Source organism: Rheinheimera aquimaris, from assembly GCF_020531985.1.
Lineage (GTDB): Bacteria > Pseudomonadota > Gammaproteobacteria > Enterobacterales > Alteromonadaceae > Alishewanella > Alishewanella aquimaris.
Map to the genome: position 1 here is coordinate 748,618 of NZ_JAJAVQ010000001.1, position 115,343 is coordinate 863,960.

A 115,343-nucleotide genomic window follows, 5' to 3' on the forward strand; every position below is an offset into this window, starting at 1 on the left:
GTTGTTCAGCTGTGACGCGCGGATATCAATCAGGCTTTTAATCAGCGGATCAATAGATGTTTTATAGGCAGCCATGCTGGCATCCATCAGGGCTTTTGTCAGCACCGGTACGGTTTCAAAGTGGTTTAAACGTGCAGTCATAATAGTTGCTCCAATGTTTAGCTTTAGCATTAAGTTAGTCAGTTAACAGGTCGACAATAAGATCAGCTGCGGCAATAGCATCAGGTACAGCAGCGTCTCTGGTGTGCGGGTGATGCGTACCATCAACCCGGATAAAACGCACATCGGTAATACCGATATAGCGCAATGCGGTACTGATATAAGGGGTAAACTGATCGTCCCCTTCATTTGGCCGGCCAATAAAAGGCGTGCCGCTAGCCACCACAACAAAAACCTTTTTACCGCTAACCAGGCCCACCTTTTCGCCACGGTCGGTAAACGCAAAGGTGCGGCCGGCACGGGTAATATGATCAAACCAGGCTTTTAGCACTGACGGTAAACCCAGGTTCCACATTGGTGAGGAAATCAGTAAGGTGTCGTGTGCTAGCAGCTGATCAACCAGCCGCTCTGATAACGCTATAGCATTTTGCTGCGCCACAGTGCGAAGATCGGGTTTGGTTAAAAAAGCGCTCACGGTCAACGCATCCAGATGCGGCAAATATTGCTGACCTAAATCCAGTACCGTTTCTGTCAGCGCGGGATAGCGTTGCTGCAACTTTCTCAGCAGGTGGTGGCCAACCTCTCTCGATGCTGAGCCGGCTAAGTTTGGGCTGACTTTAAGATGCAATAGTTTCATATTCTCTCCTGCGCTGGCTGCTAGTCAGCTATCGTTGTTACTCAAAGTTGATGTGCAAATTCTAGCGCTTCATGCCATATTAAAAAGATACAAAAACAATGTATTTAGGTAGGACATAATGACCGGTTATCAGGCAATTTATCAGCGCTATAAACAGCAGATTCTGGCAGGTAGCCTTAAAGCCGGGGAAAAAGTACCGGCTATCCGGGTACTGGCTGCGGATTTAGGTGTGGCGAAAAAAACCGTTGAAACCGCTTATAACATTCTGATTGGCGAGGGATATTTAGTCAGCAAAGGTGCGCGCGGCACCATTGTTAACCCGGATCTGAAGCTAAAGCCCGCTAATGAGCAAACAGTGAACAAGGTGGACGATCAGAAACTGCAGCAACTGATAGACCTGCGCGACAATGCCGGTTTTTTTCGTCTTGGGATACCAGCGCTGGATGAGTTTCCGTATAAAAAATGGTTGCTACTGTCCGGCAAAGATATCCGCGCTATGCGCCCGGAGCATATGCTGACACCGCCGGTGATGGGCTATGCGCCGCTGCGTGAAGCCATTGCCAACTATGTCAATATATCACGCGGTCTGAATTGCACTGCCAGCCAGGTGTGTATTACCAGCGGTTACAAACACAGCCTTGCTCTGATCCTGCAAGCGCTGGCCACACGCCATGATAAAGTGGTGTATGAAGACCCCGGTTACTTCTTTGGCCAGAAGTTATTAAAACGCATAGCGGAAAACCTGCACTATGTGCCCGTTGATAGCCAGGGCCTGAACGTTGATTACCTGTTGAACTACCAGCGTGATGCCCGCTTTGTTATTACCACACCGGCGCACCACAGCCCGCTGGCTGTAACGTTGTCACTGCCCAGGCGCCAGCAGTTGTTGCAGTGGGCGCAGGAGCAGCAAGCCTGGATAGTAGAAGATGACTATGATGGCGAATTTCATTACACCAAAAAAGTGCTGCCGGCACTGAAAAGTCAGGACAGTGCAGACAGAGTGATTTATGTCGGTACGTTCAGCAAAACCATCATGCCGGCTATGCGTATCAGCTATATCGTGCTACCCAAAGCACTGATTAACCGCTTTCATGAGACAGCGGAAATCGTTGAAACCAGCCTGCCACTATTACCACAGCAAATTCTCAGCCGCTTTATTTCTGAGGGGCATTTTTTCAAGCACTTAAAAAAAATGCGCACCCTATACCAAGCCCGCCGCCAGATGGTGTTAAATGCGCTGCACAGCGTTTACCCGACACAGTTTTATGTTGAACTGACTGATGGTGGCATGCATATAGTGGCGTTTTTAAAAACAGGTAATCAGGACGAACAGCTGGCTACAATCTGGCAACAGCACCAGCTGCTGGTGTTTCCGTTATCGGCCTGGTATGCCGGAAAAACCAAGCGTTACGGACTGGTTATTGGTTATACCAATATCCAGTCTGAACAGCAGGCAACAGAAGCGCTGCGCCTGCCGTATGAACAGACACTGGCTTTACTCGGCTGATAGCTTGCTTAGCGACAACAGATATTGCCAATACAAAACTTAATAACATCATTGAACAATACAGCAGATGACAACACCGCAGCACAGGTGCTAACGTCTTATACTGATATTTACTGTATTTTCGGGTTTGAACATTGGTGCTGCTTGCAGGATATCTTTAGCAGCAAGCGCTGGCGTAGACACATGACGGAGACACGAACACCATGCTCAGATTACTGCTTCTGCTAGCTTGCATCGCGGCGGCGCTGCCGCTACATGCCAGCCAGTTGCTGAAATGGTGCGCCTGGGAGTTTCCGGGTAGTGTCAGTTTTGACAACCCGGCCAAAGAAGCTCAGGGCGTTACGGTTGATTTTATGCACGAACTGGCAAAGCGCGCCGGGTTTGAGCTGGTAATCAGTAAAGCCACACCACCGGGGCGCTGCATAAAAGAGCTTGGCGATGGCAGCAGTGATTTGGTGGTTGGTATTATTAAAACCGGTGATGGCCGCGAAGACATAGATTATATTCCCTACGGTGCCCGCCATCCCGATCGGGTGTATTTAGCAGCGGATGATAACCGCAAGCTGGAACAGGTCACTGAGCTTTCGACAATGACTCTGGCCGCTATTCGCAATTTTGGTTTTCACCCCGATGTTACTGTCGTCATAGAGGCTATGCCGCCGCAGCAAATTATCCGGGTTAACTCGGTATATTCTGCACTGGAAGTGGTGGCAAAAAAACGGGTTACAGCAGCGCTGCTGCCCCCGACGTTGGTCAGTGCTGTGCTGCAGAAGCACCCTGGTTTAAACGCGCAAATTCGCGAAGTCAGCTTCCCGGTCAGTATTGTTAAACCGCAACGCGCCTATATTGGCCTGAGTAAACATTGCCAGTGCCCTCAGCTAGCAGCCGCTATCCAAACCAGCCTACAGCAGATGACCGCCGATGGCAGCATTAAGGCCATTTTTGGCGATATCATTATTCCGCTGTTTTAGCCTACCAGAGACTTACGTTTACCTGACCTCGCGCTATTTTACACTGTCGCAGCTAAATGCCTGACGAAGTAAAGTAACCTGTGGGTTTTGTGCGCTGCTATCGACGCGGTACACCATGCTGTAATCCTGCTCATCAAGCTCTGCCATAGCGATACCGCTTAACAGCGTTACCAGCGGCGGTACCGTATTACTATGTCCGACTATCAATACCGGCTGAGAGTGAACTGCTAATTGTTGCAGCAACGTCTGTGTATCGCGCGGATCATACAACGACACCTTTAACTGCTGGCTTGTTGCAACTGCTGCTGCAGTTTGCTGTGTACGCTGATACGCAGTCGAATACACTGCGTCCAGTTTTACCTCTGCCAGATAAGCCGCCAGTGCCTGCGCACGGGCCTGGCCACAGTCAGTCAGCGCAGGGTCGGCACCGACAGGCTGTTTTTCAGCGTGCCGCACCAGATAAAACGTATTAGCCGACACGTCAACGGCACAAAAACACACTATAGCTGCGACGATACCACGCAAACTAGCTTGCATAACGCCCTCCATGCACCGGCACACGATACAGCACAGCGTCGGTATCGCCCAAGGCATCACGGTGTATATAGCGCTTCACAAACTGCATACCAAGCTTACGCATGACACCGATAGAGCCGGTATTATCCGGCATCGCGATAGCTGATAACCATGTCACCTGCGGTTTATCTGCCAATACCGCACTCGCTATTGTTTGTGCTGCTTCACCCGCATAGCCCTGGCCCCAGTACTCACGCTTTAAACGCCAGCCAATCTCGACATCTTCTGTACTGGGCTTTGAGGTATTAAACCCCATAGGCCGGATCAATACCCAGCCAAGGTAAGCGTCATCGCTGCGCCGCCTTATCTGCCATATACCATAACCAAGCTGTGGCTGACGGTATAAATTCATTCTGGGCAGCATCACTTCGACAATAGTTTGCATGGTTGTACGGGTACCACCATTAATAAAGCGCATCACTTCTTCGTCCTGATCAACATCAAACAACAAAGCAGCATCGTCTTGCGACATCAGTGCATACTTCAGCCGCTCACTTGCGGCAATTTGCAATGTCATTACTTTATCCTTAACGTTATAGGTTGCACGGCTATATCGGCGAGCCTGGCGGTAAGGCCTTGGGCACAAATAGCGGCTGCCACTGGCCGTGCTGCAGATAGCCCTGCCACTGGCTGTATATTAGTTGTTGCCCGGCATCATCCTGTTTCTTCGCCCAGGCTGCCACTGCTGTCAGCTGAGCCTGTAATTCAGCTCTGGCTTCCGGTGCCAGCTCTTTAGCGGTAAGGCTTTGCATCAACTGATAAAATGCCACATGTGCTACCCGCTGTTGCAGCTGTAGCTTATTTTTAGCCGCCTTGTATTTAATGGTAGCGTTAAGTACTGCCTGCAATACCGCTTTAAGCTGACCTGAAGCACTGACGCGGTTTAACCGCTGCGGATGCAGCACAAACTGCAAAGTGTGGTTGGCAGAGGCTTCTGCTGCTGATAAAGGGTCGAACGCCAGGCCGAAACGGCCTTTAAAGCTTTCCCGGCCATCGCTATCGCCAAAAGCTTTTGGTGGGATCAGTGTTAACAGCGTATCCGGCAGCGCCAGATACTCTGGCGTCAAGGTATCAAGCAAAGCGTCAAGAGCCTGTTGCTGAGTGCTGCTTTCTACCCAGCGCAGCCCTTTGGGCGTGTCGTAGTCACCTTTTAGCTCATACTCATAATAAGCGCCGCCAAGCAGCTTACTAACAGCTTCAACCTGATAACGTTGTAGTAAGTAAATCGGCACCAGTGCTTCCTGTAACGATGACAGCGGCTGACCGCTATCAATATTGGCCAGGCCAAAGTTGGCAAGTGCGGCTTTACGCACCTCCCCCAGACGCGTTAATTCAGCCACCGCATCGGCACCGTTGTCCCACAAGTGGCCAACTGCGTTTAAACCACCTGCTGGCCGGGCATCCTGATCAGCCATAAACTGCAGCCCGTTTGCATGGGCTTGCTGTACCAGCTGCGCTAACTGTTGTGAATTGTAATCACCATAACCATAAGCAATTGCATAGTTGTCCCACTCGCCTAGCCCTTCACGGTAGGCGTTATCGAGGCGGATTTTGCCATCACGTAAATCAACCTGCGGGTGTGGATAATCCATCACTGTAGAGCGGCCGTTACCACTGCCGGCAAAATTATGAATAAGCCCCAGCGTATGGCCAACTTCATGCGCCGACAATTGCCGGATACGCGCCAGTGCCATGGCTTTTTGTTTGCTGACATCAGCATTATCAGAGCTATACGGCGCGGTTAAGCCGGTGGCGATTAAAAAATCCTGTCGCACCCGCAATGAGCCAAGCGTAACATGACCTTTAATAATTTCGCCGGTACGCGGATCAGTGACACTGGCACCATAAGACCAACCGCGGGTAGCACGGTGCACCCACTGGATCACGTTGTAACGCACATCCATAGGGTCAGCATCTGCCGGTAAGTCTTTTACCTGAAATGCATTTTTATAACCGATTTGCTCAAAGGCAGTATTCCACCACATTGCACCGTCAATCAGCGCCGTGCGCACCGGCTCCGGCACACCAGGGTCGAGGTAGTAGACTATCGGTTCTACCGCTTCGCTAAGCGTGGCTGAGGGATCTTTCTTTTGCAGCCGGTGGCGCGGCAGCAACCGTTTCACAATAGGCGCACCAAAGTCTGTGCCATAATCGCGGTATTCGGTATTCCAGTAGCCGGAATATGGATGAAACGGCCGGCTCTGATAACCTGGCTCGGGTAAGGCAATCAGTGAGTGATGCAGGTGTACCGTAATCGCATCGGCTGAAGGCGCTACCTGACGCACAAATTCACCGGCATTGTCACCTGCGTATGTGACTACCGCTTCAAGTTCGGTATTGCGCTTAAAGGCTTTACTACGGGGTAAATATACGCCGCTGCGGTTGCTATCCGGCTTAAAGTTGCCTTGCTTCTGTTTCGCCAGGCTTACGCTTATCTGATGAATGTCGCTTTGCAAAAAAGCGGTGTAATCCACCAGTACCCGTCCCTGCTCTGCGGCTACCACCGGCAAGCCAGCAATTACTGAACTGGCAAAGGCTTCTTCTGCACTGGCGCGCTCTGCACTGTTGTCTGATTCAGCGCGGTAGTAGGTATTAAGCTGTTTTAGCAGCACTTTACTGCCAAAACGCTCAAACTGCACCAGCCGGGTTTCACCCAGCTGACCACGATCCAGACCAATGTCGTTAGACCCTAAACCCCGCGGCAGTGAGCTTTGAAAAATAAACGGCTGTTCAAGCTTATCAATTAGCAGGTATAACTTGTCGCTGCTGGCATCATGATAAAAGTCGAAGTAACCACGCTGGTGCGTCATGCCCCGGGTGTAATCGGCCACAGTAACGGCTGGTTTTGCCGCTTTGGCAGCGGTTTTAGCACTGCCACTGGTATCCGCGGCCTGCACAGCATTGGCTAACGGAACGACCAGTGCCAGGCACAACAGCAGCTGCAAAGAATAGGTTTTCATCGGCTTTCCTGTTATCTGTTTCGCAGATTAGCTATTAGCTAACATGCTAAGCTACAAAGGAAAACCACTATATAACGTTCGCTGCTGCCTGAAAAGCAATCAGTACAACCAAGGGTTATTGTCTGACTTTTATCTCGTTGTTCACGGCATGGGCACCGGCAGTATTAAGTGCTGTCTGTTCCGCAAGCATACGCTGCTCTTCGGTATCCACCTCGCCTTTTAACGTGACATCGCCTTTACGGGTTTCAACATGAAAGTTGAACTTTCTCAGCTTATCTTCCTGTTGCAGCGCCTGTTGCACAGCACTTGATACCTCAATATCATCTGCAACGCCATCTTCAATCATCACACGCTTTTCCGGCATACCGGTTTTTTCATTGATGACATCTTTTTCACAGCCAGCTAAAGCACTGCTTAATGCCAAAAGCGCGGTCAGGGCCAGTACAGGTTTTGCTAACGTATTCATAATCCGCTCCTCAGTGAAGGTAATTGTGATACTGCTATAACCGCTTTAAGCATGGCACAAAACACTGAACAACACCTGACTCACCGCGGCCAACTGCGATACCAAAGAAAAACCCGGCACGACAAAACCGGGTTCTGTTATTGATATTTCTCTGGATCTGAAAGACTTATTTACCCGGTAGCATACGTTTTAGCGTACTATCCCGCCGGATATAGTGATGAAACAAAGCGGCAACGGCATGCAGACCAATCAGCGCATAACCAACTTTACCTGCTGTTTCATGAATTTCTTTCACGGTTTTCGCCAGCTCTTTGTTTTCAGTGGCCAAAGCCGGTAATTCCAGGCCGAAAAATGGGATCGGTTTGCCGCTCAGGCTCAGAATAAACCAGCCAGCAATTGGCAGGCCCAGCATCAACGCGTACAAAGCCAAATGCACTACTTTTGCCAGCATGGCCTGCCAGTTGGCAATAGCCGGTGTAATAACAGGTGCTTTGCCACTGCTAAAACGGACAAAAATTCTTATCAGCACCAATAGCAGCACCGACAGCCCAAGCATAAAGTGCCACATTTTCATCGCTTCGCGCGGTTCACTGCCTCGCGGGTAAATACCTTTTAATTCAATCACAGCGTAAACTGCGGCTATCAGCAGCACCATCAACCAGTGTAACGTGATAGATAACCGGTTATAGCGCTCCTTTGTGTTTTTAAACCCCATAGCATCCTCGTAACAATGGTTTTGTAATTATTGCCTGGTTACATTGCAGTCACCTGCAGCTGCCATATTTTCGCCAGATTATTCTGACATAATGTTGTGTTATTAACCTTAAAGATTTCTTAAGCAAGCACCGCCGACAATGTTATGCTGCTTTATCAGGGTTGAAATAAATAATTTAAGGAGGTTTTATCATGCGCGCGCTTTACTGCATTTTCGTACTATTGATGCTTACCGGTTGCGACAGAAATGAAGTGGGTGATGTATCGCTGGGCATTTTTACCACCAAGGACATTAAACTTGATGCCGTTGCCGATCCGGTGGTAACCGGGGTTACCTGTCATGTAGCAAGCATTGAAGCTAACCTTCAGCACGGCGCAAAAGCAACAAAATTAACGCAAACAGCGTTATTGAGCCAGTTTTTTCTGGTACAACACCGCATCAACATCCCCCAGGACATCGCGATGCATAAAGCGTTTAATATACTGCATGCCCAGTTTGCGCATGACGCCGATAGAGCCAGCATTGTCTGGCATCGCTATCGCCGATAAAAACTGCACATTTGCATTGTTCGCCAGCACCGTCTGCGCCACGGCACCGGCCGCTTCACTGGCATAGCCCCGGCCCCAGTATTCACGCTTTAAGCGCCAGCCAATTTCAACATCATCGCTGCTGGGTGTTGCACTTTTAAACCCCGTCGGCCGTATTAATACCCAGCCTAAATAGGCATTGTCAGCACTGCGCCGCACCTGCCAGATACCATAACCGCGCTCTGCATCACGGTACTGCGCCATACGCGGCAACATCACCTCAACAATGGTTTGCATGCTGGTGAGCTTACCGCCATTGATATAGCGCATTACTTCAGCATCTTGATCTACTTCAAACAATAACGGCGCATCCTGTTCTGATAACAAGGCGAAGTGCAAACGTTCAGTTGCGGGGATCTGTAACATGAGGTTTTACCTGCGTTTTAGTTAAATATATGATTGTTGTTATAAATTGCAAAACCTATCAAACACTGCCGTTCTACCGCGTCTCGGTGGGGTACTGAAGCATATGCCGCAGAGGGTCTTGGCGGCCGTGCAGCAGGCGAATAATTTCAACGTGGTTGGCAGCAACGCGGTAAAACAAAATAGGGCTTTGAATGAGTAAGCTTCTGATACAAGCTCAGCCTTTTATATCATCAAACAGTGCATCCAGCGCCGCCTTTGATTCAATCGCAATACCTTCGCCACTGTCCAATTGATCGGTGCCTATTTTTAGTTGCTCACGCAGGCGGGCCAGTTTCACTTCATGGATCCAGTCTTCGTGAGTATCCATAAAGCGCAAAGCTTCGCGGATAACTTCACTGGCATTGTTGTAAAGGCCGCTATCAACTTTAGCTTTAATGCGCGACTCTAATTCGGGCGTCAGGGATACATGCATAATGGCCTCCAAGGGTAAGTATTAACGGCAATAATGCTGGGCGCAGCTACAAAGATTGTCAATCTTTGTAGCATGCATCCGGTTATTTTGCTGAAGATCAGCGGTAAAGCTTCCAGGGAGAAGCAACTCACCGCTAATTTTGTTACGACCCCAATAAATTTGCGGTATTAAAGTTTTCCCGGTTGCCGCCGACACAAAACTAATAATTTTTTAAACTGCCTACTTTTAATGAAAATTAATACTCTGCAGCCACAGCCTGCAAGCTTAAAACTCAACCAGCAAACAAAAACGGAAGCCGATACAACCGCTACAACTGCCAAAAAAAACACTATGTCAGGTGTTTATGTCAGCTTGTCAGAACTGGGCAAAACCAACGCAAAACAAGCAGAGCAGAATAAAGATATTGATGACAGCAACCTGCCGGATACTATTAAGCAGATATTAAAAACCATTCGCGATCTTAAGCAGCAAATTGCCGATAAGCAGGCCGAAATAGATAAAGCTTCGCAAGATGGACTGCAATCAGAACAACAGCGAGAAAAACTGAAGCTATTGCAAACTGAGCTGGGCATGCTAAACAGCGCCCTGACCGGCGCCCAACAGAGCCTGAATAAAGCTCTGCAGCAGCAAAATCTAAGTGATGAACAGATACAAACGGCCCTGTCGCTGATGCTCTAACATGTACTGGCTCAGACTTGCCCCTGCAGCAGTTAAAACTGCTCAGTTGCGTGATAGTGATAGCAAACAACTGACATATAATTAAACTTGGCAGATTACCGCCAGGGCAAAACATTAGGTGACAACAATAAGCATTGGTTTCGGGCTAAGCTTTTTCAGCAATACCGGTTGTTTTTCAGATATCACCTTGAAGCAAAAATTATCGTTTATGCCCGGGTGAATGATGAGGACAATAAGCGGGCATTTGCCAGTAAAACCGATGCTTACAAAGTATTCGCAAAGATGCTTAAGTCGGGTAATCCGCCGGATAATTGGGACGCGCGGCTAACAGCAGCCAAAGGCACGAAACTCCCGCTTTAGAAAACTACCTACCCCGCGATGTATCTGCCCTACTCCACCAAAGAAACCTGCGGTAGCTTTAAACACAGCAAACACAGCAAACACAGCCTTTCTACCCTGCCACCATGCCTCCGCACATCTATTGTTCCAACCAAATTCAAATGCCAAAGCGCCATCTTTTATTCCAAACAAGCAGCAAGATTGATTTTAGAAACAACCGTGTTATGTTAGTTTTTTAACCATCCCCCATAACAAACAATAAAGGCGATGGTTCATCAGTAAAACCAGAGAGGGAATTTTATGGTTGTTGAGCAGCAGCTGGAGCGTGCGCGTCTTGAATTACTTGATATGGGCCTCAGAGCCAACCCTCAACTGAATTACCGCAGCGGCAGCAGATCGCTGGATATTATTGATGAACAATCAGCAAAAATTTTTGAATTGCTAGTTGAACAGGAAAACACACTCAGCTTTTTACCACTTCCTGAAGAGTATCAACGAAAAATTGCCGACAGCGAGGATGGGGGAACGTTTTTTCAGTCTGATGACGGCGCTGAATTACCGCCGCTTGACTTGTATTTGGAACAAAAGAAAGGCGCATCACGCTTTAGCGACAAATACCTGCAGACAGGTTTGATACCCGCCAAGCTGGATAAAGCTCTGCTAAAACTGGAGACTGAAGCTCATACTATGCTGCAAGAGCAAGGTGTTGAGGTGTTGTATCTCGCACTTGGTTTTTTGCAGTGGAATGAACCAACAAACTCATCTGTATCCAGGTACGCACCTTTGATTCTGGTGCCTGTTGAGCTTAACCGTTCTTCGGCTAGAGACAGCTTTAAGTTACGTTACACCGGCGAAGATCTGGGCTCAAATCTCACTTTAGCCGCAAAACTAAGAACAGAATTCAAGTTAATGCTTCCTGCCTATTCCGATGAAATGACAATCTCGGATTACTATCAGGCGGTGTCAGATGCGATTACAGCGCAACCATCGTGGCGGGTGCATCAGGATAAAATTGGTTTAGGGCTATTCTCCTTCGGCAAGTTTCAGATGTATATGGACCTTGACCCGGCCGGCTGGCCTGAAGGAAAAAAACCTTCGCAGTTGCCTTTGATTGGCCGCTTGTTCCGTGATGGTTTTGACCAGACTGCAGACATCAACCCTGCAGATCTGAATCATCCAGAAAAGCTCCATCTGGTAAAAGACGCCGACTCCAGCCAAATTGAAGCCATCTTAGCGATGAAGTCTGGCGCAGACTTGATTATTCAAGGCCCACCCGGCACGGGAAAATCGCAAACCATTACCAATATCATTGCTGAAGTAGTTGCGTCGGGTAAGAAAGTACTTTTTGTCGCGCAAAAAATGGCTGCGCTTGAGGTGGTAAAAAAACGCCTTGATGAAACTCACATGGGCTTTGCCGTACTCGAACTGCACAGTCATAAAAGTACCAAAAAAACTGTCTTGGGTTCTATCGCAGAATCAATTGAACAAGGACGGCCACAAACAAAAAATCGTGAGCAGGAGTTTTTGGATTTAGCTAAATCGAAAGCTTCGCTTGATGATTACGTGCATGCGATCCGGGCTCCAATTCTGCGCAGCGCAGTCAATTACATTGAAGCCTTAGGCTCCCTGCTGCAACTGAAGATAAAAGATCCCGACAGCTCATTACCTGTCTTACCCTTTAGCTATTTCGAGCAATGGACCGCTGAACAATACAGCAATGCCAGAAAGCTTGTTGTGGAATTAGTGCAGCAGTTAGAGCGCGTCGGCATGCCTGCAGAACATCCTTTTGCTATGTCTGGCCGCACTGACTTTTCTCCTGCATTGCAGCAGGCGCTAACCTTAGCGCTGGCACAAATAAGCCAGTTACTTAGCCAACTTGACGCCCAAACTGAAATAGCCAGTACTTTTCTGCAGCTTGAGAAACCACAAAGCCTGCAACAAGTAACACCACTGATTTCAACTTCAACCTGGCTATCGGAAGTGCCGGATCTCAAAGGTGTCAAAGTAGATAACCTGCTATGGGGCTCTGAGCAAAAAAGGATCGATAACGGCTTAGCCTGTTTAGCTAATTTCTTAACACTCAAAGCCAACTGCGAACAACATTTCATCGCGCAAGCACTTGATGCTGACTTGTTGAGTATCAGGCAAGGGCTGATGGGAAAAACAGATAAATGGTGGCGTTTCCTGTCATCTGACTACCGACAAGCAAAAGCAAAGTTAGCCGGAGTTTGGCGTGGCACTTTGCCTGCATCGTCCGCCGACTGGCTCACCTCGTTGGATACCGGACTAGCCTACCAAAGCACAAAAAAGGAACTCGCCAGCTATAACGCCCTGTTATCTGAAGTTTTTGGCCCTCAGTGGCAAGGCGAATATTCAGAGCACAGTGACTTAAATCAAATTCACAACTGGATCAGTACCTTTTATATCAAAGTTACCCGTCTTGAGTTGCCCCAGTCACTGGCAAATCTGATTGATACAGGCATTGATAAAAAGCAGCTACGCGACCAAGCAAACTCTCTGACAACACTCTGTGACGGCATTGCTGTACAGGTACAAACGCTAAAAGAGCTGATACAGGTAGATAACAGCAATCCAAACTACGACTTAGCGTCACTGCAATTTTCGCAACTCAATGTCTGGTTAGAAGGCTGGAAAAATTCAGCTCTACTTTACGATTTCGCGCGGTATAACCAGATCATTCAGGCATTGGAACCTTATAAAATCAAGGCTCTCACTGATCTCGCTTATTCATGGAATGCCGCCTCGGAACAGCTAATGACAGCATTCGAACTTAGCTATTATCGCGGCTTGGTTGATCATGCTTACGACAGCTCGGAAGCCATACGCCGATTTGACCGCAATAAACATGAGCAAAGCCTGCGCGATTTTAAACGCATAGATGGCGACAGTTTGTTTTTTGCGCAAGAGCTATTGGTAAACCGCCTGTACGATCGCTTGCCCAAAAAGACAGCTAAAGGTGAAATGGAACTGGTGCTGCGCGAGCTTGGTAAGAAAAAACGCCATATTCCGATCAGAAAACTTCTGGCGGAAGCCGGTAACGTTATCCAGCAAGTAAAGCCGATTTTTATGATGAGCCCTATGTCTATAGCCACTTACCTGAAACAAGGAGCTTTAGATTTTGATTTGGTGATCTTTGATGAAGCCAGCCAAATTCCGGCACCCGATGCTTTAGGCGCCATGCTACGCGGGCGGCAAGTGATTGTGGTCGGTGATAGTAAGCAGATGCCGCCAAGCAACTTGTTTGGTAAAGCAGTTGAACTGGAAGAAGAAGAGCTAGAAAACAGCGTCACTGCAGAAATGGAAAGTATTCTGGCGCTAATGGAAGCTCGCGGTGCAGCCAGTAAAATGCTGCGCTGGCACTACCGCTCTCGTCACGATTCGTTGATTGCCGTATCAAATGACCAGTTCTATAAAAATAAGCTGCTAGCCTTTCCAAGCCCGGGCTTTCACCCCGATGCAACAGGGCTGAAATTTCATTATTTACCGGATACCCACTACGACAAGGGCGGCTCCCGCACCAATGCGGGTGAAGTTGAAGCGGTAGTAGCAAAAGTGCTGAACCATGCGTTGACCAAACCGCATTTATCTCTAGGCGTGGTCGCGTTTAGTCTTTCACAGCGTGATGCCATATTGCTGGAACTGGAAAAAGAGCGACGTCTGCACCCTGAAACCGATGAGTTCTTTGCAAGGCATGCAGGTGGTGACGAGTTTTTTGTAAAAAACCTGGAAAACGTACAGGGCGACGAACGCGACGTTATTTTTATCAGCATTTGTTACGGCAAAACCAGTACTGGCCAGCTAAGCCAGAACTTTGGCCTGCTGAATAAGCCTGGCGGTGAACGGCGGTTAAACGTATTAATCTCACGTGCGCGGCTAGCGATGGAAGTGTTTGCCAATTTCAAAGGTGATGAACTGAAAGTAGCTGCCGACAGCCCTTTTGGTGTTCGTTCACTGCAAATCTTTTTGCAATTTGCCGAATCAGGCCAGTTAAGCAAATCTCATGAAAAAGAGCAGGAGCAAAACTTTGCGTTTGGTGCTCTGCTGCATCAGGCATTCCAGCGCTTAGGTTATCAGGTAGCCACCCGAGTCGGCAGTCAGGGTTATTACATCGATTTAGCTATAAGGCATCCCGACAACCCTGATAAATTTGTGTTGGCACTGGAGTATGACGGCGCCGGCTATTACGAGGCTGCGTCGGCACGCGATCGTGAGCGGTTGCGGCAAAGTGTGCTGGAAGGACTAGGCTGGAGCTTTGAGCGCATTTGGTCCACCGATTGGTTCAGAGACCCCGAGGCTGAGTTGCATCGCCTAAAGGCACTGATAGACCATGCTATAGCACAACATAACGAGCTGATGGTATCGATGGCTGCGCAGGCTAACAGTACCCAGCAAGTGAAATACAATACAGCCGCGCCAGAACTTGTTGCAGCACCTATTCTGCGGGTTGAAGAAGAACAGCCAGAATTTGAAGCCTGCACTACGCCGTATAAAAAAGCTGATGTGTCCAAGCTAAATATTCCATATGTGGATGATTTCAGTGCCATCCCTTTAAGCACGTTGGTGTATGCCGTAGAGCGTATTGTTGAGACCGAATACCCGATATTCGCCAGCTTAGTTGCCACTCGCTTAGCAAACGCCGCAGGCTTAACACGTGTTGGCGCTAAAATTAAACGAACTGTAGATCAAGCCATAGCGAGCGCTGCCGCAAGAGGATTAATCCAGGTAGATGCAAACGAAGTGCTATGGCCGCAAGGCCGAAGCACAGTCAAGCTAAGAAACTGGAGCAGCGCAGACATTGCCACCCGTAAGCTGGAAAATGTGTGCGATGCCGAGCTGACCAATGCCTTATTGCTAACAGTGCAAGACGCCCACGCCATCAGTGTAACGGACGCTGCTTCAGCAGCTTTGGGCCTATTGGGCTTCCAGCGCGCAACAGCACAAGCCGTTGAGCGCATGAGCAGCCTGGCTCAGGCTCAGTGCGATAAAAGTGTATTGGTTTGTGAAAATGAGCGGTTGAAGATTGCAAGAGACAGCTAAAACCCAAGCGCCTGCATATTAACTATTAAAAGAAATTAGAGAATGGATAATCAGTATGAACGAAGAAGCAAATCAATACCTACAACAATTAGTATCTTTAAATGAGAACATCTTGGAAGCGTTACTTGATATAAAGTCTGATCTAACAGAAATTAGAGAAGAGCTGAACTGGACTAAAGAACACTCACACAGCAAAATGCACTTAGATAAGTTAGAAGAAATTGATTCTAAGTTATTTGATATTTCGCTAAGTATGCCAGAGTGATTTATATGACAAGATTAACCAGCGTTGCGAGTTCACGCTGCATAAGGTGAGATATCTTTACTGATTTGCTCGCCATTTAGTTACTCGGCCAGTTTAAGGTCGTATATCGCCTGCAGATTAAGCCAGCTTTGGGCATCGCCGCCAAAATAGCGAGCCAAGTGATCGATAGGGTCAGGTTCATTGATATTTCTAACATCCTATCCTTAGAACTGCACAATAAAAACCCGACACACCGGTCGGGTTGTCTGTTACTGAATAGCCGCCGAACGCTTAATCAGCCAACTCCAGCTTTTCTAACTCATCTAGCAGCGCCAGCCCCTGAGTTGCGTTAGCTCGCGCTGCACGTATTTCAAATCTGACTTGGGCGTCATATTCAGTCAGTGCAATAGTAGATAGCTCTTCTATAAGCTTGTTCACACTGATATTGCGGCGTTGGGCCAATGCCTTAGTCTGCTGGCTTTATCATCCGGCATTCTGATAGTTAGCTTTTTCATAACAGGCTCTTCACGGGCAACCACTTTAGCCAATGTATGCTTATTTGAAACGTCAGAACAGCTTAGCCTTAAAGAATACACACCGCAATTGCCAATTTAAGCGATAAAAAACCCCAGCACGCTGGCCGGGGTTTTCGTGGTTACTGCATAAACGCTAAACGCCTAGCGATACGCTTCCGGGCTTGGGCATGAGCAGATCAGGTTGCGGTCGCCATATACGTCATCTATACGGGTTACCGTTGGCCAGAACTTGTTTTCTGCAACAAAGCTTGCCGGGAATGCAGCGTACTGACGCTCGTAAGCACGGTCCCACGCCGGATCGAAGATATCTTCCATTGTGTGTGGTGCGTACGCCAGCGGGTTGTTATCAACAGTCCACTCACCTGCTTCAACTTTGGCAATTTCAGCGCGGATGGTGGTCATGGCTTCGATAAACTTATCCAGCTCGGCTTTGCTTTCAGATTCGGTCGGTTCAATCATCAGCGTACCGGCAACCGGGAAGCTCATCGTTGGTGAGTGATAGCCAAAGTCCATTAAACGCTTGGCGATATCCATTTCGGTAATGCCGCTGGCTTCTTTTAACGGACGAATGTCGATAATACATTCGTGCGCTACACGGCCGTTGGTGCCGCGGTAGAGTACCGGGAACAGCGGGTCGAGTTTTTTTGCCATGTAGTTAGCGTTCAGAATGGCGTATTCAGTAGCTTGTTTTAAGCCCTCACCGCCCATCATGGCAATGTACATCCAGCTGATTGGCAAAATGCCAGCACTGCCAAACGGTGCTGCAGATACGGCGCCGTTATCGCTGCCGGTACCGTCGATACTGACCACAGTGTGGTTAGGCAGGAATGGAGCTAAATGGCTTTTCACACCAATTGGGCCCATGCCCGGGCCGCCACCGCCGTGTGGAATACAGAAGGTTTTGTGCAGGTTTAAGTGCGATACGTCAGAGCCGATAAAGCCAGGAGCAGTTAAGCCTACCTGAGCATTCATATTGGCGCCGTCCATATACACCTGGCCGCCGTAGCTGTGAATAATGTCGCACAGCTCACGGATGCTTTCTTCAAACACACCGTGGGTAGATGGGTAAGTTACCATGATGGCCGCTAAACGATCGCCCACTTCGGCTGCTTTGGCTTTTAAATCGTTCATGTCGATATTGCCGCGCTTGTCACACTCTACCAGTACTACGTCGTAGCTGGTCATGGCAGCTGTAGCCGGGTTAGTACCGTGCGCCGATACCGGAATTAAACAGATGTTACGGTGGCCTTCGCCACGGCTTTCATGGTACTTACGAATAGCCACCATACCGGCATACTCACCCTGCGCACCGGAGTTAGGCTGCATAGAGATATTGTCGTAACCGGTGATATTCACCAGCCAGTTGCCAAGCTCGGTGATCATCTCGTAGTAACCTTCAGCCTGATCGCGAGGTACGAACGGGTGCAGCGAACCAAACTCTGGCCAGGTTACCGGGATCATCTCGGCGGTGGCGTTTAGCTTCATGGTGCATGAACCTAACGAAATCATCGAGTGGTTCAGTGACAAGTCTTTGTTTTCCAGCTTTTTGATATAACGCAGCATCTCAGTCTCACTGTGGTACTGGTTAAATACCGGGTGGCCCAGTACGCTGTCGTTACGCACTAAATCAGCGGGAATCGACTTGCTGCCTTCTGCAACAATGTTGTTGTCCAGCTGCTCAACGCTTAAGCCGTGGTTTGCACCCAGTACGATATCAAACAGCTCGGCAATATCGCTGCTACTGGTGGCTTCGTTAAAGCTTACCGCTAAGCTGTCGGCTACGTCGGTACGCAGGTTTACACCTGCTGCTAACGCGCGGCTGATAACGGCGGCACGGTCAGCGACTTTAAAGGTAATGGTATCGAACCAATGTGCATTAACAATGCTTACGCCTTTGGCTGTTAAACCGGCAGCAAAAATATCGGTACTGCGGTGAATACGCTGGGCAATGTTCTTCAGCCCCTGTGGGCCGTGATATACCGCATAGAATGAGGCCATATTGGCCAGCAGCACCTGCGCAGTACAAATGTTAGAGTTGGCTTTTTCGCGGCGGATATGCTGCTCACGGGTTTGCATTGCCATACGCAGTGCCTGATTGCCGCGCCGGTCCTTCGATACGCCGATAATACGGCCTGGCATAGAACGTTTGTAGGCGTCACGGGTAGCAAAAAATGCTGCGTGCGGGCCACCGTATGCCATCGGCACACCAAAACGCTGGGCAGAACCTAACACCACATCAGCACCTAACTGGCCTGGTGCTTTTAATAGCATCAGTGCCATAGGGTCTGTTGCCACTGCAACAATCGCCTTTTTCGCTTGTAACTGGGCAATCAGCTCGCTGTCATTACGTACGTCGCCGTTGGTCGCCGGATACTGGATAAGTGCGCCAAACACATCCTGGTCTACAGCATCAGCAGCCTTACCTACCACTACGTCAAAACCAAACATTTCAGCACGGGTTTTCACCACGTCGATCGTTTGCGGGTGCACGTCGTCGCTAATAAAGTACAGGTTAGACTTGCTCTTGGTAACACGCTTAGCCAGTGCCATTGCTTCAGCAGCGGCGGTTGCTTCATCCAGTAAAGAGGCACTTGCCAGTTCCATACCGGTTAAATCCAGTGTCAGTTGCTGGAAATTCAGCAGTGATTCCAGACGGCCCTGAGCAATTTCCGGCTGGTAAGGCGTATAAGCCGTATACCAGCCCGGGTTTTCCAGCACATTACGCAGGATCACATTCGGCGTTAACGTTGGGTGATAACCCATACCAATGTAAGACTTGAACATTTTGTTCTTGCTGGCAGCTTGTTTTAACTTGGCCAGCGCATCAGCTTCTGTCATTGCCGGGCCGGTTGCCAGCGGCGTTTTCAGGCGGATGTCAGCAGGTACCGTTTGAGCGATCAGCGCTTCAACGCTGTCTACACCCAGCTCGCTTAACATTGCAGCGGTTTCTGCTGCGTCCGGGCCAATATGGCGCTGAATAAATTCGTCATGATTCGCAAGTTGCGACAGGGTTTTCACAGCGGTGTTGGTCATGCCTGGAATGTCCTGATAATGGTTTTGGTTGTTACTAAAGTTAAGCCCCGTGGCTTTTATGGTTCGGCACGGGGCTTAAATAGGGTTTGGCGCTTTATTTACTCGTCGATAGAGTTTTTATAGCCTTCTGCATCTAACAACGCTGACAGCTCAGCGTCATCAGACACTTTAATTTTAAACATCCAGCCATCTTCGTACGGGCTGCTGTTTACCAGCTCTGGTGAATCAGCCAGTGCGTCATTAACTTCTACAATTTCACCAGACAGTGGTGCATAAATGTCAGAAGCGGCTTTAACCGACTCGGCTACTGCGCAGTCGTCGCCCTGGGCAACACTGTCACCGACTTCCGGCAGCTCAACAAACACCATATCGCCTAACAGGCCTTGTGCATGTTCAGTAATACCTACAGTGTAAATACCGTTGCCATCGTCACGTGCCCACTCGTGGCTGCTGGCATACTTTAAACCTTTAGGAATTGAGCTCATTGTTTAATCCTTAGCTGGTACGTTTAATTAATCTAGTTAGTTCTTAACAGTGACAGTTTAGATGACTTTTTTACCCATGCGCACAAACGCAGGTTTAACCACTTTCACCGGCACCATCTTACCGCGAATATCAACTTCTGCCGTGTCACCCACCGTAGCCGGTACACGGGCCATCGCAATACTAAAGCCCAGCGTTGGCGAAAAAGTACCAGAGGTAATTTCACCTTCGCCGCCTTCGACAACCACACGTTGGCCGTGGCGCAGCACGCCTTTGGCTTCCATTACCAGGCCAACCAGCTTCTGGGTGCCTTCAGCTTTATGCTGCTCAAGTGCCTTACGGCCAATAAAATTACGTTCTTCCGGTGCCCAGGCAATAGTCCAGCCCATATTCGCCGCCAGTGGCGATACGGTTTCATCCATATCCTGGCCATATAAATTCATCCCGGCTTCCAGGCGCAGCGTATCACGTGCGCCCAAACCAGCAGGGGCTACACCGGCATCCAGCAGTTTTTGCCAGAAATCGGCAGCTTGCTCATTTGGCAGCGCAATTTCATAGCCATCTTCACCGGTATAACCTGTGGTAGCGATAAACAGATCACCGGCCTGAGCACCAAAAAATGGCTTCATGCCCGCTACTGCAGCTTGCTGCTCAGCCGTTAATAAGGTAGCGACTTTGGCTTTTGCATTAGGGCCCTGCACGGCAATCATGGCAAATTCAGGCCGCTCAGTCACAGTAATGTCGAATGCTTTTGCCTGCGCAGTAATGTGCGCTAAGTCTTTTTCGCGGGTGGCGGAGTTAACCACCAGACGGAAGAAATCTTCCTGCAGGAAATACACAATTAAGTCATCAATTACGCCACCGGCTTCGTTTAGCATGCCGCTGTAAAGCGCTTTGCCCGGCGTGGTGAGTTTTGCCACGTCGTTAGCCAGTAAATAGCGTAAGAATTCGCGGGTACGGCTACCGTGTAAATCAACAATTGTCATGTGAGAAACATCAAACATGCCGGCGTCGCGACGCACAGCGTGATGTTCTTCAATTTGAGAGCCGTAATTGATAGGCATATCCCAACCGAAGAAGTCGACCATTTTGGCACCGGCTTCGAGGTGTTTGCCATGTAACGCAGTTTGATTAGCCATTGTTATGTCCTGCTTATAGTAAGGCCCGCTTACGTTTTATTAAACGCGACTGCCGGACAATAGTAATATCCATACAGTTAAAGCGGATAAAAAGGCGACCGGATTATAACGCAAGCATGTGACGGCAAACAGCCCCTGATTAATTAGTTTTTGTAATGCGACAGTTGCTATTACTAAAAAAACTAACTCAGGCGCTGTGCTGAGTTTTCAACATTGGCTGAGCTAATTTAGGCAAGTCGCCACTATTACCAAGGGCTGCGGCGATGATCTTGCTTTTCAGCCACGGCATCTGATCCACTCCGCTCATACCAACAGCTCTTACCAGCTTAAGTAATGGCTGTTTATTGCTGAAACCGCGTTTAAAAGTTTCCATTGCAGCAATCAGTGTCTGCGCTTCAGCCTTGCGCCAGCGCTCGTAGCGCCGCAGCAGACGGGTTTCGCTAAAGTCCTGATTATCGGCGACAGCTTCACTGATTAGTTCTGCTAATGCAGCTACGTCCATCAGGCCTAAATTCATACCCTGCCCAGCCAGCGGATGTATGCTATGCGCCGCGTCAGCCACCAGTACGGCACGGCCTCTGACCCAATTGCTGGCATAACGCATTTTAAGCGCAAACGCCTGCGGCACGGTTTGCCGGGCCAAAACGCCAAGTACGCTGTTACTGGCAGCGGTCAGCGCCTGATTAAACGCCATTTCATCCATGGCTAATAGCTCTGCAGCACGCTCGGGATTACAACTCCAGACAATCGAGCATTGCTGAGGATCAGGCAGTGGCAACAGCGCCAGCGGGCCGGTTGGTAAAAATACTTGTCGTGCCGTTGCCTGGTGCGGTAATTGGGTACCGATTGTTGCTACTATCGCCTGATGTTCATAATCCCAGTGCGCCAGTGGTAGCTGCATTTCGCGCCGTACCAGCGAGTTAACACCGTCAGCGCCGACAACTAAGCGGCTTAACAGCAGCTGCTGCTGGTTAATGTTAATAACTACATCACGCTCACTTTGCGCGATGCTGTTGATAGTGCAGTTAAATAACAGTTCGACATTAGCGTGCTGCTGCAACTGCTGATACAAGGCAACACGGATTTGTTCGTTATCGCAAATCCAGCCCAGTTGGCTTAACCGCTCTTGCCCAGCATTAAATTCAATACGGCCAAAGCTGTCTGCATCCCACACCTGCATCTGATGATAAGCAGTGGCGGTTGCGGCGATAGCCGGCCAGGCACCAACATGCTCAAGCACCCGCTTTGATGCCAGATTCAGCGCACTGACGCGCTGATGCGTAACCTGCTGTTGTGTGGGTGCGTCTCCCTGCTCCAGCACGGTAATTTTCAGGCCCGTCGGTGCCAGTAACAGCGCCAGTGTAAGCCCGGCGCTACCTGCGCCAACAATCGTAATATCGTTATTGTGCATTTAACTGCGATACCCCATAGCCTGCTCGGCCAAAGGCCGCTTTAATTCATCACATAACGTCATGGCCAGTAAACCTGTATTGCGAGCCAGCGCAAAGGTTCGTGACTTGTTAGAAAACAGCCGCACTAGGGCATCAGTAGCGGTACTCACTACTGCGATATCACGCTGTCTTGCCTGCTGATAGCACCTTAACATGGCATAGCCACCTATATCTGAAGGTGCTGCGGTTATCTGAGTCACCAGTTCGGCAATGTCGCGCATGGCCAGGTTAAAACCCTGACCAGCTATTGGGTGCACACTGTGTAAGCTGTTACCCAGCAACGCCACACGGTGGCGCACTACATCAGTACTCAGGCGTAAACTCAGTGGGTAGCATGCCCGCTTACCGGCAGTACTGAATACACCGGCACGATAACCAAAGGCTTGCTGAATATGTGCAGTAAAAGCAGCATCTTCCAGCTGCATTACCTGTTGCACCATCTCATCTGCAACGGTATACACCAGCGAATACCGCTTATCAGATAAAGGCAGTAATGCTATCGGGCCGTGCTCGGTAAAACGCTCCCAGGCGGTATGCTGATGGTCTTGTGATAACGCCAGGTTGGCAATAACAGCATGCTGCTGATACGGCTTTTCTGCTGTGTTAAATCCAGCCAAGGTTCGGCTGGCAGATAAGCCACCTTCGGCAATCACCAACAGTTTACAAGCCAGCTGACGCCCGCCAGACAATTGAATATTCTGTTGCTGTTGTTGCGGCGTAATCTCACTTATCGTGGCTGGGGCGAAGCGGGTAAGGCCGTTTTTGCCAGTAAGTTTGTCGCTTAGGACAGCACCAAGGTGCTCTACTTCGAGCACATACCCCAGGGCATCCCGTTGGTATTCCTGCGCCGTCAGCCGGGTTTTACCAAAATGACCGCGATCAGAAACATTGATAGTTTCAATGGCACAGGCATGTTTTTCAAGCTGTTGCCACAAGCCCCACTGACGCAACAAATCAACACTGGCTGCTGCTAACGCAATGCTTCTGCTGTCAAAGCTTACGCTACTTACCTGTTCTTGCTGCTGTTCAACAATAGCAAGTTTCAGATCAGGCTTTGCCTGTAACAGCGCATGGGCCAGCGTACTGCCAGCCATACCACCGCCGGCGATAATCAGGTCAAATAATTCAGTGGTCTTGTCTTTCATTAATGTAACGTCTTGTTACTAACCGTTTTGGCACTGAATTTCTGCCCCACCTCGGTGTAGCAGGCCAGCACCATGATGCGGATATGTTCCAGCACCAGAAAGTAGGCTTCATCGTTTTCTTCAGCACTACCATCGTCAGTGGTGTGAATATCTATCCGGGTCACTTCGGTCAGCTGGTCCAGTGCTTCGCGTACATCATCAGATACCAGCGATAAATCGGTTTGCTGCACAGCAAAACCGACCAGGAAAGCCTGAGTCCACTCTACCATGGCGTCCAGCCGCTCCGGCAGGCTGTCATCGTCGCTTGGTAGCAACATACTGAAGCTAAAGTCATTTTTTGCCAGTTCTTTCGCCGTCTGCTCAATTAAGCTGACAACATGCTGCTTAACTTCCTGGCTAAGTTCCTGGCCATCATTAAGAAAGTCCTGCAACACCGGCAGCAGCAATTTAGGTTCCGGCTCGACACCGGCACTGAGTAACCCGGCAACCAAACCGTGAACCTCAGCAGCAGACGCCATCACATAGGCCTGATCCAGCTTGTACATCCACTCATCGTATGTCAGTAAAAATGGGCTGCTCATATAACTATTCGTGCTGTTGTTAACTGCCTTTATGCTACCACCCTAGCCTTAAAGCGCCAACTTTCCTGTAGCAGTTTTGCTTATGGCATAAAGCGTAAACAAAAGTTGCTGCAAAACCATGCAACTAGCACCAATACGGGCAAAACTGCGATGAATCGCCTTATAAGCTGAGAATTGCAGTGTTATACTCTGTTCAGTTCTCTGGGTTGTTGGTGATCAGGTGGATGTCCCTGAGCCGATAATTGTTTTTACCAAGGGATTCTTCTGCACTACCAGTGTGCAAGCCCGGCCCGTACCGGGAAGCCTGAGGTGGTCATCTGACTCCCGCCTTGAACCTATGGTTCAAGGGCTAACACCAGACACGGCAATCTGGAGAACCCCTTTCATTCTGTTGCCATTCAGGCATACTGCAAAACAATTACCTGTTAGTGTTTTAAACCGCCGTGCACGATAATCAAAGTCAGCGCCTGCAATTACGTAAACTTATCCGTCAAAGACGCCAGCAGCTTAGCCCTGCCCAGCAACAACAAGCGGCCAATGATTTAGTCAGCCAGGCTTTAGCCTTGCCAGCGCTTAATAACAGCCAGCACATTGCTTTGTATCTGGCCAACGACAGCGAGCTGGACACTTTTCCACTAATACAAACACTGTGGCAGCAAGGTAAGCAGCTGTATCTGCCAGTGCTGCACCCTTTTGCCGCCGGTTACCTGTTGTTTGTGCGCTATGACCAGGATACATTGCTGTACCCTAACCGCTTTGGTATTCCCGAGCCGTTAGCAGAATGCCACCGGCTGCTGCCGGTGGACCAGCTGGACATCATTTTTACGCCTTTAGTGGCGTTTGATCTAAAAGGTAACCGCTTGGGGATGGGCGGCGGCTTTTATGATCGCACTTTGTCGCAGCTACCAACAAAAAGCCGAAGTAAGGTTATCGGCCTGGCGTATAACTGCCAGCAGGTAGATGCAGTACCCTGTGAAGCCTGGGATATTCCGCTAAATAAGGTTATTACGCCAGGTGAATATTTCGATTTTCGTTCAATGATTACACCTTAGCTAACGAAAGCAGGCCAGAAACGCGATCTGGTCGCCACAGAGTGTTTGAGCCCTGCCGCAGGCATAAGGGCGAGTTGCTGTGGCGAGCCAGAGGGCGTATTGTGGCCGGCAACACTTACACCTAACTCATGTCACTAAACAGTTTTCGCCTTTTTCCGCTTTTGCCCTTTTGTCGGCAGGGTCTTTCGATATAATATCCATCTGTATGGCTAAATGATTACGGACCTGCAATGACCCAAGATGAAATGAAAAAAAATGCTGCCTGGGCAGCACTGGAATATATCCCCCGCCACACTGTCGTTGGCGTTGGCACCGGCTCAACGGTGAATCATTTTATCGACGCATTAGCCAGCATTAAAACTGAAATAAAAGGCGCGGTATCAAGCTCAGAGCAGTCAACCATCAGGCTAAAAGCACTTGGCATAGCGGTGCTGGATCTTAACGACATCGACAGCTTCAGTGTGTATGTTGATGGTGCCGACGAAATTAATGCACAAAAGCATATGATTAAAGGCGGCGGCGCAGCGCTGACACGCGAAAAAATCGTCGCGGCCGTGGCAGAAAAATTTATCTGTATTGTGGATAGCACTAAACAGGTAGAAGTGTTGGGTAAGTTTCCGCTGCCGGTAGAAGTTATCCCGATGGCGGCGAGCCATGTCGCAAGACAGCTGAGCAAACTGGGCGGCAAGCCGGTATTGCGCCAGGGCGTCACTACCGACAATGGTAATGTGATTTTAGATGTGCATCAGCTAGCGATTACTGACCCTTTGCAGCTGGAGCAACAAATAAACAATATCGTCGGCGTGGTATGCAACGGCATTTTTGCCCAGCGCGGCGCTGATATGGTGCTGGTTGGCGCTGCCAGCGGCACCCAGGTTATCCGTTAACCGTACGGTTAGCCATTAAGAGGCCCACGAAAATACAATAATAATAACGATAACAATCTGATTTTATTTTTAATTTACTGAAGAGAAGTGACATGGAAAAATTTTCGCTGGCCAAAGACAAAATAAAAATACTGTTACTGGAAGGCTTGCACCAAAGTGCGGTGCAAACCTTTAAAAATCAGGGCTACAGCAATATCGAGTATCTAAAAACGTCCCTGCCGGAAGATGAGCTGATTGAGCGGATTAAAGATGCGCATTTTATCGGCATCCGCTCGCGCACCCAGTTAACCGACAAAGTGCTGGATGCTGCAGGTAAGCTGGTGGCCATCGGCTGTTTTTGTATCGGTACTAATCAGGTTGATTTAACTGCAGCATTAAAGCGGGCTATTCCGGTATTTAATGCACCGTTTTCGAACACCCGCTCGGTAGCCGAGCTGGTATTGGGCCAGATTATTATGCTGTTACGCGGTATTCCGCAGCGTAACGCAGCTGCCCATCGTGGTGAGTGGCAAAAAACCGCTAATAACTCGTTTGAAGCCCGCGGCAAAACGCTGGGTATTATCGGTTACGGCCATATCGGCACTCAGCTTAGCATCATGGCCGAGAACATCGGCATGCGGGTACAGTTTTATGATATCGAAGACAAGCTGGTGTTGGGTAACGCTACCCAGGTAGATTTCGGCACTTTGCTGAAAACCTCTGATGTGATAAGCCTGCATGTGCCCGAGACGCCACAAACACAAAATATGATTGGCGAAGCAGAACTGGCGCTGATGAAACAAGGCAGCATTTTAATTAATGCTTCCCGTGGCACCGTAGTCGATATTGACGCCCTGACCGGCGCGTTGCAAAGCAATAAACTGTCAGGCGCGGCAATAGACGTGTTCCCGGTGGAGCCTAAAGGCAATGATGAAGAGTTTATCTCGCCGCTGCGAGCCTTTGATAACGTGATCCTGACACCGCATATCGGCGGTTCAACTCAGGAAGCGCAGGAAAATATCGGCTTTGAAGTGGCCGGCAAACTGGTGAAATACAGCGACAACGGTTCAACGCTGTCGGCGGTTAATTTCCCGGAAGTATCGCTGCCTGAGCACAAAGGCCGTTCACGCTTGCTGCATATTCATAAAAACCAGCCTGGCGTGCTGACTAAAATCAACGATGCGTTCGCCAAACACAATATCAACATTGCCGGTCAATACCTGCAAACCAATGCCGATATCGGCTATGTGGTCATTGATATCGACTCAGACGATGTCGAGCAGGCACTGAATGAGCTAAGAGCCATACCAGGTACTTTGCGCGCCCGCGTGCTGCACTAAGCATCATCTGCAGAGAATAAAAAAGCCCGCGTTGCGGGCTTTTTGTTAATCGTTTTAGAACCACAATGTTCACACTGACACGCCGTGAACCCATCCATGGGGGCTCGTTTCCGCCCGTCCAGGGCTCCAACGGTCAGTTTAGAACACTCTGGTTCTTAGTCAGTTAATCTTCCTGCATTTCGTTAATCAGCGTCTCGGCCAGTTCATCCGGCAGTACCACTACGCCCGGGCCATCGGTATCCGGCAGTACCGCAATTGCCAGCTCGTCGCCATTTAAGCCTGATGTCCATTTGTCCAGCCAGGTATCTACGTCAACCGCCTGCGCTGTACAGTGTGACCACTCGCCCTCTATCCACTGCTCTGCCAGTTCTGCATGTGGCCAAACCGGGATGCAACGCTCATCTTCAGCGCTTACCAGTACAAAGCCTTCGTCATCTGTCAGGATCCAGATTTTTTCTAAATCGGCCACAGCCTGAATAAAGTAAGCGTAACGCTGTTCTGCATCTAACGCGGTGATACGGTTTAATTCTTCAGCAGTGAGTTGGTATTCCATGGTAGCTTCCCGTTATTCAGTCTTAATTGCGCTAATGATGACGGATCCGCAGCAGTTTTACCAATAATTATTCGGCAAATACTGCTACGCCAAACCATAGTAACAGCGCATAACGCAATGCTTTTCCGCTTGCGACTAGCAGTAAAAACAGCGTAAAACGCACTTTCAGCACGCCAGCGACCAGTGTCAGCGGATCACCAAGCACTGGCAGCCATGAAAACAGCAGGCTCCAACTACCAAACCGCTGAAACTGCCGCTGGGCTTTTTCCAGTGCGCCAGGCGACAGCGGAAACCAGCGTTTATGTTGAAACTTTACTAAATGCTGCCCCAGATACCAGTTAACACAAGCCCCCAATGTATTGCCGCTGGTTGCGGCAATAAATAACCCCCAGGGAGCGTAGCCTTTTGCCTGTAGCGTAAGTACTAAGGCTTCACTGGAGGCCGGAAATAACGTAGCGGCAATAAAACCGCTGGCAAAGAGTAAAAGATAGGCCGACACCGCTTACGCCAGCAGCGCCTGTATTATCAGCCGGATCCAGATTGCCCACAGCACAGCACAGCTGATTAAAAATACATTAAAGCGCAGCCGCACTTTATTACTGCCGGTATGAATAATGGTATGGGCAATACGTAGCGCGACATAAAGCCCACCTAAAACCACGTAAGCAATGTCAGCCAGCCCCAGCTGCAGCGTAAACAGCACGCTGAACATATACAGCATTGGCATTTGGAACTGATTGTCAAAGTTGCGGCTGGTGGCAATAACCTGCTCATTCGCACCGGTCAGGTTCATGGTTTTAAACGCGGAAATACTGATTTCTTTATTTTTGGCCGAGCGGATCCGGCGCCGCCCCATCAAAATCATCACAGCACTAGTCAGCAATACCTGTACAAAGACCGGTATCAGTATAAATTTTTCCATTATCAGCTCCTTATTTAATCCGGCGAAGCTTAAAGCAGTGCAGCAAAAGATGCCAGCGTCTTAATTTTGTCATATCCGGCCTTTATATTTTGCCTTGTGATGTTGTTATACTGCGTCGTCTTTATTATCAGGTGACGCCATGGCGCAATTATATTTTTATTATTCGGCAATGAATGCCGGTAAATCGACCTCGTTACTGCAAAGTGCTTATAACTATCAGGAAAGAGGTATGACAGTGGCTATTTATACTGCAGCGCTGGATAACCGCTTCGGTATAGGCAAAGTCAGCTCGCGCATTGGTCTGGCGATGGATGCACATATTTTTGACCCTGACTTTGATTTTGTTGCCCATATTACACAGTTAAAAGCACAAGGCAGGCTCGATTGTGTGCTGATTGATGAAGCGCAGTTTTTATCCAAAGCGCAGGTACGCCAGCTGACTGATGTGGTAGATGAATTAAGGGTGCCGGTACTGGCATTTGGTCTGCGTACTGATTTTCTCGGTGAAACCTTTGCCGGCAGCGAGGCGCTGTTGGCCTGGGCCGATAAACTGATAGAGCTGAAAACAATATGCCACTGCGGCCGTAAGGCGAACTTTGTCGTCAGGCTTGATGAAAATGGCCAGGCAGCGACGGCGGGCTCACAAGTGCAGATTGGCGGCAACGAAAGTTATGTATCAATGTGCCGTGCGCATTTTAAAGCGCTGGTATGGCAGGATAAACAAACGGAGTAGCTTATGAAAATTCTCTATGGCGTGCAGGCAACCGGTAATGGACATATCAGCAGAGCGCGCGCTATGGGGAAGTATCTGGCGGCCGCTGGCGTGCAGACAGATTATCTGTTTTCCGGCCGGCCGGCGGATCAACTGTTTGATATGCAGCAGTTTGGCCAGTATCAGGTAAAACGCGGTTTAACCTTTGTCACCCAGGCCGGTAAAGTGAACTACTGGCAAACTTTCTGGCAGGCTTCAGTCAGAACGCTGCAGCAGGACATCAAAGCACTGGATTTAAGCAGTTACGATCTGGTCCTAACCGATTTTGAGCCCATTACCGCGCATGCCGCCAGATTGCAGCACAAACGCAGCATAGCCTTTGGTCATCAGTATGCCTTTTTGCACAATATCCCCATGGAGCATGCCACCCCGATGACCCGACTGGTGTTTAAACACTTCGCTCCGGCCCAGTATCAACTTGGCCTGCACTGGCATCATTTTAATCAGCCTATACTACCGCCGATTATTGATGAAGAGCCACACGATGTTGCACAGAATGAGCAGCAGGTCTTGGTGTATCTGCCATTTGAAGATCAAAACCAGGTCGTCAATATGTTAAAGCCGCTAACAGAGTATCAGTTTAGCGTATATGGCCCCGGCCTTAGCAAAGCGACGCTGGGGCATATTCACACTCATCCACTGGCACTTAAGCCGTTTAAAACTGATTTAGCCAGCTGCAACTATGTGCTTAGCAATGCCGGTTTTGAGCTGATAAGCGAAGCGCTGCAATTGAAAAAACGTATTATGGTAAAACCGCTGCAGGGGCAGATGGAGCAACAATCCAACGCCCTCGCCTTACAGCAACTGCGACTGGCAACGCGCTCTGATACACTCAACAGCAGTATCGTCGCCAACTGGCTTGGCAGCCAAAGCAGCCAGCAGTTTGTGCACTATCCCAATGTGGCCAAAGCCATCTGTGACTGGCTGCTGGCAGACACGCCAACGGATGTCGCCACATTAAGTAAGCAGTTGTGGCAATAAAAAAAGGCGCGTTAAGCGCCTTTTTTTATTCGTTAATCATAAAACGGTGAGCGCTGCTCAGTCGCATCGATTAACGTCGATGGCCGGTTCAGCGGCTGGCCACCATCACGGGCAATCGGTACCCAAGGTAACCGGCCCCTGCCTTTTGATGGCCGAAGCGAGAATAAATCAAACGGGATAGACAGATAGAAACCTTTAGTAAAGCTGCCTTCACCGTATTCTTCAGACGACACATTGGTAAAGGCGGCATAAGCACCAACAACAATGCCACTGTCAAAACGCTTGGCAAAATCCACATTTACTCCTTTGTCTTTTGCCAAAAACTGACCAATGTTGAAGGTCAGCTGCGTATCAGGCAAAAACTCCGGTTTCCAGTAGATGTTAACGTGGCCGGTAAAGGTCTTATAGTCAAAAAAATCAAACTCGTTCTCGTACGAGCGCTGGCGAACGTAGTTAACGTCAAAACCTATCGCCAGGTTAGAATCTACCGGCCGGTACAACACTTCACCACCAACACCACCAAACATCGTCTCAAGATAACCGCCATAAGCCTGAGCGTAGACGTCAGGCAACACCTGGTCTTGCCACTGCAAATACAGGTTTTCCATCGACAAGGTGCTGCCGGTGACATATTCACGCATGTAAGTTCGCACCCTTGGCAACGGTGTCTGCTGCGCATCAACTGTGTAATTAAACTTATCAAAGTTCTCAAGTAAGGTTACCTTTGCGGTACCGTTCAACACCAGATTATTTGTCAAGCGGTAGCCGGCATTAGCAAAGACACCGGCCTGATACATATAAAACGCTTCCGGATTACCAAACGTCTGGATCCAGAACAGTTCAGAGCCAGCAAAGAAACCTGTCTGCGAAGGCGCTGAGCTATAGTCCAGTGTCTGCTGCTCAGGTGCCTGGCGTATATAAGTCGACTTTACCTCATGTTGTAGTGAGTCATAACGTGTTGCGGCAATAAATTGCTCTGCTTCAATCACCGTCTCAACCAACGGCAGGTTACCGCCATAGTTTACAACACGGTAGCGCTTGATATGTGCCGGTACTTCGGTTGCCAGCACCCGCCCAATGCGCTCTATCGCCTCGTCGTGATCGCGGTAGGCCAGTTGTTGGCCGTAGATCACAAATTCGTCATCGGTCATATGGGCTGTTTGTAAAGCAAAACCTGCCTCATGCAGTAAGGCTTTGGGCAACGCATCGCGGTCAGTGATCTCGGTGCGGGTAATTTGCTCAGGTATAGTGCGCAGCGCAGGCTTCACTTTGTACTGGCTGACAGTGTGTAAATTCATTTTATAGTGCACACCAAAGCCTAAGGTATTACCCCGTTGGTAATTCAGATCAAAATCGAAGTTACCCCATTGATACACTGCACCGAAGTTCCAGCTGGAATCCTGTGCCAGTGCACCGGCGAAATCCTGCTGATAATCATTACCTTCATATTCCAGCTTCAGCCGCAACGGTTGCCAGGGGGTCTGGTACTCAATGCCGCCAAATAAAGACGCCGGCCCTTTAAAAAACTGATCATAATCAATTTTCCCGCCGCGGCCGTTATACCCCTCCGGTCGCTGGCAGAAGCTGTCTTTCAGCTCACAAAACGGGTTAGTAATATTGCCGCTATTTCCAAGGTAGCCCCAGCCGATGCCCAAATGAAAATCGAAGTTCTGCCACTTCTTACTTAAGGTGACAAACTCACTTTCAAATAAACCTGTACCACCAAAATCGCGAATGCCCAGAGAAACCTGTGGCAGATAAGTTGATTCCTGCAACAGCCGGAATTTGACGTCAATACCCTTATCTTTATAAGTTTGGTCACCGCTAAAGTTAGGGTCATCGCTGTACAGACGGTTTCGTACATCGGTATAGCGCACCGTTGATTCCATCCAGTCGAATAGCTGAATGCTAACCGACCATAGTCGGTATTCTTCATTATCGGTATAATTCATCGACAAATTGCCGGCGGGTGCCATGCGTGCCGTTGGCGTTTGAATAAGCCCAACCCCACCGTGCGCCATCTGAGAAACACCGGCCGGGCTTTGCTGCCAACGGCTACCTTCAGCAGCGTGTACTGCACAAGATGCAACTGCCAGTGTTATTAAAGATAAAGAAAAAGGGATACGAAACACTGTCATGGCAGGATCCTGTGAACAGCCAGTTGCTGCAGCAATGTATTTAACGTGGAAAAGCGCTGATCTAACATCGGCTCGGTAAATAATACTAGCAGCTGTGCGCCGGGCATGGCCTCGGTATTGCTGCGGTTAAAGTAGCTGATACCCGCCTTGATAACACGGCCATCAGGTTGCACTATTGCCAGCTGCTCACTATCAGCACCAGGCGTCATCTTTATGCTGGCAGTATAGGCCGCCACATCACTGGCCCCCAGATGTGGCACACTGACCTCACGCCTTACCGCCCCACCGACAAAAACTGTGTTCGGTCTGCGCTGCAATACCAGGCGGTAACTGCCAGTATCAAACCGCGGGTTAAGTGCCGGAACAACAGTCGCCGCATCATAATCCACGCGCATATTGACACGATCAGCTAATTGCCATTGGTTTACCTGTGCCTGCAATAACGCCAGACTATCCCGCAGCTGCGCATCGTCAGATTGCTGTGCCAGTTCAGTTGCCAGTGCCAGTAATTGCTGGCGCAGCTTTTCTGCCCGTTGCGTGTCGGTGCGGTATAAGGCAGCAGCCGACCAATACCAGTTCTGCTGCAATGCATGAGGCTTTAATACTTCAGCCAAGCGGGGATTATCCGTGTAGCTGTAGCGTTGCCCGTTTATGTCAACATTCACTTCTGCATGGCTGACACCACAACATAACAACAGCGCTGCCGCTGCAATCATAGCTTTACTCATCAGAAGCTCCTGTTGTTACTGCGGGCAACAAACGTGCAATGCGGCTGATATAAGTCATCTCAAACGGCTCTGCTACCGGCGAAAGCTGCTGCACACTTTTAATTAAGGTGCCGCTGGCGCTATCGAACCAGAAACTGTTGTGCCAGCTATTGTCAAAGCGAATAAAGTTGCTGTCGCTGTCGTAGCTGAGTTGTTCAGTAATAAGTGTGGTGTTTATACTCTGACCAAAAAAAGATAATGACTGATTAGCCTGAACCGTAAAACGGGATTTAATCAGATATCCGTACTCACCATTTTGCCAATCGGCCAGGCGCAGCCATTCGCTGGCCGGGTTTATCGTTTTGTAATCGCGGATCTGATCATTCTGAGTATTGCTAACATAAAGCAAATCATTTTCGAAGCCGGCAGTACGCACTACCCGCCCCTGTTCCATAATCAGCAAAGCATTATCAGCCGACACCCATTTGTGCTGACCGGCCTCCAGGCGTAACAATGCCATCGCTGCGACTGCGCGCTCGCCATGACGCACATAGAGCAAATCTGATGGTGCCGCTTTCACCTGCTGCAGGCTTAAATTGACATCATCATTGCTGCTAAAAGCCAGTTTCAGCGTATCAAGGTAAGAATGGTATGTACCGGCACAACCGGTAAGCGCCAGCAGTATACTGCCGCCAATAAGCTGTTTTATCGCTGTTTTCACAAATGAAGGCTCACTTTCCGCTATTAAACCGCTTTACCCCGGGGGCAGGTAAAGCATGCAGCAATAAAAAAGCCGCCAGCAGGCGGCTTTTTAACACTTAAAAACTTACTGTACGCTTGCTGCGTAGGTGTAAGTAGCTGTTGCAGTAGTAGAACCGGTACCGGTTACAACAACACCTGTACAAACACCATTAACCGGTGAGCCGTCACCTGAATTACACACCAGAACCTCTTCTTCTGGACCTGTTACAGAAGAGCCACGGTTGTTAGAGATGATAGCTGCAGCTACTGCTACGCCAACCACACCAGCGGCTACAGTAGAAGTGGCAACACCACCGATAGTACCTTCACCACCAGCAGCTTCCTGAGCGTTTACGTTAACAGCAAAAGCTAATGCTGCTGCAGCAACTAATAATTTTTTCATAACCATTCCTTAAATACGTTTCGCCAAAATTTATCCAAGACTATACCAAAATACAACCAAACATCAAGCACTAAATATTTAACTTCTGGTTGATAACTGCTTCAACCTGCTGCCAAAGCTGTTCGCTTTGCAGCTTCAACGCTGCACGTTTTTCTGCAAGCTGCTGGTTATCGATATTGTTGATAGCCCATTGCAACTTTTGCAACAACTGCTCAGACGTTATATCGGCAGACAGTAACGCTTCGCTCTGACCATACTCATCAAACAAACGCTCATATTTATGGCTCCAGCTGGTACCCAGGCAAGGCACGCCCTGTGATAAGGCACTGACGCAGCCGTGAAACCTTGAGCAAATAACGGCTTTGCTGGCACCGATAATACCTTTGACTTTAAGCGGGTCGGCTTCATTTATTATTTCTATACTGCTGTCGCTCTGTTGCACCGACTGACAAATAGCGCCATCTGCATCACCTTCATGATTTAACAACGCCGGCTCCAGCCCCAGTTGCCGGATAACCTTAACGGCACTGTGCAGCAGCGGCAGATAATGCGGTTGCCATTCACTGCGCTGGTTGCGTGCGCTTACCATATTGGCATTGGGTATGATTAATACTTTGCGCTGGCCTTCACTGTAACAAGCAGGTATCACACCCTGCACCAGATTAGTAAAGTCGCCAAAACGGACTAGCTGGTTTATATCGCCGGTTAAATCACGCACATGCTGTAAACTACTCTCTTCCCGGGCACAAATTAGCGCCGCTAGCGGTAAGGCTTGTTTTAGTTGTTGCCGCTCAGCTGCACGGCCAAAAGGCCCAAGCGCCTGGGGCAGCAGAATATAGGGCTTTCCCATAGCCGCAAAATGGTGCAATTCTGCCGACAAAAATGCCGAGTTTGCCTGCGGCCACTGATCGCCATAGGCAAAGCCCGATGCATCAAGCACAACATCAATATCAGCCGCAAATACCAGGCCCAGATTATCGCGTAACCAGCGTCGCAGCGGTTTTGGTATAAACCGGCTAAAGCGATTCAAATCAATACGGCCTTTTCGAAGCGGCACTCTTTGCAACGCCGCCAATCTGGCCCGGGCAGCATAGGGGGAGTTCGGATTAGGTGCTAACACTAACTGGGCATTCGGCCAGTGACGCTGCAGTTGTTGCAACACAGCATGTAACATCAGCTCGGCACCTTTGTTGACGAACTGCACACCTTTAACTTCAATCAACATTCAGGATAAATCCTTAATCAACAGCTCAACCGGCTTCTTCTGCGAGTAAGGCACGCCACCTTCTGGCATGGCGTAGCCGGTTGCCAGTAACATCACAGGGCGCTGCCAGTAATCCAGGCGAAGTTTCTGTGCCATTGCCTGCTCACGCTCTTCTACATCCGGCCAGTTTATCGGGCAACTCTGCAACCCTAAGCTTTCCAGCGCTAACATCAGCTGCATACTGGCCAGCGCAGCATCGATATAGATCACATGCCGGTCGCGCTCTGCTTCATAGGCACTCAAATCCCCCACTACGACTATCAAACAGGGAATATTCTCGGCAAAACCCACTGTGCCCATGGCACAGCTGGCAATATCTGCGGCTTTTTCAGCATTATTAACCAGATAAAACTGATACGGCTGGCGGTTACAGGCTGTAGGGGCCAGCGCAGCTGCCTGAATAGCCTGCTGCAGCAGCTCGGTTTCAACCGGTTTTTGCTGATACCAACGCACAGACCGCCGGCGCTGAAACAGTGTAAGTAACTGCTGATAGCTTACCGGATTCTCCGGCAGCGTATGGTGAGCATAAGGTACTGCCGCTTTTGCGGTGGGTTCTGATGGCGCCACATGGCTGGAAGCAGTAAATTGGCTGCGGGCAACCGCTATTACGTTATTGTCCTGCACTACAGCAAAGTATTCGCTCAGTACATCAGTTGCCCACTTCAGCTCCTGCTGGCACAGCTGGCCCTGGTTTAAAGCCGCGTTATAGGCCTTAACAGTTTCACCTATATACGCTTCTGCAAACACCGGTTTACGCGGGCGCATGATCAAACCTTTCTCCAGGCGATGGATATTACGCCGAAGCGCCGCACTGCTATTGCCTGGTGTGACTTTACGCTTTGCGTACTGCAATCGCCCCTGCAACACCGCTTTGTGTTCACGATAGAACTGCCGGCTAAATAAGGTGAAGTAAACGGAAGACAGCAAGCCGTTATGGGCACAAAAACGCACCAAGGCCAGCTCTGTAACAGCAAGACAATATTTTATGCGTTGGCGTAATGCCACTGGCAACCAACTAACCAACCTGGTTCTCATGCGTTGCGCACTCTTATTCTGTATTGGCGGCATAAAATAGCATATAAGCAATTGCCGCCGTTAATACAAAAGTACAACCGGTCATCCACTACTTACTGCCGGCCTCTGGCGCACGGGCACGCAACAACTGCCATAACTGGCTGCGGGTACTACGTGCAAAAAACAAAAAGAAAAACGAGGCATACGCATAAGATATCAATGTGGCCCAGGCCGCCCCCGTAATACCCATAACCGGAATAAGCCATAAATTCAGGCCAATATTCAGTACAGCCCCTATGCCATGACTCAACAGCGATAATGGCTCTTGCTCTGTGATCAACAAATGCTGGCTAATCAGGTAACGAACAAACACAAAACAGCCCGCCCAGATATGAATACGCAGTACATCAATAGCACTGGCAAAGCCATCGCCAAACAACAGGCTGATTATCCAGGGTGCACTGACAGACATCACCACGGCGATAGCCAGGGCGGAGGAGAAAAATAATATGGCGTAACGACGCAACTTCAGGTAATAAGGTGTCCAGCCCTGCTGGTGCGTTTTGATCATATCCGGGTAGTAGCGTGCCGCCAGTGTTGCGGGAAACACATACCAAAGCTCAGACAGCCTGCTGGCAGCAGCATAAATACCGGCCTGCTCAGTACCAGCCATAGCACCTAGCATCACAATATCTATCTTCAGGTAAATGACTGACACAATGCCCGACAGCCACAACCAGGATGAACGCTTTAATAGCAGCTTAGCCTGAGCGGCATTAAACCAACGCGGGTGATACCCCGGCCAGCGGCCCTCGCCCTCTTTATATGGCAAATGCTTATGGCGGTATAACCAGTACTGCGCCATGCCGACGATAAAAAACTCTACACCGGTTAACAATAGCAAACTGGCGATACCAAAGCCGCTATATAGCAGCGCCAGTTTACAGGCAAAACTCAACAGCGAAATGATAGATTTAGCGTAAGCGCTGCTTCTGAATGTGCCCTGATAGTTAAGGTAAAACTCAAACAGCAAAAACCCAAAAAACATTTGCAGCAAAAATAACACAGGTATCGCTATCGCGTTGTTGCCGCTTAGCATACTGGGATAGAGCAAATAAAACGCCAGCAGCATAATACCGCCGCCCAGCAAACCGAATACCAGCCGCAGCGTTACGGCACTGTATAGCATGGTCATAGCGTCATGGCCGCTATCATGCTTTACCATTTGACGCACAACGATATTGTTAAGCCCCAGGCTGGTAATCGGTACTAGAAATGCGCTCCAGGCCATAACAATAGAGTAAATACCTAACTCGCTGGCCCCCAATATCCGCGCGACAAAAATCGTAAGAATGGCGCCAGCGCCCAGTTTTACCAGTTTATCGCCCAGCATAGCCGTTGCCCGGGCATAGAAGAGTTTTTTAAGTAGCTTCAAGTGAGACCTTAATCAGAATACGTTAGCTAATTTGACAGAACTATATCACAGCTAACTTAACAGAAGCCTGACAAGCTGATACAACAATCGTATATCGAAGCAAATACAATATCTAACCCTGACCTTTGGTCAGAGCGGAATAACAGGCAAAAAAAAGCCCAAGGTTAATTGGGCTTAAAGTGTTTCATTTCAATGAATTCGGCTTTACTGCTGTCCGCTTTGAAGTATACGCGGTTAGCATAAATAAAGCTGCAAAATTTTCTGACAAAAACAAGTTATTTTAAATAAATACTGTTTTATCAGTTACTCAGCTTTCTATAAATATAAAAAGCGGGCATAAAGCCCGCTTTGATTTTCTAGAACAATATGCTTTGTAGATTAATCTACGTTAGCACCTTTAACTTGTACTTTAGAGTCGTTATTTACGATAGCGCGCTCTGAAGTAGTATTGTCAGTGTAAGCAGCATAAACCAGTACGTCGTTCTCAGGTACGTTAGTAGTAACCTGGAAAGAGAACTTAGTAACAGTAGCTGGTGAACCACCTAAAGCAGCTAACAGAGCTGGAGCAACAGAAGTTACTGAACCTGCTTTAGAAGTACCTGCTGGGTAGTTAGAAGCAATCACTGAACCGTCTTCTGCGAAGATATCCAGAGTGATGCTACCATCTTTATTGCCGTGGTTAGTTACGTTAGCAATGATACCGAAACGGCTGCCACCTACTACCATATATGGAACGCGAACTTGTGAACCGTTCAGAGTCCAAGCACCAGCATCTTTAGGACCAACAACCAGAGTTTGTGCGGTGCCTGCAGTGTAGTTGATAGTATTAGTCACAGTGTAAGAGCTAGCTGGGATAGCAGCTGGGGCCTTAGCACCTAAACCTTGACGAACATCAAATGTAACAGTTACTGGAGTAGCAGGAGTATCAGTACAAGTAAATGTCATGCTATCTACAGTGAAAGTAACACCAGTTGCAGCGTCAGTTGCACCAGTACAGCCAGCGATAGATGCAGCTGCAGCGTTAGCCTGAATACCAGCAGTAGTAGTGTTGCTATCAACTACCCAAGAGAAATCACCATTTACTACGTATTTAGAAGAAACGTAAGTAACTGGGTTCAGGAAGTTAACCGCAGCAAGAGGGCCAGTACCGTCTGGATCATAAGTTGCGTTCTGAGCAACAGTTACGCCCAAATCATCAGTAAATGTAGCACCAGTGAAGCTTAAACGACTGTCATTTACATCAACAACAGCATCTAACTTAGTAACAGCTGTAGAGAACTCAGATGCAGTGTAAACCAGTTTGAAGCTTGATTTAGTGCCAGCATCAATAGTAACGCCATTTGCAGTTTGCGCAGCGTAAGATACTGATAAACCATTAAGCAACTTAGATGCAGTAGCAGCAAAGTTAGCGCCTGCAGCGATTGTAAACTTCTGACCTACAGTAGTTAAAGCTGCAGACACTTCAGTTACACGGTAAGTTACAGATGTAGCATCTGAACTTAACAGACCTAAAGTTACTGTTGCACCTGCTACGTTTGCTGCTGGAGTACCGTCAGCGTTCAGAGTATCAGAAGAGGTAACAGTTGTTTTGAACTGAGTAGCAGCAATAGCGTCAGCTGAGAAAGTGAACTTAATGATATCACCAACAGCGTATTCAGCACCTAATGTAACTTCCAGATTTTCACGAGGAATATTAACTGTAGTTGCTGTATTTGACAGGCGCTCAGTTGAGAACGCAATTGCAGTGCTGTCATCAACGATATTGACTGCAGCAGCTGCATTCAGAGAGAAACCAGCAACTGCAGCAGCCAGTAACGTCTTTTTAAAAGTAGTCTTCATTAGAACTATCTCCAATTTCATGAAATTGAAACACATCGGCGTCTTGCCTTAGTTTCTTGTTTTAGTAAGAAAGTGGGTCGACCCAAATTCTTACACGTATTCTATTACCGAAACAGCGTTTGTCAACGCAAAATTTTTACTTATTCGTCGTTAAGTTGTTTTTATTGCTTAAAATTTAGTCCTGCAGTTTAAGGTGTTGTAAACCACTGTCCAGTTTGCTCTTTATCTGCAACCAATGATCAGGCTGATCTATTACTCTTGGCGTAATAAGAATGATTAGTTCAGTTTTACTCGTGCTGTCTTTCTGACCACGGAATAAAGCGCCTAAACCTGGAATATCCCCAAGCAGTGGAACCTTAGTATTTGATTTTGATGTATTTTCAGAAATGAGCCCACCCAACATAATAGTCTGGCCACTTTGTGCTAATACTTCAGTCTTCAAACTACGCTCAAAAATAGCCGGGCTACCGGCAAAGGTTCCCCCTTCTGTTGTATTAGAGATCTTCTGATCGATCTCCAACACCACCAAGCCCTGAGCATTTATTGTCGGCGTAACAGATAGCGATACACCAGTTTTTCGGTACTCTACATTTGTTGTTTGTGTTTCTGTGCCTGGATTAATACTGGTGCTACCGGCAGTGGGTACGTCGGTACCTACATTAATACTGGCATTCACACCGTCCCTTACAACCAAAGTAGGGTTAGATAGCACATTAACCTTAGTTTTAGACGCTTTCAGATTTGCCAACAGCTCTTTGCCAATGTCTACATAGGATAAACGTAAGCCGCCGAATTCACTAACGCCAAAAGCACCTTTGGTGCTGTAGCCAAATTTACCGTTTTGAATCGCAAACTCCAATCCCATAGACAGCTCATCAGTTAACGTAACTTCTGCAATGGTTGCTTCAAGTAGTATTTGCTTGGGCATAATGTCTAAACGCCTGATCATCGGTAGTAATGACTGATAGCGAATGCCAGAGGTGTAAAAGATTATAGTGTTGGAGCGCTCATCTACAGTCATAGTGATATCTTCACTCGACACCGTCATTGACTGCTTGGTGCTATTACCGCGCGACCTGGAGTTTTGGGTTTGTGGCGTTTCACTATTAAAAGCACTGGCGGTGTCGCGGCTTTGATTACCAGAGCTGTTTACCATGCCACCAGCCTGTGGGTTTATCAGTGGAGCCACTGATGCTCCCAGATCAGTGGCTCTGGCAAATCGTGGGTGAAAAATATAATAACGCTTTTGCGCACCCTCACTCGGCTTATCAAGTTGCTTAGCCCAGTAATCAACCCGTTCAATATATAACGGCTCGCTGCCAAACAGGGCTACAGCACCAATTTGCTCCAAGGGAACCAGAACTATGTTAGATTTTGGGTTAGCTCCGCTGTCAGTGGCGATTCCCTCCGACATTAATAGCCGGCTTACTTTGTCGATGAACTCGTCAGGGCTAACGTAAGTCAATCTCAAAATACCAACATTGCGACCGCGGCTGGCAGGCATATCGAGCAAGTCAATCAAATCTAAAGCCCGCAAAATTTCGGACCGCTCTGCTTTGATAAATAGCATGTTTTTCTCGAAGTCTGGCGTTATAGTGGCATTAACCAACTCTCTTAACGTGCGTTCCAGACTTATATTCATACCATATTTAATAGGCACGATTTGCATCACTTGCCCTACTACCTGCGGTACATCCTGAGGATTACGTCCTATACCAATAGCCGTAGATGAGGATTTATCGCCCTGCTTAGAATGAACGAAGTAGGTATTGTCGCGCAAAGAAATGGCGATGCCGTTACTATCCAGAATTTGTGCACTGAGTAGATATAACTTACGGCTGGATACCGATTGCTGTAAGTTTAATGTCACTGGTTGTTGTAATGTAGAGATACCATCTGCAACAACGTAATTCAGCTTCAGAATGTCACCAAGCACCGAGTGAATAAATTGCTCTGCAGGTATTTTGTCAGCAGCGAAACTCACTTGATCTGTGTTGCTAAGTGAGCTGGCAGCAGCCTCCTGACTTCTTAAAACTGCCTTATCGCTCTGTAAGCTGCGAAGTGCTGTATATCCCTGATCGTTCGGTACTGAGTTTTGCACCTCAGCTTCGTCGGACGAAAGTATCGGTCCAGCTTCTCCAGCCGCCAGTCTGGAAGAATGTACCCTGTAACTGTCATCATTCAAAGCACAACTAGATAGCAAGGCGCTAGCAGTTATCGCGGCGATCAATCTGTTTAAATTATTCATAGTTACTTCACGCTCTTATACTTTTCATCAGGAACCGCGGAATTGGGATTAAATAATTGCAACTGAACCTGCTCAGCACCATGCTGAAGCACTATATGCCGATGGTTAATATCTGTAAGCTCGATTCCATTAATATCAGCCCCCTCAGTCAATTGCACATACGTTATCGGCGTTCCTATGTGCTGCAAAGCCAAAACAGCAGTTGGTTGTTGCCGCTGATATATTGCCAGTAAAGCCACCGTTGTATCGCCAAGTACGGTTTTATCAAAATTGGCCAGGGCGGCGTTATTCGTCTGTTCTGTTTCATTTGCATCGCTGTCTGCCGGAATACGCCACTGAGCGATCGTCGACTGCAGCGCTTGCGGTTGATAAGGAACGCCCTGTGGCAGAACAGAGAGTGTAGGAATACTCAAAGACCGCTGCTCATCATGAGACGGCACATATACTGCACTTAAAAAATGCACAAGGCACAATGCGCCGGTTATTAACGCTGTTAGCAGCACCGGTTTATATGCAGCTTTCACGACGCCTCCTGCAGCAGATAGTCTGCTTCAAACAACAACGTTAATTCGATTTCGCTATGCTGATTTAATGCTCCGCGCCAGCTGGCTTTAATGTCCCGAAACATAAAATGCGGGAATTGCTGTTCTATTTGGGTGTGCAGCAGCATAACGTTAGCCGCAGTGCCTTTTACACGCAGTGAAACCCTACTGCGCTGCAGATTAAAAACCTGCAAGGGCGTGTCGCTCAGCCAATCGAAAAAGGTTACTGAAGCGCCTTGTGCAGTGGCCAGTTTTTGCAGTTGTTGCTGCAACTGTAACCTGTATTGTGAACTATTGGCCACCACCGGAAAGGGTTGCAATAACTGGTCAAGGTATTGCTGTTGTTCAGTCTGTAATAACGCTAATTTTTGCTTCTGCTGCAGTAATGCTTCAGAACGCTGCAAACGTTTGGTTAATGCATCTAGCTGCTGATATTGCGCCTGTTGTTGTTGCTGTAGCGGAACAAGTACAAAGCGGGCAAGCACGAGTATCGCCAAAATAGTGAGCAGCAAAGGCTTATTCCGTAACATCACTGCCCTCCGCCTGCTGCGCAATAGGCTGTTCCTGTTGTTGCACCAACAATATACTGATAACAAAAGCATCTTTGTCACGATCACGTCTTACTGGTGCGTCAAAACGTGCATCTGTTACTACATTTGAAGCCTGCAGGGTAGTAAGTACAGATGTTGCCTGGTCTGCTTTACCGCGAATGACTATACGCTCAGACTGGCTGGCAATGTCCTGCAGCTGAACACTGCTATCGTTCTGTAATAATGGCAAGACTATCTGCCAAACATGCGCAGTAAATTGCTTGTTTTCACGCAGTGCACGCAAGGTGTCTACATCATCACTGATCTTTTGCACGCTCTGCTGTATATCAAGTAACTGATTAACACTGCCACCCAACTCAGCGAGCTGATCTTTTCTGTTATCGATCAACACACTGTAATATGCGGTTACCAGGACAATATAAAGCAATAATGAGACCGCAGCAGTAATAGCTATGGCTTTAAACGGCAACTGTATTTGTTTAACCTGAGGCCTGACTAAAACAGCCAGTTTTGCAATAACAAACACTGAGTTCGCCAGTGCCTGTACTAACTTATTAGCATAACTGTCAGCATCAACATGTTTTAGCGCTACCTGATCAGGTATGCCGTTGTTTAGTGCAAAGCTTGTAACATCTGGACAAAAAGCACCAATTTGCTGTGATACAGGAACCGCCGCTGCACTATATAAAAAATAACGGGCAAAGCTATCGCATTGATAAATAGCATTGTCCGACTTCAGTGCATGCCAAAGTAACAACGATTCCGGGATCAACAACGTTAAACGGCTAAATTGCTGCAAGGTGTCCGGGTGGATCACAATGGTACAGACTGAGCGACGTTGATCCTGCTCTGGCCCGATATAATGTAAAACACCAGCTTGCGGATATTCGGTATGCAATATTTGTTTCAGCTCGCTTAACTGCGCAACAGGATATAGGTGAATAAACTCCTGATAGTGATTGCGCGCTAAAACCACCACCGAGCCACAACTTTCTGAAGGCTTCAGCGTATACCCATCGCCACTGAAGCTAAAACGGAATGCCGTTTTATGCCAATAGCTTATATTCTTCTGCAGTAACCACCGCATAGGCTTAGTGGTTAACTGTTTAATTAAGTGAAACTGCATTCATAATATCCGTTGGCGGGGTTCGCATGCGATATTCGTAAATATCAAAAGGTTGCTTTTGATATGGCATAAGCCGAAAAGTCATTTCGCGACTTAGTCTAACATCGCCATTTTGTACTGTGAAGTTTATTCTATAGCCCGGCCCGGTGCTAAACCGGTCAAACTCGTCAACTACCCTACCTGTTACTGTTTCATATAACTGGCTGGTTAACTGCCCTTTTTCACGCGCGAGAAGTAATTCTTTATAGGCAGTATCGTCAAGACTTAATTGCCATAGCGCATCAGGTTGCTGGTTCAGATTCACGCCTTGAGGAAACAACGTCAGTAGTGGCCGGATATGTTGAAACAGCTCCGGTGTCACCCCCTTAACAAACAGCCACTCTTCTATGTACTGTATTGGTGAGTTACGAATAAAGCCTTCTGCATAATCTTGTTGCTCTGCACCATCAAGACGGGGCAAGTTATCTTTATCCTGCCAATCAGCCAACGCAGCAGCGAGCTGCCTGCCAAGAGCTGACGGGCCTCCATAACGCTCTGCAAAGCGAGTAAGCAGGAACTCAGGCGGACTTGCCGCGTTAAGCAGGCCAGACGTATCCTGAACAATCAGTTCAACGCCATTAAACTCAAAAGGCTGGCCATGAAAGTTCCATTGCTGCAGGCCCTCACTCTGATGCATTAGTGCTGGCTGCGTACTCAACATGGTGAATAGTATTTCGGCCTCGGCACTTTGTAATGCCATATTCGCAAAAGTGTAGTCCCGTACAGCTTGTGCCAGTTTTAAATGTTGTCTGGCCTGGTGATGCATCGAAAGCAGCATAACAGTGAGTATTGTGCTAAGCAGCAAAACCTGAATTAGTGCAATTCCTTTTTGCTTCATACCGGGTTCTCATAGTCAGCCAACGCATTAATGCGATTACGGTTGGCGATATCAAACTGCAAGCGGAAGTCACCTAGCTGTATTAACAACTTTTCCGGATGTAATCGCTTGACCAACGCATCATACTCATCGAACCATTGCGGTGCTTTAGATATAGCAACGTCAACATCGCCAGATGCGGCCATTTGGGTCGCCTGACTGTCCCAGCCATAATAAGCAAAAGACAAAGACGGTAAATCATCTGCAATGACTGCCCGATAACTAAAAGGCAAGACCTGATCGGCGTCTTTGAGCACGGTATTTACCAGTGATGCTTCTTCATACACCAACCTAAAACGGCCATTATCATTAAGCTCACGAAATACCCGGATAACCGCAGGTGAACCAGTTTGATGAATAGGAGCATAAGTTACCGCAGTAAAACCTTCTTCACGCCCAAGAAAGTAATATGCCCTTCCTCCGTGGTTGGTAACAGACAGCGGCAAAGTAGCCTGAATGGCGTCGAGCAATAATTCGGTGCCACGGAATGCCTGATAGCGCTGCTCTACTTTGGATAAATCACGTTTCCAGCTGTCAGTGTAAAGCTGATAGGCCGTAGCCGCTAACACCAGCATCATAAGCATGATGCTCATAGCGATTAACAACTCTATCAAAGTGAAGCCGGCTCTTAAACGCCCATAGGCAGCCATGCCAGCTCCTTAAATTCAAGTTGCTCTGTCCTGCCCTGATATTCAAGCTGTAATTTTACCAACAACAGAAGAAAGCGCTCAGGCGGTGCAATAACGCTGCCGCTATTAAAGTCGAACTGCTCAGGGGCTGAACCACGCTTAATCACTTCTGCTTGCCAGGAGAACCCGACACCGTTTAGCTGCCCGCTACCACTGCGTGCGGTTTCCGGGTTATCTCTGATTTGCTGACGCACCGACAGTGCTATCATGCGGGCAGGCTGCAACGTAGCGATAAGCCGCTCAGCTGATGCACTGTTACTTCGCAAAGAACTGATGGTCACAGATGCAAGACTAAGCGCTGCGAATAAGATAACCGCCGCTATCAGCACTTCAATTAATGTCAGGCCTGACTGTCGGTTCACGGCTACCCCTTCAGCGCAAGATGTTCTGTCCGGTTCAGCGTTTTTATTTCAATGGACTTAGTTGCTGTAAAACCATTGGCATTAAAATGCAGCGTTTGAAGAGGAAAAAAAATGTATTCAAAGCTAAGCACGATTTCTTCGCTGCCTATTCGCCTGCTAAGCTGCTTACCCTCGAACACAAATTGAATCGACTGGCCACGTAAGAAAGCGACTTTTGCACTGTCGTTGATATACTGCTCAGCTTCAGCAAATTCAGCTGCGGCTTTGGTTTTATCTACCTGAGATATCATCAAAGGTGCAACCAGAGTCAGCACTGTCGTCATAATCGCTATAACGACTAACAACTCAATTAAAGTGAACCCCTTGCGTGTCTGCATAATCACCTGCAGTTACAATCCGACATCGGTTGCAGACGTAATACTGAGCATCATAATCACGACGACGCCACCCACGATGCCCCCCATGACCAGAATAAGCAGAGGCTCTAATAAACTGGTAAAACGGGTCACCCAGTCAGTAAACTGGCGTTGGCAACGCTGGGCAATTTCTTGAAAAATCCTCGCCAGCTCTCCACTTTCCTCTCCTACACTCAGCAGCGACGCAAAAAAGTCCGGGAATAAACGGGTTTGACGTAACGCAGAAGATAGCTGTTCACCACGCTTTATTTTGCCTATTGCGATTTGCATTTCTGCTCGAAGCTCAGCTTGTTTTATGTTGCCATTCGCCAGATCCAACGCCTGATCCACCGCAACACCTGCTTGCAGCATCATGGCTAAACCGCCGTTAAAACGAATACGCTCAACCTGTAAAACAGCCGACGACACTACAGGTATACGGATAGCAAGCCATTGCCAGCGCCGTTGAAATGCAGGGCGTTTACGGCCTTGTACTACCAAGACGCCCAATAAAACCAAAACGACAAGTAGAATAAGCTGATACTGCTGCAACCAGGCAGAAGTGCTCAATAACATGGTTGTGTAAAAGGGTAAATCTTGTTGCCGCTCAAACATAGTCGCCATGTTGGGCACGACATAATTAAAAATAAACACTACAGAAGCAATACAAACCAACAGAATAACCATTGGGTAAGTCAGTGCTTGTGAGATCTTTTTCTGCAGATCGCGTCTGAACGCCAGGTCACTTGCCAATTGACGGAACACATCTGACAGCTGACCGGTTTTCTCGCCGATGCTGACCAAGTTGACGTACAAGGCATCGAAATAATCCGGGAAACCCGCTAATACCTGCGAAAGCTGCTTACCGCTGCGTAACTCCGTACTGATTTTATTCAGTAGCCTGGCAAGAGATGGCTTTTTGTTGGCTGACTTCAACAACTCTATGCCTTTGTCTATTTTAAGGCCAGAATCCAGCAGCAACGATAGCTCAGCAGTCAAAAACTCGATATCAGCAATACCGATTTTGTCGGTACTAAACAGCGCTGCCTGCTGATTAAGCTGTTCCTCTTTAACCGACTTTAACAACAAACCTTGCTTTTTCAGCAGTTGCTGAGCAGCAGACAACGACTCAGCAGTAATGCTACCGCTTACTCGGGCGCCTGCTTTATCATATCCATTGTATTCATACTGGGGCATCAGCCTGCCACCCTTAATACTTCATCGATGGTTGTTGTGCCCTGCATGGCTTTTAACAAGCCATCTTCCAGTAATGTTCTGCCTTGCTGTTGCTTGTTTACTTTACGCGCCAGCTGAATAAAGTTCTGGTCTTTGGGCAGTGCTTTAATCTCATCACTGCAGCGTAAATACTCAATTATCGCGACCCGCCCCTTGTAACCTGAGTGATTACAATGCTCGCAGCCAACGGCCTGACATAAATGAAGTTGGCCGTTATTTAATTCGTCGGCGTAATGCTGTAACTGATAGCGCTCTGTCAGCTCGTCAGCATTAGAAGCAGGAGCTGCGCAGTGTTCACAAAGGCGCCTGACAAGGCGTTGTGCGACGATAGAAACCAGCGCCGCATTGAGCAAAAACTCTTCAACGCCTAAATCCAGCAAACGGGTGTAAGCACTGGGGGCATCATTGGTATGCACCGTTGAAAATACCAGGTGACCGGTCAGGGCAGACTGCATCGCAATAGCTGCAGTTTCTTTGTCTCGGATCTCACCAAGCATAATAATGTCAGGATCTTGCCGCACAATACTGCGAAGACCAGCTGCGAAATCAAAACCAATATCAGCCTGTACCTGTACCTGATTGATGCCATCAAGCTGATACTCCACCGGGTCTTCCAGTGTAATTATCTTCACTCCCGGTGTATTAAGCTTATTTAAAAACGTATATAAACTGGTGGTTTTACCGGAGCCAGTTGGGCCAGTTAATAAAACAACGCCTGCAGTAGTTTGAATATCCTGCAAAATCTTTTGTTCGATATCCGGCGCTATACCAAGCACCGCCATATCGTAACGAATAGCATCTTTGCGCAAAAAACGCATTACAACGCTCTCGCCATCATTTAACGGCAGAGCAGAGACACGGATATCTAAATCTATACCACCGATGCGCATTTCTATTTTACCGTCCTGCGGCCGGCGCTTTTCCGCAATATCCATGTTACTGAGGATCTTTAAACGCGTGATGACTGGCAGTAATAATGTTGCCGGAATGGTCTCTATATCCTGCAGTACGCCGTCAATACGAAACCGAACCTTTCCGCGGCTACCTGTTGGTTCAACATGCATGTCAGATGCACGCTGACGCAGTGCTTTAGTGATGAGTGCGTTGAGTAAATTAACGGTTGGCGCTTCTGAAGCCAGTTCTCTTAACCTGGACTCTTCAACGGAAGTAAGCTCTCCGCTTCCTGCATTGTCATCAACTTGTCTGGCCAATGCCGCCATCTTGTTAAACTGTTCATTAGTGACAACGCTTAACTGGCAAGATAACCCAAGAGAAACAACTATCTCCTGTGCATCTTTATTCAATGGTGCCGTGGTTGCAAAGTGCCAGGCATCCTCAGTAAAAGCGAAAGGTAACCAACCTTTCTCAGCCAATATCTCTACAGGCAATATGCGGGCTTGTTCGGGTAACTGCCAACTATCCAATTGCACATCAGACAGCATCGGCAAACGCAGTAACCTGGCATAAATATCCGGTAAGGTTTCTGAAGACAAACTTCCCATACTGACCAGTATTTGCTCTAGCTGGCCACCATATTTGCGCTGAAATGCTGTTGCCTTTTCAATATCCGCAGAACTTACGGCAAAACTTTGTTGCAATAGGGCCGGCAGAGCGCTCATTTGTGAATAATGTCCGCATCATCGCCTTCGCCGCCAGGCCGGCCATCACGCCCATAAGACATAATAGAAAAACCTATACCTGCATCACTTTTATTGCTGTACACATAGGGATTACCCCACGGGTCAACAGGAACCTCTTTAGGCAAATAGGGGCCGTCCCAGTTTTTGTTTTCACTTCGTACCAGCTCGTTCAGGTTTTCTGGATAATTTCCCATATCTAAGCGGTACGTATTAAGTGAGGTTTCCAGCATTTCCATTTGCGCTTTAGCAGTCTTAATTCGGGAAGAATCAACTTTAGAAAACATTTCTGGTGCTACCAGTGAGGCTAACAAGCCAACAATCACGATCACTATCAATAGCTCTATCAGCGTAAAACCGCGAACTTGCTTAAACTTCATGGAATATCCTGTTGTATAAACTGACTTATTACAATGTTGTCGCATATTACCGTATGCCTCTGGCATGAACAAGGCAACTGCCGATTCGTCTGACGTTATTAAGGCAAAATAGTTTCAAAGCCAGCGTCAGCTATTCGTTGCTGCCAGCTCCAGCTTTGTAAAACCTCTGAGGCGACAGTCACCGCGCCAGGTGTAGGCCATATTTTTAACTGATTAATATCGTGATATTGAAGTTTGTGGTTCGTCAGGAAACTATTAACCCAGGCGGTTCTGTTACCAATCACCGGCAAGCCGCAAGCGACATATTCCAACATTTTGGTAGAGGTCTGAAAATTGTATGGGTATACGTCTGGCACATAATTTAACCCGAATCTGGCTTGATTCAGTAACTGAGGAATTTGACTGTTAGGTACCGCACCTATAAACCGAATGTTTGCGTGATGCTGATAACGGCGCTGCAAGTATGCTACGGGCTGTCCTACAAGCCACATACTGGCATGAGGCCGCAATTTAAGCACTGTGTCAATAGCTCTTTCTAACTGCCGACTTTTGTTCATCGAACCGACATAAATAAGATCACACTTTTTGTCTGTATAAAGTTGGGTCGTGAAATGACCTGATAATCCCATATCCCGGTAGCGCACAGGCACATCGTCATTGAACTGGAGCAAATCGCTCTGGCGAGGGTTCTGAAATACACGCAGATGAGGACGGATATTTAACATCTGCTTTAACTGATCTTTGAACCTTGCGAACGGAGGTGTGGATAGCGACGCATATTCATGCACTATGAACTGATGAGGCTGAGGCTTATAATGGAAGTACCCCATAAAGAACCATACAATATCGTATCCTTGCAGATTCGCGTCCGGTGTGTTGATAACGACCTGATATTTATGACGGAAATATTCTGCATAAGCTTGTAGCTCAGGTAATTGAGCTTTGGATTGATGTACAAAACAGAGTGATTTCAACGCGGCAATCCTCTGCTGACAAATAGTCGGCTCCAACCATGCCTGACTAACAATGTCTTTAGCACCCGAAGGCATTGTGTTAAGGGTAGTCGAAAAAACGCTCCCCACGGCATAGCTTTATTGTTATGCAGCGCATAGTTAACTTGATGACTGGCGAGCTGCGCATTTGTCATAAATTTACGGTGTTTATCAAGCAATAATTTATAACCTGCCTCGCGCCTTTCTGAGACTGAGATCCGCCCAGACTGGTGTTCCTGATGCAATATGTAGCTCGTACTATTAATTCGGTAGCCCTTGCCAAAAGCTGCCGCAAGCCGCAGCCAGGTGTCATAGTCCTGACAGCTGGGTAACGAGGGGTCAAATCCATCAATAGCACGTAAGGTTGATGTCAACGTAAACAACTGATTACCGACAACATTTGCATACAGCAAATGCTGATAGTTTATTGTCCTGGCCCTTCGCGCAAACTTAAATACCCTGTTTCCTTCGGAAATAACGGTATAACCGGTGCATAAAAATGTGCAATCAGAATTACTATACCAGTGTTGTAGTAATTCACTCACTCGCTCTGGTTTAAACTCATCATCATCATCCAGACCAGTAATAAACTCACCCTGCGCCAGGTTAATGGCTGTGTTTCTCGCTACTGGCGCACCGGCTGGCTGTGGCAAGCGGACATATTTTACCTGAGGGTAGTCTGCCAGTAGTTTCTGGTTTCTCTGAGCATTAACCTCTTCAGACCCATCATCGACCACGATAACTTCAAGCGGTGAATATGTCTGAGCCACACAGCTGCTGACAGCCCTGACAAGCATATCCGGGCGGTTCTGAGTTGCAATATAGATAGTTACGAGTGGCGGTGACTCCATAACATCAAAATGGAGTACAGCTGATTTAAATAACACGTTTAATTTTACTACCTACATTTTCAGGTACTAATGTCTGCGATACCAAATCACAGTTACCATCGGATGGTGAAAAAGCAACGTACTCATTAAGTAGCAATGATCTGATAGCCTCGACATTATAATCTTCGCATACTGCTTTGAGGCTCATCAGCAACTGCTGCATTGCGCTCCAGCTCAAGGCCGACTCGTTTGCTTTCATAATACGGGGATGGTCAGTGCGTTGCTCATTGCCGCTGATCAGCAATTCTTCATACAGTTTTTCGCCAGGTCTTAAACCCGTGTACAGAATTTCTACATCACCATTGGGGTGCACTTCATCTTTTACTTCCAGCCCCATCAAATGCACCATTCGGCGGGCAAGGTCGGCAATTTTCACCGGCTCCCCCATGTCGAGCACAAATACATCACCGCCCTGCCCCATGGCGCCTGCCTGAATAACTAATTGTGCCGCTTCAGGGATAGTCATAAAATAACGGATGATATCTTTGTGCGTTACCGTTACCGGCCCGCCGCGACGGATCTGTTCACGAAAAAGTGGCACAACCGAGCCGCTTGAACCCAAAACATTACCAAAGCGCACCATACAAAAACGCGTACCGCTTTGGCGCTGAGACAAGGCTTGCAGAACCAACTCAGCCATACGCTTGGTCGCGCCCATGATATTAGTCGGGCGCACAGCTTTGTCGGTAGAAATCAGTACAAAAGTCTCTACTGCCGTGTTAATCGCCGCCTCTGCCGCACAGTGGGTACCAAATATATTATTCAGCACGCCTTCTGTGACATTAAACTCGACTAAGGGTACATGTTTATACGCTGCGGCGTGATACACCGTTTGCACAGAAAATGCCCGCATCACGTTTTCAAGCAAACTTTGTCGCTGTACAGACCCCATAATAGGCACAACCTGTACATCAAGTTGTTGCTGCTTAATCAACGTGGAAAGTTCCTGCTCAATGTTATATAGCGCAAATTCAGAGCACTCAAACAACACCAACACTCTGGGCTCATAATTAATTATCTGCCGGCATAATTCCGATCCGATCGAGCCACCAGCACCTGTCACCATAACGGCTTTACCGGCAATGTTGGCCAGCATCAGTTTGTTTTTTGGTGCTACCGGGTCGCGGCCCAGCAGATCTTCAATCTTGACGTCCTGCAATTCATCGATGCGCATCGAGCCGTCAATTAAATCACTCATACCTGGTATCGATTGTACCGGGATTGGCAGCTCTTCCAATGCATCAAGCACTTCTCTGCGCCGGCCCCTGCTGGCTGATGGCACAGCCAACAAAATACGGCTAATATTGTGAGATTTAATCAGGCTGGTGATCTGTGTCTGAGAGCCTACCGGAATCCCCAGAATAGTTGAACGGTGTAGCGTTGTATCATCATCAACAAATACTACCGGGTGATACTGCTCTCCGTTCATCAGCGCTTGCGCCAGCTGACGGCCTGACGACCCTGCACCATAGATAAGAACCCGCTCTTTGTGGCCATTATTACGCTGCACCAGAAACATTCGGGCCAATAAACGCAAACCGCCAGAACTGATCAGCGCCAGTATGGCGTAGACAAAAATCAGACTGCCTTTGTCATGAACCTGCAATAACCCAAACAGCAGCGCCAGTACAAAAGCACTGCTGACAATACCGGCCAGCACAGCGCCTAACGCGTGCTGGCCGATATAGCGGATAACGGCGCGGTACAAACCCAACTTAGTAAAAATAAACAAGGTGATAGGTAAGGTTACGCCAAACGCTATCGCTATTTGTGGCACATGATTCAGATTAGTCGGCTGGGTCAGAAAATAACCAGCAATAAGGGAGCTGATTAAAAAAAAGATATCTGCACATACAGATATCAATCGTTTTACTGAGCGGGGTAAGGTTAATAACCAAGCCAGCATCTAACACTCCAATTATTCTTTATTTTTTGGCTGCTGAGCCAATTTAGCAAAAGCGAAAGTATAACATTGTATCGCTGGTTATACTGCTTAAACTTACTTAGCGCTAACAAACTGTTCCAGCCACTGCTGAAACTGAACGCCCAAATGTTTATCGCGCAAACCATATTCAACAAAGGCTTGCATATAGCCGAGTTTGTTACCACAGTCGTGGCTGCGCCCGGTAATACGGTACGCGTTTACCGTTTCTTTTTCCATCAGCAACGCTATCGCATCGGTTAACTGAATTTCATCACCGGCACCAACCGGTGTGCGTTTCAGACACTGCCAGATTTGCTTACTAAAAACATAACGCCCTACCACAGCCAGGTTTGACGGCGCCTGATTGACAGCTGGCTTCTCTACTACAGCAGTCATTTTTACTGATGCATCAGATGCTAATGTTTCGCCGCCGATATCAACCACACCGTAACTACTGACCATTTGTTGCGGCACAGGCTCAACCATCACCTGACTAACACCGGTCTGCTCATACAGGCTAACCATTTTGGCAAGGTTCTCCTGCGATAGATCGCTGTCATAACCGTCAATAAGTACATCTGGCAGCACAACAGCAAAAGGCGCATCCCCAACCAACGGCAGAGCACACAATACGGCGTGGCCGAGACCTTTCGCTTCGCCCTGCCGCACATGCATAATAGTGACATCTTTAGGGCAGATAGCCTGAACTTCTTCCAGTAATTGCCGTTTTACCCGCTTTTCGAGCATTGATTCCAGCTCGAAGCTTTTGTCAAAGTGGTTTTCAATACTGTTTTTTGATGAATGCGTCACCAGCACTATCTGTTTGATACCAGCTGCTATGCACTCACTGACGACATACTGGATCAGTGGCTTGTCAACCACCGGCAACATTTCTTTCGGAATGGCCTTGGTGGCAGGCAACATCCGGGTGCCAAGCCCTGCAACCGGTATAACAGCTTTTAGTACTTTCATTTAAACTCCATGGCTAAATTCTACTGTTGGCGTGTATTAATCACTGCCAAACAAATCCCGTGTATATACTTTATCTGCTACGTCGGCTAATAAGTCACTGCGCCTGTTAGCAACAATGACATCGGACAGCTGTTTAAACTCTTCCAAATCCCGGATCACTCTGGAGTTGAAAAAATCCTCTTGTTTCAGCTCAGGCTCGTACACGACGACCTGAATGCCTTTCGCTTTTATCCGCTTCATAATGCCTTGTATCGCCGAGGCGCGGAAGTTATCCGAACCGGTTTTCATCACCAGACGATACACCCCTACTACTTTAGGGTTACGCGACAAAATAGAGTCAGCGATAAAATCTTTGCGCGTGCGGTTGGCATCAACAATGGCCTGCATAATGTTATTCGGCACATCACGATAGTTTGCCAGTAATTGCTTGGTATCTTTTGGTAAACAGTAACCGCCATAGCCAAAACTGGGGTTATTGTAGTGATTGCCGATGCGCGGGTCTAACCCTACCCCCTCAATAATCTGCCGGCTGTTTAAACCATGGCTTTCTGCATAGCTATCAAGTTCGTTAAAATACGCTACCCGCATCGCAAGATAAGTATTTGAAAATAACTTGATGGCTTCTGCCTCAGTGCTGTCGGTATAAAGCACCGGAATATGTTGCTTTACCGCGCCCTGCTGCAGCAGAGCTGCAAACTGCGTGGCGCGCTCGCTTTGCTCACCAACAATAATACGCGATGGATGCAAGTTATCGTACAAGGCTCTGCCTTCGCGCAAAAACTCCGGTGAAAATATAATATTGTCAGTAGCAAACTGTTGTCTCGCGTTCTTGGTATACCCGACCGGGACTGTCGATTTAATAATCATCACAGCAGTCGGATTGACCGTCAGTACATCACGGATCACCGCCTCTACGCTGGCAGTGTTAAAGTAATTGGTTTGAGGGTCATAATCGGTAGGTGTGGCAATAATCACAAAGTCAGCGTCAGCATAAGCCTGTTGTTTATCCAGCGTCGCGGTAAAATCGAGTGCACTATTGGCCAGAAAATCCTGGATTTCAGTATCGGCTATCGGTGATTTTCCCGCGTTTAACAACGCGACTTTTTCCGGCAGGATATCAACGGCCACAACTGTGTTGTGCTGTGCCAGTAACATAGCGTTGGATAATCCAACGTACCCCGTACCGGCAACGGCAATTTTAAGCCCGGATCCAGACATCATTTTCCTTTCCTGACAAAGCTGTAGTTTCTATTAAAAGACTCATTAGCTGGCGATCATAGCATTAATGCCCAGTGACAAAAAAGCTGCCTGTAGCGTCTGCTTGGCGGCACTATCACCATGCACTATCCGCACTCGTTCTGGTTTATGCCGCATGTGCTGCACAAACTTAATTAAACCAGCTTGGTCGGCATGGGCTGAATAGCCGCTTAACGTAATAATTTCAGCCTTTATATTTATCCGCTCACCGTCAATATCAACATAACCACCAACAGGGCCGTATTGCTGTATGGCATGACCTAAAGTTCCTTTTGCCTGATAGCCGACAAAGACCACCTGATGTGCAGCATCGTCCAGCAAAGCTTTCAGGTAATTAACTATCCGCCCGCCTTCGCACATACCGCTGGCGGCTATCACTATCGCAGGCTGGCGCGAGCGCTTTAAAAACTGCAATAAATCAAGATGCTGGCTGTGATGTTCAATCGTATGAAGCTGCTCAAAACTGAGCGGATGCCGGCCCTGCTTCAGACGTTGCCGGGCTTCGTTATCCCAACAGCCTTTTAGCTGCTCATAAGCGGCGTTAAACCTTGCCGCTAATGGCGAGTCGACAATAATCTGAAGCTCATCCCGACGCAGCTGCCTGTGAATTTTCTGCCCGCGCAGGCGGTGAATAATCGCTTCCAGCTCATACAGCAGCTCTTGGGTACGGCCAATACTGAACGCCGGAAACAGTACAGTGCCATTATCTTGCAACGAGTGTAATAACACCTGTTCTAAACGGGCAATACGGCAGCGACGCTCATCATGCAGGCGGTCACCATAGGTGCTTTCTATTACCACTTCATCAGCGGCATAAGGTGATTTAGGTGCGGGTAAAAGTGGTGCATAGGGTGCCCCTAAATCACCTGAAAATATCGTTTTATAGCCACGCTTAAGAGCAGTATTGTGGCTAAGTTCAATATAAGCAGAGCCAAGGATATGGCCGGCAGGCTGAAACCTGACACGGGGCGAGGCAGATGCCAAAGCAGGTAAATCTATCCAGTGTTTAAACTCGCAAGGAACAATCTGACGGCGCAACCGTGCTAATACCGCATCGACCAGCGCTGGATCACGACTGATGCCCATTTTCACCGCATCTTCCAACACTAAAGGTAGTAAGGTAGCAGAGGCAATACTGCAGTACACCGGCCCGGTAAAACCGGCAGCAAGCAAATAGGGAATTCGCCCGACATGGTCAATATGGACATGGGTAACAATCAACGCTTTGATATGGTCTATATCAAAGCCAATCTGCGGCGTATGCGCAGAGCCGGAAGCAGAGACCTCCGCGCCCTGAAATAGCCCGCAGTCAATTAATACCGCGTAGTCGTCACTGATGCGGTATTCATGGCAAGAGCCTGTAACGCCATCGACTGCGCCGTGATGAATAAACTGCGGGGTGTTATATAAAGCAGACATCCTGTCTCCTGTGTTAGTCCTTTTTTACACGGTCTCCACTGCCCTTACCGGCTACCGTCATGACGATATATTTAAAATAATTGCCCAGCGTCAGGCTTTGCAACATTTTAGCGTCTGTTTCTGCCAATAACACAGGTGTCGACATATCAATATCATTAACTTGTGCCAGCCCGGTAATACCAGGGCGGGCTGTCAGCACACCACGTTGCTCGCGCTCATCTATCAGCTCTTGCTGATTAAACAAACATGGTCTTGGTCCCACCAGGCTCATGTCCCCCCACAATACATTCCACAATTGCGGCAGTTCATCGAGTTTGGTTTTACGTAAAAAGCCGCCAAAAGGTGTAATAGCACTGCTACTGGCCAGATGGCTGGCAACATGCGCAGTGTCCGGTTTCATCGTGCGGAATTTTACCAGCGTAAACGGCCTTTTATTGCGCCCTACCCGCTGCTGCCTGAAGATTGGCGAACCGGTATCGAACAGGCCAATAATTGTAAGTAAAATCAATACCGGAAAACCCAGCACTAAACCGCTCAGTGCAAAAACAATATCTAACAAACGGATTAACATATAACCTCATTAACAAAACAGCGCTTAATACCCTCTTCCATTGATACTGGCGGTTTCCAATTTAATGTTTCTTTCGTATGTGTTATATCAACCTGCAAATTACTGCATAACCTGTCAACTATGGCTTTTTTACCTATCAGTTTACCTGCCAGCGTTAGCCAGCTCACCGGAACCGGCAACAACCGGGGATGTTTACCTGCAGCTCTTGTCATCATCCTTAGTAATTCAGTGGTCGATACATCATTGTCATCACTCACCAAAAAAGTCTGGTTAGCTGCTTTTGGATGCTCAATACACGTCATGATGAGGTCTATAAGGTTATCAAGCGCAACCAGGCTACGTTTGTTATAAACTGCACCTAACGGAAGAGGTAAGTTTTTCTTAGCTAATTGAGTCAATTTACCAAAGTTTCCAGGAGCCCCCGGCCCATAAACAAGAGGGGGACGTATTATTACAGCTTCGATACCGGTTTCAGATGTAATCCTCCTCAAACCAATCTCAGCCTCCAGTTTTGACTGAGCATAATCCTCAACAGGCGCTGCCGGTTGTTCAATGTTGAACGGCTTATTATTACTGATACCGTTGACACCTACAGAACTAAGAAAAACAAAGCGCTTAACCCCAGCAGCTGCAGCAATACGAGCAAAATTAAGAGTTGCGTCTGTGTTTACCTTACGAAATTCTGCTAAAGGGTTTGTGACTTTATCGGAAATAACATGTGCTCTTGCAGCCAAATGCACAACACTAGTCACACCATTAAAATCCAGCTTACGCAATTGTTCAATGTCGAAGTCAGGGATGGTTTGCAACGAGGGAACGTTCAAACCCTCCGCTTTTTTGATATCTCTAAACACTGCAGTCACGTTGTGATTATGCTTGATCAGATAAGACATTAATGCCCTGCCAATAAAACCATTCGCTCCAGTAAGCATTATTTTCATGTACTCTTCACCACTTCCCGATAAACTTGTTCAGTGTCGCTGATCATTCGTTGCAGAGTAAAATATTGCAGATAGCGCTCACGCGCTGCGCGCCCCATATCCGCCCGTAGCAAAGCAGAAACTACTAGACTTTTCAAAGCATCTGACAACACACGATCGTCGTTCATAGGAACCAAAAAACCACATTTTTCATCAATTGTCTCATGAACCCCACCCACATCTGACGCTATAATAGGCAATCCAAAACTCATCGCTTCTAAAATAGTAAGTGGTAATCCTTCCCAATGTGAAAGAAGGATGAAGACATCTGCGTTGGCCAGGCGCAGTGGAACATCACTCCGAGCACCGCTGAAAGTTACCTTATTACAAACGCCAAGCTTTTTACTAAGCAACTTAGCATTGGGTAGTTCAGGACCATCACCAACAAACTCAATATGACAGGGTAATGTTTTCAGTGTCGATAAAACTTTCAGCAATCGTTGCTGATCTTTAGGTTGTTCAAACCGTGCCACCATGATCAAACGGACAACCGGCTTTTCAGTATGATGCACAATCCCTGCCTCTTGAGCTTTGTCAGCAACACCATTATGAACCAGCGAGATATGTGATGCAGCGGAGACATCATTCTTAATAGCAAGTTTCCTATCGTACTCTGATACAGTAATAATTTTTCCCGCCAGCGGGGCAGCCCACCTCTCTAACCACTTGTACAGAAAGCGCCTTTTGGCAGACACCCCTTCAGTAAAAGCCCAGCCATGAGCTGTAAAAACGCAGGGGGTCCCACTGGCTTTGCATGCCAGTCTACCCAGCAAACCCGCTTTTGATGAATGCAAATGCACTAAATCTGGTTTGAACTTAGCAATAGCTTGCGTCAATTCAAAATAGGCTTTGACATCTTTCAATGGATGAATCTGACGCACTAAAGACTGCACAGTGGAGATTGACAGATTTCTGGCTGCAGCCTGCTGATGCAGAATACCTGTTTCACCTGCAAGGATATGAACGTTGTATTTTTTTGCCTTTAACCCCACTGCTAAATCGAGCAGATGTACGCTGGCTCCGCCCATCACATCTGAGCGGGTAATAACAAAAAGAATATTCAAACTGAATCACTCAAAGAGTACTGGACCAGCTACGTTGATACGCAGCTACCATTTTTTCTACACCAAAATTGTCGACTATTCTAGAACGACACGCTGCACTGCGTTGTTGCCAAACAGACTTATCACTGTGAGCTTTAATTGCAGAAACAATGGCATCAGCTAACAACGTTGCATCACTAGCTGGCACTATCCATCCTGTATCAGCAACTATAATTGCAGCATCTCCAACATCAGTGCTAACGCATGGAGTTCCACATGCCATGGCTTCACAAATAACATTTGGGAAAGCTTCAGCTACAGATGACAATATGTGGATATCAATAGCGTTCATGACAGCAGGAATGTCACTGCGTAACCCTATTAGCAACACTTCCTGATCAAGATTGTTGCTATTAATCCAAGTTCTTAATTGTGGGTTATCCTTCGTCATTTGATTCCCCACTAAACAACAACGAAAATTTAAACCTTGTTTCTTCACAATAGCTAAAGCATTAAGCAAGTTTTTATGATCTTTATTTGGATCAAATCGACCAACACAACCCAGCAGTACTTCAGTATCTTCATACTTAATCTCTGACAAAAAATCTGTCGCAAGATTAGAGTCTTGATTGAACTTTGAAAGCACGTATCCGTTATTAATTACCTCCATTATAGAGCGTCGGTAACCTAAACTAGCATGCACGCTCAATGCTTTGTCTGCACAACAAATAATTTTGTAAGGCACGAAATAGCTTAGTAACGAACAAATTCTGGAAACAAGAATAGTAGATCGCTTACTCAACTCTGGGGTCAAAATACTATTTCTTATTCCCCAAAATACTTTTCTTACACCTGCCAGACGTGCTATCACTCCACCAATTAGGTCTGAGTGGTACATCCAAGTCTGAACGACATCAGGTCTGACCTTTTTCAACAACCTGTACAGTTGGTACAACTTCTTAACAAGTAGTCCTTTCCCTTTCAAATCCAAACAGTAAACTTCGATGTTCTTTTCTTTCAGCAGACTGTAATAACGACCTTCATCAACTAGCGAAATGACTATATGCCTATTTTTTTGGTCATAAGTGCAAAGATTGAACAGAGATGTCTCAGCACCGCCGCTTTCCAATCCATTGATAATATGAACGATTGTTAACACTCTACCCTCATAAAAGTAAACTTCATATTTGTTTAACCAGGTACCCAATATCAAGTAAGAACACTGGATAAGTGCGCAAGTAGTTAATCAGCCAGTTACGTTCAACATAAAAAACTTATTATTAAAGGAAACTGAATTCGCATATAACAGATATCTATTTATTTGCTGTCCTGTTTCGCGTGTTAACTCGTAAATAAATATTTTCATACGGTTTGAACTGGCTAGCCATGCAGCTAGAACCAAAATTCAGCTCCTTATCAGCTAAATGCATATAGTCTACAGGTTAACTCTACTAACTCAATTAGCTGAAAAACCCATTAACGGTTGTGAATATTTAACCAGCATGAGCGCAGCGTTAAAAGCAAGAAGAATAGTTAATACCATAATTCTTCGCCAGCCAGTAGTAGCAAGGGCAGCAAGTAAAACCAATAACACACCACTTTCAAACACCCGACCAGCGATAGGTGTAAAAAAATAGGATGCCAGATAAAAAATAAGAACTCCCATTGCGATAGTATGCTGATGCAGAAAACGTCTGCCTTGAAGTAATAAAATAGCCAACACAACACTCCAGAATAAAAAGCCGACTCCAGATGCAGCTTCGTCCATCACAGCTGTTGTTTTTGCCTGACGCGCACCAATAATTGCTGCTAGTTGGGTAACCAGTAACGCAAGAGAGAGCGAGACGGCGGAATACAGCAGCAATCTAACATCAGGAGCGGTCCTTAGCTTTTTTAAAATCCAGCCGCCTAACATTATGGCAATAATGATAAAAAAACTTGAGTGAATGAATGGCGATAAACCTATAAAAAATATCTTTTTTTTTCTGCCGGTGCAGTACCAACCCAGCATAAATACCGCAATACCAAGTCCTTGTCTGAGATGAACTACAAAATTTTTCATCACCTGCGGAAAAATCAGTATTAATAATAACCAGAAAAAATTCTTCGGGTTATTTATCAAAAGCAGGTAAGACACTATAAAGGCGCTAAAAAAAATTATAATTCTGACGACTACTTCGTCGTCAAAGACAAGACCCAACGCTGAATTAATCGCTAGCCAGACCGGCTCATTTGCGATCAAAGAGGACACACCTTGGCCCGCATGTCTCGCAATAATCAGTGGCGAAACGCGGGCCATTTCCAGATAATTGTCCCTATCCATCACGCCTTCCATAGGCGCAGATGCCAACAGAGCCGCATAAATAAGCGATATAAACAGCGTAACGAGCTTTCTCATTTAATTCTTAGCCATCGTCATACGCTATTTTCCCTGACTCGCTCAGAAAGCGAACTGTTACTTAGCCTTGCCTTTAGAGATGACATAAATAAACTAGCCGAATAACAAAACCTGGTTAAGAAAGGAAGGCGCCCGAATACACTTTTGGCATCGAGGGTATAACAGGGAATACGATCAAAATTGTCTACACATTTTGCCATCGAGAATTCTTTAGCTTTGTCGATATGACGCTGAGATAAAGATACTCTCGCATCAGCTGGCAATTTGCTATAACTTTGCAGCACTTCCACTATAGGTCTCTTGGCATACAAACCATCTTCGTTGTACGAAAACCCATCTAGCTCTGCAAGAAAGCCATAGGTTTCTGCTAAAGCGGTATTTTCAATACCTACAATAGCACTTACACCGAGACCTGCCGCCTGAACGATGGCCGAGCCTGAACCGATAAAAATATCATAGGACGATACTACTTCAGAAAAGCGGTCATAATCTAATATGCCTTTGAGATTTATATGTTTTTGCAGACCTTGCTCAGAGATCTTTTTCTTCATGTCCGGCTCAAGTGGGCCATCACCGTATATATCGTATTCAACTGCAATACCATCTTGCAAAAGCTTGGCAACCACATCAATCATGTGCAGATTATATGTTTTGAATGGTACCAGCCTGCCGACAGAAACCAGCTTCAGAGAATTACCGCTGCCCTGAGGCTGAGATATCTGCTTCAGGTCGGTATCAGACGACTCGATAACACCCAGCGGGAACAAGTTTACTGCCTGGAACGATTGTCCACTAACTTTCTCGTATAACGGCACCATCGACTCATTGAAAAAAATGATGCTACTTTTACTGATTTTATCGAAAAACAATGATCTGTTTTTCCGCTCAAAATAGGGCAGAGCCCGCCCCCCCCAGCTGAACTCGAGCGAATGATAGACGCCAATAGTGAATTTAACCTCTGCTGGCAAATACTTTGAAATATGAGCATAAAAATAAGCTGATATGCCTGAGGTTGCATGAACATGTTCAATATTTTTCAGCAACTTAGCTAACTCTGGCTTTATTGGCAATAATAACGACAAGTGAAAAGGAAAATACCGCGCGAGTACCCTTGGCAAGCGGGTAAGATCCGGTAAAAATAACAAAGTTGCATACTTTCTGGCTTCCATCACCAAACCGCTGTCACTTCTGTGCTCTGCGGACAGCAAGATAATTACGGTAGTTTTATTTTCCGCTGCACGCTGTTTTGCCATCCTTAAAATGAAGGTTTCGACACCTCCCATTGCCAGTGAGCCGTGAACAAAAAGCATAGTTAAAATATTCCGTGTTTTAGCTCTTTGAGCTTAGGTAGCACATCTCTATATAAGTACAACAGAAACACGGCAAAAGAAGACCACATCACCATGTAGTAAACCGTATTTTCCGTTATTGCCAGAGCCTGCACTATACAGCCAGTCAATGTCAGCATCATACTCAGATATAGCCTTGCTGTGGGCTGGGTGCACCATAAGCGCCAGGATAGTTCAGTTTTAAAGAGCAAATAGATCCCCGTTGATACAGCTGTAGCAACAGCAGCTCCGCCAGCCCCGAATAACGGAATTAACCAAACATTTAAACCAATATTTACAATCAACGCAGCAACCGTAACCGCCGGTAAGTACTTTGTTGCCCGAGACACACTTATACCAATACCAGACACCTCAGAAATCATCAGAAAAAGTGGCTGAATCATGCAGGCCGCTATAATAAATTCTACTGCAAAGTAATCTTGCGGCAAAAAATACGGTAATAACCACGCAAAACTGCCAACCAAAGCGATCAGTAAAAACGATATTAGCTGTAACACCGCGGATACCGTGCAAACACGTTCCAGTTGCACCCCTTCGGCAACCCAGCGATATATAGTTGGGTGCCATACCGTCGAAAATATCTGCTGGAACAGCATCGCAACGCCGGCGAACCCTGCTGCAATTGCATACAAACCAACATCCGCAAATGATGCATAGTGTGCAAGCATCAACCGATCAACATAGGTCAACCCCCAAAAAGCTATACCGTTAAGCACCAGTGGCAACCCAAAACTAAGCAGCGGACGCAAACCTTTAAATGGTAGCTGGGCAGTCATAGCACGCTTTAGCACTTGGGCCAGAAAAACTGACATTACAGCTATCGCCAGAAACCAACTTAGCACTTGCATAAACAGCAACGTCTGCAGAGACTGAAATTGCAGGTAGAAATAGGCGCATAGCACGAAAGATAAAAAGAATAATTTTGGAAATACCTTCGTCACAGAATAAGCGACGGCCCATTCCTGCATTCTTATGAAAACTGAGAAAAATCGCTCCAGATAAAGTGCAAAACATCCGGCAAGCGCCAAATAAAAGTAGCCCCTGCTATCTATGCCAAAGAAAAACATGCCTGCTGACTGATGAAAATACGCAATAAGACAACAAACACAAGCAAGCAATACTAAGCCAGGTAGTAGGCAAATCTTTGCAAGCCCGTATTTGTCTTCAACCTCGTTGAATTCTCTGACATAGGATTGATCGAGCCCAAGGCTAAACACCACAGCCATCAGTGAACAGGCAACCTGAAGCATAACCAGCTTGCCAATATCCTCCTGTGAGAAGCTCCACGCTAACGCTGGCAAAGTGGCAAAACTCAATATAGCGCTTAAAGCAGAGCCGGATGCGTATCCCAGCAGAGTCCTCAACCTCAACTAAAGAATCTCTCTATACTGTGAGTAACATCGCTAATTTGTTCATCTGTAATGCTGAAGTAAAGCGGCAAACGCACCAAACGCTCGCTCTCAAGCGTTGTATAAATATCTTCGCCGTGCATTGCACCAAACTTACTACCGCCTGGTGCGCTGTGTAAAGGTACGTAATGGAATACTGCAGTGATACCCTGCTCTTTCAAATAGCTTAGTAGGTTGGTTCTGACGTCAATGTCTTTAACTTTTACATAGTACATATGCGCATTATGTTCACAATCAGCCGGGATCTGTGGCAGCGTCAAAACACCTTTATCCTGTAACGGTTTAAGAGCATCGTTGTATTGTTGCCATACCGCCATCCGTTTAGCCGAAATAAGCTCTGCCTCAGTCAACTGACCGTACAAGTAAGCGGCTTGCAACTCTGACGGCAAATAACTGCTACCTACATCGACCCAAGTGTATTTGTCCACCATACCGCGAAAAAACTGGCTACGGTTAGTCCCTTTTTCACGAATAACTTCGGCACGCTGGACAAAGGTAGGGTCGTTTATCACCAGCAAACCACCTTCACCACCGCTGGTGACATTTTTAGTTTCGTGAAAACTAAATGCCGATAAATGTCCTTTAATACCAACCGGCTGACCTTTGTAAAAAGCATCGAAGGCTTGCGCGGCATCTTCCACCACATAAAGGTTATGCTTAGCGGCTATTGCCATAATCGCGTCCATATCACAACTGACACCGGCATAATGCACAGGTACTATGGCTTTGGTTTTTGCAGTAATAGCCGCCTCAATCAGCGTTTCGTCAATGTTCATGGTGTCAGGGCGAACATCAACAAACACCACCTTAGCACCGCGCAGCACAAAAGGGTTGGCAGTGCTGACGAAGGTGTAACTGGGCATGATGACTTCATCGCCCGGTTGAATATTAATTAGTATCGCCGCCATCTCAAGCGCATGTGTGCACGACGGAGTCAACAAGGCTTTAGCGCAACCAAGGTGCTGCTCAAACCATTTCTGACACTTTAAACCATAAGGCCCATCCCCGGATTGTTTGGCGCTGCGCATTGCATCCAGTACATATTGATCTTCGGCACCGGTATAAGGGGGATGATTAAAAGGAATCATTATTTATCTCTCTAAAGAACTGCTGTTCCAGCTGCAACAAATCACGCTTTCGGTCATTCAGGCGCCGGGCCGGGATGCCGGTATAAATACCCCAGGGCTGCGTACTTTTGATAAGTAGCGACATAGCGCCCACTGCACAGCCCTCAGCCAATATAACACCCGGCATTATGGTAGCGCCGGCACCGACAATAGTTTGCCTGCCGAGCAATACCGGGGCAAATAACTCGTTCTTGAATTTCTTCGGGATAAGCGAGTTGACCATGGTTGCGCCGGAATAATCGTCTGACTGAGCAAACACTTTCACGCCATAAGCCAGTGTACAAAAATCTTCCAGCGTTATACCTGGGCTACCACCTGCGACCAGACACATAGGCGTAATGTGGCAATAACTGCCAATGCTCACCGAGCCTGAAACAACACAAAAATCATCTATGCGGCTGTTATCACCAATAGATATTTGCTCCGGGTTATAAATGGCAGCCTTGTCACTGATGCGGACATTTTTGCCAAGGGCTTTAAAACCCATTTCAGCGAGCTGCTGCTGAGAAAAGTAGGCCATATTAACCTCTATGCTCCCGGGCAATCTGCATTAGATACTGACCATAGCTGTTCTTGCCAGCTTTTTCACCGGCAGCGAATAATTGCTCGCGGGACAGCCAGCCATTGTAAAATGCTATTTCTTCCAGTGCTGCTATTTTATAGCCTTGCCGATGTTCTATCGTTTGCACAAAGGTGCTCGCATCGAGCAGGCTGTCAAAAGTGCCGGTATCAAGCCAGGCAAAGCCGCGCCCGAGAATTTCGACACTCAGCTTGCCCTGCTCCAGATAGCGCCGGTTAACACAGGTAATTTCAAGCTCGCCACGCTCTGACGGCGCTATTGTTTTAGCAATGCTGATAACATCATTGTCATAAAAATACAGCCCGGTAACGGCACAATTTGACTTAGGTTGCTGCGGCTTTTCTTCTATTGATATCGCCTTATAGTTACGGTCAAACTCAACTACACCAAAACGTTCAGGATCTTTTACCTGATAAGCAAATACTGTGGCGCCGCTTGCTTTGGCAGCAGCAGATTTCAGTTTAGGGCTAAAGCCCGGGCCGTAAAAAATATTGTCGCCCAGCACCAGACACACACTGTCGTTACCGATAAACTGCTCGCCGATAATAAATGCCTGCGCCAAACCATCCGGGCTATGCTGCACGGCATAGCTGAGGCTTATCCCAAAGTCTGCGCCATCACCCAATAACCGCTGAAACGCAGCCTGATCTTCCGGTGTGGTAATAATTAAAATATCGCGGATACCCGCCAGCATTAACACAGACAAAGGATAATAAATCATCGGTTTGTCATACACCGGCAGCAACTGCTTAGACACGCCTCTGGTTATCGGGTAAAGCCGGGTACCAGAGCCACCGGCTAAGATAATACCTTTCATGCTTTCAGCTCCCTTGGCCTAACCGCTGCAGCGAATAACTACCGTCAAGCACAGCCCGCCACCAGGTCTGATTAGCTAAAAACCATTGCACAGTTTTACGCAAACCGCTGTCAAATGTCTCTTGTGGTGCCCAGCCCAGCTCACGCTCTATTTTACCGGCATCTATTGCATAACGCAGGTCGTGGCCGGGCCTGTCTGTGACATAAGTAATTAAATCTTCGTAGTGCTGCACACCCGCCGGTTTTTGTGGCGCCAGCTCTTCAAGCAAACTACATAGCGTCCTTACTACCTCAATATTCTGCTTTTCGTTATGGCCGCCAATGTTATAGGTTTCGCCAACCTCGCCTTCTGTGACAACTTTGTACAAGGCGCGGGCATGATCTTCAACATATAGCCAGTCTCTGATCTGATTACCTTTACCGTAAACCGGTAACGCCTTACCTGCCAGGGCATTTAAAATCATCAGCGGAATAAGCTTTTCCGGAAAATGGTAAGGGCCATAGTTATTTGAACAGTTAGTCACGATAACAGGCAAACCGTAGGTGCGGTGCCAGGCACGTACCAGATGATCTGAGCTGGCTTTACTTGCTGAATAAGGGCTGCTTGGTGCGTAAGGTGTGGTTTCTGTGAAGAGATCATCACTGCCGTGTAAGTCACCAAACACTTCATCAGTGGAAATATGATGAAAGCGAAACGCTGTTTTGCGCTCCGCCGGCAATGCCGACCAGTAGCTGCGGGCGGCCTCTAACAGGGTATAAGTACCAACAATATTGGTTTCAATAAAAGCTGCCGGGCCATCAATAGAGCGATCAACATGGCTCTCGGCGGCTAAATGCATTACGACGTCTGGCTGATACTGGTTAAATACCCGCTCCAGCTCTTGGCGGTGACATACGTCAACTTGCTCAAAGGCATAACGAGAACTGCCAGCTACTGTTTCAAGCGAAGCTAAATTACCGGCGTAGGTCAGCTTATCGACATTAACTACACTGGCCTGAGTATTGGTGATGATATGGCGTACAACGGCAGAACCAATAAAGCCTGCACCGCCGGTTACTAACACTTTCATTTTTCTTTCTTCATTACCAGACGAATCATCAGAAAACCCACCCCGCCAATAAATACAACCACGGCGGCACCTATGACCATAATTGCTCTGCCCGGTTTATATTTCTTTTCCGGCACTATGGCTGCATCCACAGTTTCCAGAATATATTCTGGTTTAACATTGGCTAACATCAGGGTTTTCGTTTGCTCTTCAATCAGCTGGTACAGTACCGTTTTTATTTCGGTAATTTTGGTATCCGCAACCTGCTGTTCCAGATAAGCAATACTGGATTGCGCTTCACTGACATCGCGTTGGCGCATTTCATCATTTAAATCTGCAATCAGTGCCGTTGTCCAGTCACGTGCTATGGTGGGAGACACATGCTCCAGCATAACTTTCACCATACCGTTGGTTTTATCCTCTGTAACAGTCAAGTTATCAAGAAAGTATTCATGCGCCTCTTGCAAGCTGGGCTTCGGTTGGCGAGGCCAACGCACATTTCTCACCCAAGTCTGGCTATCAGCATCATAAATATCATCATCTAAAATCAGTGTGTCGGTTTCAGGATCCCAACTTTCAGCTGCCATAAGCGGCACCAAAATCTGATGTTTTTCGGCAAATTTAAAGAAAAACTCACGTGACTTTAGTTTCTCAAGCGCGATAACGCTTTTATTGCCTTCACCTTTACCAAGGCTAATGCCAGCCAGTGACGCCAGGCCGCCAAACTGGCCAGCTAAGCTCCCCAGCTTACCCCCTGCGCCTTCTTCAACCGGCGTTACCAGCGCTTCAGCCCGGTATATATTTGGCAGAGTCAGGCTGTATAGGGCTACAACCACGGCAACCAGAAATGAAATCCCGCCTAACCAGAACTTAACGCGCCAGATTTCACTAAACAGTTCATTGAGTCCGATTTCGTCATTGGCATAGCCGACATCACTTGTTAAGTCTTTGCTCATTACTAATCCGTTTGTTAGAAACTGTTCAATGCTGCAACGGCCACTGCACTCTGATAGAAAATCTGCGTCACTTGCGTCCACAAACTTAAGTTGTCTTTATATTCAGTGTCCAGCGGTGCCACTATAGTGTCGCCTGCTTTGAGGCTGTTTTTACTGACGCTAAACCAACTGTTTTCTGGCACCATTACGGAACCATCAGCCCGTATTACATAAACACGGTCATTATCAGCCCGCTTACGGAAGCCACCGGCCAACTTCAGGTAATCATCCAACGTAAGATTCGCCGCAAAACGATGGCTGCTGGGATGCTGAACCTCACCAACAATAGCAATGGTATTGTTTACCCGCGGGATATGCAGTTTATCGCCATCTTCCACCGGTAAATCTGCTGACGGGTCTCCTGCCATAATCATTGGCAAATTAATAACCAGACGGCCAACCGGTTTCACTTTTTCGATTTCGCTGATCATGGTGATAGCATCTTCCGGTGTAATGCGGGCTGTTTCGCTGGATAAGGATTTTGCGGCGATATCTGCACGCAACTGCTCACTGAGCTTTTTCAGCTGCTGGGTTTCACGCTCACGGATCTGCTCACGGGTAAACACTGAGCCGTCAACAAAGGCATTGGCAGTTACCCCTCCGGCACGCTTTAACACGTCAGCGAGCATTTCCCCCTGCTGAATAGTGTAAACGCCTGGAAACTTAACCTCACCGGTCAGCTCTATGGTGCGATCTAAATCCCACTCAGGAACAGGAAACACATTCAAGCGATCACGACTTGCCAGTTTCACTGTCTGACCGCCAGATAGTACCTCCGTCAAATCTACGACAGAGTGTTCTACGTTCAGGCCGCGACTGGCGTCAACACGGGAGATAGCTCGGGACAATTCAGCGCGGCGTAAAAAGGCTGAGTCTTTCAAGCCACCGGCTGCATCGATCAGATCCCGTACATCCGCATTTTTAGCCAGTGGGTATTCGCCCTCTACCAAGACTTCACCGCTGACACTGACAACCTGAGGCTCGGCGCCGTTACGGGCCTGCAAGCGCAACTTTTCCAATACCGGATATAACAGTTCGGTACGGGTAAGATGAGGCGTCAGCTTTATCAGTTCAGGGTCATCCAACACGTGCTGCAGTAAATAGCTGAAATTCTCTTTCAGGGCTTTTTGCTGATCCGGCTTAGAAATATCCTCAGCATATAAGCGGCTTTCTCCCTGTCTGAATTTATTAATTTCTTCATTCAGTAACTCTTCTGTCAGTTGTTCCTGTTCTGACATGAGCCGGAAGCCCTCTTCCGCCAGATCCAGCTGATTTAACCAACGTAATTCAACGGCAATATCAAAGCGTTTTTCCAATGCATCGCGCAGATATTTGTTTAATGCTGAGCGCTGATAAGTCTGCAACGCATTGTGAAACACGATCACAGTATCACGGGCCTGCAACTCTATATTTTCGCTACCTGCCGGCTGTGCTATTGCATCGGCAAGCCTAAATTGCAGCACCTCTACGTCGCCCAGTGTATTTACTTCACGCAGCACAATACCGTAGTTCAGATCTGCAGTACGCTGTAAGTCTGACCATCTTGAACCCAATAAGTCTGTCAGGTGTAGACCTTGGCGCCAGGCATGGATACCGGGACGGGCCACCGCTCCGGCCAGCGTCACTGAATTTTTGATTTGTGGTGAAGTAGCGCCAACTCTGAGCACATCACCGGCTCGGGCCTTTATCTGTTGTTGTGCCTTATCTGTTAAATCAACACTGAGGTAATCGCGCAGATGCTGATCGTTAAAACGCTGTAATACAGCTTGCTGCGGGTAAGCTCCGGGCTTGGCACCGCCGGCCATGTTCAGCAGATCCAGCAGCGAGTCATCTGCAGCCACTTCATACAGTGCAGGCCGGTGCACTTCTCCGGCGACCTCAGCAATAGCACTTACCGGTGCGATAAAAATCACATCGCCGTCTTTTAAATGCAGGTTGTTTCTGGCATCGCCTTTTAACAGCAAGGCGTACAAGTCAAAGGTTGCAACACTTTTGCCTGAGCGCTGTACCGAAATCTGCCGCAGGCTACCAATATCACTTACCCCACCGGCGGCATAAAGGGCCTGGGTTACTGAACTTAGCGCCGGCAAATTATACGAGCCCGGGTACTTTGCCTCACCAGCGATTAATACGTTAATTGTCCGCAGAGATCCCATGCTGACGGCTACATCTGTACCCAGAAGCTGCTGCCGTACCCGTTCAATAATCAGCTGCTTTGCTTCGGCGTAACGTAAACCTGATACCTGTACAGCGCCCATCTCGGCAATATTTACAGCGCCATCACGGTTTACTTCTGCTTGAATATCGCGGTTTAGTTTGCCAAACAGTTGCAGTAACAGTTTGTCGCCCGGCCCTAAAATATAATTGTCCGGTACCGGCAAATTCTTTGCCGGCGCAAAGACTGAACTGGCCTCATCAAACATGTTCAGGCCGAAACGCTTTGGTTTATCGTCTTCTTCGGGCTTTTTCTGCTCAAGCTGTTGTTTTCGGCGTTTTAACCGATTGTCCTGGTCGGTATCGGTAGTATCAGTATCTGTCTGGGCTGCACTATCAAGCCCCAATTCACTGAGATTTATACCGTATTGCTTAGCCAGCTGTTCTTGCTGCGCCCTGGGTAGCTGTTTGAACTGCTCCATCATGGCGGGGGTGACGGTTTGCGCAAGACTGTACAGCGGTAGCGCAAAAAACAGAGAGAATGCCAAATATTTAACGAAATTAACCACTCGTCGCTCCGGTTCTTATTGGTTTATAGTGCTCTGCAGTGGACCTGAAACAGAAAATATATCCTTTTATCTGTCGGTATCATCAGGCCAGACCAAGTTGAGAATTCTATAGGCTTTGTTGCTGATTATCGAATTTTTTTTACCTGCCAAGCCGGATACACGAACTAAACGCGCATTTTTTTTACATACGACTCAATTTCGGTGCGCCAGTCTGTGGCAGGTTGCGTGAATGTGCGCTGAAATAAGCTGCTATCAAGACAAGAATAGGCAGGACGTACTGCCAAACTACCGGGGAAAGGGCTGTTTATTGCCGTCAGGCAATGCTGATGTTGTGGTGCCGCCAGCTGATATATCGCCTTCGCAAAATCATACCAACTGCAATACGGGTATCCACAAAAGTGATACAAGCCGTAAGGTAAACAAGTCTGTGCAGCATAATCCATTGTAAGACGGTAAACCGCCTCAGCCAGAGCACTGGCCGGTGTCGGCCCGCCTAGCTGATCACTGACGACACTAACAGGCTCACCACGCACAGCACGCCGCCATATAGAACTGGCAAAGTTGCCAGGCAGTGCACTGAACAACCAACTGGTTCGAAACGTGATGTATCTTCCGGCCTGCACTACAGCGTCTTCCGCCAGTAACTTAGACTTGCCATACAGATTCAGCGGCGAAGCCGGGTCTGACTCGGTGTAAGGTGCATTGTGCTGACCATCAAATACGTAATCCGTTGAGAAACTGATCAGCAAACTGTCATATTGCCGGCAAAGGGCGGCCAGCGAGGCACTGGCCACAGCATTGACCAGCATACAGCGTTCTGGCTGTTGTTCAGCACTGTCAACCGCAGTGTAAGCAGCGCAGTTGATAACGATATCAGGCCTTACGGCACTGAATAGCCGCTGCAGTGCGCTGTCATCAGTGATGTCTAACATTGCACTGTCGCAGGCTAACACCTTGAATTGTCGCTGTGCGGCATACTGCCGCCGCAACAACTGGCCCAACTGGCCTGCAGCACCGGTTATAAGCAGGGTTTTCAAGCGAAAATCTCGTGGAAATCTGCCGCAGCGCTGTCTTTAGCAGACTGTATATAAGGCAAGTCAGGCCAAGAGATACCAAGTTCAGCCGAGAAACAGGAAAAAGCGCCCTCGTCAGCCTGATTGTAGTAGTGACTGGTTTTATAAATCACATCCGCGACATCAGACAACACCAAAAAGCCATGGGCAAAACCGGGCGGCAGCCATAACTGCTGTGGTTTATGCTCAGACAACACCACGGCTTGCCAGCGGCCAAAGTTAGCTGAATGCCTGCGCACATCTACCGCGACATCATAAATCTTACCACGCATTACACTGATTAACTTGCCCTGTGGGGCCTGATGCTGAAAGTGCATACCACGCAATACACCTTTAACTGACCGTGACCAGTTATCCTGCACCAGCTCATCTTCAATACCGGCCAAGCGGTAATCAGCCACACGGAAGTTTTCCTGAAAAAAACCACGCTGATCACCAAAGCGCTCAGGTTCAAAGATCAGACTATCAGCCAGCGGAGCTGCAATGACGTTCATTTATACCAGTTCAGAAAAGCAAAACGCCGATTATAGAGCATCGGCGTTAAGAGCAGAAAGCATCAATTTAACAATTACAGCCGCAAATCGCTGTCGGCAGTACTGAGTACATATTTCAGATCATACAGTATGCTGTCAGCGTTACCCAGAGCACGAATACCGGCGGCGCCCATATCCCGGAATTGCTTATGCCCTACCGCCAGAATCACTGCATCGTAACTGCCAGCTTCAGGCTGCGCAATTGGCGTTATGCCATATTCATGTTCAGCTTCAGCTGCATCTACCCAGGGGTCAAACACATCTGCAACCACACCATATTCTTTTAGCTCGGCAAGAATATCGACCACTTTCGTGTTACGGATATCCGGGCAATTCTCTTTAAACGTTAAGCCCATCACTAACACTCTGGCACCACTTACCTGAATGCGGCGTTTAATCATTGCTTTAACCAGCTGGCTGATCACGTAACGGCCCATACTGTCGTTAATGCGACGACCGGCCAGAATAACTTCCGGGTTATAACCTATCGCCTGAGCTTTATGAGTTAAGTAATATGGGTCTACGCCAATACAGTGCCCGCCCACCAGACCAGGCCTGAACGGCAAAAAGTTCCACTTGGTACCTGCCGCCAGCAACACTTCTTCCGTATCTATACCCAATTTGTTAAAAATAACTGCCAGCTCATTGATTAACGCAATATTCAAATCACGCTGGGTGTTTTCAATCACTTTTGCCGCTTCAGCCACGCGAATAGAACTGGCTTTGTAGGTACCGGCGGTAATAATGCTGCCGTACAGGCTATCGACAAATTCTGCGATTTCCGGCGTTGAGCCAGAGGTAACCTTTTTAATCGTCGTTACACGGTGTTCTTTATCGCCCGGGTTAATGCGTTCAGGGCTGTAACCGGCAAAAAAATCCACATTGTATTTAAGGCCTGATACGCGCTCTATCACCGGAATACAGTCTTCTTCGGTAGCACCTGGATAAACCGTTGACTCATAAACAACGATATCGCCTTTTTTAATCACCTTACCCAAGGTTTCAGAGGCTTTAATCAGTGGGGTTAAATCGGGCTGGCGGTGTTCATCTATTGGTGTGGGTACCGTGACAATAAATACATTGGCATTACGTAAGTCATCCAGCTCACAACTGTAGCGCAGCTTGTCTGCTTGCTTTAACTCTTCGCTACTGACTTCCAGTGTATGATCTTCGCCCATATTGAGCTCAGCAATACGGGCTTTGTTAATATCAAAACCCAAGGTGGCATAATGCTTACCAAACTCGACGGCCAGTGGCAGGCCAACATAACCTAAACCAATGATGGCAATCTGACTGTCTGCAATATTCTTCATGTTTAACGTCCTGTGTAATTCCGTTTACGGTATAAATCAGCCTTTTAGGCTATCGTGCTGTTGAATATACCATGGCATCGCCAGCGAAAGACCTTCGCGGATACGATACTGTGGGGCATAACCCAACATACGCTGTGCCTTACTAATATCAGCCTGTGAGTGGCGCACATCGCCTGCGCGAAAATCGCCATATTGTGCTGTCTTTTTGTAATGAATGCCATTGTCTGCCAAACTTTTCGCTATAGCAGCAAATAACTCATTTAACGTAGTGCGATCACCCAGTGCAACGTTAAATACCTCTGAATGTTCGATATCTGCCAGTGCTGCACGTATGTTCGCCTGTACGGCATTGTCGACAAAGCAAAAATCACGGCTGGTTTCACCATCGCCGTTTATCTTAACGCTTTGATCAGCAATCATGGCAGCAGTCCATTTCGGAATCACTGCGGCATAAGCACCATTGGGGTCCTGTCTTGGGCCGAATACATTAAAATAGCGCAGGCCTATGCTGTGAAAACCGTAGCTGCGGGAGAACACATCGGCATACAGCTCATTGACGTATTTCGTCACAGCATAAGGCGACAGTGGCTTGCCAATCGCATCTTCGACTTTTGGCAGCGCCGGATGATCACCATAAGTTGAGCTGGAAGCTGCGTAAACAAAACGTTTAACGCCAGCATCACGCGCCGCTAAAAGCATATTTAAAAAGCCACTTATGTTGGTATCGTTGCTGGTAACAGGGTCTGCAATTGAACGCGGCACAGAACCAAGTGCAGCCTGATGCAACACATAATCGACACCACTGCATGCCTGCTGACAATCTGCTGAGCTTCGGATATCACCTTTAATAAAAGTAAAATTAGCCCACTGCTGCGGACTAACCAGTTGCTGTACTTCATCAAGGTTACGCTGGTAGCCGGTCGCAAAGTTATCCAACCCCACTACCTGCTGGTTTGCTTTTAATAACGTTTCCAGCAAATTAGAACCGATAAAGCCGGCACACCCCGTTATCAGCCATTTGTTACTTGTTTCCAATAGGTTTTGCATTACATTCTCTTTGTATTCAGCACTGAGTAATTTACTTTATCTTCCTGATAACCTCAGCAATGCGCTGACAGGCTTTACCATCACCATAAGGGTTATGCGCAAAACTCATGCTATCGTAATACGCTTTGTCAGTCAGCAGTTTAGTAACTTCGCTGATAATAACCTGAGTATCGGTACCCACCAGTTTGACGGTACCTGCTTCCACCGCTTCGGGGCGCTCAGTGGTGTCGCGCATCACCAGCACAGGTTTACCTAATGACGGTGCTTCTTCCTGGATGCCACCCGAATCTGTCAATACCAGGGTGCTGCGGCTCATCAGATAGACAAACGGCAGATAATCCTGCGGCTCTATCAGATGGATATTATTAGCATCTGACAACAGACGGAATACCGGCTCGCGCACATTCGGGTTTAAATGCACCGGATAAACAATGTCGCAATCGGCAAACTGCTGCGACAGCTGCTTAAGTGCTGCACAGATGTTCTCAAAACCACCACCAAAGCTTTCACGCCGGTGGCCGGTAACCAGAATAAGCCGCCTGCCATTTTGGCCATATGGAAATTTAGCTGCGAACTCTTCACTTAACGCCTGATCGCTGTCTATTTTCGCCACCACCTGCAGCAGTGCATCGATCACAGTGTTACCGGTAACAAAAATATCCGCCGGTTTCACTTGCTCATTTAACAGGTTTTGCTCAGACGTTTTGGTTGGCGCAAAATGGAAACGGGTAATGGCGCCGGTCAGCTTACGGTTCGCCTCTTCCGGCCAGGGGCTGTAAATATTACCGGTACGCAAACCTGCTTCAACATGGCCAACGGCAATTTTCTCGTAATAACACGCCAGTGCCGCGGCAAAAGTGGTGCTGGTATCGCCGTGCACCAGCACAACGTCGGGTTTAAAGTCACGCAGCACAGGTTTGATATTTAACAATATGCTGGTGGTAACATCATATAAATCCTGACCGGCTTTCATAATAGCCAGATCATATTCGGGCTCGATATCAAATAACTGCAATACCTGATCCAGCATTTCCCGGTGTTGACCGGTGACACATACCCGGCTATCGATATCTGCCTGCTGTTTCAGCAGGTTTACCAGCGGCGCCATTTTTATCGCCTCTGGCCGGGTGCCAAATACACTAAGAACTTTAATCATCACAGATCCTTGTTGCAGCAATGGCGTAAAGCTTACCAAAAGCGCTTTTAAAGCGATAGATAGAACCGTTAAACTAGCCGCTGCAAAATAAGGAACCGTTTATGTTATATCTGAACAGCCGAAGTATTCCTGAACTGGCAGGCCTGAGTTTCCCCCAGCGCATGGCCGTTGTCCGCAAAGCCGCAGATAATTTGGCGGTACCAACCAAAATTTCTCTCAATATACTGAAACTGCTGATCCTGGTGCCGCTATTTTTACTGATAGCCCGGGCTAATGGCTGGGCAATTGCAGGTTATATCGTGTTGCTGGTCGTATTATATCCGTTGATAACAAGGCCGGTTACTTTTGCGCTGTGCCGCAAAGATTTTAGCCGTGTACGCAGCCAACTGTACCCGGCAGAGGCAGGAAAACAGCAGTAAAACCGCGTTTTTTACCCTTTTTGTCCCATCGTTTTCGCGCTGGTGATGACAACTAAGCCGAACATCTGCATAATCCGGTCAGCTTCCTGTATATAAACGAAGCCGATAATTCTAATAACACTGGGGATTCCATGACTGATTCAAGCACTGTTGCGGCGGCTCCGGCCAATCAGCCGCAATTTCTCGGCCATCCGGTCGGGCTGTATGTGTGCTTTCTCACCGAAATGTGGGAGCGCTTCTCTTTCTACGGCATGAAATATCTGCTGTTGCTGTATTTAACAAAGTATCACCTGTTCAGCGATGCCGGCGGCCTGGATGTACTGGGTAGTTATGCTGGCTTAGTGTATGCCATGCCTGTGATAGGTGGCATGCTGGCAGACCGCTATTTAGGTATGCGTAAAGCAGTAACCTTCGGTGCCATCTTACTCTGTATGGGCCACCTTGGCCTGGCTTACGAAGGCTTTCAGGCTTATGTTGAAAACGGTGTAGTTGTGCAGGATACCGGCGCTATCCAGGTATTTTACTTCTCGCTGGCACTGATCATTATGGGCGTCGGTTTTTTAAAGCCGAATATCTCTACCATAGTGGGTCAGTTGTATGGCAAAGAAGATGCACGTCGCGACTCCGGTTTTACCATTTTCTATATGGGTATTAACCTGGGTTCTTTTATTGCTACCTTATCTGTAACTTACCTTGGCGAAACCTATGGCTGGGGTTATGGCTTTGGCTTAGCCGGTATTGGTATGGTTATCGGTTTAATTGTGTTTTTAACCGGCCAGAAATATCTGTTTGGCTATGCAGAACCAGCAAATCCGGCGCTGTTAAAAGAAAAGGTGTTCGCCGGCATCAACAAAGAATGGTTAATTTACCTGGCGACTATTCCTGCACTGGTGGTTATGTGGCAGCTGGTACAATACAACCCTGTAGTACACAGTACTCTGCTTGGTATGTCATTTATTGTTCTGGTTGGCATTATCTGGTTTATTACGACCCAGTGTAATAAAGAAGAACGTGATCGCATGATAGTGCTGATTATCTTAACCATGTCTACAGTGGTGTTCTGGGCATTGTTTGAGCAATCAGCATCGTCAATGACGCTGTACGCAGACCGGGTATTGGATCGCACCGTGTTTGGTTATGAAGCGACCGCTGGTCAGTTCGGTTCACTGAATGCATTTTTCATTATTACACTGGCCCCGCTGTTCGCCTGGTTATGGATAGCGCTGGCCAAACGCAAACTCGAGCCAAGTACTCCGGTTAAATTTGCGCTGGGTATTATCCAGGCCGGTTTAGGCTTCGGTGCATTGGTATATGGTGCAACTCACCCGAATGAAGCGGGCTATGTGGCAGCCTGGTGGTTAATACTGGCTTATGCGCTGCACACCATGGGTGAGCTATGCTTATCACCGGTTGGCTTATCTGCCGTGACCAAACTGGCGGTGCCAAAAGTAGTAGGCGTAATGATGGGTAGCTGGTTCCTGGCCACTGCTTACTCAGAGCTGTTGGCAACACAATTGGCAAAACTGGCTGCTATTGATACTCATGCCGGTGAAGTGGCGAATGTCAGTGAGGCGCTTGCAGCGTACACTGAACTGTTCAGCTTCTTGTTCTATGTTGGTGTGGGTGTCGGTGTATTTATGTTGCTTATCAGCCCCTGGCTGAAAAAGCGTATGCATGGCGTGCACTAAACGTTAATACTGAAAAAGGTCTGCATTGCAGACCTTTTTTATTACCTTTTATTGCCCACGCCACACTTTACTATTGACCGCGCCATTGGGCATGACAAAGTGACTCATACTTTTCCCGGCTTAACAGAATGCGTGCCAGCACGATATCCGCATCGCCATTTTCGCCGGTCAGGCCGATTTGTGCTTCATAGTGCAGCTCAGGCTCTAAGTCTTGCATCATCATCTCAACCCAGTCTTCACCAGGTATCGCCAGGTCAACATAACCGCGGCTTTCATAATGCTGCTGATACAAAGTGTAATCTTCGGCAGACAGGTTTTCTGCTGCCAGTTCTTCGAAAATATCAAACGCGTGGTCACATAACTCGTCCAGCGTCCACAACTCTAATTCCTGCATTAAGGCTCCGGTTTTTCTTTCTATTGATGCTGAAATCTATTGGCAGGCCGGTTAGAACCTGCTGCGCACAGCCGAAGAGTGTCTGAGCGAACGCTGCGCGTGAGCGAGTTGCTTCGGCGAGCACAGCAGCGTTGTAACGCAAGGTCTGCTAAACACCAGACAGTTGACTGAATAGATGATCATGAACGCCAGTATAGCAAGCCTTTGCCGAAAACACTGCTGTACTGCTACACTGTCGGCCTTTTTTCCGGCCGGATTTTCTTATGTACCTGTGCCCGCTGTGCCAACAGCCTTTACTTCTAACTGCAAAACAGTATCAGTGCACTAACCGTCACAGCTTTGATATCGCCCGCGAAGGCTACGTGAATTTGTTGCCTGTGCAGCATAAAAACTCCAAAGACCCTGGCGATAATAAAGAAATGATGCAAGCCAGGCGGGCTTTTTTACAGGCTGGCTGGTATGCGCCACTGGCACAGGCAGTCTCAGATACCATTGCAAAACTAGCGCCGGACACGCTGCTTGATTTAGGTTGCGGTGAGGGCTATTACACAGCGCAGTTAAAGCGTGCTTTACACGACACGCTAATCTTTGGGGTGGATATTTCCAAAGCAGCGGTGAAATTTGCCGCCAAAGCTAACAGCGATATTCAGCTCAGTGTCGCCAGCGCATATCAGCTGCCCTTTGCCGATAACAGCTTTGCTGCGATAGTGCGCATTTATGCGCCCTCGAAACCGGAAGAACTGCAGCGGCTACTAAAACCGCAGGGGTACTTAATTACCGTAAGCCCGGGCCCGCAGCACCTGCTGGAAATTAAACAGGCTGTATATGATGAAGTTCAGCTACACAGTGATGCGATAGCAGAAATACCAATGCTGACTCACCTGACCCGCCAGCGCCTGCAGTTTACACTGCGCTTTGAAAAAGCCGACGATGTGTCGGCCCTGATACAAATGGTGCCGCTGGCCTGGAAATTCAGCGCCGAGCAGAAGCAGCAGTTTGCTGCTACTCTGCCCGACATCAGCGTAGACTTTTTGCTCGATGTGTATCAAAAAGCCTGAGGTTGCACATAAATACGGTAATCCCACGCGGCCAGTTTTACTGTACTGTCAGCTGTAAATTGCACCGTTTCACCAGTTAAATAGTTAATGTAATTGCCGTGGTGCAGGTGCTCATCAAAGCTGACATGTTGCGGCGTGTCGCTGAAGTTAAATACGGCAAACACTTTATCTTTAGTGTTTTGCCGCACGAAGCTTAAGATCTGTGCGGGTTTATTGTTATGCACCGGCAACATTCTGGCGCCCCAATCTGCATTCCACAGCGCCGTATTATCACGCTTCAGTGCCAGTAACCGCTTATATAACTTACCGTTTTCATGCTCGCGCCAGATAATAGGATCACGCTCAAAAAACGCCAGCCGCCTGTCGTTACCAGCCTCCTGACCGTTATAGATCATCGGCATGCCCTCGCCTACCACAGACAGCGCCATAGCCGCGTGTAGTGCATCACCAAACATCTCAAACTCTGTGCCTTCCCAGGCATTTTGATCATGATTACTGACGCCTAGCATGCGCATAATGTTTTGCGGAAAGTATTTCTCGTTCCAGGAGTAATACACCCGTAGCTTGTTTACATCAGCATGGCCATTAGCAATATCATGCACGGCTTTATGCCAGCTCCAGCCATAGGTCATATCAAAAGCACTGGCATGAAAATCCCGCCCTTCAAATTCGGCCAGCATAAACACCGGTTTTATGCTATCGAGCTCTTTTCTGGCTTGCTCCCAAAAATCCAGCGGTACAAAGCCTGCCACATCACAGCGAAAACCATCAAATCCAAACTCCTGTATCCAGTATTTCATTGCACCGGTCATATAACGGCGTAAATCACTGTTGCTGTAATCCAGTTCAATAATGTCGTCCCAGTCCCACCAGGGTGTTGGCCGAAAATCGCCTTTCCAATCGCGTAAATACCAATCAGGATGCTGCTTAACCAGCACATTATCCCAGGCAGTATGGTTAGCTACCCAATCTAAAATTACATACAAACCAAGCTGATGGGCCTCAGCAATAAAGGCCTTAAGCTCATATTCAGTGCCAAACTCGCTATTCACACCGTAGTAGTTTTTAACGGAATAAGGGCTGCCTAAAGTTCCTTTACGGTTGAGCTCGCCGATGGGCTGCACCGGCATCAGCCAGATTATTTTAACGCCCAGATCTTTTAGCCGGTTCAGCTGCTCCGCAGCCGCTACAAAAGTTCCCTCTGGTGTAAACTGGCGAATGTTTATCTGATAGATGGCAGCGTTTTTGCTCCACTCGGGATGAGACAACTGCACATAGGGTTGTGGTTGGTACGGGTTAATATCGTTTGCAGTAGTTGTAGTTCGGGAGCTGTTGCAGGCAGTAAGCGAGGACAAACCCGCCAAAAGCAGCAGAAAACACCAGCGCCGGTAAAAGCTTGAGTTCGATAACATGTCAGATCCCTGTTGGTCAGTTTTATAATTGGTATGTCGCCACCAATAATAGCCTGCTTTAAACCCTCAGGGACTAAACTGCATTCGTATTCACTTAGCTTGCGCCAGTGCTTTTTCTTCCTGCCGCTGCTGATGGATAGCCGTTAACATACCCGACCAAAAATACGTGCCCAGCTCATTAATCAGGTTGGATTCTGCATTCATCAACATCACTAGACCCAGCTGATGTTCTCGCGAGTAAGCGATTTCAGCACGGTAGCCTTGCACCCAGCCACCATGGTAAATCAGTTCATCCTGTCCAAACTGATAGACTCGCCACCCCATGGCGTAGTGAGCGTCCGTTAAATACCGCCGCCATTCTTTACGGCGTAAATCACGCCGGGTTTTTACCTGCTTGGCAGTAATGCCTGCCAGCAGCTCGTCAGATAATACCGCCGGGTTATGCCCCAGCTGCGCAATTAACCAATAACCCAAATCTATCGCACTGGCATTAACGCCTGCAGCCGGACTGAAATGATAATAGCTTTCGGCCACTTTAGTCGGGTACCACTTTCCTCTCGCCCGCACATGCGGCATCGCACGGTTTTCAGTGCTGAAAAAACCAGCCAACCCGACTGATGCAGTTGGCAACTGCAATGGTGTAATAATGCGTTCCTGTAGCTGTTCCGCATAGGTTTTGCCGGTGGTTTTCTGAATAACCTGGTCAATCAGACTAAACAACACATTTTGATAGCCATAGCACTGCCCTGGCGGACATAAAGGGTCTATTTTACTAAACTGTGGCAAAATCTTCTCAAGCGGTACATTTGCTTCTATCAGGTTGTCATACGCATTAGGCATCACGCCGGTGCTTTGCGATAACAGATGTTTAAGCTTCAGCTGGCTATTGTACTTTTTAGTTTTAAATGAAAAATCAGGTACGTAATCAACCAGCTTATCGTCCCAGCTGAAATGACCTTCTGCTTCGAGAATGCTGCTTAAGCTGCCAGCGAAGGTTTTTGATACTGACGCTAAACGAAACACCGTATAGGGATCTACCGGCTCTTTACGGCCGAGCTGCCGCACACCAAAACCGGCTGTGGCGATAATTTTATTGCCCTGCACTATGGCATAGGCGGCACCGGGAATATTGTGCTCTTTCAGTTTGGCCGCGTAATACTGATCAAAATCCGCCACCAGTTCAGCCAGCGAGTCATCACCCGGCGTAATGTTATCTGTTTGCGCAAGTGCTGCAACGCTGAACAAACAGCCGAATACTGCAATGAAAAACGGTTTCACTCGTTATTATTATCCGTTGTTAGTGCCAGCACCTATTGCCCAGCCAGAGAGCATTGTATGAACTTTACCTGCCGCTGCCAAGCCGGCCTTTGTAAAAACACCGCTGGTAAGGCCCCTAACTATGTGGACAAATTAACGCTTCTGTTGCTGGCTGAATAGCGACCAGTTGTCCTTGACGATTACGGATAAACTCCACCCATTGCGGTTGCTCCAGCCGCATGTGTACCTGCCCCGGTATATCAAGTTTGTCCATTAGCTGTGGTGTTATTGTTAAAAACAAATCATTGCATACGGTAATGCTCCACTGCTGCTGTTGCCGCCTTAATAATCCAACCTGGTGATGAAGCGCTTCACTGTGTTGATTCGATGCAAGGTACTGCTGGTAACGATCAGCTTTAGCATGTTGTGGTTTTTGCTCACTGACACTGTGTTGCTGTGTCTCGTTAAAACCCTCATCATGTAATACCGTAACCTGATAATACAACGGCGTTTGCTGCGCAGGTGACGATACCATCAGGTAGCCTAATACTGATAATGCCGCACAAGCTAGCGCCAACTGCAGGTTTCGCCAGTTAAATGCAAAGTGGCGGGCCTGTTTAGCTGCCGCATGACGCAGAACAGTATCGCGGATATGCGCTGGCAACGGATGCAGTGCCTTGTCATGCTGATAGCGCTGTTTTAACTCTTGCTCAAATTGTTCAGGGGTTTGCATAAGTTACTCCTGCTGCGCCCGGTTAGAATGTTGCTGTAAAAACTGACGGGCGTAGCGTAAGCGGCTTTTCACTGTTTCACTGCCTTGCGCCGTTATCTGGCAAATTTCCTGTAACGAGAAGCCCTCCAACTGTAACATCAGGGCTTCGCGCTGGGTAAATGGCAGCAGCATCATCAGCTCACCAAACTGCAGTCGCTGCTGACTTATTGCCAGAACCTCCTCCGGACTAAATGGTGCACATGCAGTATCATCTCCCAACTCCTGCCATTGCCAGCGATTCAGCCTTCTGAGCTCATCAATCAAACTATGCCGGGCCAGTGTAAATAACCAGGTTTTAAAGTTACTCTGGCCAGCAAAACAGGCATGCGAAGAAACCAGTTTAAGCCAGCATTGCTGACTGATATCTTCAGCCAGTGTCCGGTCAGATTGACGCAACAAAAAGTGGTACAGTGCGTTGCCGTGCAGAGCAATCAGTTGCTCCAACGCGTTGGTATCACCGTACTGCTGATACCGGCTGTAAAGCTGCTCTGAGGTCAACTCCGGGGTCACAGCACCGGGCCAGAAAAAGGATAATGCCATATAACGCTCCTGTTACCGCCAACGCTATTACTCAGATTAGCTCTGGTCCAGACTGAAATCGAGCTGCACCTGCATACCAGTTTGTTTTATTGTTTTGCCATCAACCTGCTTAGGCTGATATTTCCAACGCTTAAGCGCGGCCATTGCCTCACGTTCAAACACCCGTGCAGGCTCTGCTGCAAGTACTGTCACATCGGTAACTGCACCGCTCTCATTGATACTGAAACCAAGCCGCACCCAACCACTGACGCCGTCACGGGCAGCGGTTACCGGATAACGCGGCTCAATACGCACCAGCGGCGTTGCGCCCCGGTCAGCCGGCTCCAACCTGCCGCCACTGCTAGCTGGCAAAACCGGGCCTGTCAGGGTAACCGCCATCGTACCGACGCTAACGGTATCGGCAGGCTCAGGTGTAGTAACCGGCAACTGGCGCGGAGTCGGTGCAGGCCGGGCTGGTATTACCGGCCTGATATCAGGCTCACTGTCCTGCGCTTGTTCGTACAACTGTATCACCGGCATTTCAGCGGGCGGCGTTCTTACGCCGTCTTTTATTGCAATTAACTGTTGCATCGCGGCAAACAACACTAACGTCACGCCAAGGCCTCCGCCTATGGCAGCTGCAAACTTAGTAGCCGGTATTTTATCTGTGGCAGGTTGCTGTATTGATAACATTTGGTTTTCCCCTTTTTTCTGCTGTTACTCCTTTTGACGCCTGAAGGTAGAACAAGGGGTTATATTTTTATTTTTTATCTGTATAGACTTTAGTCTGCCCTTCTTAAACAGTGATTGACAGTACGAGCCAAAGTACCAACACTGAAAAACACGCTACAGTTATCACTAATTTGCATAGCCAAGAGATACTTATGCTAAATAATAAACTTAAACCAGCGTTGTTTGTGTTATTGCTTGCACTTGTACAGTTTGCGGTATTTAGCGTTAGTAGCTCCGCTTTAATCTCCGCTCTGACTACCTCGCTACTACTGCTCATCTACTTGTACTGGCCAGCCAAAGCAGAGCAGCAACCAACCAACGACAATGGCGAAGCCTTGGCCAAAACAGCCGACAATATCACTGAAGCTACGTCAAATATGGCAATAGGTGCGGCTGAAGTGTCTTTTTATATCGATAGCCTGATAAAAGATATCAAGCAAAGCAGCGCAGACAGTGACAATATCGCAGCCGTAAGCAACCGACTGGCCAGCAGCGGTACCGACCTGACAAACTCGTTACAGAGTATTGGCAAAACCTTGCAAAATACCGCAACAGCTTCACAACAGGCAGATCTGCTACTGGCGAACGGCGTAACGAATATTGGTGCTCTGGTTGTAGCCGTAAGAGATGCAGCAGAACAACTGGCGCGTTTACGTAGCAGCAGCGACGACATTCAGCGTATTACCGAAGTGATTAACACCGTGGCCGAACAAACCAACCTGCTGGCACTGAATGCCGCGATAGAGGCAGCAAGAGCAGGTGAGCAAGGCCGCGGCTTTGCTGTCGTAGCTGAAGAAGTACGGGCGCTGGCTGGCAAAACCGCGGCGGCAACCCAGGATATCGCTGCTATGCTGGCTAATATCCGCCAGCAAAGCCAGCAAACAGCTGGTCAGATGGGCCAACTGCAGCACGCTGGCGAACAGGTACAACACGAACTGCAACAGGTTGCTGCAGGCTTTACTGACATTAATAACCAGATAGGCGCCTCATCACGCTCGCTGGGGCACATTGAACAAGTCAGTGCTGACTTACAACACACCAGCGAAGAATTGGCCGGATCTGTTGTAAGTATCAGCAAAGCACTGCAGAACATCGGCACTAAAGGCCAGTCGGTAGCGCAACAGGCTATTGAATTGTCAGAGGAAACAGAAAGTGTTTACCGCGAATTAAGCACGCTTAGCAGCCACAGCTTTTTCAGTCCAATCCTGGCGGAGGCAATGCAGGCAGCGGAGCAAATCGGCGCATTGTTTGCAAACGCAATAGCCAGCGGACAGCTAAGTAGTGATGCTATTTTCGCTGAGAAATATCAGCCGATAAAAGATACTAATCCGACCAAATATCACACAGGGTACGACAGTTTTACCGATAAGTTTCTGCCCGATATTCAGGAGCCGATATTATCCCGACACAGCAATATTCTGTACGCTGGCGCTGTCGATCGCAAAGGCTACTTCCCTACCCACAATAAGAAATTCAGCCAGCCGCTAAGCGGTAACTATGAAAAAGATTTACTGCAAAACCGCACCAAACGCATCTTTAACGACCGCACCGGCAGTCGCTGCGGCAATCATACTCAAAGCATGTTGCTACAAACGTATAAACGCGATACCGGCGAGATCCTACATGATTTATCGGTACCAATTTATATCAATGGCCGGCATTGGGGCGGTTTCAGGATAGGTTTTAAACGTTAAACCAGGTTTTGGCTAATGCCGGTCAGTGAACGCTGCAGCTGCCATCGGTTTGCCACACCAACACGCCGTAAACCCATCCGTGGGGGCTCCTCTCAGCCCATCCGGGGCTGAGACGGTTGGCTTAGGGCAAACCGATTCTGCTTAAATGATCATTATTAAGACTTGGCTCGTTTGTTACTCTAAATCGTCCAGCAGATCGTCCAAAGCGGCTTCATCCACTTCCGGCTCTGGTGCTTTTGGCGGGTTGCCATCGTATATCTTAAACTGCTGACGCTGGAAGTATGATTCTTTGACAAACGCATAGGGATCCAACGATTCTTCCAGTAAATTTTCCATCGACATCAATTGTTCACGCGCATCCAGCGCACCTATAGCGGCACGGGTTAATGTTAGTGGCGTATTAAGTAGCGCTAAAGGAAAATACAGATTATCAACAACTCCGCCTGTAGTGCCGCGCACGGTGCTCGGCCCCAGTGCTGGCAACATTAAAAACGGGCCGTCGCCAACACCCCAAACGGCCAGCGTCTGACTGAAATCCTCTTCGCGCTGCACCAGGCCAATCTTTGTCGCTACGTCAAACAGACCAAACAACCCCAGAGTGCTGTTTACCAGAAAACGTCCGGCACTGATTGCCGCGCTATCAGGTTTAGCCTGTAAGGTACCGTTTAAAAAACTGGCAGGCTCACTAAGGTTATTAGCGGCATTCACCAACCCTTTGCGTGCCGGTTTCGGTACAACGGTCATATAACCTACAGTAGCAGGGCGCAGCAGATACTTATCGAGAATATCGTAGTTGAAATCCCACAGTGGCCGGTTGATGGTTTCAAGTGGATCCCGGCTATCTGTATATTGCGCGCCGGTACTAGCTGTCGCGCCCGGTTGTGTTGCAGCTGGCTTGGACGCGCAGCCTGCCAGTAAAAGCGCAGCCAGCACTAAACAGGATTTTAACGGCACAGAACACATATATCAGGGCTCCAGGGTTAAAGAAATGGTTAAGCCGGGCTCGGTGAAGTTTAATACATCCGATACAGTCTGGATATCGCCAGGGCGCTGCTCAACGGTTCCCGACAAAGACATACGGGCAACCACTTCAACCTGATCAGCATTGGCCAGGCTCCAGCCCGGTTGCATCGCCATCTGCTCTGTCAGTTGCAACTCTATGTTGCCTTCTGGCAATGGAATACGCTGTACTGCCAACGGCAAACCCATGCCCTCTTTGGCCCGGGCAAATAAAAACAAGCTGGCATCCGGGTTAGCCTGCTTCAGCTGTGGCGCCACATACAATTGCACAGTAATGTGTCGGCCGGCAACCTGAACATCCGCCCCCAGTTCCTGCAAGCGTTGCTGCACGGCTTCATATCTTGGGTCATCTTGTGGCAGTTGTTTCAACAACAGCTGCCAGGCTGTTGTGGCCTCTTTAAAATCCCCTTTTTCATAAGCAATTAATGCCATCATCGACAACGCATCACTGTTTTGTGGCTCTTTGCTCAATACTCGAGCCACCGCGCGGCCGGCGCGGGCTAAGCTATTTTCATCAGCCAGCAATATCTGCGCCTGGGCGTAGCTGAGCAGCAAAGGTGTACGCTCAGGTGTTAGCAATAAGGCCCGCTCAAATGCATCCACAGCCTGCTCCAGTGCGCCTTGCGATAAGCGTATACGGCCAAGCAACATCCAGGCGACAGCGTCATCGCCTTCGTTTGCCAGACGGGTACGCAGCGCCAGCGCGAAGCGTTCAACCTCTTGTTCTGACAGCGGCGCCCCCTGGTTCAACAGGGCCCGCTCACCGTATTGTTTAAGATTCTGCTGCGCCAGCTGCCACTCCTGCAACTGATGATAATGCCCGCTGACGCTGTAGATGGCACCAACCAGACCGGCAACAACCAGTAACAGCACGGCCGGCAGCCGCCAGCCGCTGTTGCCTTGTAAACTATTAGTTGCATTCTGCTGTAAGAACTGGCTCTTCAACTCCTCAGCAGCACTGTCAAAGTCTTGCTCTGCCAGCTCGCCACTATCGCGTGCCAATGCCAGCAATTGCAACCGTTCCTCAAATTGCTGAGATACGGTTTGTTGCGCTTTGTGTACGGTTTTTCTGGGCCAGAACAAGCATAATGCTGTCAGCAACAGCATACTTAACGCTGCGACAAATACAGGCCAAATTATCATTTTTTACTCCGGTAACGGGCAATAAGCTGGTCCAGCTCAGCGGCAGTGTTCCCTGCAATGTCCTGCGGCACTTGCTTACTTTGCTGCGCGCGACGAAATACGCCAACCGCTATCAGCCCCAGTAACATCAACAGTGGTAGTAGCCACAGCCACAATGTGTAACGATTAACCGGTGGCAGATAATGCACGAAGTCGCCGTAGCGGTTAATCATATAGTCCAGCACTTGCTGCCGGTCTTTGCCTTCGCGGATCAACTGATAGGTTTTTTCCCGCATATCCACCGCAACAACAGCATGCGAGTCGGCAATATTCTGGTTTTGACATTGCGGACAGCGTAGCTCAGCTGTCAATTGCTGATATAAATCTCGCTGCGCATCATTATCAAACTGTAATACTTCCTCTGCCCAAGGCACGCTGCTGAATAGCCCGGCGCACAACAACAGCACAGCTAACAATGCTTTCATTGGCTACTCCACTGCTGATAAAGCGGTGCCAGCTTACTGCGCCATACTGCCGGGTTAATGTCGCCAATATGGTGCGCCCGCACTATGCCGTCTGCATCGACAATAAAGGTTTCAGGTGCACCGCTTACCCCCAGGTCAAGCGAGACACTGCGCGTAAGGTCGAGCATATTAAACTGATACGGGTCGCCCTGCTGCTGCAGTTTCTGCTGCACTTCCTGCTGTAGTACAGCTAAATCAAACGGCGGGTCAAACGCCGGATCGCGTGGCAGCTCATAGTACAGGCCAACGATTTTAACCCCCTGCTGACGCAGTTCGCTAAGATAACCAAGTTCAGCATTACAGGTTGGGCACCAGGTACCCCAGACATTTAGCAAAAACACTTCACCCTTCAACTTTTCCGGTGTCCAGATGGTGTTGGGCTGCATTAAATCAGCCAGCGCAAAATTGGGCAACGCTTTATTCAGACTGGCAGACTCGCGTTCGCGCGGGTCGGAAAAAAGTCCGCTTAATAAAAACAGCGCTAGCGCCAGAAATGCCAGCAGCGGCACATAAAACAGTACTTTACGCATGGCTTACTCCCGGGTCGGTTATTTTGCGCCGGTAACGCTTATCAGCCAGCGCCAGCAGGGCACCTAATGCCATCAACAGACCGCCAAGCCAAACCCAGCGTACAAAAGGCTTAACCTGAATACGAAGCGCCCAGGCGTTGTCAGGCAATTCCTCTCCCAGCGATACGTAAAGATCCCGGCTTAAACGCGCATGCACTGCAGATTCTGTCATCACAGTGCGCTGGATACGGTAAAAGCGTTTTTCAGCGTGCAGGTGGGTGACAAAGTTTCCATTCTGGCGCACATCAAGCTCCGCCGCCTGGCCACCATAATTCGGTCCGTTCAGATCATACACATCCGTCAGCGTGAACTGATAACCGGCGACCTCTGCTGTATCACCTTCCTGCATGCGCACATCACGTTCTATGGTATAGGTTTTGGTCATCGCCACGCCAATAACTAATACTGCAAAACCAATGTGCGCCACTGTCATACCATAATGGCTGGCATTCAGTTTGGTAAGGCCCTTACTGACTGAACCAAACTGACGCGCGCGCAGCATCACTTCAGCCAGGGCAGATATTCCTACCCAGGCTCCCAGCAGCATTCCCAGCAGCGCAAGGTTCGCCTGCACACTTTGCATACTGGCCAGTACTCCCAGTGCCACTATTAATGCGGCAACGGCGACCAAACCAAGCGGGCGCACCAGTGGCAGCACTTGTTGCTGCTTCCAGCGTACCCAGGGGCCAAGCCCCAGTAACAAGGCAAAGGGTATCGTCAGGTAATAAAACATTTGGTTAAAGAAAGGCTCACCGATAGAAATAGAGCCCAATCCCAGTTCTTTATGAAACAGCGGGAATAAAGTGCCAAGGAACACAATCAGGCATGCAGTTAATAAGAAAATATTATTGCCCCACAGCAACATCTCCCGTGAAAACAGCTGATAACGCGCTTGGCTGCGCACAGAGTTCATCCGGCTGCCGTAAAGCAACAATGAGCCGCCGACCACTACCAGCAAAAACGCCAGCAGGTAAAGGCCGCGCCCCGGATCTGTTGCGAAAGAATGCACCGACACCAACACGCCCGAGCGCACCAAAAAGGCACCAACCAGGCTTAGCGCAAACGCAGCTAAAGCCAGCAGCACTGTCCAGCTTTTAAAAGTACCGCGCTTCTCAGTCACCGCCAGGCTGTGAATAAGTGCAGTACCGGCAAGCCAGGGCATAAAAGAAGCATTTTCAACCGGGTCCCAGAACCACCAGCCGCCCCAGCCCAGTTCATTGTAGGCCCACCAGCTACCGAGCATAATACCCAGTGTCAGAAACAACCAGGCTGACAGCGCCCAGGGTCTTACCCATCGCGCCCAGACACTGTCAAAACGGCCACTGATCAGCGCCGCCAGCGCAAAAGCAAACGCCACCGCAAAACCGACATAGCCCATATACAAAGTGGGCGGATGCATAATCATGCCAAAATCCTGCAGCAGCGGGTTAAGATCGCGCCCTTCTACCGGATAAAATGGCAAGCTGCGGGCAAAGGGGTTTGACATAAACAGCGAAAACGCAATAAAACCAGCACTGATAAGGCCCAAAATACCTAAAATCCGGCCTTGCAGCAGTAAAGGCAATGCTTTGGAAAACTGCGCGACCAGTGCGGTCCAGCCTGCCAGCATCAATACCCACAACAGCATAGAGCCCTCGTGTGAACCAAAACTGGCCGTTATCTGATAATACCAGGGCAACGTAGAGCTGGAGTTTTGCGCAACATTGATCACGGTAAAATCGTTAGTGCGAAATGCATAAACCAATGCAGCCATTGCCAACAAGCTAAATATAAACTGGCCAAAGGCCAGCGGCTTGGCCAGCAACAACATATTCTGCCGGGCAGTAAAACTGCCGTAAAGTGGCACAATGGCCAGCAGCAGCGATAGGGCAAAAGCAAACGTAAGGGCCAGCTGACCGGCTTCAGCGATCATCTAATAACGTCCTTCTTTTACTGGCGCTTCGCTGGTGGTCTGCTGCGATGGCGGCACGTGCTTAATCCCTTTCATCGCTTCAGCTACTTCAGGCGGCATATATTCTTCATCATGTTTTGCCAGCACTTCACTGGCATCAATAGTGGTCGCATCAACCAGGATACCCTGGGCAACGATACCCTGCCCTTCACGGAATAAATCCGGCAATATGCCTTCGTAGGTCACCCGTACCAATGGCCCGGTATCTACCAGATCAAAACTGACTTTAAGCGAATTCGGATCGCGCTGCACTGAACCTGGCACGACCATACCGCCAATACGCAAGCGCTGGCCGGGCACTGGTTTTACTTTGTCTTTGCCAAGGCCCTCGACTAATTGCGACGGGGTGTAGAACAAATCAATATTCTGTTGCAGCGCATATAACATCGCTGCTACGGCGCCGGTTAACAGCGCAATAACCAGTATTACCGCAGCTAACCGCTTCTGACGTCTGGGTTGCATTATTTAACTTGCTCCTGATACTGCTTAACACGCTGCTCGCGGGCGAGACGGGCTGACAACTGCCGCTTGAACTGCTTATGCTGATAATGGCTGTAAGCCGTCAGCACCGCCAGCAGAGCGTAGGTAATTCCGAATGATAACCAGACAAAAAGGCCATAACCGCCCATCGCCCAGAATTCTGTCATCGACTGAAAATACATAGTTACTCCTCTACCAGCGCTTTAACCCAGGGCCGGTGCTGCTCGTTTTGCAATATTGCAGTTCGCAGCCGCAGGCACACTAAAGCCAGCATTAATACCTTAAATGCCAGAATACTGATTAACAGCGGCCATAGCATGCTGGGGTCAATAGATGGTTTGGCAAATTTGGTAATAGACGCACCCTGATGCAAAGTGTTCCACCATTCCACTGAAAAATGGATAACCGGCAGGTTAATAACCCCAATTACCGCCAGCAGAGACGCCGCTTTTGCACCGGTCTGGCGATCAGAAAAGGCACCACTTAGAGCGATAACGCCTAAATACAAAAACAACAGAATCAGCTCTGATGTCAGTCTGGCATCCCAAACCCACCAGGTGCCCCACATCGGTTTGCCCCATGCCATACCGGTAATAAGAGCAATAGCGGTGTAAACAGCACCTATCGGCGCTATCGCAGTAACTGACCATTGGGCCACCTTGACCTGCCATACCAGCGCAATAAAAGCGGCAATCGCCATAGCAGAGTATGTGCCCATCGACATAATGGCCGATGGCACATGAATATGAATAATACGGTAGCTGTCGCCCTGCTGATAATCAGGCGGCGTAAATGCCAGCCCCCAGATATTGCCCAAGGCTAAAAGAGCAACGCCAGACAGCATTAACCACGGATAAAAACGCCCACACAACCGGTATACGGTTTCCGGCTTGGCATAAGGATGCAACCACTTAAACATATCAGCTCACATTCAGTTTTAGTGCGCTGATCACCGCCAACGGGATCAGCGCCATTGCAAACAACAACATGGCCAGCATAATAGCGAGCTGCCCGTGATAAGGCAGCCCCATTGCCGCAGCTTCCATTGCAGAGCTGGCAAAAATCAGCAAAGGAATATACAGCGGCAGGATAAGCAGTGCCAGTAAAATACCACCTTTGTCGGCAGATACCGTCAAGGCTGCGCCCATAACACTGAGCAGACTGAGCAGCGGCGTTCCCAGTAACAGCGTCAGTAACATCGCCACAAACTCTGCACTGTTAATACTCAGCAGTAACGCCACCAGTGGCGATAGCAGAACCAGTGGTAAGCCGGTGCTAAGCCAGTTTGTAAACAGCTTGGCCAGCACAAAACTAAGTAATGGCTGGCGTGCCGCCACCAGTTGTTCAACTACCCCATTACGATAATCGTCTTTAAACAACCGTTCCGCTGCCAGAAGCACGCTCAACAAAGCGGCAATCCAGACAATGCCAGGCGCCATCAGGCGCAGTAAATTCGGCTCTGGCCCGACACCCAGCGGAAACAAACTCAACACTATGACAAAAAACAGTACCGGATTCAGCCAGTCTGCTTTTTGCCGCGCCAGCAAGCGCAGCTCTCGCTGCACAAAAGTACTCAGCGCTACCATCGGTATGCCAGCTCCAGCGTGGTTTGTCTGGTAAATGCCATGCTGAGGTTTTGATGAGTGGTCAGCACTATGGCGCCACCTTGTTGCAAATGTTCCGCAAAATGTTGCTGCAACATCGCTATAGCCGTTTGATCCAACGCCGTGAAGGGTTCATCCAGTATCCATAACTGGCGTCTGGTAAACCATAACCTGGCCAGTGACACCCTGCGCTGCTGCCCCGCCGACAACATCCTACAGGGAATATCCTCCAGCCCAGCCAGGCCAAGCTCGGCCAGCAAAGCAAAATCATCTGCCTTAGCGATACCTGAGGCTGAGCGCCAGAAGCTGAGGTTCTCCAGTGCGGTTAATTGCTCATGAATACCGCTTTGGTGGCCGATATAACAAAGATTAGCGGCATAATCGCTGGCTACCGCTGTTAAAGGCTGTTGGCGGTAATACAAGCTGCCATCGTCAGGGGCTACAAGGGCAGCCAGAATACGCAGTAATGAGCTTTTACCAGCTCCATTTTTTCCGGCGATCTGAACTAACTCGCCCGCATGCACCCTGAAATCAAGCTGTTCAAACAATACGCGGTCCTGCCGGATACAACACAGGCCTGCGCCATGCAACAGCAACTCGTCGGTGGGTACGGGATAAGGTTGTGGTGTGATCACTAATATCTGGCTATCGACGACAGTAAAAATTGGGCGCATATTACCATACTGACGGCATAATACGAATGCAGCGCGGTATCAGAGTGCAGGAAAAACAGGTAAAAATATGAACCAGATCAATCTGGATAAGCTGTTACAACTGGCGCCAGGCGCTAAAGCAGACACTGCAGCGCTTAAACTGGTTGTTGCGCAGGTGTATCAGGGACAGATCCAGCAGTTAAGCTCTGACGGTTTTCGCCTGCAGCTTCCTTCAGCACAGGGTGCATTACAGATAGATTTGCCGGCATCAGCCTCAACTTCGCTGCAACAACTGGTGCAGCGCAGTCTGCCCGAACAGATGCAAAATCTAGCCACACAGCAACAACTTGCTCACCATCCAAAGCTGAACAAAGTGCCGGTACAGGTGCAGTTTCAGCCGCAGCCGGATGGTCAGATTAAACTTAGTCTACAAAGCAGCACTGCGCCCGTCACGCTGACACTGCAACCACAACAACTAAGGGCACTGTTGATTTCATTGTTTAGTAGCCAAAATGCAGCTACTTTAATTAAAAGTAGCGACAGTAACAGCAGCGCCGCCCTTGTAACAGCTAAATTACAAACTCAGGGCAACAATTATCTAGTGCAATTACCCACTTTACCTGCCCTGCAGCTGAAAACTGACGCCCAAAGCAGCCTGGCAACTGCGCTGGCCGGAAGTCATTCAAACCAGTTGACCGTAGTGCTGCAGCTGACAAGTAATGATAAAGCGCTCAGTACAAACCTGCTACTTGGCGCTGCACAGGGCCAGCCGCCAGGCGTCACTTTGCTGGATAAACCGCAGCAGCAGGCACTTATGCGGCAGCTGGTTCAGGCTTTTAACCAACTGCAACTGAGCACAGCCAATAGCCAGCATCCGGCCATGCAAATACTGAAACCTGTTATTGCTGCACGCCCCGATTTATCCGGCAGCTATCAGCTGCAGCTACAGCCATCTGCCCAAACGGCTCAGTTACAGTTACTCCCTCAAAAAGCCCAGCTACAACTTTCAGTATCACCGCAAGATAGTAACCGCCCGATACAGTTTGTCGCCACCGGCTCAGGCAACCCGGCAACCTCAAAAGCAGCGGCTGACAATAGCAACCTGCCACTGGCGGTACAGCAAGCCTGGCGAAACTTATTACCTCTGCTGTCAACCCGCCCGGATCTGTTAGCTGATTTGCCAGAATTACCGGAACCGGTACAGCAGGTGCTGCAACTGGTCAGGCACAGCCAACCGGATGGCAGTAAAGTCTTATCGGCCTCTCAACTTGTCACTCAGCTGCAAAGCCTGTTACAGTTTCAGCCGCTGCAAAACCAACCGAATGTTCAGACCAGCGGTGGTGCACTGGCGGTCGCAATCCAGTTACTACTTGGGCACCTGATGCAAAAACCACAAAATGCAGCTCTGCAACCCGCTAACCAAAAACTTGCGCAACTGATTAATTCTCTGGAACCTGCGCAGGCCAGTAGCCTGCTGCGGCAGTTGGCCAGTCATAGCAGTACTTTACAGCAAAGTCAGCTGGCGACGCTTGACAGTAATCAGGCCACCCAACAGCATCTGTTGTTGCAGCTACCACTGCAACAGGGGGAGCAGTCTGTATTTAGCCAGATTCAGTTGGAGCAACGTGAGGCAGACGGCAAACAGCAGTCAGGCAAAGAAACGCAATGGCAATTGACGATGCGGTTTGAACTGCAACAATTGGGAGCACTACTGGTGGTTGCCAAACTGCAACAACAGCAGCTGCAGTTGCAGTTTTATACTGAGCAACAAGAAGCAAAGCAGCTGGCGGACCGCTTCTTACCTATTCTGAAAGACCGTTGTACTATGCAGGGTCTGGTTGTTAGTGAAGCAGAATGCGTGCTGGGCAAAATTCCGGATACGCTGTTGCCGCGGGCCAATAGTTTGCTGGCAATAAAGGTGTGATGATAAACATGACTGACGATAAATATAAAACAGCAACAGCACTACAATATGCCGGTAAACAGGCCCCTACGGTAACAGCAAAAGGCCATGGTGATTTGGCAGATGATATCGTTGCGCTGGCCAAACAACACGGCGTCTTGATACACCAGGACGAAGAATTAAGTAAGTTACTAAGTCAGCTTGAGCTTGGCGAGCAAATACCACCTCAGCTTTATATTGTGATAGCCGAATTAATCGCTTTTTCGTATGTGTTACAGGGGAAGTTCCCAAAAGACTGGCACAACATACACCAACGCATTGATTTTAAAACATAAAAGCGCTAGCGCTTTTAATATGTATTTAGAAATTCGGCTATAACTGTCTTTTTTGCTGATGCAGATTAAACAGCAATTCAGCTTCTGCTCGGGGTAATTCACATTCGCGCATAATTTCGTCCAAATCTGCGCCCAGCTGCACCATTTTCATCGCCCGGCTGTATATTTTGGACTCCGGATCGGTCATCTCCATCGCTTGTTGCTTGTCAGACAACTCCCGCAACGAAGAGCTGAGTTGATTGTTTAGCTGAGTCAGAGTTGATTCAAGCTGTAACACCCGCTGCCCGACACCAATGATGCCGGCACGCAACTCTTCCACTTCAAGCTTCGCGTGCTCCTGTTGCCGGGCACTGAAATCAATGCGTTTTTCCAGTAGCTCAAGCTGCCCTGCGGTGCGTTGCTTCAGTCTGCGTCCCCATAGGTAACAAGCTAGCATCAACACCAGTAGCAACACAGCCTGAACTGTTACAGCAAGCCACATCGTCGTCATCAGATCGAGCTGATCTCTTCCCACTCTTCGTCACTGAGTAGTTTATTTAAATCAACCAGGATCAACAGCTCACCCTCACGGTTTGACACGCCCTGAATAAAGCGGGCGCTTTCTTCTGTGCCTACATTCGGCGCGGTATCAATTTCAGAAGATTTCAGGTAAACCACTTCAGCAACGCTGTCGACCAAAATACCGATAACCTGTTTCTCGGCCTCAATAATAACAATCCGGCTGTTTTCTGTAACTTCTGCCGGTTCGAGGCCAAAACGCGAGCGGGTATCAATAACCGTTACCACATTACCGCGTAAATTAATGATACCTAATACATAGTCTGGCGAGCCGGGTACCGGTGCAATCTCGGTATAACGCAATACTTCCTGCACCTGCATTACATTGATACCGTAGGTTTCTTCCTGCAGTTTAAATGTGACCCATTGCAACACAGTGTCTGCGGCTTCACTATTTTTAGCAGACTGCTTGGTTAAATTACTCATGCACAGCTCCTGTATTAAAACCTTCCCGTTTAGGCACTGATATCCAGACCACGGTTTAATAAATCTATCATAGCGTCAACATCGACCAATACACACATATGTTTTTTGATCAGTCCGGCCATCCAGGGCCTTTTGCCACCAACTTCACGCCACTTAACATCATCCTGTTCCAGCACATAGGTATTAATCAGTGTTTCACAGCATAATCCCCAGTCGCTGTTACCCAGCATGATAACATACTGATAGTTTAGCTTTTCCTGCAGCATGGCGTCATACTTTTCTGGCATGACCCAACAAGCGGTATCGACTGTATTGATTTTTTGCTCACGATACAGCATCACGCCTTTAAACCATTCAGGCTTACCAATCAGACTGCTAATTTTACCCATTTGATGAATACCACCAAGCTCTTTTAGCGGTACCGCAACTTTCAAACCTGCCACATCAAAAAACAGCGCCTGAAATTTCCCCTGACGATAATCTTTAAGTACTGGTGCGGCTACCTGAGGCTGCTGCGGCTCGGCTTTAACCGGCGTAGCTAAACGCTCTGCCACCGGTACATCGCGTTGCTGTAATTGCTGTGTTTTTTCTGCAACAGCAAAGCGCTCTTTTAACGCAGCAAGCGCTTTTGCCTCTGTATCCGCTTTAACCTGAGCTTTCGTATCTGGCTGAACCGATGTTTTTGTCACTGCAGGACTGGTGGAAACTACTGCCTGCGACAACAGCTCATTTAGCTGCTGCTTTTTCTGTTCAGCAAGCACGACCTGTTCGGTCTGCTCTTCTTCGGTTAATAACGCAGCCAGGTAATGCTGCATGACCTTCTGACTGGCAATTAAGTTGCTCATGCTGACTCCGGTGTCAGCTGCAACAGATAAGTCAACAGCGTGTTATAAGCGAAAACACCGCGCGATGCAGATGCGAACTCACTTGGCGGCGTCTGCGCCAGGCTGGCATCGCGAAACTTGGTATCGACCGGTATTACCGCTGACCATACCCTGTCCTGGTATTTTGCTTTCAGCTCTTTGTAAGCTTCCAAAGATGCCTTAGTGCGCTTGTCATACATAGTAGGGATAATAGTATAGGCATACTCCTTTTGCTGAGAAGTACGCATCAACGCCATCGTTGCTATCATCCTTTCCAAACCTTTCAATGCCAGAAACTCGGTTTGAACCGGGATCAGGATCCGATCGCAGGCGGCAATGGCATTAACCATTAACACCCCCATTACCGGTGGACAATCTATCAGCACATAGTCATATTCTTTCTTGATTTTTTGTAAAGCTTTTTTCAGCATCAGGCCCATACCGCCTTTGCTACCCAGAGACCTGTCCAGTGTCGCCAGAGCCATAGAAGATGGCAGTATATCCAGGTTTGCCATGCCGCTTGGACACAGCGACTGCAGGATCTCCTCACTGCTAATATCTTTACCGCGAATAAAGATATCGTACACACTCACTTCCAGCTCTTCGGCATCAATACCAAAGTAATAAGTTAGTGAGGCATGCGGATCGGTATCGACCAATAAGACTTTATAGCCTCGTTGTGCCAGCAAGCCTCCTAGCGTAACAGTAGTGGTGGTTTTGCCTACACCACCTTTCTGATTTGCAACTGTCCAAATAACCACTTCAGGGTTCCTGTTGTTCTGGCGGAACGACATCAGGGTTGTCTTCACGCGTAGTAATACGGATGCCGCCGCCGGGTAAGGCTATCACTTTAATGCTGCCGTCTTGCTGTGACACTTTCTCAAGCTGCCGTTGTAAAACACCGGCATCTTCAGTACGGCTTGTTGTATCGCTGTTTTCTGACGACGTTGGCGGCTGATAGCCGTAACGGGATATTGCGATCACCACTTTACGATTTGCCGCACGCCCCTCTGCACTGTCGTTCTGTTCGAATGGATAATACTGGCCGTAACCTTCAATTGCCAGACGTTGCGGAGCAGTACCTAACTGCTCCAGTAACCTCAGTACAGAAGTCGCTCTGCTAACCGATAATTCCCAGTTTGAAGAAAATAATTCGTTGTTGATAGGTTCATCGTCTGTATAGCCGCGCACCCGGATAAAGTTATTGATAGGGTTAATTACCCGGGTAATTTCGGTTAGCAACGTTCTGGCTGACTGCGTCGCAGTTGCGCTGCCACTGGCGAACAACAGGCCACTGCTTAATTCAATAGTTAACCAGTTCTGGTCTTGCTGTAACTTTGCCAGCCCCTGCTCCAGCAAATTAGCGAGTGCTTTTGTTAATTGCTGTTCTACCGATTGCAGCGGACTACCGAGCAAACGCTCGGAAACATCGGAAAGACGGGTCGCATCTGCAACCAAGTCAGGGCCTTTAGCCTGTTCGAGTGAGGTGCCATAAAGGTCAAATTCACTCTGTGCTGTCGGCGTTGCGAGTACTGACTGCCCGGGTACACCGGTACCGGATTGCTCCGGCTTTTCAAACATCCGGGTCAGGCTGTCAGCCAATACGCTGTATTGTTCTTCTTTAACAATCGCCATCGCATACAACACAACAAACAACGCAAACATTAACGTCATATAATCGGCATAAGACACCAGCCACCTGTCCAGTTGCTCTGGCTCTACCTGTGAATGCTTTTGCTTATGACGATACATAGGCGTTATCCCTGATGATAAGCAGACAGTTTACGCTCTATATTTCGGGGGTTTTCACCATGAGCGATAGACACCAGGCCTTCGATTATCAGTTCATGGTATAAAGTGCGTTGGTGCACCAGGCTCTTTAATTTATTACCAACAGGAATAAACACCAGATTGGCAAAACCTACACCGTAAATTGTAGCGACGAATGCGGTCGCGATCCCCATGCCGAGCAATTCCGGTTCAGAAATATTAGCCATTGCCTGAATAAGCCCCAACACCGCGCCAACGATACCAATGGTTGGGCTGTAGCCGCCCATGGCTTCAAAGATACGGGCACCCCGTAACAAGCGTTCGCGCTCCAGCGTTAACTCGGCATCCAGCGTATCCTGCAACGCACTGGGTTCTACACCATCAACCAAAAGGTTAAGACCACGATGTAAAAATGGGTCCTGCTCTGCCAATGCATCATTCTCCAGAGCCAGAAAACCGCTGCCACGTGCTGCGCTTCCCCAATGCACAATGCGCTCAACCGTGTGCTGCAGAGGTATATGGTTTGGTCTTATCACCCACGGCAACATTCTCAACCCCAGCTGAAACTGCCTGACAGGTGTTTGCAACATAACAGCTCCTATGGTGCCGCCAAACACAATCAGAAACGCTGGGAAATGCAATAAAGTGGTAAGGCTGCCGCCCTCAATAACAAAGCCGCCTGCAACCGCCAGTATCGCCAGCAAAAAACCGCTGACAGCCAGCTTATCCATTTGCCACTTCCGTTATCAGGCGCGAAGCAACGTCATTAAGAGCAACCTCGACATCCATAAGCCCGGCTGCAGCGATGGCCTGGGGCATACCGTAGACCACGCAGCTGGCTTCATCCTGCGCCCATATTCTTGAACCGGTTTGCTTAAGTAAACGTGCACCTTCCCTGCCATCAGCGCCCATACCGGTCAGTACAACTGCCAGTACTTTGTCAGCGTATACTTTAGCGGCTGTCGCGAAGGTAATATCGACACTGGGTTTGAACGTTATACGTGGTGAGTCATCTTCTTTAACTCTCAGACGGGCATCACGCTCACTACCTTCAATCAGCATCTGTTTACCACCTGGTGCCAGATAGGCTACGCCAGGCCGGAGCACGTCATTATCCTTTGCTTCACACACTTCAATTTTCGCCAATGAATTAAGGCGCTGGGCAAAAGCCCCGGTGAATGCAGCAGGCATGTGCTGAATCAGCACGATAGGTAACGGAAAATCAGCCGGTAGTGCGGTAATAATGCGCTGCAATGCTACCGGGCCACCAGTCGAGGTACCAATAGCGACTAATTTGTACTGTTTGCCGCTGGCCTGAAAACGCGTAGTTGAAGAACTGACACGCTCACTCAGCTTAGGCCGCTCAAATGTACTGCGTGTTAATGCGGGCCGCTCGCTTAACCTGGGAGCTGTTGCAGGCTCTGAGCGTTGACTTAAAGAACTTGAAAACGTTGCCCTGCCAAGTTGTCGTTTACGGGCAACTGCTCTGACCCTGTCCCTAAGCAACTGGCCGGCTTCATCTTTATCACGTGCAATGTCTTCAAACTTCTTCGGCAAGAAATCGACCGCGCCAGCTTCAAGGGCATCCAATGTTGCCTTTGCCCCTTCATGTGTTAACGATGAAAACATCAGAATGGGAATACGCTGCTGCTGCATAATTTCACGCACGGCAGAAATACCGTCAAGCACCGGCATTTCAACATCCATAGTGATAACGTCAGGCTTTAATGCTAACGCTTTCTCAACAGCTTCACGGCCATTATTAGCGGTATCTGCAATTTCAATATCGCCGTCCTTCGCCAGAATTTCTGTCAGACGACGACGAAAAAAGCTTGAATCATCAACCACTAACACCTTTATCGCCATAGGTTTTTCTCCTTAGGCGTTCACTTTATTGAAGCGATCAAACTTGATCTTTGATTTCTTCGCGTAATGTTTCAGAAGGTTAGGCACATCGAGGATCAGTGCAATGCCACCATCAGATGTAATGGTTGCCCCCGCCATACCCGGCGTCCCCTGAAGAAGCGCGTCCAGAGGTTTAATAACAACTTCTTCCTGTCCAATCAATGAATCGACAACAAAGCCAACTTGCTGGGTGCCGATTTGCACGATAACCACGTGCCCCTGCTCACGACGGCGCTTCTTATCAGAGCCTTTTACCAACCAGTGCTCCAGGAAGAACAGCGGAATAGCTTTATTACGCACAACAACAGTAAGTTGCCCGTCTACCACATTGGTTTTGTTCAAATCCAGATGGAAGATCTCACTGACGCCAGCAAGCGGCAATGCAAAGGTCTGCTTGCCAACAACAACCATCAGTGTTGGCAAGATGGCCAGTGTCAGCGGCACTTTAATTTCCAGTAACGTGCCTTCGCCCATTTTAGAGTGAATATGCACAGTACCGTTTAACTGGTTAATCTTGGTCTTAACCACATCCATGCCTACACCACGACCGGATATGTCAGAAATCTGCTCTTTGGTTGAAAAACCAGGCGCAAAAATCAGGTTAAAAGCTTCTGTATCGGACATTCGTCCCGCTGCATCACTGTCAAGAATACCGCGCTTGATCGCAATACCTTTTAGCTTTTCCGGGTCCATGCCGGCACCATCATCATGGATCGTCAGCAAAATATGGTCGCCAGCCTGAGCGGCAGCCAGCTTAACTGTGCCGGTACGCTTTTTACCGGCTTTCTGCCGCACATCCGGCATTTCAATACCGTGGTCCACCGAGTTGCGCACTAAGTGAACTAACGGGTCAGCCAGCGCTTCTACCAGGTTTTTATCTAAATCAGTTTCTTCACCTTCCAGCACCAGTTCAATATCTTTTTGTAGTGAGCGTGCTAAATCGCGTACTACCCGGGGGAAACGGCCAAAAACTTTCTTAATCGGCTGCATCCGGGTTTTCATGACCGCGCCCTGAATGTCTGCAGTAACCACATCCAGGTTCGAAATGGCTTTACTCATTTCTTCGCTTTGTACTGTGCCTGACAGACTCACCAGGCGGTTGCGCACCAATACCAACTCGCCGACCATGTTCATAATTTGGTCAAGCCGCTTAGTATCGACCCTTACAGTCGTTTCAGCCTGAGCAGCCTGCTGAGCAGCTGCCGCTTTATCTGCTGCAGGCGCTGGCACCGGCGCAGCCTTAGGCTCTGCTGGGGCAGGTTTTACTGCTGCAGCTGCAGGTTCTGATGCAACAGATTTTGGCGTTGGCGCAGGCGAAGCGGCCGGCCCCTGACCTTTACCATGTAATTGATCGAGTAAAGCTTCAAACTCGGCATCATCAATTTCATCGTCCGCCTTGGCCTTTGCTGCCGGCTCTGCAGCTGAAGGCTTAGCGGCGGTGTCAGGAATAAAGGACCCTTTACCATGCAACTGGTCCAGAATAGCTTCAAACTCATCATCAGTGATATCGTCACCGCCATCAGCTGCGGGTGCAGAGTCCGGTAAAGGTGCAGATGTTGTAACAGCCGGTCCTTTATTTTTACCGTGCAGCTCGTCCATCATCTGCTCAAATTCTTCCTCAGTAATATCATCAACATTACCGGCGGAGGATGACTGAACGACAGGTGCCGGAGCAGGTTCTGGTTTTGCCGGCTCAACTTTAGCTACGGCAGGAGGAGGAGAACCCGCTGTTTCAGGTTCGCTGTAGTAGTGCAGTGCATCAAGAATAGCGGCAGATGCAGGTGTCAGTGGCTGACGGTTCTGCACTTCAACAAACATGGCATTGATGCTGTCAAGCGACTGCAGAATAACGTCCATCAGCTCTGGTGTAACACGGCGCTTACCAGTACGCAGAATATCAAAAACGTTCTCAGCACCATGACATGCATCAACCAGCTCGGTTAATGACAGAAACCCTGCACCACCTTTCACCGTATGGAAACCCCGGAAAATGGCATTCAGCAAATTCGCGTCGTCCGGATTATTCTCCAGCTCAACCAGTTGCTCCTGCAGTAATTCCAGAATTTCACCGGCCTCTACCAGGAAGTCCTGCAGTATATCCTCATCCATATCAAAGCTCATGCAAAGACACCTCTGTTAAAAACCTAAGCTGGACAACAAATCATCAACGTCATCCTGACCACTCACAACATCATCGCGCTCTGCAGCGTCAATAATAGGCCCTTCGGCTTCGTGGGCCTTAGGTTTGCTTTTCGCAGGTTTAGCTTCCGTCTGAACCATCAGGCTCGACTGGCCAAATGCGGTCAGCAGGCCAATCAGGCTTTCCTCAACCTCACGAACAAGCTCGATTACCCGACGCAATATCTGCCCGGTCAAATCCTGATAATCCTGAGCCATCAACACATCTGTCAGTAATGAATTCAGAGTGTTCGAGTCATTGTTTGCCTGTTGAAAAAAACCATCAAGGTTATGGCAAAGCGCTTTGAACTCACCGAGTTGCATCTGACGCTGCATCAGTTTATGCCACTGTGGCTGTATTTTGCCTAACTGTTGTGTCAACTGATCAGCAATAGGCAAGCAAGACTCCACCGCATCCATAGTGCGATTCGCGGCTTGCTCAGTCATATCTATAACATGATTAAGCCGTTTTTTTGCATCGGGAATATCTTCCTCGAGCAAGTTGTTTAACGAAGGGTCAATTTGGAAATTTTTAAGTGAATCATGTAATTGACGGGTGAGTTTGCCAACTTCTGCAAACAATTCAGAAGAACCAGGTACAGCCAGTTGCTGTACCAACTCATTAGCAGACTCGTTTTCTCCCATCTCCAGCAGTTGGACTAACTCCCTGGCCTGCTCCAGTGAAATTAAAGGCTCCGTAATTGCGGACATGGCAACGCTCCTTTGTCAGTTACGATTAGCCAATCCGTTCAAATACTTTAGCTAACTTCTCTTGCAGCGTAGCAGCAGTAAAAGGTTTTACAATATAGCCATTTACACCTGCCTGAGCTGCAGCGATGATCTGTTCTTTCTTCGCTTCAGCTGTAACCATAAGCACCGGGATATGTTTCAGTTTGGCGTCTGCCCGGATTGCCCGAAGCAAATCGATACCTTGCATACCTGGCATATTCCAGTCAGTAACCACAAAATCGAAGTCGCCATTTTGCAGCATTGGCAACGCCGTGCTGCCATCATCTGCTTCAGATACATTTGTAAAGCCAAGGTCACGTAACAGATTTTTTATTATGCGTCTCATGGTTGAAAAATCATCTACCACAAGAATTTTCATGTTCTTATCCAAAATCCCCTCCGACGAGATATTACTGTTATCTCAGAATAGGTTACAACCAATCCTGCATTCTGGCTTTTAATCTGACCAATGCCTGACTATGGATTTGACTGATCCGGGACTCACTGACATTAAGCACAGCCCCGATCTCCTTCAAGTTTAGTTCGTCATTATAATACAGCGAAAGCACTAATGCTTCACGCTCAGGTAAACTACTGATTGTTTTTGCTAAATCCTGATGAAAGCTCTCGCTTGCCTGACTTTCGTATAAATGATCTGAGTCAGTATCACCAGAGGTTACCAGCACATCTTCGGAAACACCAAGATCTTCTATCCCGATGATTCTGCCACTGCTGATATCACTTAGCATATGATGGTATTCATCCAAAGATATATCAAGTTTTTCAGCAACTTCACTATCTTTTATGTCTCTACCATACAGAGCTTCAAGCTCAGCAATGGTCTCCGCAATCAAACGGGCATTACGATGTACAGACCGCGGAGTCCAATCCCCCCTGCGCATTTCGTCAAGCATAGCGCCGCGGATACGGATACCGGCAAAAGTTTCAAAACTGGCTCCCTTGCTACCGTCAAAATTTTTCGCTGCTTCTATCAGGCCAATCATACCTGACTGAATTAAATCATCGACCAACACACTAGCTGGTAGCCTCGCCATCAGATGGTAAGCTATGCGTTTAACCAAAGGAGCGTGGCGCTCGACCAACTGCTGCATATGGTCAACACCACCATAAGCTGCAATTTTACTGTTCACGCTATCCCCCGATCAATGTGAGGTTGCACCAGCTGTTCCAGAAAAAACTCCAGATGCCCGGACGCAGTGGCTGGTAATGGCCATTTTGCAGCTTTCAATGCCAGGCTCTTCACCGCCATGCTGGCTGGTGTTTTCGGGAACGCTTCTACAAAGGCTTTTTGTTTTCGGGCTGCTTTGCGCACATTTTCATCGTAAGGAATGGTCGCCACAAGCTCTAAACTGACATCCAGGAAGCGATCGGTTACTCTGGTTAACTTCGCGAACAGTTCCTGGCCTTCTTTCAGGCTGCGCACCATGTTGGCGACAATCTTAAACTTTTCTACACCATGATCACGGCTGAGGATCTTCATCAGGGCGTAAGCATCGGTAATCGAAGATGGCTCATCACAAACCACAACCATCACATCCTGTGAGGCTCTGGAAAAACTCAGTACCATATCGGAAATACCGGCTGCGGTATCAACTAACAACACATCAACTGGGGTTTGAAGTTCGCTGAATGCTCTGATAAGACCGGCATGTTCAGCTGGCGCCAGCTCTGTCATATTCTGAGAGCCGGAGGTGGCAGGTATTATCTTTATACCAAAAGGGCCGTCGATGATCACATCATCCAGCTCGGCCTCGCCCGCCAGTACATGCGATAAGTTTTTTTCTACCCGAAGCCCCAGCATAACGTCACAGTTAGCCAGGCCCAAATCTGCATCCAGCACCAGCACGCGCTTCCCAAGCTGCGCCAGCGACATGGCAAGGTTTAGCGTAACGTTGGTTTTACCCACGCCGCCTTTACCACCGGTAACTGATATTACTTTTACCATCTGCTTATTCATTCTTCTCAGGCCATTGGCTTGATCATCGGTATTGTCATGACTATGCATAGGTTCCGTCCGCGCGGCTCATCTGGTCGTTGTACCACTGGTGAACCGTACTACTTTGTGCAATTCGTAATTTTTCTGCCTGCTGCACCAGTTTCTGTGCATCAGCAACAGCTATATCTTCAGGGACACGCTGGCCATTCGTCAAGTAACTTACCGGCAGCGCATTTGCAATAGCCACATTGATCACTTCACCTAAACTTAAGCATTCATCAAGTTTGGTGAAAATACAACCAGACAACGGAATACGTTTAAAATGGGTGACACTTTCCTGCATAACCCTTGCCTGCGCTGTCGCAGACAATACCAGATAACTTTTTATTTTGACACGACTATTATGCATCAGGCTGGCAAGTTTTTCAGCCAAACGCACATCGCGCTGGCTCATACCTGCGGTATCTATCAATATCAGTTTGCGTTGTTGTAACTGATTAATTAACAGCGCCAGCTCATCACTGTCTTTTGCCAGCTTTACCGGGCAACCGATTATCCGGCCGAATGTTGCCAATTGCTCAAAAGCGCCAATCCGGTAACTGTCAGTGGTAATCAGTGCCACCTGATCGGCGCCATGACGCTTGGCAAACTCTGCCGCAAGCTTAGCAACCGTTGTTGTTTTCCCGACACCTGTAGGGCCAACCAGCGCAACGACGCCACCACGACGCAAAATATCGTCATTGGTTGTGCTCAGTTGTCCGCCAAGTAGCTCTAAGGCAGCTTCCCAGGCATCTGCACTGTTTAATTCTTCCGGCATAAAACACGCCAGCTGATCTGCAACCTGTTCAGACAATCCCAACTGCTGCAGGTTTTCGATAATCAGCGCCCGTACTGGTTCGCGCCGTGCCAGATCCTGCCACATTAAACCTGATACCTGATGCTGTAATAACTGGCGCATGGACAACATTTCATTGCGCATCGCATCCATTTGCTGCTGGACTAACTTCGCCTGTTGCTCCTGCAGTTTAGTCAGCTCTGTTAGCTGAACGGTATTCACGCCTGCTGCCGCGCCAGAAGTTTGACGCTCAAACTGTGCCGCTCGCGGTGCTTCCTGCGTTGCGGCTTTCAACGACGGTTTAGCGGCAGCATTTTGTGTCACCTGTTGTTTAATCATCTGCCGCGCCAACAACGCTTTTAGCGAGTCTGCCGGCGCTTCTGCCTCATCATCATCGGCGACTGTCGCACTGAAACGCGGCTCCGGCCGCGGCTGTGCTGCAGGGGCTGGCTTGGCTGCTGGTGCCGGCTCTTGATCAATCGCCGCGACAATCTCGACGCCTTCAGCGACTTTTTTGTTTGACAGAATAATAGCATCCGGGCCAAGAAACTCTTTTACCTCAGTTAAGGCTGTGCGCATATCTTTTGCGACAAAACGTTTGATTTTCATCAGTTATCTCCTAACTTGCCTGGCCTATTACGCTGACAATTCGAATTTGTTTATCATCAGGTATCTCCTGATATGACAATACCCTAAGTCCTGGAATGGTGTATTTCACGAATCGTGCCATCACTGAGCGTAAAATTCCTGACGTTAGCAATACTGCACTGTCGCCACTCAATTCCTGGCTCTGATGCGCATCCTGCAATGACTGCTGAATACGGTCTGCCAGACCGGGCTCTATGCCAGCGCCGTCATTGCCGGCAGCCTGCATTGATTGATGCAGCATCTGCTCCAGTTCAGGCGCAAAGGTAATCACCGGAATTTCTTTGCGATTGCCACCCACTTCCTGCACGATAAGCCGGCGCAGCGCTATACGACATGCTGCTGTCAGCACATCAACATCCTGACTCTTAGCACCATATTCGACCAACGTCTGCACTATGGTACGCATATCACGGATCGGCACACCTTCATTAAGCAGGTTCTGCAGCACTTTAACCACTGAAGTCAGCGGCAAGGTATCCGGCACCAGGCCTTCAACCAGTTTCGGTGAATGCTTGGCCAGCATATCCAGTAAATTTTGCACTTCTTCATGTCCAAGCAGGCTGGCTGCGTGGTTAGTCAGGATCTGGCTTAAATGGGTTGCTACAACAGTCGCGGCGTCGACAACGGTGTAACCTAATGTCTGTGCATGTTCACGCTGATCTTTACCAATCCATACCGCATCCAGGCCAAAGGCCGGATCTTTGGTCGCAATACCTTTTACCGTACCGAATACCTGGCCAGGGTTGATTGCCAACTCGTTATCATGGCGTAACTCCCCTTCACCACTGGTCACCCCCATCAACGTCATACGATAACTGTTTGGCTCTAAATCCAGGTTATCGCGGATGTGTACAGCCGGAATAAGAAAACCCAGCTCTTGCGACAGTTTTTTACGCACACCTTTAATCCGGCTTAGCAGTTCGCCGCCCTGAGACTTGTCAACCAGTGGAATTAAGCGGTAGCCAACTTCAAGGCCTATCGTATCGACGCCCTGCACATCATCCCAGCCAATTTCTTTGACGACATTGGTCTCGACCGGCGCCAGATCAGCAGCATTGCGGTTGACCAATTCGGCTTTGGTTTCGTTGTTACGTTTGTGCATCAGGTACGCCAAGCCGCCGACTACAGCCGCCAGCGATAAAAATGCAAAATGTGGCATGCCCGGTACTATCCCCATCAGGGTCAGTACGCCGGCAGCAACAAAAAGTACATGCACATTGCCCAGCTGATCAGTCATTTGCTGGCCCATGTTTTCAGACTTATTCTGCCGGGTAACAATGATAGCAGTACCGATAGACAGCAACAGTGATGGAATTTGCGCCACCAGGCCATCACCAATCGTCAGCAGGGTATAAATCTCCATCGCATCGCCAAACGACAGATCATGCTGCATCATGCCGATAAACAAACCGCCAACCAGGTTAATCACCAAGATAACGATACCGGCAATCGCATCGCCTTTCACAAACTTACTGGCACCGTCCATCGAGCCATAGAAATCCGCTTCGCTGGTGACTTCTTCCCGGCGCACCCGCGCCTCTTCCTGCGTGATAAGCCCTGAATTTAAATCAGCATCAATGGCCATTTGTTTACCGGGCATAGCATCCAGCGTGAAACGGGCCGACACTTCAGCAATACGTCCAGCACCTTTGGTCACAACAACGAAGTTAATAATGATCAGAATTAAAAACACCACGATACCGACAGCGTAGTTGCCACCGATAACCACTGAGCCGAAAGCCTCAATGACCTTACCCGCCGCATCACCACCTTCATGCCCTTCCAGCAGCACCACCCGGGTACTGGCGACGTTTAGTGCCAGACGCATAATGGTTGCTACCAGCAAAATAGCCGGAAAGGCGCCAAAATCCAGTGGTCGCATGGTGTAAATAGTCACAAGCAGCACTACCAGTGCCAGGGCGATATTAAAGGAGAACAATACATCGAGCAGCAAGGGCGGTAATGGCAACACCACCATCGCCAAAGCGGCAAGAATAAATAACGGTGTACCGAGGCCTTTGGCAAAGGCAAATTTCGAGCGGTCGAAATTGGTAAAATAACTGGCTAACTGCATGACAACCCTGACAGTAAATTGGCGCTGTGTCAGGTATCAGCAAAAAGCATTCCAACAAGTACCAATAAACACGCAGCAGGCATGTTTTGTTTTAATACCTGCTGGCTTAGTGGCGATAGCCTTCTGGGATGGGTAGCTCTTTCGCCAGTGCTTTAGGCCTGTTGCCTTTGCCTTTTTTGTACATTCTGAGCTGATATACATAGGCCAGCACCTGCGCCACAGCAGCAAACAGTTGCTCCGGTATCGGATGATCCAACTCAGTGGTGTGATAAATAGACCGTGCCAGTGCAGGCGATTCAATCACCGGTACTTTATGCTCGTTCGCAATTTTACGGATATGCATCGCCACTTCATCCACGCCTTTAGCCACAACCACAGGGGCGCGGAACTTACCCTGATCGTATTTCAGTGCAATTGCATAGTGGGTCGGGTTGGTGACAATAACATCGGCTTTAGGCACTTCCTGCATCATCCGTTTCATCGACATCTGCATTTGGGTGCGGCGGATACGGGCCTTAATCTGCGGATCACCCTCGCTGTTTTTATACTCGTCTTTAATTTCCTGCAACGACATTTTCAGCTGCCGTATGTGGTTCCACTTCTGATACGGCGCATCGACCACAGCAATTACTGAGACACTGGCGCACAGCCCCAAAAAAAGCCAGGCCAGAAAATACAGCGCTGATTCAATATTGTTAGGCTCACTCATCAAAGACAGCGCCATGATGTCAAAGAAAAACATCTTCAGAAGCAAGTAAGCAATACCGACCACCACCAGCACTTTGAGAATACTTTTTAACAGTTCTACCAAAGCCTGCAAACCGAACATGCGCTTAAAACCACTTAACGGATTGAGCTTACTGGCTTTAGGCGCTGCCGCCTGCCAGCTGAAGTTAAAACCACCCAGCAGGGTATTACCGATAAAACCGGCGAGGAGGATAATAAAGAAGATACCGGCCAGCGGCGGAATAATGTATTCACCAACCGCGCCCCAGGCCGTAAACATCGAATTAGTTTCAAAAATGTCTTTTGGGTTTAACTGCATCATGCGCTGGGCCACATCCAGCAATGCCATTGCCAGCATTTTGCCAAAAATTAAAATCGCTGCAGCGCTGCCTATCAGTACAAAAGCAGTACCCATATCTTTAGAGCGGGCAATCTGACCTTTTTCGGCTGCATCCTGCAGCTTTTTGGACGTGGGCTGTTCGGTCTTTTCGGCGCTTTCATCTGCCATTGCAGAGCCCTCCGGTTAGCAGCCAATCAGCCGGCAGCTGTAATCGATACTATGCTGCCACTGTTTGTCAAAATGGAATAAAAAGGTGTCCAGCGTCAACCACAGGATAATTAAACCCGACAGCATGGTGATTGGAAAACCTATAGAGAAAATATTCAGCTGTGGTGCAGCGCGCGTCATAATGCCAAAAGACAAATTCACCACCAGCATAGACACAATCGGCGCCAGTGCTATCGCCAGCGCAGTAGCAAACATCCAGCCGCCAAACTCGATCACCGTCCAGTAACTGGTCACTTCCCACCACTGGCCGTTAATCGGCAGCGTGTCAAAGCTGAATACCAGCATCTGGATCATGATCAGGTGGCCATCAAACAGCCAGAACAGTAAAGTTGCCAGGATCAGATAAAACTGACCTATCGCAGCCACGTTAACGCCGCTTGCCGGGTCTACCATCGATGCAAAGCCTAAACCGGTCTGGGTCGCCAGCAACTGCCCCGCCAGCACAAAGGTGGTAATAAACATCAGCGAGATAAAACCCAGCGCAAAACCGATCAGCAGTTGTAACAGAACTTCCAGGAACATCTGCCCAGACATCAAATCCGGGTTCGCGACAGGTGGCAGAGTAGGCATGATTATCAGCGTGATCATTACTACCAGGCCGGTTTTAATCCGCATAGGGATATTGCGCACACCAATACCGGCCATGATCAGAAACATACCCGTTACCCGGCATAGCGGCAGCAGGTAATCAGCTATAGTCTGCATCAGGACACTAAGTGGAAATTCCATACCTGGCTTAACCTACCACCGTCGGAATACTGAGAAACAGCTCATTGGTGTACTCCATAATCACGCGGGTAAACCAATGACCGCCAAAGATCAGCGCCAGCAAGGTGACAATTAACCTGGGCAGAAAACTAAGTGTTTGCTCGTTAATGGATGTTGCGGCCTGAAACACCGCCACAATCAGACCGACAAATAACGACGGCAGAATAATGGCGCTAACCAGCAGGATAACCAGATACAACGCATCGCGCAGTACATCGACAAAAACCTCTGGTGTCATGTGCCCACCCCATAGCTTGTCGCCAGCGTCCCCATTACCAGTATCCAGCCATCAACCAGTACAAACATCATCAGTTTGAAAGGCAAGGATATAATCATCGGCGACAACATCATCATACCCATGGCCATCAGCACGCTGGCGACCACCAGATCGATAATCAGAAACGGGATAAACAGCATAAAACCTATCTGAAATGCGGTTTTAAGCTCGCTGGTAATAAACGCCGGGATCACTACAGTAATCGGATAATCCTGTGGCTGCTCAGCCACTTCCTGCCCGGCAATCTGGGCGAAGGTATCCAGATCTTTGGTGCGGGTTTGGTGCAGCATAAACGCTTTGATGGGCACTATCGCCGCGTCCAGCGCCTGCACCGGCGTAATATCCTCTGACAAATACGGCTGTATCGCCGTGTCATTAATGTTTTTAAACACCGGCGCCATAATAAAAAACGTTAGAAATAAGGTAATGCCTATGAGTACCTGATTAGACGGGGATTGTTGCAGACCTATAGCCTGACGCAGGATAGCCAGCACAACAATAATGCGGGTAAAGCTGGTCATCATAATGACCATGGCCGGGATAAAACTCAGCGCCGTCATCAGCGCCAGCACCTGCAGCGTAACGCTGTATTGCTGGCTGCCATCGGCGCCGGTGGTTACAGTAACAGCAGATAAAGCACCATTATCAGCCAGAACATCGGGGCTTAGCATTATTGCCAGCACCACGAACAACAGTCGCAACATAGCTCACACTATTTTTTCAGGAACGATTGCAACTGTGTATGAAAGTCTGATGCCAACTTTTCTTCAGGTAATGGATTTTCCAGTTCAAACAGCAAATTTATGCTTTGTGAGGTCACCCCCAAAACACGCTGTTTTCCTTGCATTTCAATAACTAACAAACGCTCTTTTGGCCCAAGCGGCATAGTAGAAATTATTTTTATATGCCGGCTGCCTGGCAGGCGCAGTGTCAATTTTTTGAATGCCCAGCCAAGTGCGACAACGATTGCGACGACAATCCCCAGTGACAGTGCCATTTTCCCAAGGCCAAGCCCGGCGGAAGGCCGCTGCGCGCTGTTATCAAGCTTGGCAACCGGTTGCACTGTCGCAGGCTCAGCGGGTACTTCTGCCGGTGTTGCCGGCAGAACCGCAGTACTGTTGTCCGTG

Annotated in this window: 114 protein-coding genes, 1 other RNA gene and 1 pseudogene (2 of these 116 only partly in view); 19 read left to right on the forward strand and 97 right to left on the reverse strand. The window is 48.3% G+C overall.

Going from position 1 to position 115,343, the window contains the following annotated elements:
• On the reverse strand, positions 1–141 hold the 5' end (the start) of the coding sequence (locus LHL18_RS03365) for a carboxymuconolactone decarboxylase family protein (protein ID WP_226765766.1). It extends 339 nt beyond the left edge of the window; only the first 141 of its 480 coding nucleotides appear in the window; it begins with the start codon at positions 139–141; its stop codon lies off the left edge, out of view.
• A gap of 34 nt (positions 142–175) precedes the next feature.
• Positions 176–796 (reverse strand): FMN-dependent NADH-azoreductase, encoded by a 621-nt coding sequence (locus LHL18_RS03370; protein ID WP_134053998.1) that lies wholly within the window; start codon positions 794–796, stop codon positions 176–178.
• A 118-nt stretch (positions 797–914) separates the two neighbouring features.
• Between LHL18_RS03370 and pdxR the strand changes: the two genes are divergently transcribed.
• Positions 915–2,303 carry a MocR-like pyridoxine biosynthesis transcription factor PdxR gene (gene pdxR, locus LHL18_RS03375; RefSeq protein ID WP_226765767.1) on the forward strand — a complete coding sequence of 463 codons (1,389 nt, stop codon included), beginning with the start codon at positions 915–917 and terminating at the stop codon, positions 2,301–2,303.
• Positions 2,304–2,506: 203 nt separating this feature from the next.
• Positions 2,507–3,274 (forward strand): substrate-binding periplasmic protein, encoded by a 768-nt coding sequence (locus LHL18_RS03380; RefSeq protein WP_226765768.1) that lies wholly within the window; start codon positions 2,507–2,509, stop codon positions 3,272–3,274.
• 33 nt (positions 3,275–3,307) lie between these two features.
• On the opposite strand, the gene LHL18_RS03385 is transcribed toward LHL18_RS03380, so the two are convergent.
• The 5 genes from LHL18_RS03385 to LHL18_RS03405 all read right to left on the reverse strand — a co-directional run bounded on the left by LHL18_RS03385 (position 3,308) and on the right by LHL18_RS03405 (position 7,991).
• Complete coding sequence (locus tag LHL18_RS03385) at positions 3,308–3,811, reverse strand: SixA phosphatase family protein (RefSeq protein ID WP_226765769.1); 504 nt, start codon at positions 3,809–3,811, stop codon at positions 3,308–3,310.
• A complete protein-coding gene (locus tag LHL18_RS03390; RefSeq protein ID WP_226765770.1) occupies positions 3,801–4,367 on the reverse strand; it encodes a GNAT family N-acetyltransferase in 567 nt (188 codons plus the stop codon). Before LHL18_RS03390 ends, LHL18_RS03385 begins: the two co-directional genes overlap by 11 nt.
• A gap of 31 nt (positions 4,368–4,398) precedes the next feature.
• A complete protein-coding gene (locus tag LHL18_RS03395; protein WP_226765771.1) occupies positions 4,399–6,810 on the reverse strand; it encodes a zinc-dependent metalloprotease in 2,412 nt (803 codons plus the stop codon).
• A 115-nt stretch (positions 6,811–6,925) separates the two neighbouring features.
• On the reverse strand, positions 6,926–7,276 hold the full coding sequence (locus tag LHL18_RS03400) for a BON domain-containing protein (protein ID WP_134053988.1): 351 nt from the start codon (positions 7,274–7,276) through the stop codon (positions 6,926–6,928).
• Between the two features lie 166 nt (positions 7,277–7,442).
• Positions 7,443–7,991 carry a cytochrome b gene (locus LHL18_RS03405; protein ID WP_226765772.1) on the reverse strand — a complete coding sequence of 183 codons (549 nt, stop codon included), beginning with the start codon at positions 7,989–7,991 and terminating at the stop codon, positions 7,443–7,445.
• A gap of 224 nt (positions 7,992–8,215) precedes the next feature.
• On the opposite strand from LHL18_RS03405, the pseudogene LHL18_RS03410 reads away from it, so the two are divergent.
• A pseudogene (locus LHL18_RS03410) lies at positions 8,216–8,362 on the forward strand (CreA family protein); the annotation flags it as partial.
• Positions 8,363–8,395: 33 nt separating this feature from the next.
• Here LHL18_RS03410 and LHL18_RS03415 read toward each other — a convergent pair.
• Together LHL18_RS03415 and LHL18_RS03420 are read right to left on the reverse strand one after the other, a co-directional pair.
• A complete protein-coding gene (locus tag LHL18_RS03415) occupies positions 8,396–8,944 on the reverse strand; it encodes a GNAT family N-acetyltransferase (RefSeq protein ID WP_226765773.1) in 549 nt (182 codons plus the stop codon).
• Between the two features lie 214 nt (positions 8,945–9,158).
• Positions 9,159–9,416, reverse strand: coding sequence for a type II toxin-antitoxin system ParD family antitoxin (locus tag LHL18_RS03420; RefSeq protein ID WP_226765774.1), 258 nt, complete (start codon positions 9,414–9,416; stop codon positions 9,159–9,161).
• Between the two features lie 228 nt (positions 9,417–9,644).
• Here LHL18_RS03420 and LHL18_RS03425 point away from each other — a divergent pair, with 228 nt between their 5' ends.
• The 4 genes from LHL18_RS03425 (at position 9,645) to LHL18_RS03440 (ending at position 15,756) form a co-directional block, all read left to right on the forward strand.
• A complete protein-coding gene (locus LHL18_RS03425; protein WP_226765775.1) occupies positions 9,645–10,094 on the forward strand; it encodes a hypothetical protein in 450 nt (149 codons plus the stop codon).
• Between the two features lie 87 nt (positions 10,095–10,181).
• Positions 10,182–10,454, forward strand: a complete 273-nt coding sequence (locus tag LHL18_RS03430; protein ID WP_226765776.1) for a type II toxin-antitoxin system YhaV family toxin — start codon at positions 10,182–10,184, stop codon at positions 10,452–10,454.
• A gap of 279 nt (positions 10,455–10,733) precedes the next feature.
• Positions 10,734–15,491, forward strand: coding sequence for a DUF3320 domain-containing protein (locus LHL18_RS03435; protein ID WP_226765777.1), 4,758 nt, complete (start codon positions 10,734–10,736; stop codon positions 15,489–15,491).
• 55 nt (positions 15,492–15,546) lie between these two features.
• Positions 15,547–15,756: a hypothetical protein gene (locus LHL18_RS03440; protein WP_226765778.1), complete on the forward strand. Its 210-nt coding sequence runs from the start codon at positions 15,547–15,549 to the stop codon at positions 15,754–15,756.
• Positions 15,757–16,026: 270 nt separating this feature from the next.
• Here LHL18_RS03440 and LHL18_RS03445 read toward each other — a convergent pair whose 3' ends face one another.
• The 7 genes from LHL18_RS03445 to LHL18_RS03475 form a co-directional block, all read right to left on the reverse strand.
• The gene (locus LHL18_RS03445; RefSeq protein ID WP_319004158.1) at positions 16,027–16,173 is read right to left on the reverse strand and encodes a hypothetical protein; all 147 of its coding nucleotides are present in this window, start codon (positions 16,171–16,173) and stop codon (positions 16,027–16,029) included.
• A 239-nt stretch (positions 16,174–16,412) separates the two neighbouring features.
• Positions 16,413–19,304: an aminomethyl-transferring glycine dehydrogenase gene (gcvP, locus tag LHL18_RS03450; protein ID WP_226765779.1), complete on the reverse strand. Its 2,892-nt coding sequence runs from the start codon at positions 19,302–19,304 to the stop codon at positions 16,413–16,415.
• 98 nt (positions 19,305–19,402) lie between these two features.
• On the reverse strand, positions 19,403–19,789 hold the full coding sequence (gcvH, locus tag LHL18_RS03455; RefSeq protein WP_226765780.1) for a glycine cleavage system protein GcvH: 387 nt from the start codon (positions 19,787–19,789) through the stop codon (positions 19,403–19,405).
• A 57-nt stretch (positions 19,790–19,846) separates the two neighbouring features.
• Positions 19,847–20,926 (reverse strand): glycine cleavage system aminomethyltransferase GcvT, encoded by a 1,080-nt coding sequence (gene gcvT / locus LHL18_RS03460; RefSeq protein WP_226765781.1) that lies wholly within the window; start codon positions 20,924–20,926, stop codon positions 19,847–19,849.
• A gap of 187 nt (positions 20,927–21,113) precedes the next feature.
• On the reverse strand, positions 21,114–22,337 hold the full coding sequence (locus LHL18_RS03465) for an FAD-dependent monooxygenase (protein WP_226765782.1): 1,224 nt from the start codon (positions 22,335–22,337) through the stop codon (positions 21,114–21,116).
• Entirely contained in the window at positions 22,338–23,522 is a 1,185-nt protein-coding gene (ubiH, locus tag LHL18_RS03470) for a 2-octaprenyl-6-methoxyphenyl hydroxylase (RefSeq protein ID WP_226765783.1), read from the reverse strand.
• A complete protein-coding gene (locus LHL18_RS03475; protein WP_134053971.1) occupies positions 23,522–24,103 on the reverse strand; it encodes a UPF0149 family protein in 582 nt (193 codons plus the stop codon). The genes ubiH and LHL18_RS03475 overlap by 1 nt, the downstream gene beginning before the upstream one ends.
• Positions 24,104–24,298: 195 nt before the next feature.
• Here LHL18_RS03475 and ssrS point away from each other — a divergent pair.
• The 4 genes from ssrS to serA all read left to right on the forward strand — a co-directional run bounded on the left by ssrS (position 24,299) and on the right by serA (position 27,361).
• A non-coding RNA gene (gene ssrS / locus LHL18_RS03480) (6S RNA) lies at positions 24,299–24,483 on the forward strand.
• Between the two features lie 63 nt (positions 24,484–24,546).
• The gene (locus tag LHL18_RS03485) at positions 24,547–25,155 is read left to right on the forward strand and encodes a 5-formyltetrahydrofolate cyclo-ligase (RefSeq protein WP_226765784.1); all 609 of its coding nucleotides are present in this window, start codon (positions 24,547–24,549) and stop codon (positions 25,153–25,155) included.
• A gap of 230 nt (positions 25,156–25,385) precedes the next feature.
• Positions 25,386–26,042: a ribose-5-phosphate isomerase RpiA gene (gene rpiA / locus LHL18_RS03490; protein ID WP_226765785.1), complete on the forward strand. Its 657-nt coding sequence runs from the start codon at positions 25,386–25,388 to the stop codon at positions 26,040–26,042.
• Between the two features lie 92 nt (positions 26,043–26,134).
• Positions 26,135–27,361: a phosphoglycerate dehydrogenase gene (serA, locus tag LHL18_RS03495; RefSeq protein WP_226765786.1), complete on the forward strand. Its 1,227-nt coding sequence runs from the start codon at positions 26,135–26,137 to the stop codon at positions 27,359–27,361.
• 163 nt (positions 27,362–27,524) lie between these two features.
• On the opposite strand, the gene LHL18_RS03500 is transcribed toward serA, so the two are convergent.
• The 3 genes from LHL18_RS03500 to LHL18_RS03510 form a co-directional block, all read right to left on the reverse strand.
• Positions 27,525–27,914, reverse strand: coding sequence for a DUF2750 domain-containing protein (locus LHL18_RS03500; protein ID WP_134053963.1), 390 nt, complete (start codon positions 27,912–27,914; stop codon positions 27,525–27,527).
• A gap of 67 nt (positions 27,915–27,981) precedes the next feature.
• Positions 27,982–28,413 carry a YqaA family protein gene (locus LHL18_RS03505; RefSeq protein WP_226765787.1) on the reverse strand — a complete coding sequence of 144 codons (432 nt, stop codon included), beginning with the start codon at positions 28,411–28,413 and terminating at the stop codon, positions 27,982–27,984.
• Positions 28,414–28,416: 3 nt separating this feature from the next.
• Entirely contained in the window at positions 28,417–28,836 is a 420-nt protein-coding gene (locus LHL18_RS03510; protein ID WP_226765788.1) for an MAPEG family protein, read from the reverse strand.
• 139 nt (positions 28,837–28,975) lie between these two features.
• Here LHL18_RS03510 and LHL18_RS03515 point away from each other — a divergent pair, with 139 nt between their 5' ends.
• Positions 28,976–29,569: a thymidine kinase gene (locus LHL18_RS03515; protein ID WP_134053957.1), complete on the forward strand. Its 594-nt coding sequence runs from the start codon at positions 28,976–28,978 to the stop codon at positions 29,567–29,569.
• 3 nt (positions 29,570–29,572) lie between these two features.
• Complete coding sequence (locus LHL18_RS03520) at positions 29,573–30,589, forward strand: MJ1255/VC2487 family glycosyltransferase (RefSeq protein ID WP_226765789.1); 1,017 nt, start codon at positions 29,573–29,575, stop codon at positions 30,587–30,589.
• A gap of 32 nt (positions 30,590–30,621) precedes the next feature.
• On the opposite strand, the gene LHL18_RS03525 is transcribed toward LHL18_RS03520, so the two are convergent.
• The 43 genes from LHL18_RS03525 to wecB form a co-directional block, all read right to left on the reverse strand.
• Entirely contained in the window at positions 30,622–32,727 is a 2,106-nt protein-coding gene (locus LHL18_RS03525; protein WP_226765790.1) for a YjbH domain-containing protein, read from the reverse strand.
• On the reverse strand, positions 32,724–33,455 hold the full coding sequence (locus LHL18_RS03530; protein WP_226765791.1) for a capsule biosynthesis GfcC family protein: 732 nt from the start codon (positions 33,453–33,455) through the stop codon (positions 32,724–32,726). Before LHL18_RS03530 ends, LHL18_RS03525 begins: the two co-directional genes overlap by 4 nt.
• Complete coding sequence (locus LHL18_RS03535) at positions 33,448–34,155, reverse strand: YjbF family lipoprotein (RefSeq protein ID WP_226765792.1); 708 nt, start codon at positions 34,153–34,155, stop codon at positions 33,448–33,450. The genes LHL18_RS03530 and LHL18_RS03535 overlap by 8 nt, the downstream gene beginning before the upstream one ends.
• 105 nt (positions 34,156–34,260) lie before the next feature.
• Positions 34,261–34,578 (reverse strand): hypothetical protein, encoded by a 318-nt coding sequence (locus LHL18_RS03540; protein ID WP_226765793.1) that lies wholly within the window; start codon positions 34,576–34,578, stop codon positions 34,261–34,263.
• A 70-nt stretch (positions 34,579–34,648) separates the two neighbouring features.
• On the reverse strand, positions 34,649–35,803 hold the full coding sequence (locus LHL18_RS03545; protein ID WP_226765794.1) for a polysaccharide pyruvyl transferase family protein: 1,155 nt from the start codon (positions 35,801–35,803) through the stop codon (positions 34,649–34,651).
• The gene (locus LHL18_RS03550) at positions 35,804–36,877 is read right to left on the reverse strand and encodes a nitroreductase family protein (RefSeq protein ID WP_226765795.1); all 1,074 of its coding nucleotides are present in this window, start codon (positions 36,875–36,877) and stop codon (positions 35,804–35,806) included.
• 88 nt (positions 36,878–36,965) lie between these two features.
• Complete coding sequence (locus LHL18_RS03555) at positions 36,966–38,291, reverse strand: flippase (RefSeq protein WP_226765796.1); 1,326 nt, start codon at positions 38,289–38,291, stop codon at positions 36,966–36,968.
• Positions 38,292–38,669: 378 nt separating this feature from the next.
• Entirely contained in the window at positions 38,670–40,151 is a 1,482-nt protein-coding gene (locus LHL18_RS03560; protein WP_226765797.1) for a hypothetical protein, read from the reverse strand.
• A gap of 154 nt (positions 40,152–40,305) precedes the next feature.
• Entirely contained in the window at positions 40,306–42,114 is a 1,809-nt protein-coding gene (locus tag LHL18_RS03565; protein ID WP_226765798.1) for a type II secretion system protein D, read from the reverse strand.
• 266 nt (positions 42,115–42,380) lie between these two features.
• A complete protein-coding gene (locus LHL18_RS03570; RefSeq protein ID WP_226765799.1) occupies positions 42,381–42,902 on the reverse strand; it encodes a hypothetical protein in 522 nt (173 codons plus the stop codon).
• Positions 42,899–43,450: a hypothetical protein gene (locus LHL18_RS03575; RefSeq protein ID WP_226765800.1), complete on the reverse strand. Its 552-nt coding sequence runs from the start codon at positions 43,448–43,450 to the stop codon at positions 42,899–42,901. The genes LHL18_RS03570 and LHL18_RS03575 overlap by 4 nt, the downstream gene beginning before the upstream one ends.
• Complete coding sequence (locus tag LHL18_RS03580) at positions 43,437–44,597, reverse strand: hypothetical protein (protein WP_226765801.1); 1,161 nt, start codon at positions 44,595–44,597, stop codon at positions 43,437–43,439. The genes LHL18_RS03575 and LHL18_RS03580 overlap by 14 nt, the downstream gene beginning before the upstream one ends.
• Positions 44,578–45,474 carry a type II secretion system minor pseudopilin gene (locus LHL18_RS03585; protein ID WP_226765802.1) on the reverse strand — a complete coding sequence of 299 codons (897 nt, stop codon included), beginning with the start codon at positions 45,472–45,474 and terminating at the stop codon, positions 44,578–44,580. Before LHL18_RS03585 ends, LHL18_RS03580 begins: the two co-directional genes overlap by 20 nt.
• On the reverse strand, positions 45,471–46,163 hold the full coding sequence (locus tag LHL18_RS03590; protein ID WP_226765803.1) for a PulJ/GspJ family protein: 693 nt from the start codon (positions 46,161–46,163) through the stop codon (positions 45,471–45,473). Before LHL18_RS03590 ends, LHL18_RS03585 begins: the two co-directional genes overlap by 4 nt.
• Positions 46,142–46,564 (reverse strand): type IV pilus modification PilV family protein, encoded by a 423-nt coding sequence (locus tag LHL18_RS03595; protein ID WP_226765804.1) that lies wholly within the window; start codon positions 46,562–46,564, stop codon positions 46,142–46,144. Before LHL18_RS03595 ends, LHL18_RS03590 begins: the two co-directional genes overlap by 22 nt.
• Before the next feature lie 2 nt (positions 46,565–46,566).
• Positions 46,567–46,941, reverse strand: a complete 375-nt coding sequence (locus LHL18_RS03600) for a type II secretion system protein (RefSeq protein ID WP_134053923.1) — start codon at positions 46,939–46,941, stop codon at positions 46,567–46,569.
• A gap of 12 nt (positions 46,942–46,953) precedes the next feature.
• Complete coding sequence (locus LHL18_RS03605) at positions 46,954–48,156, reverse strand: type II secretion system F family protein (protein WP_226765805.1); 1,203 nt, start codon at positions 48,154–48,156, stop codon at positions 46,954–46,956.
• Positions 48,156–49,814 (reverse strand): GspE/PulE family protein, encoded by a 1,659-nt coding sequence (locus LHL18_RS03610; RefSeq protein WP_226765806.1) that lies wholly within the window; start codon positions 49,812–49,814, stop codon positions 48,156–48,158. Before LHL18_RS03610 ends, LHL18_RS03605 begins: the two co-directional genes overlap by 1 nt.
• Positions 49,811–50,212, reverse strand: a complete 402-nt coding sequence (gene gspG, locus LHL18_RS03615; protein WP_134053917.1) for a type II secretion system major pseudopilin GspG — start codon at positions 50,210–50,212, stop codon at positions 49,811–49,813. Before gspG ends, LHL18_RS03610 begins: the two co-directional genes overlap by 4 nt.
• 98 nt (positions 50,213–50,310) lie before the next feature.
• On the reverse strand, positions 50,311–51,186 hold the full coding sequence (locus LHL18_RS03620) for a glycosyltransferase family protein (RefSeq protein ID WP_226765807.1): 876 nt from the start codon (positions 51,184–51,186) through the stop codon (positions 50,311–50,313).
• The gene (locus LHL18_RS03625) at positions 51,183–52,055 is read right to left on the reverse strand and encodes a glycosyltransferase (RefSeq protein ID WP_226766001.1); all 873 of its coding nucleotides are present in this window, start codon (positions 52,053–52,055) and stop codon (positions 51,183–51,185) included. The genes LHL18_RS03620 and LHL18_RS03625 overlap by 4 nt, the downstream gene beginning before the upstream one ends.
• A 25-nt stretch (positions 52,056–52,080) precedes the next feature.
• Positions 52,081–54,000, reverse strand: coding sequence for a polysaccharide biosynthesis protein (locus LHL18_RS03630; RefSeq protein ID WP_226765808.1), 1,920 nt, complete (start codon positions 53,998–54,000; stop codon positions 52,081–52,083).
• Positions 54,001–54,093: 93 nt separating this feature from the next.
• Entirely contained in the window at positions 54,094–54,990 is an 897-nt protein-coding gene (galU, locus tag LHL18_RS03635) for a UTP--glucose-1-phosphate uridylyltransferase GalU (RefSeq protein WP_226765809.1), read from the reverse strand.
• Between the two features lie 36 nt (positions 54,991–55,026).
• Positions 55,027–56,208: a nucleotide sugar dehydrogenase gene (locus LHL18_RS03640; RefSeq protein WP_226766002.1), complete on the reverse strand. Its 1,182-nt coding sequence runs from the start codon at positions 56,206–56,208 to the stop codon at positions 55,027–55,029.
• 45 nt (positions 56,209–56,253) lie between these two features.
• Complete coding sequence (locus LHL18_RS03645; RefSeq protein WP_226765810.1) at positions 56,254–57,666, reverse strand: MBL fold metallo-hydrolase RNA specificity domain-containing protein; 1,413 nt, start codon at positions 57,664–57,666, stop codon at positions 56,254–56,256.
• Between the two features lie 13 nt (positions 57,667–57,679).
• A complete protein-coding gene (locus LHL18_RS03650; protein ID WP_226765811.1) occupies positions 57,680–58,237 on the reverse strand; it encodes a sugar transferase in 558 nt (185 codons plus the stop codon).
• Positions 58,231–59,178, reverse strand: a complete 948-nt coding sequence (locus LHL18_RS03655) for a UDP-glucose 4-epimerase family protein (RefSeq protein ID WP_226765812.1) — start codon at positions 59,176–59,178, stop codon at positions 58,231–58,233. Before LHL18_RS03655 ends, LHL18_RS03650 begins: the two co-directional genes overlap by 7 nt.
• Positions 59,175–60,281, reverse strand: coding sequence for a glycosyltransferase family 4 protein (locus tag LHL18_RS03660; RefSeq protein ID WP_226765813.1), 1,107 nt, complete (start codon positions 60,279–60,281; stop codon positions 59,175–59,177). The genes LHL18_RS03655 and LHL18_RS03660 overlap by 4 nt, the downstream gene beginning before the upstream one ends.
• A gap of 10 nt (positions 60,282–60,291) precedes the next feature.
• Complete coding sequence (locus tag LHL18_RS03665; protein WP_226765814.1) at positions 60,292–61,419, reverse strand: glycosyltransferase; 1,128 nt, start codon at positions 61,417–61,419, stop codon at positions 60,292–60,294.
• 297 nt (positions 61,420–61,716) lie between these two features.
• Positions 61,717–62,658, reverse strand: coding sequence for an EpsG family protein (locus tag LHL18_RS03670; RefSeq protein ID WP_226765815.1), 942 nt, complete (start codon positions 62,656–62,658; stop codon positions 61,717–61,719).
• 17 nt (positions 62,659–62,675) lie between these two features.
• The gene (locus tag LHL18_RS03675; protein ID WP_226765816.1) at positions 62,676–63,968 is read right to left on the reverse strand and encodes a glycosyltransferase; all 1,293 of its coding nucleotides are present in this window, start codon (positions 63,966–63,968) and stop codon (positions 62,676–62,678) included.
• Positions 63,969–63,970: 2 nt separating this feature from the next.
• Entirely contained in the window at positions 63,971–65,377 is a 1,407-nt protein-coding gene (locus LHL18_RS03680; protein WP_319004159.1) for a lipopolysaccharide biosynthesis protein, read from the reverse strand.
• On the reverse strand, positions 65,374–66,504 hold the full coding sequence (gene rffA, locus LHL18_RS03685) for a dTDP-4-amino-4,6-dideoxygalactose transaminase (protein ID WP_226765817.1): 1,131 nt from the start codon (positions 66,502–66,504) through the stop codon (positions 65,374–65,376). Before rffA ends, LHL18_RS03680 begins: the two co-directional genes overlap by 4 nt.
• Positions 66,491–67,063, reverse strand: a complete 573-nt coding sequence (locus tag LHL18_RS03690) for an acyltransferase (RefSeq protein ID WP_226765818.1) — start codon at positions 67,061–67,063, stop codon at positions 66,491–66,493. The genes rffA and LHL18_RS03690 overlap by 14 nt, the downstream gene beginning before the upstream one ends.
• A 1-nt stretch (position 67,064) precedes the next feature.
• Positions 67,065–67,940: a glucose-1-phosphate thymidylyltransferase RfbA gene (rfbA, locus tag LHL18_RS03695; RefSeq protein ID WP_226765819.1), complete on the reverse strand. Its 876-nt coding sequence runs from the start codon at positions 67,938–67,940 to the stop codon at positions 67,065–67,067.
• A gap of 4 nt (positions 67,941–67,944) precedes the next feature.
• Positions 67,945–69,009 carry a dTDP-glucose 4,6-dehydratase gene (rffG, locus tag LHL18_RS03700; RefSeq protein WP_226765820.1) on the reverse strand — a complete coding sequence of 355 codons (1,065 nt, stop codon included), beginning with the start codon at positions 69,007–69,009 and terminating at the stop codon, positions 67,945–67,947.
• Positions 69,006–69,944 carry a Wzz/FepE/Etk N-terminal domain-containing protein gene (locus LHL18_RS03705; protein ID WP_226765821.1) on the reverse strand — a complete coding sequence of 313 codons (939 nt, stop codon included), beginning with the start codon at positions 69,942–69,944 and terminating at the stop codon, positions 69,006–69,008. The genes rffG and LHL18_RS03705 overlap by 4 nt, the downstream gene beginning before the upstream one ends.
• A gap of 14 nt (positions 69,945–69,958) precedes the next feature.
• Positions 69,959–72,706: an SLBB domain-containing protein gene (locus tag LHL18_RS03710; protein ID WP_226765822.1), complete on the reverse strand. Its 2,748-nt coding sequence runs from the start codon at positions 72,704–72,706 to the stop codon at positions 69,959–69,961.
• 164 nt (positions 72,707–72,870) lie between these two features.
• A complete protein-coding gene (gene rfbD, locus LHL18_RS03715) occupies positions 72,871–73,743 on the reverse strand; it encodes a dTDP-4-dehydrorhamnose reductase (protein WP_226765823.1) in 873 nt (290 codons plus the stop codon).
• Complete coding sequence (rfbC, locus tag LHL18_RS03720; protein ID WP_226765824.1) at positions 73,740–74,273, reverse strand: dTDP-4-dehydrorhamnose 3,5-epimerase; 534 nt, start codon at positions 74,271–74,273, stop codon at positions 73,740–73,742. Before rfbC ends, rfbD begins: the two co-directional genes overlap by 4 nt.
• Positions 74,274–74,347: 74 nt before the next feature.
• Complete coding sequence (tviB, locus tag LHL18_RS03725; protein ID WP_226765825.1) at positions 74,348–75,625, reverse strand: Vi polysaccharide biosynthesis UDP-N-acetylglucosamine C-6 dehydrogenase TviB; 1,278 nt, start codon at positions 75,623–75,625, stop codon at positions 74,348–74,350.
• 36 nt (positions 75,626–75,661) lie between these two features.
• Positions 75,662–76,672, reverse strand: coding sequence for an SDR family oxidoreductase (locus LHL18_RS03730; RefSeq protein ID WP_134053873.1), 1,011 nt, complete (start codon positions 76,670–76,672; stop codon positions 75,662–75,664).
• A 31-nt stretch (positions 76,673–76,703) separates the two neighbouring features.
• The gene (wecB, locus tag LHL18_RS03735) at positions 76,704–77,828 is read right to left on the reverse strand and encodes a non-hydrolyzing UDP-N-acetylglucosamine 2-epimerase (RefSeq protein WP_226765826.1); all 1,125 of its coding nucleotides are present in this window, start codon (positions 77,826–77,828) and stop codon (positions 76,704–76,706) included.
• Positions 77,829–77,929: 101 nt separating this feature from the next.
• Here wecB and LHL18_RS03740 point away from each other — a divergent pair, with 101 nt between their 5' ends.
• Both LHL18_RS03740 and LHL18_RS03745 read left to right on the forward strand, forming a co-directional pair.
• Entirely contained in the window at positions 77,930–78,247 is a 318-nt protein-coding gene (locus LHL18_RS03740) for a DUF6170 family protein (RefSeq protein WP_226765827.1), read from the forward strand.
• Positions 78,248–78,378: 131 nt separating this feature from the next.
• Positions 78,379–79,935, forward strand: coding sequence for a peptide MFS transporter (locus tag LHL18_RS03745; protein WP_226765828.1), 1,557 nt, complete (start codon positions 78,379–78,381; stop codon positions 79,933–79,935).
• A 70-nt stretch (positions 79,936–80,005) separates the two neighbouring features.
• Here LHL18_RS03745 and LHL18_RS03750 read toward each other — a convergent pair whose 3' ends face one another.
• On the reverse strand, positions 80,006–80,329 hold the full coding sequence (locus tag LHL18_RS03750; RefSeq protein ID WP_134053865.1) for a DUF440 family protein: 324 nt from the start codon (positions 80,327–80,329) through the stop codon (positions 80,006–80,008).
• Positions 80,330–80,592: 263 nt separating this feature from the next.
• Here LHL18_RS03750 and rlmA point away from each other — a divergent pair, with 263 nt between their 5' ends.
• On the forward strand, positions 80,593–81,387 hold the full coding sequence (gene rlmA, locus LHL18_RS03755) for a 23S rRNA (guanine(745)-N(1))-methyltransferase (RefSeq protein ID WP_226765829.1): 795 nt from the start codon (positions 80,593–80,595) through the stop codon (positions 81,385–81,387).
• Here rlmA and LHL18_RS03760 read toward each other — a convergent pair.
• From LHL18_RS03760 to LHL18_RS03780, 5 genes are all read right to left on the reverse strand, one after another.
• Positions 81,375–82,799, reverse strand: a complete 1,425-nt coding sequence (locus tag LHL18_RS03760; protein ID WP_226765830.1) for an alpha-amylase family glycosyl hydrolase — start codon at positions 82,797–82,799, stop codon at positions 81,375–81,377. The two genes, rlmA and LHL18_RS03760, sit on opposite strands and share 13 nt — an antisense overlap.
• A 90-nt stretch (positions 82,800–82,889) precedes the next feature.
• Entirely contained in the window at positions 82,890–84,077 is a 1,188-nt protein-coding gene (locus tag LHL18_RS03765) for a serine hydrolase domain-containing protein (RefSeq protein WP_226765831.1), read from the reverse strand.
• Between the two features lie 115 nt (positions 84,078–84,192).
• Positions 84,193–84,789 carry a hypothetical protein gene (locus tag LHL18_RS03770; protein ID WP_226765832.1) on the reverse strand — a complete coding sequence of 199 codons (597 nt, stop codon included), beginning with the start codon at positions 84,787–84,789 and terminating at the stop codon, positions 84,193–84,195.
• A 3-nt stretch (positions 84,790–84,792) separates the two neighbouring features.
• Positions 84,793–85,368, reverse strand: a complete 576-nt coding sequence (locus LHL18_RS03775; protein ID WP_226765833.1) for a sigma-70 family RNA polymerase sigma factor — start codon at positions 85,366–85,368, stop codon at positions 84,793–84,795.
• Positions 85,369–85,404: 36 nt separating this feature from the next.
• A complete protein-coding gene (locus LHL18_RS03780; RefSeq protein ID WP_226765834.1) occupies positions 85,405–86,040 on the reverse strand; it encodes an energy transducer TonB in 636 nt (211 codons plus the stop codon).
• A gap of 191 nt (positions 86,041–86,231) precedes the next feature.
• On the opposite strand from LHL18_RS03780, the gene LHL18_RS03785 reads away from it, so the two are divergent.
• A complete protein-coding gene (locus LHL18_RS03785) occupies positions 86,232–87,773 on the forward strand; it encodes a methyl-accepting chemotaxis protein (RefSeq protein WP_226765835.1) in 1,542 nt (513 codons plus the stop codon).
• Positions 87,774–87,947: 174 nt separating this feature from the next.
• Here the strand turns inward: LHL18_RS03785 and LHL18_RS03790 are convergent, their stop codons facing one another.
• The 10 genes from LHL18_RS03790 to ccmA are packed head-to-tail and all read right to left on the reverse strand — an operon-like array spanning position 87,948 to position 95,717.
• On the reverse strand, positions 87,948–88,736 hold the full coding sequence (locus LHL18_RS03790; RefSeq protein WP_226765836.1) for an MlaA family lipoprotein: 789 nt from the start codon (positions 88,734–88,736) through the stop codon (positions 87,948–87,950).
• Between the two features lie 3 nt (positions 88,737–88,739).
• The gene (ccmI, locus tag LHL18_RS03795; RefSeq protein ID WP_226765837.1) at positions 88,740–89,936 is read right to left on the reverse strand and encodes a c-type cytochrome biogenesis protein CcmI; all 1,197 of its coding nucleotides are present in this window, start codon (positions 89,934–89,936) and stop codon (positions 88,740–88,742) included.
• Positions 89,933–90,400, reverse strand: coding sequence for a cytochrome c-type biogenesis protein (locus LHL18_RS03800; RefSeq protein ID WP_226765838.1), 468 nt, complete (start codon positions 90,398–90,400; stop codon positions 89,933–89,935). Before LHL18_RS03800 ends, ccmI begins: the two co-directional genes overlap by 4 nt.
• A complete protein-coding gene (locus LHL18_RS03805) occupies positions 90,397–90,969 on the reverse strand; it encodes a DsbE family thiol:disulfide interchange protein (RefSeq protein ID WP_226765839.1) in 573 nt (190 codons plus the stop codon). Before LHL18_RS03805 ends, LHL18_RS03800 begins: the two co-directional genes overlap by 4 nt.
• A complete protein-coding gene (locus tag LHL18_RS03810) occupies positions 90,962–92,920 on the reverse strand; it encodes a heme lyase CcmF/NrfE family subunit (RefSeq protein ID WP_226765840.1) in 1,959 nt (652 codons plus the stop codon). The genes LHL18_RS03805 and LHL18_RS03810 overlap by 8 nt, the downstream gene beginning before the upstream one ends.
• Positions 92,921–93,421: a cytochrome c maturation protein CcmE gene (ccmE, locus tag LHL18_RS03815; RefSeq protein WP_134053845.1), complete on the reverse strand. Its 501-nt coding sequence runs from the start codon at positions 93,419–93,421 to the stop codon at positions 92,921–92,923.
• The gene (gene ccmD / locus LHL18_RS03820; protein ID WP_134053844.1) at positions 93,421–93,621 is read right to left on the reverse strand and encodes a heme exporter protein CcmD; all 201 of its coding nucleotides are present in this window, start codon (positions 93,619–93,621) and stop codon (positions 93,421–93,423) included. The genes ccmE and ccmD overlap by 1 nt, the downstream gene beginning before the upstream one ends.
• 2 nt (positions 93,622–93,623) lie before the next feature.
• Positions 93,624–94,358 (reverse strand): heme ABC transporter permease, encoded by a 735-nt coding sequence (locus tag LHL18_RS03825; RefSeq protein ID WP_134053842.1) that lies wholly within the window; start codon positions 94,356–94,358, stop codon positions 93,624–93,626.
• A gap of 1 nt (position 94,359) precedes the next feature.
• Positions 94,360–95,025 carry a heme exporter protein CcmB gene (gene ccmB / locus LHL18_RS03830; RefSeq protein ID WP_134053840.1) on the reverse strand — a complete coding sequence of 222 codons (666 nt, stop codon included), beginning with the start codon at positions 95,023–95,025 and terminating at the stop codon, positions 94,360–94,362.
• A complete protein-coding gene (ccmA, locus tag LHL18_RS03835; protein ID WP_226765841.1) occupies positions 95,019–95,717 on the reverse strand; it encodes a cytochrome c biogenesis heme-transporting ATPase CcmA in 699 nt (232 codons plus the stop codon). The genes ccmB and ccmA overlap by 7 nt, the downstream gene beginning before the upstream one ends.
• Before the next feature lie 67 nt (positions 95,718–95,784).
• On the opposite strand from ccmA, the gene LHL18_RS03840 reads away from it, so the two are divergent.
• Positions 95,785–97,620: a flagellar hook-length control protein FliK gene (locus tag LHL18_RS03840; RefSeq protein WP_226765842.1), complete on the forward strand. Its 1,836-nt coding sequence runs from the start codon at positions 95,785–95,787 to the stop codon at positions 97,618–97,620.
• A gap of 8 nt (positions 97,621–97,628) precedes the next feature.
• Entirely contained in the window at positions 97,629–97,934 is a 306-nt protein-coding gene (locus tag LHL18_RS03845) for an EscU/YscU/HrcU family type III secretion system export apparatus switch protein (protein WP_226765843.1), read from the forward strand.
• 37 nt (positions 97,935–97,971) lie between these two features.
• Here LHL18_RS03845 and LHL18_RS03850 read toward each other — a convergent pair whose 3' ends face one another.
• The 19 genes from LHL18_RS03850 to fliO all read right to left on the reverse strand — a co-directional run.
• A complete protein-coding gene (locus LHL18_RS03850; protein WP_226765844.1) occupies positions 97,972–98,448 on the reverse strand; it encodes a DUF2802 domain-containing protein in 477 nt (158 codons plus the stop codon).
• Positions 98,424–98,918, reverse strand: coding sequence for a chemotaxis protein CheW (locus tag LHL18_RS03855; RefSeq protein WP_134053830.1), 495 nt, complete (start codon positions 98,916–98,918; stop codon positions 98,424–98,426). Before LHL18_RS03855 ends, LHL18_RS03850 begins: the two co-directional genes overlap by 25 nt.
• A gap of 29 nt (positions 98,919–98,947) precedes the next feature.
• Positions 98,948–99,763, reverse strand: coding sequence for a chemotaxis protein CheW (locus LHL18_RS03860; protein WP_226765845.1), 816 nt, complete (start codon positions 99,761–99,763; stop codon positions 98,948–98,950).
• A complete protein-coding gene (locus LHL18_RS03865) occupies positions 99,760–100,542 on the reverse strand; it encodes a ParA family protein (protein WP_134053826.1) in 783 nt (260 codons plus the stop codon). The genes LHL18_RS03860 and LHL18_RS03865 overlap by 4 nt, the downstream gene beginning before the upstream one ends.
• Before the next feature lies 1 nt (position 100,543).
• A complete protein-coding gene (locus LHL18_RS03870; RefSeq protein ID WP_226765846.1) occupies positions 100,544–101,533 on the reverse strand; it encodes a flagellar motor protein MotB in 990 nt (329 codons plus the stop codon).
• Positions 101,534–101,538: 5 nt separating this feature from the next.
• A complete protein-coding gene (locus LHL18_RS03875) occupies positions 101,539–102,282 on the reverse strand; it encodes a flagellar motor protein (protein WP_134053822.1) in 744 nt (247 codons plus the stop codon).
• Positions 102,275–103,417 carry a protein-glutamate methylesterase/protein-glutamine glutaminase gene (locus LHL18_RS03880; RefSeq protein ID WP_226765847.1) on the reverse strand — a complete coding sequence of 381 codons (1,143 nt, stop codon included), beginning with the start codon at positions 103,415–103,417 and terminating at the stop codon, positions 102,275–102,277. Before LHL18_RS03880 ends, LHL18_RS03875 begins: the two co-directional genes overlap by 8 nt.
• A 12-nt stretch (positions 103,418–103,429) precedes the next feature.
• On the reverse strand, positions 103,430–105,577 hold the full coding sequence (locus tag LHL18_RS03885) for a chemotaxis protein CheA (protein ID WP_226765848.1): 2,148 nt from the start codon (positions 105,575–105,577) through the stop codon (positions 103,430–103,432).
• A 15-nt stretch (positions 105,578–105,592) separates the two neighbouring features.
• Positions 105,593–106,345: a protein phosphatase CheZ gene (locus LHL18_RS03890; RefSeq protein ID WP_134053816.1), complete on the reverse strand. Its 753-nt coding sequence runs from the start codon at positions 106,343–106,345 to the stop codon at positions 105,593–105,595.
• 25 nt (positions 106,346–106,370) lie between these two features.
• Positions 106,371–106,742 (reverse strand): chemotaxis response regulator CheY, encoded by a 372-nt coding sequence (gene cheY / locus LHL18_RS03895; RefSeq protein ID WP_206109480.1) that lies wholly within the window; start codon positions 106,740–106,742, stop codon positions 106,371–106,373.
• 52 nt (positions 106,743–106,794) lie between these two features.
• A complete protein-coding gene (locus tag LHL18_RS03900) occupies positions 106,795–107,514 on the reverse strand; it encodes an RNA polymerase sigma factor FliA (RefSeq protein ID WP_134053814.1) in 720 nt (239 codons plus the stop codon).
• The gene (locus LHL18_RS03905) at positions 107,511–108,389 is read right to left on the reverse strand and encodes a MinD/ParA family protein (RefSeq protein WP_134053812.1); all 879 of its coding nucleotides are present in this window, start codon (positions 108,387–108,389) and stop codon (positions 107,511–107,513) included. Before LHL18_RS03905 ends, LHL18_RS03900 begins: the two co-directional genes overlap by 4 nt.
• Positions 108,382–109,764 (reverse strand): flagellar biosynthesis protein FlhF, encoded by a 1,383-nt coding sequence (flhF, locus tag LHL18_RS03910; RefSeq protein WP_226765849.1) that lies wholly within the window; start codon positions 109,762–109,764, stop codon positions 108,382–108,384. Before flhF ends, LHL18_RS03905 begins: the two co-directional genes overlap by 8 nt.
• Positions 109,765–109,774: 10 nt before the next feature.
• Positions 109,775–111,877, reverse strand: a complete 2,103-nt coding sequence (gene flhA, locus LHL18_RS03915; protein ID WP_134053808.1) for a flagellar biosynthesis protein FlhA — start codon at positions 111,875–111,877, stop codon at positions 109,775–109,777.
• A gap of 106 nt (positions 111,878–111,983) precedes the next feature.
• A complete protein-coding gene (gene flhB, locus LHL18_RS03920; RefSeq protein WP_226765850.1) occupies positions 111,984–113,111 on the reverse strand; it encodes a flagellar biosynthesis protein FlhB in 1,128 nt (375 codons plus the stop codon).
• A 15-nt stretch (positions 113,112–113,126) separates the two neighbouring features.
• Positions 113,127–113,900, reverse strand: a complete 774-nt coding sequence (fliR, locus tag LHL18_RS03925; RefSeq protein ID WP_134053803.1) for a flagellar biosynthetic protein FliR — start codon at positions 113,898–113,900, stop codon at positions 113,127–113,129.
• 7 nt (positions 113,901–113,907) lie between these two features.
• Positions 113,908–114,177, reverse strand: coding sequence for a flagellar biosynthesis protein FliQ (fliQ, locus tag LHL18_RS03930; protein WP_134053801.1), 270 nt, complete (start codon positions 114,175–114,177; stop codon positions 113,908–113,910).
• Positions 114,174–114,920, reverse strand: a complete 747-nt coding sequence (gene fliP / locus LHL18_RS03935; RefSeq protein WP_226765851.1) for a flagellar type III secretion system pore protein FliP — start codon at positions 114,918–114,920, stop codon at positions 114,174–114,176. The genes fliQ and fliP overlap by 4 nt, the downstream gene beginning before the upstream one ends.
• Before the next feature lie 8 nt (positions 114,921–114,928).
• Positions 114,929–115,343, reverse strand: the 3' portion of a protein-coding gene (gene fliO / locus LHL18_RS03940; RefSeq protein WP_226765852.1) for a flagellar biosynthetic protein FliO. It continues 122 nt past the right edge of the window; 415 of the gene's 537 nt are visible here — the last part of the coding sequence; its start codon lies off the right edge, out of view; the stop codon is at positions 114,929–114,931.

What these genes read in the sequence shown, in the direction of transcription:
- LHL18_RS03370 (WP_134053998.1), bottom strand. Translation starts at nt 796, where the DNA reads ATGAAACTATTGCATCTTAAAGTCAGCCCAAACTTAGCCGGCTCAGCA.
- pdxR (WP_226765767.1), top strand. Translation starts at nt 915, where the DNA reads ATGACCGGTTATCAGGCAATTTATCAGCGCTATAAACAGCAGATTCTG.
- LHL18_RS03380 (WP_226765768.1), top strand. Translation starts at nt 2,507, where the DNA reads ATGCTCAGATTACTGCTTCTGCTAGCTTGCATCGCGGCGGCGCTGCCG.
- LHL18_RS03385 (WP_226765769.1), bottom strand. Translation starts at nt 3,811, where the DNA reads ATGCAAGCTAGTTTGCGTGGTATCGTCGCAGCTATAGTGTGTTTTTGT.
- LHL18_RS03390 (WP_226765770.1), bottom strand. Translation starts at nt 4,367, where the DNA reads ATGACATTGCAAATTGCCGCAAGTGAGCGGCTGAAGTATGCACTGATG.
- LHL18_RS03395 (WP_226765771.1), bottom strand. Translation starts at nt 6,810, where the DNA reads ATGAAAACCTATTCTTTGCAGCTGCTGTTGTGCCTGGCACTGGTCGTT.
- LHL18_RS03400 (WP_134053988.1), bottom strand. Translation starts at nt 7,276, where the DNA reads ATGAATACGTTAGCAAAACCTGTACTGGCCCTGACCGCGCTTTTGGCA.
- LHL18_RS03405 (WP_226765772.1), bottom strand. Translation starts at nt 7,991, where the DNA reads ATGGGGTTTAAAAACACAAAGGAGCGCTATAACCGGTTATCTATCACG.
- LHL18_RS03415 (WP_226765773.1), bottom strand. Translation starts at nt 8,944, where the DNA reads ATGTTACAGATCCCCGCAACTGAACGTTTGCACTTCGCCTTGTTATCA.
- LHL18_RS03420 (WP_226765774.1), bottom strand. Translation starts at nt 9,416, where the DNA reads ATGCATGTATCCCTGACGCCCGAATTAGAGTCGCGCATTAAAGCTAAA.
- LHL18_RS03425 (WP_226765775.1), top strand. Translation starts at nt 9,645, where the DNA reads ATGAAAATTAATACTCTGCAGCCACAGCCTGCAAGCTTAAAACTCAAC.
- LHL18_RS03435 (WP_226765777.1), top strand. Translation starts at nt 10,734, where the DNA reads ATGGTTGTTGAGCAGCAGCTGGAGCGTGCGCGTCTTGAATTACTTGAT.
- LHL18_RS03440 (WP_226765778.1), top strand. Translation starts at nt 15,547, where the DNA reads ATGAACGAAGAAGCAAATCAATACCTACAACAATTAGTATCTTTAAAT.
- gcvP (WP_226765779.1), bottom strand. Translation starts at nt 19,304, where the DNA reads ATGACCAACACCGCTGTGAAAACCCTGTCGCAACTTGCGAATCATGAC.
- gcvH (WP_226765780.1), bottom strand. Translation starts at nt 19,789, where the DNA reads ATGAGCTCAATTCCTAAAGGTTTAAAGTATGCCAGCAGCCACGAGTGG.
- gcvT (WP_226765781.1), bottom strand. Translation starts at nt 20,926, where the DNA reads ATGGCTAATCAAACTGCGTTACATGGCAAACACCTCGAAGCCGGTGCC.
- LHL18_RS03465 (WP_226765782.1), bottom strand. Translation starts at nt 22,337, where the DNA reads ATGCACAATAACGATATTACGATTGTTGGCGCAGGTAGCGCCGGGCTT.
- ubiH (WP_226765783.1), bottom strand. Translation starts at nt 23,522, where the DNA reads ATGAAAGACAAGACCACTGAATTATTTGACCTGATTATCGCCGGCGGT.
- LHL18_RS03475 (WP_134053971.1), bottom strand. Translation starts at nt 24,103, where the DNA reads ATGAGCAGCCCATTTTTACTGACATACGATGAGTGGATGTACAAGCTG.
- rpiA (WP_226765785.1), top strand. Translation starts at nt 25,386, where the DNA reads ATGACCCAAGATGAAATGAAAAAAAATGCTGCCTGGGCAGCACTGGAA.
- serA (WP_226765786.1), top strand. Translation starts at nt 26,135, where the DNA reads ATGGAAAAATTTTCGCTGGCCAAAGACAAAATAAAAATACTGTTACTG.
- LHL18_RS03500 (WP_134053963.1), bottom strand. Translation starts at nt 27,914, where the DNA reads ATGGAATACCAACTCACTGCTGAAGAATTAAACCGTATCACCGCGTTA.
- LHL18_RS03510 (WP_226765788.1), bottom strand. Translation starts at nt 28,836, where the DNA reads ATGGAAAAATTTATACTGATACCGGTCTTTGTACAGGTATTGCTGACT.
- LHL18_RS03515 (WP_134053957.1), top strand. Translation starts at nt 28,976, where the DNA reads ATGGCGCAATTATATTTTTATTATTCGGCAATGAATGCCGGTAAATCG.
- LHL18_RS03520 (WP_226765789.1), top strand. Translation starts at nt 29,573, where the DNA reads ATGAAAATTCTCTATGGCGTGCAGGCAACCGGTAATGGACATATCAGC.
- LHL18_RS03525 (WP_226765790.1), bottom strand. Translation starts at nt 32,727, where the DNA reads ATGACAGTGTTTCGTATCCCTTTTTCTTTATCTTTAATAACACTGGCA.
- LHL18_RS03530 (WP_226765791.1), bottom strand. Translation starts at nt 33,455, where the DNA reads ATGAGTAAAGCTATGATTGCAGCGGCAGCGCTGTTGTTATGTTGTGGT.
- LHL18_RS03540 (WP_226765793.1), bottom strand. Translation starts at nt 34,578, where the DNA reads ATGAAAAAATTATTAGTTGCTGCAGCAGCATTAGCTTTTGCTGTTAAC.
- LHL18_RS03545 (WP_226765794.1), bottom strand. Translation starts at nt 35,803, where the DNA reads ATGTTGATTGAAGTTAAAGGTGTGCAGTTCGTCAACAAAGGTGCCGAG.
- LHL18_RS03550 (WP_226765795.1), bottom strand. Translation starts at nt 36,877, where the DNA reads ATGAGAACCAGGTTGGTTAGTTGGTTGCCAGTGGCATTACGCCAACGC.
- LHL18_RS03560 (WP_226765797.1), bottom strand. Translation starts at nt 40,151, where the DNA reads ATGAAATTGGAGATAGTTCTAATGAAGACTACTTTTAAAAAGACGTTA.
- LHL18_RS03575 (WP_226765800.1), bottom strand. Translation starts at nt 43,450, where the DNA reads ATGTTACGGAATAAGCCTTTGCTGCTCACTATTTTGGCGATACTCGTG.
- LHL18_RS03580 (WP_226765801.1), bottom strand. Translation starts at nt 44,597, where the DNA reads ATGCAGTTTCACTTAATTAAACAGTTAACCACTAAGCCTATGCGGTGG.
- LHL18_RS03585 (WP_226765802.1), bottom strand. Translation starts at nt 45,474, where the DNA reads ATGAAGCAAAAAGGAATTGCACTAATTCAGGTTTTGCTGCTTAGCACA.
- LHL18_RS03590 (WP_226765803.1), bottom strand. Translation starts at nt 46,163, where the DNA reads ATGGCTGCCTATGGGCGTTTAAGAGCCGGCTTCACTTTGATAGAGTTG.
- LHL18_RS03600 (WP_134053923.1), bottom strand. Translation starts at nt 46,941, where the DNA reads ATGCAGACACGCAAGGGGTTCACTTTAATTGAGTTGTTAGTCGTTATA.
- LHL18_RS03605 (WP_226765805.1), bottom strand. Translation starts at nt 48,156, where the DNA reads ATGCCCCAGTATGAATACAATGGATATGATAAAGCAGGCGCCCGAGTA.
- LHL18_RS03610 (WP_226765806.1), bottom strand. Translation starts at nt 49,814, where the DNA reads ATGAGCGCTCTGCCGGCCCTATTGCAACAAAGTTTTGCCGTAAGTTCT.
- gspG (WP_134053917.1), bottom strand. Translation starts at nt 50,212, where the DNA reads ATGAAGTTTAAGCAAGTTCGCGGTTTTACGCTGATAGAGCTATTGATA.
- LHL18_RS03625 (WP_226766001.1), bottom strand. Translation starts at nt 52,055, where the DNA reads ATGGAGTCACCGCCACTCGTAACTATCTATATTGCAACTCAGAACCGC.
- LHL18_RS03630 (WP_226765808.1), bottom strand. Translation starts at nt 54,000, where the DNA reads ATGCTGGCTTGGTTATTAACCTTACCCCGCTCAGTAAAACGATTGATA.
- galU (WP_226765809.1), bottom strand. Translation starts at nt 54,990, where the DNA reads ATGAAAGTACTAAAAGCTGTTATACCGGTTGCAGGGCTTGGCACCCGG.
- LHL18_RS03640 (WP_226766002.1), bottom strand. Translation starts at nt 56,208, where the DNA reads ATGTCTGGATCCGGGCTTAAAATTGCCGTTGCCGGTACGGGGTACGTT.
- LHL18_RS03645 (WP_226765810.1), bottom strand. Translation starts at nt 57,666, where the DNA reads ATGTCTGCTTTATATAACACCCCGCAGTTTATTCATCACGGCGCAGTC.
- LHL18_RS03650 (WP_226765811.1), bottom strand. Translation starts at nt 58,237, where the DNA reads ATGTTAATCCGTTTGTTAGATATTGTTTTTGCACTGAGCGGTTTAGTG.
- LHL18_RS03655 (WP_226765812.1), bottom strand. Translation starts at nt 59,178, where the DNA reads ATGAAAATAATGCTTACTGGAGCGAATGGTTTTATTGGCAGGGCATTA.
- LHL18_RS03670 (WP_226765815.1), bottom strand. Translation starts at nt 62,658, where the DNA reads ATGAGAAAGCTCGTTACGCTGTTTATATCGCTTATTTATGCGGCTCTG.
- LHL18_RS03675 (WP_226765816.1), bottom strand. Translation starts at nt 63,968, where the DNA reads ATGCTTTTTGTTCACGGCTCACTGGCAATGGGAGGTGTCGAAACCTTC.
- rffA (WP_226765817.1), bottom strand. Translation starts at nt 66,504, where the DNA reads ATGATTCCTTTTAATCATCCCCCTTATACCGGTGCCGAAGATCAATAT.
- LHL18_RS03690 (WP_226765818.1), bottom strand. Translation starts at nt 67,063, where the DNA reads ATGGCCTACTTTTCTCAGCAGCAGCTCGCTGAAATGGGTTTTAAAGCC.
- rfbA (WP_226765819.1), bottom strand. Translation starts at nt 67,940, where the DNA reads ATGAAAGGTATTATCTTAGCCGGTGGCTCTGGTACCCGGCTTTACCCG.
- rffG (WP_226765820.1), bottom strand. Translation starts at nt 69,009, where the DNA reads ATGAAAGTGTTAGTAACCGGCGGTGCAGGCTTTATTGGTTCTGCCGTT.
- LHL18_RS03705 (WP_226765821.1), bottom strand. Translation starts at nt 69,944, where the DNA reads ATGAGCAAAGACTTAACAAGTGATGTCGGCTATGCCAATGACGAAATC.
- rfbC (WP_226765824.1), bottom strand. Translation starts at nt 74,273, where the DNA reads ATGAACGTCATTGCAGCTCCGCTGGCTGATAGTCTGATCTTTGAACCT.
- tviB (WP_226765825.1), bottom strand. Translation starts at nt 75,625, where the DNA reads ATGAAGAATATTGCAGACAGTCAGATTGCCATCATTGGTTTAGGTTAT.
- LHL18_RS03730 (WP_134053873.1), bottom strand. Translation starts at nt 76,672, where the DNA reads ATGCAAAACCTATTGGAAACAAGTAACAAATGGCTGATAACGGGGTGT.
- wecB (WP_226765826.1), bottom strand. Translation starts at nt 77,828, where the DNA reads ATGATTAAAGTTCTTAGTGTATTTGGCACCCGGCCAGAGGCGATAAAA.
- LHL18_RS03740 (WP_226765827.1), top strand. Translation starts at nt 77,930, where the DNA reads ATGTTATATCTGAACAGCCGAAGTATTCCTGAACTGGCAGGCCTGAGT.
- LHL18_RS03745 (WP_226765828.1), top strand. Translation starts at nt 78,379, where the DNA reads ATGACTGATTCAAGCACTGTTGCGGCGGCTCCGGCCAATCAGCCGCAA.
- LHL18_RS03750 (WP_134053865.1), bottom strand. Translation starts at nt 80,329, where the DNA reads ATGCAGGAATTAGAGTTGTGGACGCTGGACGAGTTATGTGACCACGCG.
- rlmA (WP_226765829.1), top strand. Translation starts at nt 80,593, where the DNA reads ATGTACCTGTGCCCGCTGTGCCAACAGCCTTTACTTCTAACTGCAAAA.
- LHL18_RS03760 (WP_226765830.1), bottom strand. Translation starts at nt 82,799, where the DNA reads ATGTTATCGAACTCAAGCTTTTACCGGCGCTGGTGTTTTCTGCTGCTT.
- LHL18_RS03770 (WP_226765832.1), bottom strand. Translation starts at nt 84,789, where the DNA reads ATGCAAACCCCTGAACAATTTGAGCAAGAGTTAAAACAGCGCTATCAG.
- LHL18_RS03775 (WP_226765833.1), bottom strand. Translation starts at nt 85,368, where the DNA reads ATGGCATTATCCTTTTTCTGGCCCGGTGCTGTGACCCCGGAGTTGACC.
- LHL18_RS03780 (WP_226765834.1), bottom strand. Translation starts at nt 86,040, where the DNA reads ATGTTATCAATACAGCAACCTGCCACAGATAAAATACCGGCTACTAAG.
- LHL18_RS03785 (WP_226765835.1), top strand. Translation starts at nt 86,232, where the DNA reads ATGCTAAATAATAAACTTAAACCAGCGTTGTTTGTGTTATTGCTTGCA.
- LHL18_RS03790 (WP_226765836.1), bottom strand. Translation starts at nt 88,736, where the DNA reads ATGTGTTCTGTGCCGTTAAAATCCTGTTTAGTGCTGGCTGCGCTTTTA.
- ccmI (WP_226765837.1), bottom strand. Translation starts at nt 89,936, where the DNA reads ATGATAATTTGGCCTGTATTTGTCGCAGCGTTAAGTATGCTGTTGCTG.
- LHL18_RS03800 (WP_226765838.1), bottom strand. Translation starts at nt 90,400, where the DNA reads ATGAAAGCATTGTTAGCTGTGCTGTTGTTGTGCGCCGGGCTATTCAGC.
- LHL18_RS03805 (WP_226765839.1), bottom strand. Translation starts at nt 90,969, where the DNA reads ATGCGTAAAGTACTGTTTTATGTGCCGCTGCTGGCATTTCTGGCGCTA.
- LHL18_RS03810 (WP_226765840.1), bottom strand. Translation starts at nt 92,920, where the DNA reads ATGATCGCTGAAGCCGGTCAGCTGGCCCTTACGTTTGCTTTTGCCCTA.
- ccmE (WP_134053845.1), bottom strand. Translation starts at nt 93,421, where the DNA reads ATGCAACCCAGACGTCAGAAGCGGTTAGCTGCGGTAATACTGGTTATT.
- ccmD (WP_134053844.1), bottom strand. Translation starts at nt 93,621, where the DNA reads ATGTATTTTCAGTCGATGACAGAATTCTGGGCGATGGGCGGTTATGGC.
- LHL18_RS03825 (WP_134053842.1), bottom strand. Translation starts at nt 94,358, where the DNA reads ATGTTTAAGTGGTTGCATCCTTATGCCAAGCCGGAAACCGTATACCGG.
- ccmB (WP_134053840.1), bottom strand. Translation starts at nt 95,025, where the DNA reads ATGGTAGCGCTGAGTACTTTTGTGCAGCGAGAGCTGCGCTTGCTGGCG.
- ccmA (WP_226765841.1), bottom strand. Translation starts at nt 95,717, where the DNA reads ATGCGCCCAATTTTTACTGTCGTCGATAGCCAGATATTAGTGATCACA.
- LHL18_RS03840 (WP_226765842.1), top strand. Translation starts at nt 95,785, where the DNA reads ATGAACCAGATCAATCTGGATAAGCTGTTACAACTGGCGCCAGGCGCT.
- LHL18_RS03845 (WP_226765843.1), top strand. Translation starts at nt 97,629, where the DNA reads ATGACTGACGATAAATATAAAACAGCAACAGCACTACAATATGCCGGT.
- LHL18_RS03855 (WP_134053830.1), bottom strand. Translation starts at nt 98,918, where the DNA reads ATGAGTAATTTAACCAAGCAGTCTGCTAAAAATAGTGAAGCCGCAGAC.
- LHL18_RS03860 (WP_226765845.1), bottom strand. Translation starts at nt 99,763, where the DNA reads ATGAGCAACTTAATTGCCAGTCAGAAGGTCATGCAGCATTACCTGGCT.
- LHL18_RS03870 (WP_226765846.1), bottom strand. Translation starts at nt 101,533, where the DNA reads ATGTATCGTCATAAGCAAAAGCATTCACAGGTAGAGCCAGAGCAACTG.
- LHL18_RS03875 (WP_134053822.1), bottom strand. Translation starts at nt 102,282, where the DNA reads ATGGATAAGCTGGCTGTCAGCGGTTTTTTGCTGGCGATACTGGCGGTT.
- LHL18_RS03880 (WP_226765847.1), bottom strand. Translation starts at nt 103,417, where the DNA reads ATGGCGATAAAGGTGTTAGTGGTTGATGATTCAAGCTTTTTTCGTCGT.
- LHL18_RS03885 (WP_226765848.1), bottom strand. Translation starts at nt 105,577, where the DNA reads ATGAGCTTTGATATGGATGAGGATATACTGCAGGACTTCCTGGTAGAG.
- LHL18_RS03890 (WP_134053816.1), bottom strand. Translation starts at nt 106,345, where the DNA reads ATGTCCGCAATTACGGAGCCTTTAATTTCACTGGAGCAGGCCAGGGAG.
- cheY (WP_206109480.1), bottom strand. Translation starts at nt 106,742, where the DNA reads ATGAAAATTCTTGTGGTAGATGATTTTTCAACCATGAGACGCATAATA.
- LHL18_RS03905 (WP_134053812.1), bottom strand. Translation starts at nt 108,389, where the DNA reads ATGCATAGTCATGACAATACCGATGATCAAGCCAATGGCCTGAGAAGA.
- flhF (WP_226765849.1), bottom strand. Translation starts at nt 109,764, where the DNA reads ATGAAAATCAAACGTTTTGTCGCAAAAGATATGCGCACAGCCTTAACT.
- flhA (WP_134053808.1), bottom strand. Translation starts at nt 111,877, where the DNA reads ATGCAGTTAGCCAGTTATTTTACCAATTTCGACCGCTCGAAATTTGCC.
- flhB (WP_226765850.1), bottom strand. Translation starts at nt 113,111, where the DNA reads ATGGCAGATGAAAGCGCCGAAAAGACCGAACAGCCCACGTCCAAAAAG.
- fliR (WP_134053803.1), bottom strand. Translation starts at nt 113,900, where the DNA reads ATGGAATTTCCACTTAGTGTCCTGATGCAGACTATAGCTGATTACCTG.
- fliQ (WP_134053801.1), bottom strand. Translation starts at nt 114,177, where the DNA reads ATGACACCAGAGGTTTTTGTCGATGTACTGCGCGATGCGTTGTATCTG.
- fliP (WP_226765851.1), bottom strand. Translation starts at nt 114,920, where the DNA reads ATGTTGCGACTGTTGTTCGTGGTGCTGGCAATAATGCTAAGCCCCGAT.